Below are 98,681 nucleotides of genomic sequence, written 5' to 3'. Positions count from 1 at the left end.
GCGGTGGCCCCTGATCACTGCGGGCCACCCGGTCCGGGGTCAGTCCCGTCGCCGTCCTGCAACCGCTCTGGCTTCGAAACTCCACCACCGCACCGACCTGCACTTACGTGTACTGCTTCCCGGCAGTTCATCTCTGCCGGGCCTGCTCGATCTCTTGGCTACGGACAAGACACTAACCCCAGCACGACCCGGATGTCTACCCCCGTCATGACAGGTTTTCTGTGAGGACTGACAGTGATGTCATGCGGTGTGCAGCACCTGGAAACTGCGCTGGGGCATATCCGCCGGGAGGTGTGGAGGGCGACCCGAGCGGGCAGTAGGGGCGTACGCGTATGAACAGCACGATGATCTGCACCACCCCGACGCCCTCCGTACCGACCGTGGTCAGGGGCGACAGCGCGGCCGGCATCGGCCAGGCCCGCCAGGCCGCCCGCGCCTTCAGCGCCCGCCTCATCCCGGGTCCTGGTGGTCTCCGAGCTCGTCACTAACGCCCTGCGGCACGGCGGCGGCCTTCAGCCTCCGACTGAACCCCCACCCCGACGCGATCGAAGTCGCCGTCGACGACACCAGCCCACGGCTGCCGCGCATGCGCACCCCCGACCTGACCGGATTCGTCGGCGGCTTCGGCTGGTCCATGGCCAACCACCTCGCCCGCACCACCGCGATCACCCACCGGACAGCCGGCGGCAAAACCGGCACCTGCACCTGCAGAACTGACATCACGATGCCGAACTCCTGCCGACAAAAATGCGCAGCAGAGCACGGTTGTCACCCGCCCTGCTCCCGCCGTCCGTTGATGAGCGCGGCCAGGCGCAGGGGCTAGTCGTTGGTGGCGGTGTGCCAGATCGAGTTGAGGGGCCGTGGATCTGGAGGTTTGGGGGGGTGGTGATGCCGACGGCGAGTTCGCGGCGGTGGATGCTGCGCAGGGTGCGGATGCCTGCGAGGGTGTCGGCGGTCCGGTTGTCCAGGGTGGTCTTCTCCTTGTCGGCCAGGACGATCAGCAGGGGTGAAAAAATCCTCTCTGCTCCGGCCCTCGGGTAGCGGGTGAACCAGTCCGGCAGACCGGTCGGGCCCGCGCCGGCTGCGCGTACGGGGCGCGGCCCGGCGGGGCGTGGGTGTAGTGGCGGTAGCGGTCGTAGGCGGCGACCTTGTTGATGAGCTTGCCCGGCGACATGGTGGCGCGGTCCAGCTCAACGAAGACGTGCGGCAGGTTCTGGACGGGCAGGTGCAGCACGGCGTCCTCAATGAGCAGGCAGCCGCGCTCACGACAGCCAACCCGCCCAGCCCCAGCCGTTGAACGGCAGCCACGTGGTCACCTCATGACAGCAGACCAGCCCACGCCCACACCGCATGACCAGCCCATCGATAACCGAACACTGCTGACGCACAACCGCTGCTACCAACACGCCCACTCACATCTACGCCCGCGACATGGACGAGGACCGCGTCGCGCGGCTGGAGAAGCTCGGCATGATCTGGTCGCACTTCGACGTCGCGTGGGAGTAGAGCCTGTCCGCCGCGCGCGGGTGGGCCGCCGAACACGGACACCTCCTGGCCTCGCTGGACGCCACCTTCCAGGGCGCGAAGGTAGGCGTCTTCCTGAAGAGCGCGGGCCGCCGCCCGGAAGGCCGCGGAGATCGAGCAGCGGCGTGCGGAGGGGCTGCCGGTGGAGTCGTCGGCCGTGGCTTCCCCGAAGACGGCGTTCAAGGCCGGCGCGCTCGGACGCCGCGTGATGGTTACCGGTGTTGACTTCGTCTTCCGACCGCCGGCTTCGATCCGGTCCGCGTCCGGGTGGCGGCCCCGCTCGCCGATACAGGTTCCGCAGCTGGCTCTCGGTGACTTCCTCACCAAGCGCGAGTCCAAGCGCGGCAAGTCCCCGGCCCATCCAACGTCCGGCCGGGACCCCGGCCCGCTCCTGGGCGGCGCGCAGCGGCGTGCGGGCCGGGCGGCGGCCGTCGCCGACAACGGTCTGGCGCAGGTAGTAGCGGTACATCTGACCGGCCCGGACAACCCTGATATCCACTGTCATAAAGGCCACGCCACACGGCCCTGACCTGCAAGAAAATGTCGATCAGCAGCACGTCCCGCCAGGCGGGAGCAGCGGCCGAACCCTCTTCACCGGGGCTCGTGAGGCGGGAAGCGGCCCCGGGCCTGACACGAATGTCATCGCCGGACGGACGGCAGCTCTGCACGCGGACCTTCTCGATTTGGGCCGGCGCGTCGATGGTATGGCAGTGCGCCTCGATCACACGGCGGCAACCCTCGGGCGGCGTCCGGCGCTCCACCGGCACGACGACTGCGACCGGCACGGGGGCTGGGGACGGCAGCGTGCGGTGCGACTTCCTCCACCGGCCGCCCAACCAGATCCCCCTGCAACTCGGGCGGCTGATGCCGGAAGACAACGACCTCACCCGCCGGGCGCTGAGCGCTGTGGCGGCCCGCCAGCATGACCGCCGTCCAGGGCCTGATCCTCGGGCGCCCGCGTTTGAAGATCGCGGGTTGGGGAGGCCGACGGTGACGCGGCGGGTGCGGCGGATCATCTCGAGGTCGCGGCCGAATGCGGCAGGGCTGCCGAGCAGGTGATGGAGGCGGCCCTGCGGGCAGCCGGACCGCGGGAGTGCCCGAGGTACGCGGCCAGGGCGTGCGCGATCATGCCTCGACGTCTGCCTGGAGGGACCCGCCGGCTCGTCCCCGGTCTGCCGGTGCGTCGAGCTGTCGCAGCGCCTGGGCTCGTGGGCGCGAGCTCAGTGTCGACGATGTCACCGGTGGCCGCTTTACGGCGCGATGTCCATGTGGAGGCGGACGGTAGTACCCCGGTCGGGTGCGGAGCGGATCTGGACCAGGTCACAGAGCTGGTGGGCGAGCCACAGGCCGCGGCCGCCGATCTGATCCACGGGCGGGCGGATGCGGCCGGCCATCACGTCCGGGATGTAGCCCGCGTCGCGGAACTCGCAGACGAACTCCGTCTCCTGGGCCCAGGTGCGCATGGTGCCGCTGCCTCCGCCGTGGCGGATGCTGTTGGTCGCGATCTCGGTGACGGCCACCGCCAGTTTCGCCTGCTGCTGCTCGGGGACGCCCGCGTCGGCGGCGCACTGGGAGACCTTGGCGCGGATCGCGGCAAGGTCGCCGTCCGTGTAACTGATCTCCTGGTACGGGTCGCACGGAGCGAGCAGGGCCTCGAAGGGATACACCCTGTCGTTGAGGTGGTCCGTGTTGGGCATGTACTGCCCGTCCTGGCGGATCAGGGGGTGGCAGCGGGACACTGCCCGCAGGGCGTTCTGGTCCTGGTCCGCGTCGTCGTAGGGGCAAAGCATCGAGTACGCAGAGCTCTGGGCGAAGGCCTGGTTCATGAGCCACTCGTGGTAGCGCAGCTCCTCCAGGTGGCCGGCGCTTCGCGTCCGGCGCCAGGCGCTTTCACCGATGCCGCGTACGGGCCTGCCTCCGTCGCCTTGCTGCGCCAGCCAGGCCGTCCAGGCGCCGATGAGACGTCCCGGGTTGGGGCCGGCGGTCGCGGGGTCGACGAAGGTAACGGCGGGTTCGTCGGCCAGTTCGTTTTGGAGGAGTGACGTCTTGTCCGGCGGCACCGCGACGACGACGGCTTCGTCGGCCTCCAGTGCTTCGTGGATGAAGCCCAGTGTCCCGGTCAGGAACTGTTCCTCTCCGCGGTAGGGGTACAGCTCGTGGTGGAATCCGGCCGGGGCCTGGCCGGGCGGTTCCGGGGCGCCGGACGGCTTGGAGGGCAGGGCCGTGCTCATGCGGCCATCACCACCGGCAGATCTGCACCGGCGTAACCCGCCAGTTCCCAGACCAGGCGTACGGTCTCGTTGGCACCCTGGATGACGATCCGGCGGCCGGGCCGGTGGCGGGCCGCGTCGAGGAGGGCGTGCATGCCGGCGGCGTCGATCATCTCCAGACGGTCGAAGCGCAGTGTCACCGTGCTGGTACCGCGTACGGCTGCGCGTGCGGCGGCGTTGAACGCGGGCGCGCCCTCCGAGTCGATCACTCCGTCCACACTCCACATGTCGCTACCCGTGCAGTACATCCGGAACGCCGGACGCTGTGCACGTGTGCCCATCTCGTGCGGGTGCACACTCGTCACATGTTCCAGGGTAAACCCGTTCCATTCGGACGGCCGGAAGGCGCACACCACCATGGCACCGCTCTCGGCGGCGAACTCGTCCAGCTTCAGCTCCTGAGCCAGCAGTTCCTCCGTGGCCCCCGGCGCCGTGACGGGCTTCCGCTCGGTCAACACGCGTACCGCCCGAAAGCCCTCCCGTGCAGCGGTGCGCGCTTCGCGGCGCACCGCTGCCAGCACCCCGTCGCCATCCGTGGACGGCGGAAGGTCGAGGACCACCGTTCCCGGGGGCCGCAGGCCCTCGTCGAAAGAGGCGGAGGAAGACGGGTCTCCGGAGGCTACGATCACGATCTTGTCGCCGTACAAGGCGCCATCGGCCACGTAGGGCCAGGCGTCCTCGTGCAGAACCCCAGGTGCCTGCAGGCGCCAGCAGACATGGTCGCCGAGCTCGACCTCATCCAGCGTGGCCAGTGCCCGCGCCGCTCTCATCCCCGCCCCCCTTCCTGTTCCCGCCACACGCTCCTACCAGCCTACTGACCGGCCGGGACAGTAAGAAGCCGACCTGATGCACGCCTGACCAATCGCGCGCCCTGCGACGGAGCGGAGGACGGTGCCCGGTTACCTCGACCCGTCGTCGCAGGTGGCAAATCTGTCCTGCCAGTGCGAGCTGGCCAAGCTGACACTCACCGCCGAAAAGATTGTAAGACCCAAGATGTCCTCGGCAAGAGCGCTGGCCGCCGTACCGGTCCCTGGCAGCCTGCACGCAGCGACCGGAAGGCCCCTCCGTCGCGGAGGGGCTGTCCGGCGTCCGGTCCGGCGGGCGAAGGGCGACTTGGTGCGTCCACCCAGTGATCCCTTCCAAGGGACCGCGACCGCTGGCTCTTCCTCGCGCCGGCGGTGTGCTGATGGGCCCGGTGCGAAGGCCCCTCTCGTTGACGGCTAGGCCAGGGCCCTCCGGAAGATCACCAAGTCGTCCCCCGCGGTCCAGTAGTCCGTACCCGGGCTTCCTGGTCGCAACCGATGCGGTCCGCGTGCGGGTGCCGGCCCTGCTCGCCGACGAGGTGCCGAAGCTGGCTCTCGGCGACTTCCTCACCCGGCGCGAGTCCGAGCGTGGAAGGCCGCTGTCCGGCCGGGACACCGGCCTGCTCCTGGGCGGCGCGCAGCAGCGTGCGCGCTGGTGCCGGCCCCGCGAGCGCACCGATCGCAGCGGTGACGGCTCAGCCGAATTGTCCCGCCCTCGATGGCCGTCTCCGGGCGAGCGGTTATCGGCGTGCGGCCACGAGCACCGCGACGAGGGTGGTTATGGGGCGCCAGGCAGAAGATGCGACGTCGCGCAGCAAGATCCTTTTCCCCACGGCTCCCCGAGCAGAGGATGGGGCTGGCGACTGCCGGCGCCACTCGCTGGGCACACGAGCAGATGGCCGTTCACCGGCCGTCATGGTCACGGCTCGGCCGAGGCGCCGTTGCATTCCGGGGGGTGTTCAGTTCGCCCGGGTGAAGGCGCGGGGTGCGGTTCCGTCGGGTGCGGCCATTTCCACGTGCACGCTCCCGTTGTCAGGGCGGGTCATGGTGCGGCTCGGGGTCTGTGTACAGAAGCCTTCGGGTTCGGACGCGGTAACGGTCTCCGGGCCGAAGGCCAGCGTGTTCGCCGGCTGAGGCGAGGACGGAGAAGCCCTCGCAGTGGTGGGCGTCTCCGTCCCACGTGAACTCGGCGCGTGCCGTGCCGGGAACACCCTGGCGGATGGTCATGCGGACCGAGGATGTGGGGTCGTTCCCGGCCTGGGCCCACACCCACGTAGGAAGCGGGCACGGCGCTCCGAGCGGAGGCTGCACCGTGCAGGGGGACGGTGATCCCGTCCGACTTCCAGGTCAGGCTGCGTCACCGTCGCGCCGCAGGGCCATGTCGTCGGCCGGTGTGCAGAGATGAGTGGGGGTACCGGACGTCGGTCTGGGTGTGATGACGAGCAGGGTGCCCGTGGAACGGAGGGCTCCCTCGGCCTGGCACAGGGAGGTCCGCGACAGGGTGATGACGTCGGCGGTCTTCGTGCCTACGGTTCCCTTGCGGACCACGATCCTGCGAAGTGAGGGAGCGTGTTCGCCGGGTTCGGTGAATTCGCCTTCCCAGGTGCCGGCGTAATGGTCGGGAATGGAGGAGGTGCTGCGGGTTCGGGCAGGTGCAGGCGAGGGGGAAAGGCCTGCCGAGGGGGTCGGTGGAGGTGTCGCGGTAGCGGTGGGCTCAGACTCGGGGCCAAGGACGAGCGGGGTGTCGCATCCACAGGCTCGGGGCCCTTTTCCTGGGCGGCTTGGGGGACTCGTGGTTGCGCATGACGAGCGTGGTGACGACGACGGCTCCCGAGACCACCGCGGTGAGCGCGACGGGGGCCGCCGTCGCGCCGAGGGCGGTCCGCCACCGCGGCGACCGGCCCCCGGCTTGTGGCCCGCCGAAAGGCTCGGGCGAAACGGTAGGGGGCAGAGCGACCACGGGTGCGGAACTTGCCTCGACCCCGTACAGGACCGTGCCGACGCCCGCGGTCCGGGCGCTGAGGATGCGGGCAGCGGTGTGCTGCTCGGCCAGCGGTTCCAGTACGCGCTAACTGGCCCCCCTATCTAATGTCTTTCAAAATCGCTCCAGACCCCCACACACCGGGCGGGGGAAAACACGCCCCCCACCCCCCACACACAAACGACGCCCCCACCAGGTCCGTGAGACCCGCCCCATCGACGCCGCGCCGGCGTCCGCTGGTCGCACCGCACCGCGCGACTTCCGACCAGCGCCCGCAGCGGTATCGTCAAGAACCCGTTCTGACGGGGCATCGGACACAACCATGGGGGGGCAGAACCGTGGCAGTTTCAGGGGCGTCGCGCGTCGCCGTACGGGTCGTCGCTGTGGTGGCAGGCGTGGTATCGGCGGGGCTCATCGTGGCGCTCGTGGTGAACCCGGACATGGCCGACCGGACCGCCAGCGTCACCGGCGCCATCGTCGGCCTCGCCGCCTTCGTCCTCGCCGTCATCACCCTCGTCCGCAGCACCGGCACCAGCGGCGGTGGGCGCCGGGTTCGCAGCGGGCGGGGCGGGATCGCCGCCGGCGGCAACATCACCGGCAACGCCATCGGAGGCCGGTCGAAAGTCGTCGGCCCCCCGACACCGAATGCACCGGCCCCCGCAAGGGGCCAGGATGCGGACGTACGCGCCGGAAGGGACGGCCTCGCCGCCGGTGGCGACGTCCGCGACAACGCGCTCGGCGACGACAGCGAACGCCGATGACCCCCCGATGGCCACACCCCCGCAACGGCGACGAAGCGACCGAGACTGCACCATCGCCCGACACGGTTGCCGAGGCCCGGCGGAAGCCCGAGCAGCACGTGCGGGTGACGGCACGCAGTGGAGGCACCGCGGTGGGAGGCGACGCCTCTCACAACGCGTTCGGGCCGGGCAGTCAGATCGTCGACAACCGGCAGACCCACATCCACCACACTCCGCGCGAGGTGACGTGGCCGCTCGAAATCGGTGCCGTTCCCAGCCTCGCCAGTGCGTTCCAACCGCGTTCCGCGCTCCGGGAGCGGGTGGACGCGGCGCGGGCGCAGGGGGCCTCGGCGGTGCTGACGCAGGTGCTGTCCGGCGGCGGGGGTGTCGGCAAGTCGCAGCTCGCCGCAGCGTATGCGACAGACGCTCTCCAGGATGGGACCGATCTCGTCCTGTGGGCGCCCGCCGTGGAAGTCCAGCAGGTCGTCACCCTCTTCGCCCAAGCCGCCGTCATCGTCGCCGCACCCGGTGCCACGGGCGACGATCCGGAGCAGGACGCGCGGGCGTTGCTGTCGTGGCTGGCTACGACGGACCGGCGGTGGCTGGTCGTCCTGGACGACATCACCGACCCCACCGGGATGGGCCCGTGGTGGCCGGCCAGCCGGACCGGCACCGGGTGGGTGCTGGCCACCACCCGGCTCCATGACGCGACCCTCACCGGCAGCGGCCGCCGACGGGTTCGGGTCGACGTCTACACACCCGACGAAGCGGCCGCCTATCTCCGCACCCGGCTGGCCGAGGACGATGCCGGGCACCTCCTCGACGACACCGTCGACGACCTGGCCGCAGCGCTCGGACATCTGCCGCTGGCGCTCGGGCACGCCGCCGCCTACATGCTCAACCAAGACCTCACCAGCGAGCAGTACCTGGCCCTCTTCCACAACCGCCGCCTGGAACACGTCCTCCCGGAGACGGCCGACGCCGAAGGTTACGGGCGGCAGATCGCCACCACCCTGCTGCTCTCCCTCGACGCCGCACAGCTCACCGAACCCGTCGGCCTCGCCCACCCCGCGCTTCAGCTCGCCGCGCACCTCGATCCCGCCGGACACCCCCACGCCCTCTGGCGCACCCCCGCCGTCCTGGCCCACCTCACCGAACACCGGGCCCTCGGCCCGGACCTGGATGAGGGCGCACCGGACGTCACCGTCGAAGAGGTCGAGGCGGTGCTGCGGGTCCTGCACCGGTACGCGCTGATCAACAGCGACCGACGCCACGAACCCCGCGCTGTACGCGTGCACGCACTCACCGCCCGCGCCACCCGCGAAGCCACCCCCACCGGAACACTCCCCTCGCTCGCTCAGGCGGCCGCAGACGCCCTCCTGCATCTCTGGCCCGACCCCGACCTGGCCCACCCCACCTTGGCCGCCGCTCTGCGCTCCAACACCGACAGCCTCCACCTGCACACGGGCAACCACCTCTGGCACCCGAACGGCCACCGGGTCCTCTACCGGACCGGGAACAGCCTGCTCGATGCCGGCTTCGCGTCAGCAGCCGTCGCGCACTGGGAAACGCTCAGCGCCCTCAGCCAACAGATCCTCGGACCCGAAGACACCGAAACCCTGGCCATCCGCAACAGTCTCGGCACCGCCTACGTACAGGCCGCTCGCAGCGCCGAGGCCGTCACCCTCCTCGAAGCCGTCGTTGCCGGCCGAAAGCACATCCTCGGACCCGACTGCCCGGACACCCTCACCAGCCGCAACACCCTTGGTCTCGCCTACTGGCAGGCCGGGCGCACCAACGACGCCGTCACCCTTCAAGAAGCCGTCCTCGCCGACCAGGAACGCATCCTCGGTTCCCAGAACGCCGAGAGCCTCGCCACCCGCAACAACCTCGCCCACTCCTACTGGCAGGCCGGACGCACCAACGACGCCATCATCCTCCAGGAAGCCGTCCTCGCCGACCAGGAACGCATCCTCGGAACCGAACATCGCCACACCCTCACCGCCCGCAACAACCTCGCCAACTCCTATTGGCAGGCCGGACGCACCAACGAGGCCATCACCCTTCTCGAAGCCGTCATCGCCGACCGCGAGCGCGTCCTTGGAACTGGACACCCCGACACCCTCACCGCCCGCGACAACCTCGGCACCGCCTACTGGCAGGCCGGACGCACCAACGAGGCCATCACCCTTCAAGAAGCCGTCGTCTACGACCTCGAGCGCATCCTGGGACGCGAACACGCCCACACCCTCACCGCTCGCAACAACCTCGCCGCCACCTACTGGCAAGCGGGACGCACTAGCGACGCCGTCACCCTCCTCGAAGCCGTCGTCACCGACCGGGAACGCATCCTCGGACCCAACCACCCCGCCACCCTCGGCGCCCGCGACAACCTCGCCGTGGTGTACCGGGAGGTGGGGTCGTAGCGGCGCGGTCTACTTCCTCACGTGCCGTTTCGGCGGTCCGTGAAGGGGCGGGACGTCCGTGGTGGGGCGTTCAGGCGGAGCCGTTCGTGCGGATGGGGTGACGCCGCCCCCGTGGTCCTGTGAGGTGTCCGCACTGACCTTCGCGACCAGGAGCGGGGCGACGGGGACCGGTTCCACGGGTGTGCGGCTGTTCCATGACGCGGTGAAGCGGACGCCCGTCCACGGGTGGTCCGGACCGGCTGGTGTGAGGTGTTCGGCGACGTCGCGCGGCGCCCCTGTTTCAGCGGGACCGCCTTCCTCACCAGGCGGAGCCGGCCAGCCATGTCGTAGCGCCCCAGCAGCACCCGGGGGCGATGCTGTGAGCCGGTGACGGCCCCGATCAGTGCCTCGATGGACTCCCTGCGGCGGAACTTGGTCCAGCCCCGCACGCCCGGCCGGTATCGGTCCATGAGGCTCTTGGCAACGACGCCTTCGACACCTGGCACGTCGGTCCACTCATGCAGCCACTCCCCCGCCACCGCCCGGTCCCCGTGGTCGACGGGCACAGCGTCCACGGCGGCCCGACCCGGTGGTCGGCGAACAATGCTTCCAGGACCTCACGACGGCGCTCGAACGGGGCGTTCAGGAGTTCGTCGCCGTCGGTCTGCAGGACGTCGAACGCGGAAGCACACGGGTTCGTGGATTCTTGGAGGCGTACGAGTGCGAACCCGACCGCTAAGGGCTGATCTGCCCTTCCTCTCGTCTGGTTCCCGTCCCGACGGGAGGAGTCGCCCTCCGGCGACGACACTGCCGCTCGGGGATGACAATGTCGCGCGAGGTCGTACGGAGGCGCGGTTGCCGGGGCAGGACACGGTGCTGACAGCGCGAGACCCCTGGCGAAGAGGCGCCCGGGTGTAGGTTTCGGAGCTGCCCGCTGCTGCGTTGTCTGGTGTCAGGAGATGCGGCAGATTTCGCAGGCGTGTTTGGAAGTACGCTCGCCCGTTCAACGAACTTTCCGTCGCAATCACCCGCTTGAAAGCGGCCGGCGTCTCCAGTGCCAGTGCATTGCGCCATCACCCGGCTGCCCGCCCCGCCCGGGCTAACAGCTCACGAGAGACGTCGCACGCCTGACCCCAGTCGGACGGTGACATCCTTGGAAGTCAGGGGGGCGTGCTCCGCGGAGCACTGGACGGTGACACGGACCGGGGCTCCGCAGTCGGTGTGGGTCACGTCCAGGACGGGGCCGGGGCTCTCGGGGCCGACGGCGTGGGTCTCGCCCCACTGGCTGAGCGCCACCAGGACTGGCCACAGGTCCCATCCTTTGCGAGTCAGGTGGTACTCGTTACGGGAGCGGCGGCCTGGCTCCCGGTAGGCGACAGCCTTCAACACGCCGGCTGAGGTCAGCTTCCGCAGGCGGTCGCTGAGGACGGCCTCCGAGAGGCCGATGTGACGGTGGAAGCTGTCGAAGCGGCGCACCCCGTTGACGGCGTCGCGCAGGATCAGCAGCGTCCATTTCTCCCCGACCACCTCCAGCGCGCGCTGGACCGGGCAGTTCTCGGTGCTCACCTCAAGCCACTCCATCCGGTCATCGTAGAGCCCCTGGCTTCGTCATTGACAGTCAGACGAGGGCGCAGCTAGCTTCACTTGTGAAAGTCAGATGATCAGAAGGAAGGCGCTGGGCTGTGGGGCGAACACGTACGTACCGCTGGGACGATCCGGCGGTCCCGGCGCAGGCCGCTGCGGGCATGGCCGGTCTTGATTTTCTGCGCGAGGTGCAGGCGGGGCGGCTTGCCGGGGCGCCGGTCGGCCGGACCCTCGACTTCGCCTTGGACGAGGTGGAGCACGGCAGGGCGGTGTTCTCCCTGGTGCCGGGCGAGGAGCACTACAACCCGATCGGGAGCATGCACGGTGGCGTCTTCGCCACGCTGCTCGACTCAGCGGCGGGCTGCGCCGTCCAGTCCACGCTTCCGCAGGGGATGGCCTACACGTCGCTCGATCTGACGGTGAAGTTCCTGCGGCCTGTCACCGTGGACACCGGCCGGGTGCGCGCCGTCGGCACGGTGCTCAATGCTGGTCGCCGAACCGCGCTCGCCCAGGCCCAGTTGGTCGACGCGGCGGACCGCCTGCTCGCGCACGCCACCAGTAGCTGCCTGCTCTTCCCCGTGCCCGTATGACGTTCTGAGACACCGCGGTGCCAGGGCGGTCTTTCGAGCGCCGCTCTGGGGCTGGGTTCAGGCGCCGAGGTGCTGGCGCAGCCACTGGCCCATCTGCTGGATGGCCTGGTCGGTCTCGGGTACGCGTCCGGCGCTGAGGATGAAGGAGTGCTGGCCTTCGGGCAGCGGGTGGACCTCGGAGGGGATCTTGAATTCGGCGAGGCGGCGGCCGAGCGCGGCGCCGTCGTCGGCGAGGGTCTCGTACTCGCCGTAGTGGACGGTGGTGGGCGGCAGGCCGGTCAGGTCGGCGTTCACGAGGCTGATCTGCGGGTCGGCGAAGTCCACGGCGGGGTTCTGGAGCCAGGCTGACCGGAAGAGTTCGAGCGTGGCCCTGCTGAGCATCCGGTCGTTGCTCTCGTTCGCGTCCACCGCCGGGAACTGCATGGTGAGGTCGGTCCACGGTGAGACGCTGACGATCGCGCCCGGGGTCGCCTCACCCTTCGCGAGCAGGCGCAGCGGGAGCAGCACGGCGAGGGTGCCGCCGATGGAGTGGCCGGTGCTGCCGATGTTCTTCGGCTCGTAGCCCTGGGAGAGCAGCCAGCGGTAGGCGGTCTCGGCGTCGTCGAGCTGGGCAGGGTACGGGTGCTCGGGGGCCAGGCGGAAGTCCACGACCAGTGAGCGCACGCCGGCGGCCTTGGCGATGTGGCCGGCGGCCTTGCGGTCGGAGTACATGGAGGCGGTGACGGATCCGCCGAAGTGGAAGTGGAGCAGCGCCTTGTCGGGGTCGGCGCCCTCGGGGATGGCCCACAGGGCGGGGACGCCGCCCGCGTCGACCTCGGCGTAGCTGACGCCTTCGGGTTCGGTCGAGGCGCGCTGGTAGGAGTCGATGATGTCGCGGACCACGGCGAGGTCGAGGCCGGGTACGCCCGACTTCGCGCTCGTGCGGGCCTGGAACTCCGCGAACTCGTGCTGCTGTTGGCTGATTGCCATGGTGGTTTTCCTTGCTTTGATCGGGTGGAGGCTGGCTGTTCGGCCGGCCGGCCGGGGGGGTCAGAGGTTGATCATGTGGCCGGTGAGGCCGTGGAACGCTTCCTGGAGTGCTTCGCCGAGGGTGGGGTGGGTGTGGACGTTGCGGGCGAGTTCGGTGGCGGTCAGGTCCCACTTCTGCGCGAGGGTGAGCTCGGGGAGGAGTTCGGCGACGTCGGCGCCGATCATGTGTCCGCCGAGGAGTTCGCCGTGCGTGGCGTCGGCTACGAGCTTGACGAAGCCGAGCGGTTCGCCGAGGCCGTGGGCTTTGCCGTTGGCGGTGAAGGGGAACTTGGCGACGAGTACGTCGTGGCCTTCGTCGCTGGCCTGTTGCTCGGTGAGCCCGAACGAGGCGACCTGGGGCTGGCTGAAGGTCGCGCGGGGCATCATCCGGTAGTCGCCGAGCGGCATGGTCTCGGCCCCGGCGAGGATCTCGGCGGCGACGACGCCCTGGGCCTCGGCGACGTGGGCGAGCTGGAGCTTGGCGGTGACGTCGCCGATCGCGTACAGGTGCGGAACCGAGGTCCGCATGTGTTCGTCGATGGCGATGGCGCCGCGTTCGGTGAGGGTGACGCCGGTGTTCTCCAGGCCGTATCCGGTGGTGCGCGGTGCGAAGCCGACGGACATGAGGACCTTGTCGGTACGGATCTCCGTCTGTTTGCCGTCGGCCGTGGTGTAGGTGACGGTGACGGAGGTTCCCTCGTCCTTGACGGTCTCGACCTTGGTGGAGGTCAGGAGGGTGACGCCGAGCTTCTTGTACTGGCGGGTGATCTCGCTGGACACCTCGGCGTCCTCGTTGGGCAGGGCGCGGTCGAGGAATTCGAGGATCGTGACCTCGACGCCGTAGTTGCGCAGTATGTAGGCGAACTCCATGCCGATCGCTCCGGCGCCGACGATGACAATGGAGGCGGGCAGCTCGCGCGAGAAAATCTGCGTTTCGTAGGTGACGACGTTCTCGCTGAGTTCGACGCCGGGCAGCAGCTTGACGGTGGAGCCGGTGGCGATGATGGCGTCGTCGAAGGTGACCTTCTGCGTGCCGCCGGCGGTGAGGGCGACGTCGAGGGTGCGGGCGTCGGTGAAGGTGCCGTGGCCGTCGATCTCGGTGATGGCGTTCTTCTTCATGAGGAAGTGCACGCCTTTGACCCGGCCGTCGGCGACCTGGCGGCTGCGGTCGTAGGCGGCGCCGTAGTCGAAGCTCACGTCGCCCGAGATGCCGAACTGCTTGGCCTGGTGGTGGAAGATGTGGGCGAGTTCGGCGTTGCGCAACAGCGCCTTGGAGGGGATGCAGCCGACGTTCAGGCAGACGCCTCCCCAGTACTGCTTCTCGATGACGGCGACACTCTTGCCCAGCTGGGCCGCGCGGATCGCGGCGACGTACCCGCCGGGTCCCGCACCGAGGACGACGACGTCGAAGTGCGTGCTGCTCACGGAGAATCCTTCCTGCTCTCGCTGTCCGACTTGTCCATCGTCCTGCCGGGCGCGCCGGGGCGCCCGGCAGGACGGTTCACGGGTAGAGGTCAGGCATGCGTCCCGGCGAGGGTCGGGTAGTCGGTGTATCCGGCCTCGCCGCCGCCGTACAGGGTGGCCGGGTCGATCTCGTTGAGCGGGGCGTCGGTGCGCAGGCGCTCGACGATGTCGGGGTTGGCGAGCGCGAAGCGGCCCAGCGGGGCGATGTCGGCCAGGCCCGCGTCGATGTCGTCGGCGATCTGCTCGCGGGTGCGGCCGTAGCGGACCACGAGCAGGGCGGTCGGCCACACCTCGCGCAAGGAGCGCAGCAGTTCGTCGTCGCCGACGTGGTGGACGTGCAGGTAGGCGAGGTTCAGCGGGGCCAGCTCGCCGACCAGGTGGCGGTACTGGGCGCGGACGGCCTCGGTGTCGCCCTCGTCGATCCCGCCCAGCGGCATGGAGGGGGACAGACGGATACCGACCCGGTCCGCGCCGATCTCCTCGGCCACCGCCCGGGCGACCTCGACGACGAGGCGGGAGCGGTTCTCGACCGAGCCGCCGTAGGTGTCGGTGCGATGGTTGGCGTTCGGGGAGAGGAACTGGTGCAGCAGGTAGCCGTTCGCTCCGTGGATCTCCACCCCGTCCGCGCCGGCGGCTATCGCGGAGGCGGCGGCATGCCGGAAGTCCGCGATCGTGGTCTGGATGTCCTGACCGCTCAGCTCACGCGGCACCGGGGTCTTCTTCGGGCCGGTCGCGGTGAACATGTCCTGGTCTGCGGAGATCGCGGAGGGGGCGACCGGCTGCCGGTGGTGCGGGGTGTTGTCCGGGTGGGACATGCGCCCGACGTGCATCAACTGGATGAACAGTGCCCCGCCGCCCGCGTGCACGGCGTCGGCGACCTCGCGCCAGCCTGCGATCTGCTCGGGGGTGTGGATGCCTGGCGTGTTCGGGTAGCCCTGTCCGTCGGCCGAGGGCTGCGTGCCCTCGGTGATGACCAGCCCGAGGGAGGCGCGCTGACCGTAGTAGGTGGCTGCAAGCGGGCCGGGCGTGCCGTCGGCGTTCGCCCGGCTGCGGGTCAGCGGCGCCATGGCGAGGCGGTGCGGGAGCTCGACACGGCCGAGCTTGAAGGGCTGCCAAAGGGAGGAAGAGGTCTTCATGGGGTGCGTGGTCCTTAAGGTCGAGCGTTGGATCGGGCGCCGGTCGCCGGTGTCGCTGTGGATCAAGGGGGACCAGGCGTCGTCGTGGGACGATGGCGGAAAGCCGCATCTGATTCCCATCAGTAACGACTATACTCATAACTGAGTTCAGTCAGAATAAATTCCTGAAAGGTGCCCCTCATGCCACGCGCTTCCCAGCCGGCAGGTCGGCGCGAGCGGAACAAGCAGCTCAAGCTCGACCGCATCACCGCCGCGGCCCACGAGCTGTTCGCCGAACACGGCATCGACGAGGTCACCACCCAGCAGATCGCCGACAAGGCCGACATCGGCACCGGCACGCTCTTCCTCTACGCCAAGACCAAGGGCGAGCTCCTCCTGCTCGTCCAGAACTCCCTCTACGCCGAAGCCCTCGAACGAGGCAGGGCCGACGCCGAGAACACCCCGGACACACTGGACGCCGTGATGGCGATCGTCCGGCCGGTCGTCGAATGCAACCGGACCCAGGTCGACAACGGGCGCGTCTACCTGCGCGAGATGGTCTTCGGCGACCCCACCGAGCCCCACCACCACGAGGCCCTCACCATCACCGGGCAGACCGAGCAGGCCGTGGCCGCCGTGCTGTGCCGGGACGCACAGGTCGGCGAGGCGGACGCGGCGACAACGGCGCGCGTCGTGTCCGCCGTGATGTTCCTCGCGATGGCAGCCAGCGTGAACGTCGCCGCGAGCGTCGACGAGATCCTGCGCGACATCCGTGAGCAGATCGCAGTCCTGCTGACACGTTGACGTCGACTGAGCAGCCCACGCTTCACGGGCATGCGGCCCGGAACCGACTCGCGCACGGCGGGACCGGCGCGCCGGGCGCCGGCGGCCTTCCCCCGACACCTCCGCCCGGCCGCGGACGCCTCGCCGCCCATGAGCGAGGTCGATGTGCGCCGCGCCCGCACCGCGCCCTTGATCAGCCTGCTTCCGTCAATTCCGCGTGCGCGGCGGCGAGGATCTCCTCGGAGAGCGGGGAGCCGTTGGTGGCCCGGGACAGGACCAGCGCGCCGAACAGGGTGCAGAGGCGGACGATGCCGTCCTGGTCGTCGGTGGCGAGGAAGTCGGCGAAGTCCGCCACCCCCTCGGTGTAGACGCGACGCGCCTCCTGCCCCCCGCCCTCGCGCGCGATGTCGGTGGCGAGTGCTGCGACCGGGCAGCCGTCCGCCGGGCCGTCACGGTGCTCGACGGAGAGGTAGGTGTCGACCAGCGCCTGCTGGGCGGCCTCGCGCCGCCCATCGTGCCGCTCCAGCCCGGCGCTGTAGCGCCGGGCGAGCTCGGCGAAGGCGTGGGCGGTGGCCTCGTCGACGAGCGCCTCCTTGGAGTCGAACTGCTTGTAGAAGGCACCGTGGGTCAGGCCGGCCGCCTTCATCAGGTCGGCGACGCTGACCTGCGTGCCCTGCTCCCGGAACAGGCGGGACGCGGTGTCCACCACCCGCCTGCGATTCTCCTCCGCCTGTGCCCGCGATACGCGGCCCATGACCACCTCCCGTTTGGATGTCGACTGGCATCTATCATAGACCCGTGTTTAGATTGGATACATAATCTAATTAGTCGCGGGCGGCCGACGGCACCCGCCAGGACCAGGAGCAGGCATGGAACTCAAGAACGCGGTCGCAGTCGTCACCGGTGCGAACCGGGGGCTCGGGCGGCACCTGGCCACCCAGCTCGTCGAGCGCGGCGCGAAGGTGTACGGCGCGGCCCGACGCCCCGGGACGGTTGACGTGCCGGGCGTCATCCCGCTGCGGCTGGACGTCACGGACGAGGCGTCGATACGGGAGGCCGCCCGCGTGGCGTCCGACGCGACACTGCTCATCAACAACGCGGGCATCTCCACCGGCGCGACACTGATAGGAGGCGAGGTGGCTGAGGTGCGCCGGGAGATGGAGACCAACTTCTTCGGCCCGCTCGCCGCGACCCGGGCCTTCGCCCCCGTCATCGAGGGCAACGGCGGCGGCGCCGTACTCAACGTCCTGTCCGCCCTGTCCTGGTTCCACCCGGCCGGCCTCGGCTCCTACGCGGCCTCCAAGGCCGCCGCCTGGGCGCTGAGCGACGCGACCCGTGAGGAGCTGGCACCGCGCGGGATCACCGTCTCGGCGCTGCACGTCGGCTACATGGACACCGACATGGCCGCCGGCGTGCCCGCCGATCAGAAGGTCGACGCCGCCGACGTCGCGACCCAGGCCCTGGGCGGCATCGAGACCGGCCTGCCCGAGATCCTCGCCGACGAGACCAGCCGGAGCGTCAAGCAGAGCCTGTCCGGGGCACCCCAGTTGAACGCAGGCTGACGCTCACCCCGGGCGCGACCACCTCCACACCTCAGACAGGGACGTCTCATGCGTTACACGACCTTCGGCCACCGGACCGGACTGCGCGTCTCCGAGTACGCGCTCGGCACCGCGAACTTCGGCACCGGCTGGGGCGCCGGCGCCGAGCCGGAAGAGGTACGCCGGATCTTCGACCGGTTCGCCGAGGCCGGCGGCACCTTCCTCGACAGCGCGGACGGCTACCAGTTCGGTGAGTCGGAGGAGCTGACCGGAAAGCTGATCTCGGCCGACCGTGACCACTTCGTACTGGCCACGAAGTTCGCCCTCGGAGCCGCCCCGCAGCCGGACATCTCCAGGACCGGCAACAGCCGCAAGAACATGGTCGCCTCGGTCGAGGCCAGCTTGAAGCGCCTGGGCACCGACTACATCGACCTGCTGTGGGTGCACTTCCCCGACGAGCTCACTCCGATGGAGGAGCTCCTGCGCGGGCTCGACGACCTGGTGAGCGCCGGCAAGATCCACCACGCCGCGCTGTCGAACTTCCCCGCCTGGCGCGTCTCGCGCGCGGTAACCCTCGCCGATCTGAGGAACCAGGCGCCGATCGTGGGCATTCAGCACGAGTACAGCCTCGTCGAGCGCACCGCCGACCGTGAGCTGCTGCCCATGGCCGAGAGCCTGGGCCTTGGTGCCGCCCTGTGGTCCCCGCTCGGTGGTGGGCTGCTCACCGGCAAGTATCGCGGCTCCGCCGAGGGGCGCCTGAGCGACCTGGGCATGGTCATCCACACCGAGAGCACCGGCCAGAAGACCGCCGCCGTCGACACCGTCCTGGCCATCGCCGAGGAGACCGGCGTGGCGCCCGCCCAGGTGGCGGTGGCCTGGGTGCGCGAGCGCGCCACCCGCTCGGCGGCCACGCTCGTCCCGATCATCGGCCCGCGCAACCTCTCCCAGCTCGACAGCTACCTCGGCGCCCTCGATGTCCAGCTGACCGACGAGCAGTACACCCGCCTCACCGATGTCAGCGCGGTGCCGCTCGGCGCACCCCACGACGGGATCGCCGCTTCCCTGGACCGCCTCCAGGGAGGCGCCGCCGACCGGATCATCGCCCCGGTCGTCCCGGTGGCCTGATCGCCGGACGCGGCCGAGGAGACAGTGCGCCCGCGCCACACCCATAGAGACAACACAAACTAGTTCGTACTGGGGGAATCCCGAACCGAACGAGGACCCTCGTCCTCAGGGACGGGACACGGAACGGAGACGACGATGAGGGCTTTCATGGTCGAGAAGTACGGTGACCAGGCCGGGATGCGCGCCGCCGAGGTACCCGACCCGCAAGTAGGTGCCGACGACGTCCTGGTCAAGATCCACGCGGCGGGTGTCAACCCACTGGACATCAGGATCCGCAACGGCGACTTCAAGACGTTCCTGCCCTACCGTCTCCCGCTCGTCCTGGGCAACGACCTCGCCGGAACGGTCCTCCGGGTCGGCCCGTCCGTCACCCGCTTCGCGGTGGGCGACGAGGTCTACGCCCGGCCCGACAAGGATCGTATCGGCACCTTCGCCGAACTCATCGCCGTTCACCAGGACGACCTGGCACCGAAACCCGCCACGCTCACCATGACCGAGGCCGCCTCCCTTCCTCTGGTCGCTCTGACCGCATGGCAGGCACTGGTCGAGCGGGCACGTGTGCGGCCGGGCCAGAAGGTCCTCATCCACGCGGGCACCGGCGGCCTCGGCTCCGTCGCCGTCCAACTGGCCAAGGCGCTGGGCGCGCACGTGGCCACCACCGTGAGCACCACCAAGGCCGACCTGGCCAAGGACCTCGGCGCGGACGTCGTCGTCGACTACCGCACGCAGGACTTCGAAGAGGTCCTCGACGGCTACGACGTCGTCCTCGACAGCCTCGGCGGCGAGAACCTCGCCAAATCCCTGCGCGTGCTCAGGCCCGGCGGCACGGCCATCAGCGTCGCGGGCCCGCCCGACCCGGCCTTCGCCCGTGAACTCGGCCTGAACCCGGTCCTCCGCCTGGCCATGACCGCCCTCAGCTTCAAGACCCGGCGCAGCGCGAAGCGCCACGGTGTGACGTACTCGTTCCTGTTCATGAAGGCCAGTGGCGACCAACTGCGCGAACTCAGCCCTCTCATCGACACCGGGAAGATCCGCCCCGTCGTCGACCGCGTCTTCCCGTTCGACGAAACCCTCCAAGCCATGGAGTACGTCGAAAAGGGCCGGGCAAAGGCCGGAAAAGTCGTCGTCACCATGACGTGAGCGCGGAAACGAGCCCAGCCGGACGCCGAGGCAGCCCGTCACAACGAAGCCCAACCCCACACCCCCGTCCCTCACCGCACACCAGGACCCAGCTATGAGCGCATCGTCCAGCTCTCCCACACCCACCCCGTCGTCGTACAAAAACGCGCCGACCCGCTCCGTGTCCGTGCAGGGCGTCAACTTCGCCTACCGGCAGCTCGGCCCGGACGACGGCGTACCGCTGATCCTGCTCAACCACCTGTCCGCGGTCCTGGACAACTGGGATCCACGGGTCGTCGACGGACTGGCGGCCCGACGCCGCGTGATCACCTACGACAACCGCGGCGTCGGCGCGTCCGGTGGCTCCACACCCGACACCATCGAGGCGATGGCCCGTGACACCGTGCTGTTCATCCGGGCACTCGGGTTGGACCATGTCGACCTGCTCGGCCTGTCGATGGGCGGCTTCATCGCCCAGGTCATCGCGGCAGAGGAACCCGACCTCGTGCGCAAAGTCATCCTCGCGGGCACCGGCCCCGCAGGCGGACCCGGCATCGACAGGGTCACGTCCGTCACCGTCCAGGACATGCTGAAGGCGACGCTGCGGCGCAAGGACCCGAAGCGCTACCTCTTCTTCACCCAGACCGAGGGCGGACAACGGGCGGCGCGCGAATTCCTGGCGCGGCTGAAGGAGCGCACGGACGACCGCGACAAGGTGATCTCGGTGCCGTCGTTCCGCGCCCAGCTGAAGGCCATCAAACGCTGGGGCCGCACGGCACCGCAGGACCTGTCTCGCATCCAGCAGCCGGTCCTGGTGGCCAACGGCGAGAGCGACCGGATGGTCCCGAGCGTCAACACCATCGACCTGGCGGCCCGACTGCCCCGAGGCGAACTCGTCCCTCTCTACCCCGACGCCGGACACGGCGGGATCTTCCAGCACCACGACAAATTCGTCCCGCGGGCGCTCGCATTCCTGGAACCGTAGCCAGCAGTCAGACAGGGCCCAAGGCCCCTACCTCGCACCCAGCGAGACCGGCACCAGAAGACCCGTCCTCCCACATTGCCACCATGAACAGCGACCCCAGCTTCGGTCAGCTGTTCATTCGGTGCTTCGCCCGCGCCCCGCGCCTGCGCCCGCGTCCTCGGCCCGGCCGGCACCACTCGAGGCGGTTCCTCTGCTGGTGGCTGGTATTCATGAAGCTGGGTGGCGCCGCGTGATGCTTCGTCAGCGGATCAGGGGCAGTGCCTTATCGGGGTGGGCGGTGTGGACGTAGCGGACAGCGGTTCCGGGATGGATGCCGAACAGGTGCACCAGATGTACTGGGTCTGCGGTCTGCCGAGCCTCGTCCAGTACGCGGTCGCTCCGCATCTGGCGCGGGGTGATTCCGGTGCGGTCGAACGCGCGGCGCAGTGCGCAGTAGCTGACGGGCGGAAGGGCGGGGTGGTGTGCAGAGTGCCTGGTCACCAGCAGGTACGGGTTGGGGGATGCGGGCCACTGGTCGTGCCGTCGCAGGAGCCGGTTGTCCAGGAGGCGGTGGGTCAGCGAGTCGAGGTAGACCGTGTGCGGCTGGCCGCGCAGGTGGATTTTGAGGGTTCCGCGGGCAAGGTCGAGGGCTGTCAGAGGCAGTTGAGCGACGTCGGTGACCTTGATGGCGTGGACGGCGACCAGGCCCACGGCCAGACACCCCATCGCACTGTCGACCAGGTCCAGCAGGCCGCGCAGCCGGTCGCTGGGCAGTGGTTCGGGAAGTCGTACGGGGGTGGTGAGGGAGAGCCCTGCGAGCGGGTTGGTGAAGGCGGTGCGTTCCTGCTTGAGGGCGCGGAATACGCGGAGCAGAACGTGGTGGACGCCGCGGGCCTGGGGTCCCTGACGGTCACCGAGGGCGGAGGTCACGTGCGCGGTGGTGACCTGCCGCAGGTCCAGTCCCTCCTTGCTCCAGAGAGTCAGGACGGGGAGAACGACGTGCAGGTCGCCTGATGCGTGTAGTCGGCGGGCGGGTGGCGGCGGCCCTCTCCGCGGCGGACAGCGACCCAGGTCCGCACCTGAACAGCCATGGAGTCGGAAAGCTGTCGGAGCTTGGCCTCGACGGCCTGACGGTGCCAGGCGTCTGTGTGGGCAGTGTCCAGGCGGGCCAGTGACGGGCTGGTGGGCGTGATGCGGTCGGGGGCGAGCAGGCGGCGCTCATGGAGGAAGAACACGATCCGGTGCAGGGAAACGTTCGGCTCCAGCACCGCGAGCGCGCGCACGTCCCGCTCGGAGACGGGCTCCTCCACGCCGGTGTAGGCCAGGAGGCTGCGCGAGCAACCGGATGGAGTGGGCGTGGTTCGCCTGCCCGCCAGCTGTTGCGGGAAGGCAGAGGGCGAACTGTTCCAGCAGTGCCCTTGCTTCGGTGCTGAGCGGGGCAGCAGGTGGTCTGGCACAGAGTGAACGGCCAGCCAGTCACGCGAAACTGAAAGCAGAGCGGTCTGCCCCGGGACAGCCGGATCACAGGCAGCCAGTGGAACGGCGGTGTCGTGCTCCTGGGAAGGCACTGCGCACGGCTGTTTCCCTTCGCCCACCACCCGGTGGGCCAGCACCCCGGCAAAAGTGAGCTGAGTGAACTCAGCTAATGGCTGGCCCACGTTCCGCACGAACGTCAGACAACCCCGGCACAGGCCCGTCCTCGCGTGCGGAGGAAAACCGTCGCGTACGCAGCGGGTACAGCGGCCCAATCGAAGATTCTCACGGTAGTGCCAGTTCAGGCACCCGGTGCACAGACGGGTGGTGATGCCCCAGCTGCCGCAGTCCGCGCAGCCCGTCACGGTGCCGCCGGGTACTCCGATCCGGTGCGGACGCATCTGGTCTGTGAGCTGCACCGGCCCCCGCCACAGGCCCGCGTGCTCCAGGACCTCCAGTGCTGCAGCCGCACCGAACTGCATGCCGCGGCCCTGTTCGAGGATCTCGCGCGAGACCTTCCCCTCGCCCTCAGCATCTCGCACGGCCAGTTCGCCAGCTTCCGGGAGAGCTCAAGGGTGAACGGGCCGGTCTGCGTGGGCACCGTGTCGCCCCACTCCGCGAGGAGTTCCGACAGTAGCTGCTGCCTGTGAAGGACCTTGATCAGTCCGAGCTTCACCGTGACGTCGACATAGGTTCCGGCATCGGGAACCACACTGAGCTGCCCGGTGACCTTGATCAGCAGGTCCTTCTCGAGTCCCGGCGGGTCCGGAACCACCTCGACGCTGTCGATACGGAAAACATCGTCCGGTGTCCCTCGGTCCTCTTAGTCCCAGCCAGCCATGCGCACATCCTTGGAATGAGGCCACCGCTTACCGGTGGCGGACCTGCACACGATCGCCGAACACCGCCCAGAGACACCGGCGGAACCCCTCAGGGTTCACCCCATCAGGCGTTATCCACCCCCTGCCTGTTTGGACCACCAACGAGCCGAACGCGGGAAGTCCCAGTCCGGAGCAGGGAATGGGGGGCGGCAACGACGGCCGGTCGAAGAGAGCGGGTGGGGCGATGCCCGTGCAGTTCGAAGAATCCGTCGGAGCCGGGCTGGACGCCAAGGAGGGTTGCGCGATCGCGGGCGGCTGCGCGTCGCTGAGGGGACGGGGTATCCGCCCTTGGAGTCGTTGTAGCCGTTCTGCAGGTGGATCCTGTCGCCTTACTTCAGCTCGTTCGCCATCGCGGCCACTCCCCATTTTTGATCTTCGGACAGCACAGTGCTGACACGCCGTTGCAGCCACCCCGCCCAACCGCACAGGCCGACTGCCGTCACCACGATCAAGGACAAACGAACCGGCGCCGCCCCGCCCCAAGGCAGTCACCACACCACCCACACCGGTCACAGCCCCGCACCGTGTTGACACCACCCACAGTGCACACCCCCGCAAGCAACGCGCGCCTGCCCGCTTGACCTCTCCGCTCCCCATTCCCCGGCCACTAGGAGCACCGCCAGGCCCTCACCGCGGGACCGGGGACGGCGCGCCTCCCGTGTGCCGGCGCGGTCGCCAACGACACGGGCCCGGAGCTGCACCGGCTGCTCCTGGACGTCGCCGCGCGCGTCTTCAACCCGGTCACCGCCGCGGACGACTGCGACGGGGAGCTGTGCGCGCACTCCTTCCTGGCAGCGGCATTCGGGCGACTGCTGCTGGAGCTCCTCTACCACGGCGTGGCGGGGCGGCGCGGGTACCGTCTTGCCTGTGACCCGCACGAGCTGCCTTTGCCCAGGCGACAGCGTGGGGCACTGGTCGTGGCAGGTCACGGTGTTCCGTTGGCCCCGTTCGCGCAAGGGCTGCCCAGGCCGAAGGTTCCGCCGGTTCCGCCGGCACCGCCGTGGAAGAGGATGCCCCCGGTGGCGTTGCCGCCGGCGCCGCCGTTGCCGCAGGAACCATCGGCGCCGGCACCCGACTTGGCGCCGCCGTTGCCCCCGTTGCCGCCGTTGCCGCCGAAGTTCAGGATGCCTCCCGAGCTCAAGCCTCCCGCCCCGCCGATGCCTGCGGCACCACCCGGGTGGGCGCCGCCGGGGCTGCCGTTGCCGCCGTTGCCGGCCTTACCGCCCTTGCCGCCGTTGCCGGAACTGTTGACGCCGCCGCGGCCACCGTTACCTCCCGCGCCGCCGCCGTGGCCGATGCCTCCGTTGCCCGCGTTGCCGCCCGCGCCCCCGTCTGATCCTCCGGCGCCGCCGATGCCGCCGCGGCCACCCGCGCCAGCGTTGGCGCCGGAGTTTCCGCCGGCGCCGCCGATGCCGCCCGCACCCGCGTGGGTGCCCGCTCCTCCTGCACCGCCTGCTCCGCCGGCACCGGTCAGGCCGCCGACGGCGCCGGTTCCGCCGTTGCCGCCCGCAGCGCCGTTGGGGCCGGCGTTGCCGCCGAGAGCACCCGCCCCGCCGGAACCGCTGCCGAGGCCAGCACCGCCGTTTCCGCCCGCACCGCCGGCACCGCCCAGGACACCGTTGCCGCCGGGACCCCCCGCACCGCCGGCACAGTCCCCGGTTCCGGTCGCGGGGCCGCCCGCGGTGCCGGGAAAGCCGTTGGGATGGGCGGAGTTGCCGTTGGCGCCTGCGACACCTGCGGTGCCGGCGGTGCAGGCCAGAGCGGAGGCCGCGGCGGGAGAGCCGAGCAGGAGTGCTGCGCCGGCAAAGAGTGTGGGCAGAGCGAGGAGAGCTGTGGTCTGGTTCCTGTTCATGACGGGGTTTCCTCAAGACTCAGGTGAAGCGCGGGTTCGTGCGGGTAACCACACCAGGCCGATGCAAAACCAAGCGGGGAATATCCGTTCCCGGAACGGATTTCCGTGCAACATGTCGGCAGGCGGTCGGCGAAATCCTGAACTGTTCCCAGCGGGGCAGGCATCTGCTGCTTGCTCTGGGCGGCCAGACCACGGCATTCAGCAGGTCTGCGAGCGTGGCAGCCTTCTCCGAACGGTGGAGGCGGCTCCCTCCCGGTCGTTTTCGAACCGGGGGAACCTGAATCGGACGGTCCGCCTACGAGGTGCTCGGCTCGGCGGTGGACGTGCAGGGCGTCGGTTCTTGCTGAGATTGCCGCTGTCCGACCTTGGGAGACGAAACTTCGCGGCACCCAGGCGTCTCGTCGTCAGGCACACCGTGGGGCGGCAAGCCTCCAAGCCGTCAGCCGGGAACCGCCCCGCCCCGCCCCTACAGCGTCTGTGGGGGCGGAACGGCACAGAGGTATGCGTGTCGTCCTACGGGAGCCGGCTCGGCGATCCCCGTGAGAGTCGGTTCAGCAGGGAAGGGTGGAGTTTCCGGCGGCGCCAGTGGCGCCGGTGGTGCCGTCGGCGTTGAGCGTGGCGGCGGTGCCGTTGCCGCCGGGTTTGCCCGGACACACCGGGCTCGCGGCGCCGCCCGCACCGCCCATTCCGCCCTTGTGGCCGCCTCCGACGGTGGAGGCTCCGCCGTTGCCGCCCTTGCCGCCGGCGATACCGGCGCCCGCGTTGCCCACGCCTCCCACACCGCCCTTGCCGCCGGTGCCACCGAGGGTCGCACCACCGCCGGAGCCACCGTTGCCGCCGTTACCGTTCGCGCCCCCGGCCCCTCCGGCGCCGCCCGCGCCGCCGACACTGGCGCTGCCGCTCGCGTGACCACCCGCGCCGCCGGTCCCTCCGTTGCCGTTCGCACCGGCAGCGCCACCGGTCCCGCCCAGCCCACCGATCCCGCCGCTGGTTCCCGTCCCGTTGGTGCCGTTAGCTCCGGGCAGGCCGAGAAGTTGGACGTTGCCGAGGGAGGAGGCGCCGTTCGCCCCGGTGAGAACCGCCGCGGAGGCGAGGGCGGGGGTGGCGCTGAGACCGGCCACGGCGATCGCGGCGACCAGAAGGGTCCGGGGAAGAGCATTCGTGCGCATGAAGCGCATGAGGAAGCCTCTCGAAGTGCGCGGCCGCAGATGCTCCACGGCCGACACCCCCAACCTACGCACCCCCACACCACCCCATACTCCACACAATGATCCAATAGCTCAAAACAGACCTTATGATCCAAATTTGGCTTTAACACCTACCAAGTCGGTGCAATCAGGTACCCGGACCGCGCCGGCCTCGGCCCGCGCGGTGGGCCCTCGGGGAGGATCGGAACGGCCAGTAGCGACAACTGGCCGATCTTGGTTCCGGTTCGGTGACTCGCTGTTTTCGCTGTTCAGCGGCCCTACTTCCGGTTCATGCCAGTTGAATTCCTCTTTGATGATCAGGTTTCCCGTTACGGCCGGTTCGCTGCCGCTCCGACGCCCGGGGAGCTGGAACAGTTCTTTCGTCTGAACGCGACAGCCCTGACGGCCGCGCGGTCGAAGCGGGCGCCGGCGAACCGGCTGGGATGGGCGGTGCAGTGGGGCTGCCTACGGATGCTGGGTGTGTTCACCACGGAGGATCTGTCCGTCGTCCCGGACGCGGTGGTCCGCTTCACTGCCGGCAGGTGGATGTCGATGCGGGCGAGTTCGCCGTCTACGGGCCCGGCGGCAGAGCCGGTACGAGCACGTGTGGGAGATCCGGGACGTCTGCGGGTACCGGGAGTTCCCGGCTGCCGAGGCGGAGGTCCACGCGTTCCTGGCGGCGCGGGTGTGGGCGTCGTTGGAGGGGCCGCGGGCGCTCTTCGACCGGGCGGTGGTGCGGCTGGTCGACAACCCGGTGCCGCTGCCGGGCATCACCACGCCGAGCCGGCTGGTGGCGGAGGTGCGGGCTGCGGAGAACGCGACCCTGTTACCGGACGCTCGACGGGGCGGTCCCCGACGGGCTGCGGCAGTCGATGCGGGACCTGCTGAAGGTGCCCGAGGGGAAGCGGGACTCGGAGCTGGAGCGGCTGCGGACACCTCGCCTCCGAGCCTGTCGGGCCCCGGTGGCCCGGGCGGGCCATGCAACCCGCGTTCATCTATCGGACCGGCGTCCACCTGATGGCGAGCTATCTGGCCGTGCCCCCGGCACCTTCCGTGACTACTGGATCGCGACCATGCCGACGACCTGTCTCCGACGAGGCGGTGACCGCCAGCATCCGCGGAAGCGGCTTGGCTGGGCCCGTGGCAACGCGTGTACCGGGCCGCGGAGCTTCTTTGACCGGGGCGTCGCCTGTCACCGCAGTTGGTTGAATGCCTGGTCGGCGTCGGCTACGGCCTCGGGGTGGATGTCGTGGGCGGTTCGACCGTCGGCGATCTTCTGCCAGTTGGTCCGGGCGAGCACCCGTTGGATTGCGAGTACCTGGGCGGCTCGCAGGCGTGCTTGGATGCCTTCGCCGAGGGCGTCCGCCAGTGCCTCCTCGTCCTCGAGTTGGTACCGCGTGAGCCGTCCCGCCAGGCTCGGTGTGGTGAACACCAGCTGATGGAACGCCACCACCTCGGGATGATCGTTGAGGCCGGTGACGGGGTCGTACCGGTCGAGGCCGGCCCGGAAGTGCCGGTGCAGCGCCGTCACCGGCTTGAGGCCGGACCTGCGGGCACGTACGACACCGGCCGCCTCGCCCAGGTGGTCCGCGAACCGGTGCAGCACCAGGTCTTCCTTGGTGGGGAAGTACCGGAAGAGGGTCGGCTTGGAGATGTCGGCCGCTGCGGCGATGTCGTTGACTGAGACGCGGTCGAAGCCGTGCTCCAGGAACAGTGAGACGGCCGCGTCGCCGATGGCCTCGCGCGTCCGCGCCTTCTTGCGGGCCCGCAGTCCCGTCGGCTCGCTCATCTGACCACCATAACATTCGTGACTGAGTTGCTTTTTTAACCGAGTAACGTTTTCATGGCGGCATGAATCAGCCAGACATCCCTCCCGTGCTCGTCACCGGGGCGACGGGCCGAGTCGGCGGCGTCGTCATCGACCAGCTTCTCGACGCCGGCGTGCCGGTCCGCGCCCTCACGCATCGCTCCGAGGCGGCGGCGACGCTGCCGGCGAAGGTAGAGGTCTTCACAGGCGACCTCACCGTGCCCGAGTCGCTCGACCCGGCACTGAGTGGCGCCGGTGGGGTCTTCCTCGTCTGGACCGCCCCGCCTCAGACCGCCGCGGCTGTCGTCGAGCGGATGGCAGCCCACGTGCGGCGGGTCGTCTTCCTCTCCTCCCCGCACCAGACACCGCACCCCTTCTTCCAGCAGCCCAATCCCATGGCAGCGATGCACGCCGACATCGAGCGGCTCGTCGCGGCCACCGGACTCGAGTCGACGATCATCCGGCCGGGGATGCTCGCGTCGAACTCGCTGGCCTGGTGGGCGCCCGCGATCCGGGCCGGCGAAGCCGTCCGGTGGCCTTACGGCGCTGCCGGGACGGCACCGGTCGACGACCGCGACGTCGCAGCTGTCGCGGCGCGGACGCTCTATCAGGACGGATACGTCGGAGGCGACTACGTCCTTACCGGTCCCGAGTCGCTGACCCAAGCCGCGCAGGTGAGCGTCATCGGTGACGCCCTGGGGCGCCGCATCGCATTCGAGGAGATGACGCCGGACGAGTTCCGGAGCCTGTCGGAGGGCACGGCGCCCAGTTCGGTCGTTGACATGCTGCTCGCCGCGTGGAGCGCGGCGGTCGGACAGCCCGCGTACGTCACCACTGCGGTTGCCGACATCCTCGGGACGGCGCCGCGAACGTTTCGCCAGTGGGCCGCCGACCACGCCACCGCGTTCACGGAGGGTTCGGAGGGTTCGTAACCCCACGTCAGGCTGCGGTCCCTTGGATCCGCTCTCCCGATCGCCTATCGCGGAGAGGTGAGTTCTCGCACCTGATGCAATTCACTTCCCTGCGCATCGGATTTCGCGTCTTATCCGAGGTGACTCAGGTCACAGAGAGGGAACCAAGATTCTTTGTCGGTACGGGCCTCGCCCACGCCCAGAAGTAGGGGAACCTCCCCGTAACCGACAAGGAGCCATCATGACCACCGCAACCCAGCACTGCACCCCCACTCCCCTCCTCAAGGCGACCATCTCCTCCCGACTGGGCGAGTGGGCCATGCCTGACCGCGCCGCGCACTGCGGCGAAGAAACTGACCGGTTCGTGCATGGTGCAGGCTGGGCTTCGTTCGACGCATTGCTCCGGAGCTTCCTGCTCGGCCTCACCGAGACCTTCTTGAGCTGGTCAGCCGAGGGGCTCACAGTCCGGTGGGACCGGGGCTCTGCACACTTCGAGACGGAACTCTGGGATTCAGGAGGTGGCACCGCCCTCCAGATCAGCCTCACCCCGACGACGCTGGACATGCCGGCTCGCGCCGCTCTGCTAGCGGTCCTCGGCGCCCGTAATGCCGCGATCGAGGGCGACCACCTGGCCGTCGACACCTTCGCCCGCGACATCCTCGGCATCGCCCGGCCCGAGCTGTGCCGCGACGGAGTGATCACAGCTCTGCTCGGCGACTGGGTGCACCACCTAGGCAGCTACCTGACCGATCCCGAACTACTCCGGATCCTGAACGAATACACCGCGGCCGAACGCCGACGATGGCAACCGCTCTGGGAACGGAGAGCCAACGGCGGACGGGTATGGCTGACCGGCGCCACCATTGCCGACGGCATCACCCTCGATGACGTTCTCCCGGACCACCGCACGACCGAGGACCTGGCACTGCATCACCAGCTCGACGACGAGCGGCTCCGTGCTGTCCTGCGAGGTCTCACCGCCGACGAGGCCGCCGTGGCGGCCCGGTGGGCGCAGGGCGCCGGCACCTGGGTCGAATCCGCCCTCAGCGCCGACCTGCCTGCAGCCTACGGCGAGCGGGTACGCCGCAAGCTCCACCGTCTCGGCGCCCGCCAGACCCAGCGCGCGGCGGCGGTGGCCCGGTGAGCGAAATCCTGTACGCCGCCGTGCCCGAGTTCCTCGGCGGCCTCAGCGCAGCCCTCGTTCTCCTCATCGGCGGAGCCGCCCTGCGCGCACTCCGCTCCAGGTCGAAGCCCTAACAGCCTGAGCGGAGGACACGGCAACACTCCCTGCAGGAGCCCTCGCACACGACCGTGCGAGGGCTCTTCTGCACAACCTCGTTGGCACCAGAAGCGAACGAGGTTCAGGCCACCGCTAACGCGAGTCCGTGGACGCGCAGGCGTCGACGCAGTCAACCCCGCCCTCGATGGTCTGGGCCATGGCCATGTACCAGAAGGCGTCCTCGTTGCCCTGGGTGACTTTGTTACCGTCCAGGTTGGCGCTGAAGAAGCCGACGGCGGTGTCTCTTCCAGAACTGCTAGCGCTCCGTCAGGATGCCGTTCTTGATGTCGCCGCAGACGCTCTGCGGCACGCCCTCGGGGTTGTCCGGGGTCTGCAGCATCAGCGGCGGCACCGCCGAGAGCAGGACTACGGACTCGACGCGGTCGGTGCCGTGCCGGCCGATGTAGCGGGCCAGCTCGCCGCCACCCGTCGAGTGGGCGACCAGGGTCACATCGCGCAGGTCGAGGTGGGTAATCAGATCGTCCGCGACCGTGTTGAAGTCGTACCCGTCGTACACCGGCGTGGAGCGCCCGTGACCGCGCCGGTCGTGTGCGATCCCCCGGAAACCGGCGTCCGCCACGGCCTTGAGCTGGTCCTGCCAGGCGTCGCCGTTGAGCGGCCAGCCGTGGATGAAGACCACCGGCCGCCCGCGGCCCCAGTCCTTGTAGAAGATCTCGACACCGTAGGGTGTTCGCGAACGACCAGGGACCGGAGACACGCTGATCGCGGTCTCCGCCGCCTCCACCGGTTCAGGAGCGGCTAGGGGCCCGGCCGACTGAGCAACCCCACGGACGGGGCCTGCCACTGCACCCAGGCCGCGACGTGGGTCGCAACGACTTCCCGCTGGATCTGGCCGGCCTCCGCCGTGCCGAGCGTCAGACTCTCCTCGGCACGGCGGAGGACTGCTCCGGCACCACCGTATTTCCTACGCGCTCGCCCCTTACTTCAACGCCTCCACCCCGGCCGCCGGCGCCCTGCGCCTGCTACGGGACCCGGACGGCCCCGAGCTGGACGAGGGCGACGACGGAGCGGGCTGAAGCGGTGCCGGTTTCATGGTGTGCTCTGGCGGACGCCGGGGTGATGCGGGGCCAGGGGATGGCTGAGGCGCTGTTCTGTGCGTGTCAGCCGGTGCGTCGGACGGCGATGACGTTGTCGGTGACGGTCGCGGTTTGTCCTTCGGGTCCAGTGGCGGTGCGCCGGGGTGCATCGCCTCGCTCGACCGCCCAGGTGTCGTCGAGCTGGAGCGAGGCAATGACGTCGTCGGGGGTGGGGTAGTGGATGTCCTGGCCGGCCTGCCAGGACCAAGGGGCGGTGGAGGCGTGTTCGATCACGATCAGTCGACCGCCGGGTGCTACGGCCTGGGCGGCTCGCCGCAGTACGGTCTCGCGGGCAATGGTGACGGGAGTGTGGAAGTAGGTGGCGGTGACCAGGTCCCAGGTGCCGTCGGGGAACGTCTGGGAGAGGTCGTGCTGCTGGGGGTGGATTCGGTCGGTGAGGCCGGTGGCCGCGGCGCCCGCCGCGACGCGGTCAAGGGCGGTCTGGGAAACGTCGACGGGTGTGACGTCCCAGCCTTGGGTGGCAAGCCAAAGTGCGTCGCCGCCGTGGCCGCAGCCCAGGTCCAGGGCTGTGCCCGGGGTGGGGGTCAGGTCGGCGAGCAGGGCGGTGAGGGCGGCGTTGGGCTTGGTGCCCCACTGTGCGTCCATGCCCGCATAGTGCTTCTCCCAGAACGCGGCGGACTCGTTGGCGCTGTTCATGTGCGGGGCCTTTCGGTGCGGGTGGTCAGGAGGTGGCGGTGCGGGTGCGGCGGCTGGTGATGAGGAGGCCGGTGGCCGCGAGGGCGAGGGCGAACAGGGCGGCGCTGGCGAGGAAGGCGACCCGGTAACCGTGCATGTATCCGTCCAGCCGGACGGCCTGCGACACGGCGCCGGTGCGGTCGTCGAGGAAGGCGGTGAGGGCGGAGACGTACAGGGTGTTGAGGAGGGCGGGGCCGACTGCGCCGCCGACCTGCTGGGTGGTGCTGATCATCGCGCTGGCGACACCGGTGTCGGACGGGGAAATGCCGGCAAGGGCGGTGTTGGGCAGGGCGACGAAGAACGCGCCCAGACCGAGACCGGTCAGGATCATGGCGGGCAGCACGATGGTCAGGTAACCCTCGGTGGGCTGGAGCAGCGTCAGCACCAAGGTGCCGGCCAGGGTGACGGCCGTGCCCGCCGTCATCAGCGTCTTCGGGCCGAGCCGGGTGACCATCGGGGCGCCGAAGGTGGCCGCGGCGATGATGCCGGCGCTGAAGGGCAGGAACGCCAGCCCGGCGCGCAACGGCTGGTAGCCGAGGTTGACCTGGAGGTAGTAGGTCAGGAACAGCATCAGGCCGAACATGCCCGCCCCGATCAGCAGGGAGGCGAGGAACGCGCCGCCGCGGTCCCGGTCCCAGATGACGCGCAGGGGCAGCAGCGGGTGGGCGGTGCGCTGCTCGACCAGGACGAACGAGGCCAGCAGAACGACTCCGGCGGCGAGCAGGAGCCAGGTTGCCGCGGTGTTCCAGCCCGATTCCGCGGCGTGGGTGAAGCCCCAAACGACGGTGACCAGGCCGGTGGTGACCAGCAGTGCGCCGGGGACGTCGTAGCGGCGGGTCCCCTCGGCTCGGCTCTCCTTGAGAATCGGCAGGGCGGCCAGGGCGACGGCGAGGGCGATGGGGGTGTTGACGAACAGGCACCAGCGCCAGCTGGTGTATTCGGTCAGTAGGCCGCCGGCGATCAGTCCGACCGTGCCGCCCGCGCCCTGCAGGGCGCCGTAGACGCCGAACGCCTTGGCCCGCTCGCGTGCGTCGGTGAAGGTGACCGCGATCAGGGACAGGGCGGCCGGGGCCAGCAGGGCGGCGAACACCCCTTGCAGGGCGCGTCCGGCGAACAGCGCCGCCCCGTTCGGGGCGATGCCCGCGATCATGGAGGCGGCGGCAAAGCCGACCAGGCCGATCAGGAAGACGCGCTTGCGGCCGACGAAGTCGACCACGCGCCCGCCGAGCAGCAGCAGACCGCCGAAGGCGAGGGCGTAGGCGGTCACCGCCCACTGCCGGTTCGCGTCACTGATGTCCAGGTCGGCCTGGGCATGCGGGAGGGCGATGTTGACGATGGAGGCGTCCAGCACCACCATCAGCGTCGCCACCGAGAGCACCGTCAGCGCCCACCAGCGCCGTGGGTCCAAAGCGTCTTCGCTGGGGTTCACAGCATCGGTTTCCGTCGTCATCGCAAGGGCCAGTCCTCAGCAGATCAAGGGAAAAGTGCAGGTCATAGGCAGGCCGCCGGACAACCGGCCAGGGCCGCTGGTGCGACACTGCGACGTACACTGCTGGACTTGCAAAGCCTCATGCTGTTTCAGCATGCTGGTGGATATGAGCGCCGCACAGCACATCGAGAAGAAGGACCGGCTGGCCGCGGTCGGGCCACGGCTGCGGGACCTACGCCGCAGACACGGTCTGACGCTGGCCGGTCTGGCAAAGCAGACCGGGATCAACGAGAGCACGCTCTCCCGCCTCGAGGGCGGGACCCGCAAACCGACCCTGGAGATGCTGCTGCCGCTCGCCGAGGTCTACGCCGTACCCCTGGACGAACTCGTCGGTGCACCACGCACCGGAGACCCGCGCATCCACCTCAAACCGGTTGTCCGCAACGGCATGACCTTCGTACCGCTGAGCCGGCCCGGCGGCGTCCAGGCCCACAAACTCCTCATCCCACCCTGGCCCGGCACCGAACCGCAGCTGAACACCCACGAGGGCTTCGAATGGGTCTACGTCCTCGCCGGCAGGCTGCGCCTGCTGCTCGGTGACGAGAGGGTGATCCTCAAGCCCGGTGAGGCCGCCGAGTTCGACACCCACGTGCCGCACTGGCTCGGCCCTGACGACGACCGCACCGTGGAACTTCTGATCCTCTTCGGCGCCCAGGGAGAGCGAGCCCATCTCAAGGCCCGCACCACCTGAATCACGCCTACGGCGACGACGCCGGCACCGCTCAGCGACCTTCCACGAGACCCTCCGGACCATGCACGCGCGGGCCCAGCACCCGCCGTTACACCTCGGCCTCCATCGCCGCGCCGAACACGTCGGTGCCCGGGACCGCTGCACGGGAGGCGGCCGCCCGGCCGGCGTCGGTCATCAGCAGATTCATGTTGATCGCCGCTGCCGCGCCGACCCCGGCCGCCATGGCCTGGGGAACGCCCGCCATCACATCGCTGACGTTGCCCGCCGCCCACACCCCCATGACCCCGGTGAAACCCGAGCCGTCCACCACCACCTGCTCACCAATTCCCATCGGATGCTCCCCCACCTGAAGGCCGAGGCCGTCAAGGAAACCGGCCCGCGCCACGAACCGCGGCGCCACCACCAGCTCCTCAGCCGGCACCACCACCCCTGACACCAGACGCACCCCCACCAGCCGATCCCGCTCCGCATCGACGACCAGACCACCGACCCGGCCCTCGACCACACCCACACCCAGACCGGCCAACTGCTCCCACTGCTCCTCGGTCAGCTCCGCGCCCTCGTGCAGGAACAGGGTGACGTCCCTGGACAGCTGCCTGAACAGCAGCGCCTGGTGGAAGCTGCCCAGCACGCCGATCACCCGGTCGCGAACCTCCCAACCGTGGCAGTACACGCAGTGCAGGACATCGCGCCCCCACCGCTCGGCCAGCCCGGGCACATCCGGCAGCTCATCGACCAGCCCCGTCGTCACCAGCACCCGCCGCGCCCGCACCCGCTGCCAGTCCTCGGTGACCACCGAGAACTCTTCGCCGTCCCGGTGCACCTGCGCCACCCGGCCGGAGACCACCCGGCCGCCGTACGCCGCAACCTCCTCCCGGCCCAGCCGCAGCAGCTCCAGCGGCGACATGCCCTCCCGGCCCAGAATGCCGTGCACACCGACGGCCGGGGCGTTGCGCGGTTCCCCCGCGTCGATCACCAGCACCGACCGGCGCACCCGGCCCAGCGTCAGCGCGGCCGAAAGGCCAGCTGCTCCTCCGCCGACCACGACGACGTCCCAGGCCGTTCCGTCCATTCGCGTCATCTCTCGCTCGTTCATGACCCCACCCTGCGATCCGACAACGCAGTACGGCAAAGGCGCATGCCATTTCGGCAATGAGAGCTGGTTCCGCCGTCCCGGTCCCGGTCTCCCGAAGCCGCGGCGGAGCGCCAAGTGCGGCCAGACGACAGATGGCCGACGCGTCCAATGAACCCGTGCAACCGCCAGGCAGAACCTCGTTTGGACGAGGCCGGCAGAGGACCCGGTCGTCTTCGAGGAGGACCCGGGCACCTCCAGCCGCCTCCACCCCCTTCAGCGGCCGAAGTTCCGTGATCTCCTCACGTAGGCACGGCCGGGCGACACCGTCCACATCCCCGAGATGTTCCGCCTCGTATGCGGGACCAGACACATCCTCAACGTGCTCGACGTCGTGCACCGCGAGCAGGTGGCACTGCGCATCCACGACGGCGCACTCTCTGGGATGGACCTCACCGCCCGCCACCCGCGCACCGGCGAACCGCTCTCCCCCGTGGAGTTCGTGGTGCAGACCCTCGCCGCCGCCGTCGAACTCCAGCGCGCCTCCGACGCGAGCTGACCTTCGACGGACTGCGCGCCGCCGAGGCCAAGAGCAACAGGGGGGCCGGCGCCCCGCCGTGGCGGCCAAGAAGATCGACACCGTGCACACCACGTACCTGGAGCCGGACGGCATTGCCCGTGCCAGCAACCTGCACCGCGACACCGACTGACAAGCAGCCCGGCGGAGCTCAACTTCTGTGATGCCAACACGGCGGGCCCTGTACAGACGCTCGATGTGTTCGTCTGACTGGACCGTGACGTACGTGTGGTTGGAAGGAGCGGGTCAGCGGCGTGACTTCCGGTCAGATCGACGGTTCTGGACCGGGTGAGGAATCAGCGTGGCCAATGGGTGGTTCTGAAGCTATCTCGGCTGATGCGGCTGCGCCCGCACGGCGCTCAGTTGCTGGTGGTTGCTATGGCGGCGGGGCCTCTTTGGGACCGTGGGGTCTTGTCGCCGACGCGACGAGGCTCGATGGTGCGGGGATCGACGGCTTCGCCGGGGGCACCTTCGTGGTAAGGGCCGTCGGGGTTGGCGTCGCGGTCGTGCGGGAGAAGGAAGAAAACGCGGCGGAGCTGGAGGCCGCTGTCGGGGTCAGCTTCGGCGTGGGTGTCGAGTTCGGTGTAGCCGACCATGCGTCCGTCGCGTTCGTAGCGGGGCTTGCCGCGGCGGCGGGGGGTCTTGTCGAGGGCTTGGCGGACGTAGTCGAGTTCGTCGGGGTTCTCCAGCCAGACCACTGCGTTCTCGTGGCAGAGGTCGCTCTCGTTCAGCAGCGAGCTCATGGCTGCAGCCCCTTTTCGTCGTTTTTGCCCGTTTCCGGGTTGTTTGTTGTCTGGTAGGCACGTCCTCTGCTGGAGGTACCGTGCCCAGGATAGGCGGCGAGGGCGCGGGTGCGTAGGGCGCGAGAGTCATGCATGGTCGGCCTGGGCGTCTTCGTCAGCTAGCAGGCCGAGGCCCGGGTAGTACTTTTTGCCGCTGGATTTCATCATGTCGGCCGGTGAGGCGAGGGAGAGTTCTTGGCGGACTCGGGTCGCGAAGGCGCGTGCGGTGGCAGGGCGGATGCCTTCACCGGCCTGGCACCAGCTGCTGTAGGTGGCGTACAGGAGGCCTTGCTCGACGCGGAGGTCTCCGGTGGCCCGGTCCGGGCTCTTGTCAGGGCTGTCGGTGGTGCAGCACTCGGTGAGGAAGCGGCCGATGTGGTCTTCAGTGGTGGCGTAGGCCTCGGTGGCGGAGCGGACGGTGGCAGGGCCGGCGAGGGGGTCGCGGGTGGCGAGGTAGAGCTTGGCCCCTTCGATAAGCCACTGCAGGATGCCGGGGCCTTCGCTCTGGACGAGTTCCTTGGCCAGGTTGTCGATCTTGCGGGCGGCGGGGACGACTCGTTCGAAGGGGATGAGGCGGATGCGCCGCCAGAAGGCATGACCGCCGGTGCCCACCTCGGGACGGTGGTTGCCCAGAAGCCAGAGCTTGTGTGTGGGGTTGAAGCTGAAGTAGTCCTGGCGCATGCGGCGGGCCATGATGCGATCGCCGCCGGTCAGGAGCTTGACCCGGCTTTCGTCGAACTTGTCGTTGGGTTTGAGTTCGGAGCACACGACAATACGGCGTCCGTGGAGTTCTGTGAGTTCGGTGGAGTGCTCGGAGAACTTGCCCTTTTCCATGAGGAAGCCGGGCGGGGCGGCCTGTGCGTAGTCGCCGAGGATCTGTGTCATGACATCGAGGAGGACGGACTTGCCGTTGGCGCCGGTGCCGTAAAGGAAGGGCAGGACCTGGGCGCCGACGTCGCCGGTGATCGAGTAGCCGAGCAGTAGGTGCAGGAAGTGGATGGTTTCCCTGCCCTTGGCGTCCTCGCCGAAGGTGTCGTGGAGAAAGCGGTGCCAGCGGGGGGTCGGCATCGTCTCGGGTGCCACGCTGGTGGCTCGGGAGTGCATGTCGGCTTCGGGGTCGGGTTTGTGGAGAGCGCCGCTGTAGAGGTTGACCACGCCGGCCGGGGTGCACAAGGCGTAGGGGTCGCCGTCCAGGACGTCGGGGTCCAGGGCCAGTGCCGGGGAAGCTTTGGCTTGGGTGAGCAGCGCCTTGATTCCGGGGGTGGACATGGACCTGCGGCGGTGGGCATTGATTTCCCGGTCGTTGAAGTTTCCGGTCGGATCGGTGGCCGGCATCTGCTCGGCGAGGTCGCCGGCGGCCCAGACTGCGGCTTTCTCTCCGCCGGTGCGCTTCCAGCGGTACTGGTCCCAGTGGTACCAGCCCAAGCCTTCGACGTGCCGGAACTGGTCACCGAACATGATGGCGAACAGCTTGGCGTTGCCGCGGTCGGTGAGCATCGCCGGGAGCAGGCCCTTGGGCAGGGCGGGTTCATGGACGGTGATGCTTGCCGTTTTCTGCTGTGCGGGAAGGCTGGGCTGGGGTGTCTGGACTTCGAGCTCGAGCATTTGCTGAGCCGCTGCCGTGGCGTCGAAGCGTGGGCTGTCGGCGCTGCTCATGGGCGTCCTTTGAGATGGAGCGGCCGGCTGGCGCCGGCGGACAGGGCAGAGGAGATGACGGCGCTGCTGTGGCGGTGGCGGTGCGGGCGGGCGGCATTGGCGGCAGTGGTGAGCAGATCGTGTGCTTGGCCGTGGTCCAGGTGGCCTCCTGCTACTAGGCCTCCGGCAGTGTAGGCAGCACGGTTGAGCTTCTCTGTGAACGCTGTTCCTTCGGAAGCGGCAGCGCAGGCCTCGACCTGGGCCAGGAGGGGCTCGAGGAGACCGTGGGCCTGTTTTCTGGCCGGAGTCGCTCTGTTGGGGAGCGGGCGGGGTTGGAGCGCGGGGACATTGTTGACGGGGTGGCCTGTGCGGTGGAGTTCGGTGGCGAGCCAGTTGGGGAGCGGGGCTACCGTGCGCGTCGTGCCGAGCGCACGGTAGATGCCTGCGGCCGTTCGTGTGGCAGGGGTGACGATGTATCCGCCGCTAGCTCGGATGTCTACTTGCCAGGCGAGGGCGACCTTGGGGCTGGAGCCCACGGAGGATTTGTAGTGGGGGCCGTGGCTGGGGGCCTGGTACCAGACGTGGAGGCCCCCTGAAGGGGTTCGGACTCGAAGGGTGGAGTCATCGTCTGCTGGGCTCTTCTTGCCGCGGAGCGCGGCAAGAAGAGCGAGGGTGTCGAAACCTGAGGCCAGGCCGTTGAGGTTGACGCTGTCGTGAATAGGGATGCCGGGTAGCAGGCGGTTACGGTCGGGGACTTCCGCGCTATGGGCATCGATGTCGAGGACGACGAGGCGTGCCGGCCCACAGGAGACTCCGACTCCGAGGGTCGGGTTGCTTCCCCACCAGGCGTCCAAGAGCTGGGAGTTGGTTGTGGCTGCGTGGAAGCCATGGCACCACTTGCCTGCGGAGTGGCAGGGACACTGGTAGGGCCGATGTGGCGATTCTCGGCAGGACGCACAGTTGGCTGCAGGGGTTTTCCGTCCTGCGGCAAGGGGGTGGACGGGCCAGCCGTTCGCGGCGCACCAGCGGGCGACATCGTAGGGACTGGCGTGTCCCGCAGTGCGGGGAACGCTGGTCTCGCTCTGACGCGGCACGCTGATCGTCCTTGCAGGGGGGCCAACAGTCTTTCAGTCCCTGACCCTGAAAGACCTGGTCACACGGTTACCACTGCCAAATGAGGGACCGAAGGGACTGAATTTCCCAATGAGCCCAGAGCCTACAGCAGGGCTTTGGGCTTCCGTGTAGCCGTTTCCAATTTTGAGTCCCTTCGGTCCCTTGAGTCCCTAGGAAGTTGCGGGTGGAGGCCTCAGCGGCGGCATGTTGGCCGGGTGTTCCCGGCCGGGCGTGTCGGCGCCGGTGCCTCACGCCGGGGGCAGGGACTGGAACTTGTCGGCCCGTTTGGTCACTCTTCGGTCCCTCCCGTAAACCTGCAGGTCAAGTGCCCCATTGATCTGCTTCGAGGGACTGAAGGGACTGAAAGTTCTAGTTATGAGCTGTACATGAGTAGAGGCCTTGAGTCTCATGCGCGCGCATACACACGCACACATGATCAGTGGAACTGGAAAGTTCGGTCCCTTCGGTCCCTCCAGTCCCTGGATTTTTCACCACCATGCCCTATGACCTGGTCTTATGCCGAGGGACCCAGGCCAGGGACTGAACAACCACAATCACCAAGACCATGAGTACAGCCACGAACCAGCACCGGTTCCGCGCCGAGACGGTAGCTGTTCCGGATGAGAGGGAGCGTGATGCCCTCGGTGATGAGGGCGGCGCATCAGGGTCAGGGCATCGTGGGCGCCGCCGGCTGGTCGCAAGGTGAAGACCTGCGGCTGATGCGGGCCGCTCGAAGAAGTCGTCGGCCCTAGCGATGAGGCCGGCCGGGGTTGGACCCCCGAGCAGGACCTGGCCGGGGCAGGTCTGGGAGTTCGAGGCCGATCTTGTGCTTGTGGACGCAGATGAGGTCGGCGAGCTGCCAACGACTCGGTCCGCGTTAGAGCTCAGGGCGTGCTGGCAGGGCGCCGTAGGAGCCCACTGGTTGATCAGGCATGAAGAACCCGTGCGGTGTTGCCGTGTCGGGCTGGTCGTTCGACATCTTGGATCGAGTCGTCAGCCCCAGGTGAGCGGGTCGAGGTGGAGGTAGAATCGCAGGCGGTCGTGGTCCAGGGCGATGCCGTACCTCTCGGCGAATGCCACGTCCGCGGCCTGTGCATCCTCTTCGTCCGTCCATGTCTCTCGCGCATTGGCCAAGAGCAGTGCCAAGTCGGCGTATCTGTCGGCCTGCCCGAGGCGGCCCAGGTCGATGAAACCTGACACGTCCAGGGTCTGGGGATTGAGCATGATATTGGGCAGGCACAGGTCCCCGTGGCAGACGACTGTGTCGGCGGCCTCTTGATCCCGTCGCTGGAGGACCTGCCGGGTGAGGCGGGCCAGCAGCTCCATGGGGGGTGTGTGTTGCTGCCCGACGGGCAGGAACTCCGGGTTCACGGCGTCACGGGCTACGACGTCGTGTGCCCGGACGACCATGGTGTCCAGGCTTCGGCGGAACGGGCACTTGGACACGGGGACCTCATGCAGTCGACGGACGGCCTCCGCGATGCGGGCCCAGGAGGCCCGCAGATCCTGGGACGGCACTTGATTAGCGGGTACACCGTGGACGGCGCTGGTTACCAGGCAGGCTCCCGCATCACCGCCGTACCAGTCGAGTACCTGCGGGGCCGGTACGCCCTGACCGCCCAGCCAGGCGATCCGATCGCGCTCGGCCGTCAGGTCGGCTGCATCCGCAAAGGGTACGCACTTGGCATACCGGGCGGCGTCCGTACTGCGGAAGACGAAGGCCCCTGACTCGCCGGTGGTGACAGGCAGCCAGTCGCCGCCGATGCCGAACAGCGTCGGCGATACAGCCTGAGGTCCGAAGCGATCGTCCATGGCGGCGACTCTAGTCAGCTCGGCATTCCCAGCCCGGGGCCAGGCATCCCGTACGCGGCCACGACCGACGTGCGGTGAGGCCCTGACTCGCTAAACGGTCCGGCACTACCTTGCCCCTCCCATGCGCATCTCGGCGACCTGATCGAGGAGTTGGCAGACTCGTCGCCGGCTCGGCAGGAGTCTGCGCTCGGGAAGCGACGTGGCGGCGCGCGGCTTCGCGGTCTCCGACCGCCCCGGTGTCCGGCTTCGCACCGTGGCCGACGTGTTCGCTTATGCCGAAACCGAGGAGATCCGACTGCGGATCGAGGGCGCGGAAGCCCAGGTCCGCCAGCTCAAGGCCAACTGGGATTCCTGCTCGGTGGTGTGCTGCTGGCGCTGCACCCCGTGGATGAGCTGGGTGCCGAGGCGGTGACCGCCATCCCGTCTGCCGCTGTGCGGTCGGGGATCACGCTCGCCTGCAATGTGGACAGCCGTCAGCAAGTGGATGCTGCCTTCGCGGCCGCGGTGGCGGCGGGTGTGATCGTGGTTGCTGATCCGGTGGACCGTCCTCGGGGGCGGCCGGTCGGCGTATATCGCAGACCCGGAAGGCAATCGCTGGGAGATCGCCTGGGCGTCCAGCGCGAGGTTCGATGCTCGTGGCGCGTTGACCGGTTTCGGTAGCTGAGTGTCCGTTCTCGTCAGAAGCTGTGTCATATCCCATGATCTGTGACGTTCCGTGAGGCGTACTGCTTTCGGCTCCGGAGCGAATTTTGTCGTAACCGGGGGAGCCGCCACCCGAGGCTCGACGGTCAACTCAGGTGGTATGCTCTCGCAGGACTTTTGGGCTTGTGACTATTCGAGGGAGGTGAGGTTAATGATCGCGGTAGAGACCGCTGCTGTCGGCAGCGCCCGGACCATCCTCACGTCCCGGGTCCCGGTCTAAATTCGTTCCCCTCCATCCTGCTGTGAGCGTGCTCGCTCGCGCGGTGGTCGTGCGACGTCCTGACGGGGCCCTCATCCAAAGGTCTCTCACGTTGTCATCCTCTTTCTCTACCTCTTCCACCTCTAGCTCCTCGTCCGGGTCGGCCGGTTCCACGCTGGCCGCGTTCGGGTGGGACGAGGCGTTCGACCGCACCTTCGCCGCACATCGCGCCGCCGGTCTGGTGCCGGCCCGGATCGTGCGCGTGGACCGTGGTCAGTGCGACGTCGCCACCGAGTCCGGCCCGGTCCGGGCAGGCTCCTCAGCGGTCTCCTCGCCAGATCCCGTCCATTCCCCGTGCACCGGCGACTGGGCCGCCCTGCGCACCGGCTCCGATCCGCAGCTGATGGCTCTGCTGCCGCGCCGCAGCGCCATCGTGCGCTCCGGCGCCGACCGCTCCTCGCGCGGGCAGGCACTCGCTGCCAACATCGACACCGCGGTTATCGCCGTCTCGCTCGCGGCCCCGCTCAATCCGGGCCGGATCGAGCGGCTCCTCGCGCTGGCGTGGGACAGCGGCGCACGGCCAGTTCTCGCCCTCACCAAGCAGGACCTTGCGGACCCGTCCGGCGCCGACGCCGTGCAGGCCGAGGTCACCGCTCTGGCGCCGGGCGTCGACACCGTGGTCACCAGCGCCGCCACCGGTGTGGGCCTGGACGTCCTGACCGCGGTGGCGTACGGCACCACGGTGCTTCTCGGCCCCTCGGGCGCGGGCAAGTCCACGCTGGCCAACGCGCTGCTCGGCGACGAAGTCCTGGCGACCGGCGCGGTGCGGGCCCAGGACGGCAAGGGCCGGCACACCACCGTTCACCGCGAACTCCTCCTGCTGCCCGGCGGGGGCGTCCTCATCGACACCCCGGGACTGCGCGGGATCGGCCTGCAGGACGCCGCCGACGGTCTGGAGCAGGTCTTCGCCGAGATCGAGCAGCGCGCTCAGGAGTGCGCTTTCCGGGACTGCGGCCACGACACCGAGCCCGACTGCGCCGTCCAGGGGCGATCCACACCGGTCAGCTGAGCGAACGCCGCCTGGACAGCTACCGCAAACTACTGCGCGAGAGCGACCGGGCGGCCTCCCGCGGCGACGCCCGCCTGCGGGCCGGCCGCACCGACCAGCAGAAGTCCATCACCCGCCATCTGCGCGCCACCTATCGCTTCCGCGAGCGCCAGCAGTGACGGCGTACGACCACGCCACTCAGACCCCCCTCCTTGTGTCTCTGTGAAACGGACCAGCCTCTCCTCATGAACAACCCCCTCATCTGGACCACCCGCCCCGAGACCGCCGCCGACATCGCCGCGATCCGCGCGGTCAACCTCGCCGCGTTCCCGACCCCGCTGGAAGCCGACCTGGTCGAGGCCCTGCGCACCGACCCGGCCTGGATCGACGGCCTCTCCCTTATCGCGCAGGCCCCGGACGGCACCATCGCGGGCTTCGCGCTGCTGATCCGCTGCCACATCGACGACAGTCCCGCCCTCGTGCTGGGCCCGTGCGCGGTACTTCCCGCTTACCAGAAGACGGGAGCGGGATCCGCCGCGATCCGCGCCGCCCTCGACGCCGCCCACGCCCAGGGCGAGAATCTCGTCACCTGCCTGGGACACCCCGCCTACTACCCGCGCTTCGGGTTCACCCCGGCTTCACGCCACGGCATCCGCCCCGCCTTCGAAGTGCCCGACGAGGCCATGATGGTCCTCGCCCTGGATGCCACCGCTCCCGTCCCGAAGGGCACCATCCACTACCCGGCACCTTTCGGAGTCTGACGGACCCGAATTCCGGCCGGCCCATCGCACCACGGCGATGGGCCGGTGCCGGCCGCGGCTTCACGTCGTTGGGCATGGCGGTACATCCCTCTTCAGCAAACCTCCACACCGCACCACCCCATTCCCACTGCTCACAGGCATAGGGCTCGGGCTGTGCGTGCATGGACTGGGCTACACACCGGGCCGGCGACCTGAGCGCGGCTCCGAAGATGCGGATTAGGAGCTTCGGACCACGATCGAAGTGGCGCCCTCCCGCTCCCCTCCTCTTCCGCAGCACCCTGGCCGACGGCAGATTTCAGGAGCGCTGTCGCGTCTGTGCGCGGCACGACCCAACCAGCCTGCCGATCTCCTTGAGCGTTCGCTCAAACTGGGCTACCTTGCGGTTTGAGCGAACGCTCAAACTATGAGAAGAGTGAGGTGGCGTGGCGGCCATGGGGTTGTACGTGGAGACCGTGATCGACGCCCATATGGAGGTCCTCTGGGAGCGGACCCAGGACGCGGCGCGGCACCAGTCCTGGGACCTGAGGTTCACCTCGATCTCCTACATGCCCCGCGTCGAGGGAGAGCCGCAGAGCTTTCGCTATGCGACCCGGCTGCTGCCTTTCCTGTGGATTGCCGGCACTGGAGTCAGCGCGGGCGAACGGCAGCGGTCCGACGGCACGCGCGTCTCGGCGCTGCGCTTCGCCTCGGGTCACCCGCTCTCGCTGCTCGCCGAGGGCAGCCCCCGCTGCCCGGCACCCCCGCTGCACGCCGCTGCCGACGCACGCCTCCCGAGCGTGTCCGCGCCCCCCGGCTGCTCGCCACCCTGGAGTCCTCGTGACCTCGATCTTTCACACTCATATGGGCGCCGGCTTCGGCCGCCTGCACCCCGAGATCCGGCGGCGCTTCTCCGTCGGGCTCGACAGCGGCGAAGCCTGCGTCGGGCGCGGGACGATGGAGCGGATCCGCCACGGTGCCCCTTTCGTCAAGCCGTTCCTCCGGCTCGGAGGGACGCGCAACATCCTTGTCCCGCGCGAGGGGCGCCATGTTCCCTTCGTCATCGAGAACTTCCCCTACGTGGACTCCTTCGGCCGCGAGACGGTCACCTTCGTGCGGACCTTCCAACTGCCTGACGGCCCTCACCGCTTCGACGCCACGATGGTCTTCAGCCCCGAGCGCGACTGCGTCCTCGACTACCTCGGCACCCACCAGCACCTCGCCAGCGACCTCCACATGAGCGCCGAGCCCGACGGCTCGCTCCTCATCCGCTCCGGCGAGCACCGCTTCCGCGAAGGCCCCGTCGACGTTCGCGTTCCGTCCCTGATCGCAGGCGAAGCCGAGGTCCGCGAGTCGTTCGACGAGAGCACCGGCCGCTTCCGGATCCGGGTGCGGGTGACCAACCGGCATTTCGGCTTCCTCTTCGGCTACGAGGGGTTTTTCACCGCCGAGTACGCCGACGCGAGCGGGGGCGGACTCCGCGCCGGTCTTCGGCCCGTCCGCGAGGAGGCCCGCGCGTGAGCGCGTCCGGCGGGGCCACTCGCCTCAAACTCCTCGAAGGGGCCCTGCGCACCCTGGTCGAGCAGGGCATCGCCAAGACCTCGGCCCGCTCGATCGCGACCACGGCCGGGGTCAACCAGGCGCTGATCTTCTACCACTTCGGTTCCGTCGACGAACTCCTCGCCGCTGCCTGCGTGCACGGCGCCGAGCAGCGCGTCTCCCGCTACCGCGAGCGGCTCGCCGCCCTGGACTCCCTCACGGAACTCCTGACCTTCGCCCGCGCGATGCACGCCGAGGAACGGGAGGCCGGCCAGGTGGCCGTCCTCGGCCAGCTGTTGGCCGCCGGCCAGACCGCGCCCGCCCTCGCGTCCGCGACCTCCGCCGGGCTCGCGCTGTGGATCAAGGAGCTGGAGGCCGTCCTGACCCGGCTGCTGGCCGCGACCCCCCTGGCCGCCTTCGTCGACCCCGCCGGGCTGGCCCGTGCTGCGGCCGCCTCCTTCGTAGGCATCGAACTCTACGAGGGCGTCGACCCCGAGGGCGCCGCCCGCGCCTTGGACTCGCTCGAACAGCTCGCTGTCCTCGCTCAGGCCCTGGAAGGACTCGGCCCCCTGTCCCACCGGGCAGTCACCCACCGGCTGCGCCACCGCACCCGAGACTGACCTGGTGTGCCGCCTCGCTCGGCCAACGCAGCCCACCCACTTGTCGGTGAGACATCACCCGACTTGGCCCTGTTCTCGTACAGCTACGGCCAGGTGGTGTGTAGCGCTGAGTGACCACGCGGGGCTGCGGTCGCGCTGCTGAAGGGTGGCGAAGTCGGCGTGTGCCGTCTCGACTGCCTCCGGGTAAGCCTTGGTCTTCTCGTGCTGGGCGAGTGCCCGGTAGATGCTTGCGACCGAGGGGTTCAGTCCCTTGCGCTTGCCGGTGGGGATGATCAGGTCGGGCTTGATCTGCTCGACGGACTCGCCGAGCGCCTTGCGCCGCAGCACGGTGTGGAACATGTCGTCGGTGATGACCGGGGGCCGACCGCCGTACTTGCCCTTGCGGGCCGCGGTTTCAGCCCTTCCAACGTCGATTCGCGGATGTTTCCCGGGTTGGGCAGCATGTCGCGGGCGGCGCGCAGCAGGTTGTCGTTGACGACGGTGGGGCGGCCGCCGACGCGCCGCGGGCCCAAGCTGCGGCGAGGCCCTCGTTGGTGCCCTGCACGATCAGCTCCCGGACGAATTCCGCGAGCGCGGCGAAGACGTGGAAGATCAGGCGGCCGCCGGGGGGGCGAGCTTCTCGCGTAGGGAGGTGAAGCCGATCTGCCGCTCGCGCAAGTTCCCGACCATGTTCACCAGGTCTTGGAGGCTGCGGCCGTACCGGTCCAGGAAGGGGACGACGAGGGTGTCCCCTTCCTGGAGGAAGGCGTGGCACGCCTTCACTTCGGGGCGCGGGTCGTTCTTGCCGGACTTTTTCTCGAGGAGGATGCGCCGGCAGCCCGCGAGGGTGAGGGCGTCGATCGGCCGGTCGAGTTTCTGCCCGCCGGTTGAGACCCGGGCGTAGCCGATGCGGATCTCGGTGGGGTGGAGGGGGAAGGTGCCCAGGGGTCGTAGCCCCTGGGCTGAGGGGGCTGGCAAGGGTGTCTACGCGTCGATCGTGCCCTGTCTTGAGGCTGCGGTGGCCGTGTCTGGGCTGGGGGTGTGCGCGACGAGGGCGTGGGCGGCGGTGGGGAAGGCGGGCAGCAGGGCGCTGAGGCCGGTGAGGTCCAGCAGGCGTGCCAGGCGGTCGGGGACGGCGGCGAGGACCAGGGTGCCGTCGGCGGTCTGGGCGCAGCGGTAGATGCCGACGAGGGCGCTGAAGCCCGTGGAGTCGCAGAAGGTGACGGCTGAGAGGTCCAGGATCAGGTGCCGGTGGCCTTGTTCGATGAGGGCCAGTGCCTGGGCGCGCAAAACGGGGGCGGTGGCCATGTCGAGTTCCCCGGCGACGTGGGTCAGGGCGAGGTCGCCTTCGGTGTGCTGTGTGGTGAGGTTGAAGTCGGTCACGGTCGGCTCCCCGGTGTCTCGCCGGCGGGGGCGATGGTGTGGGCGGTGGCGGTCGCGGTGAGACCGTCCGTGGCGTTGGCGAGGGGGACGGACAGGGCCAGCAGGGCGACGTCGTCACCGGCCCCCTGGGGTGTGGCGTCGAGGAGGTCGACGGTGTCCCCTATGACCGCGCTCGCGCCGATGGGCCCGGTGCGAGCGGAGAGGAAACGGGTCAGGCCCTCGTCTCCGATCATCTCTCCGCCCAGGATGCGGGCCTCGGTCAGTCCGTCGGTGTAGAGGAGCAGTCCTTCGCCCGGGGCGAGGTGGAAGGTGTGGGAGGCGAAGCATGCCTCGGCGATGGCGCCGATGAGCATGCCGCCCTGAGGGCGCACCTCTTCCACCGTCCCCTGTCCGCGCAGGTGGTAGGCCGGGGGGTGTCCACCGGTGGCCACCGTGACGGTGAACCCGTCCTTCTCGTGGGGTTCAAGGGTGCCGAATACGGCGGTGCAGAACCGGGTACCGACGGCCGGGTCGAGGAGCAGCGCCGTGTTCAGTGCGGTGAGGACTTTGTCGGGGTCGGGGTCGATCAGGGCGGCGGCGCGCAGGGTGTAGCGGGTCAGGGAGGTGACGGAAGCGGCTTCGGGGCCCTTGCCGCACACGTCGCCGAGGAAGAATGCCCACCTCGTGTCGTCGAGGGGGAAGACGTCGTAGAAGTCCCCACCCACATCTTGCGGGGAGGCGGTGGCGTAGTGGCAGGCCAGTTCCAGCCCAGGGATCACCGGCAGTGCCGGCGGCAGCAGGGTGCGCTGGAGGGTGGAGGCGAATGCCTGGATGGCGGCCATGTCGCGCTCCGCGCGCTCGCGGGCTTCCTCCTGCTCGATGCGCCGCTCCTGCTCTGCGCGCAGGGCGTTCAAGGCCGCCAGACGCATCTCCAGCTCGTCGAGCACGATCGAAGCCAGGTCGGCGAGGGTGGCGGTGTCGTCCTTGCTGATCAGACGCGGCTTGGTGTCGAGGATGTTGACGGTGCCCAGCCGGTGCCCGTCACGGGTGGTGATCGGCGCGGCGGCGTAGAAGCGGACCGCCATCGGCCCGGTGACCAGACCGTTGTTGACGGCGACGGGGTCGGTGAGAGTGTCGGGAATCACCAGGGTCTCGTCGGCGAGGATCGCCGAGCCGCACAGGCCCGGTTCCCGGCCGATCTCGCTGACGCCCTCCAGGCCGTGGGCGGCCTTGAACCAGATCCGGTCCTCGTCCACGATCGTGACGCTCGCCACCGGCACCTTGAACAGCCGGGCGGCCATCGCCGCGACGCGGTCGAACGCGCCGTCGGGCGGGGTGTCGAGGATGTCGTAGCGGCGCACGGCGTCCATCCGGGCCGCCTCTTCTACCGCACTGAGCGTCTGCCGGCCCGACGTGTCCGCCGGGCTGGTCGCGTGTCGCGCTTGCGGCATATGTGCCTTCCCTTGACGCGCCGGCCTCGGTGGCCAGCGACTGTCGCAGCCTAGACCGGCCTTCTGCCGTCAATAGACCAAGGCACCCTCAAGTAATCAAAGCACGACGGATGATCATGTGATCGTGGAGGCACAGGTGCGTGACTACGGGTTCTCGGCGGCTCAGCAGGACGAGGTTTGGAAACGGTGGTGTGAGGGGCGGTCGCTCAGCTTGATAGGGCGGGCACTCGGGGCGCCAGAGCGGCGGCATCCGTCTCGCCCCCCAGCAGCGTTCCGAGCGGCACCTGACCGGCAGCGAGCGCGAGGAGATATCCCGCGGAACGGCGGCCGGGGAGTCTGCCCGGCAATTGGCCGAGCGGCTAGGCAGATCGCCTTCGACCGTCTCCCGCGAGATCGCCCGCAACGGCGGCCGAAACCTCTACCGAGCGGCGTCCGCTGATGCGGCGGCCTACACGCGCGGGCGCCGGCCCAAGCAGGCCAAGCTCGCCCAACGGCCGTCTCTGCGCGCCCTGGTGGAGGCCAAGCTGGCGCTGTGCTGGTCGCCCGAGCAGATCGCAGGATGGCTGCGACGGCAGTTTTCTCGTGACACATCCATGCAGATCTGGCACCAAGCGATCTACCTCTGTCGGCGTACTCCTCTGGCTGCACCACGGAGTACAGAGGTATGTGCACCAGTGATCTGGTCGAGTTCTGACCTCTGCCGCCTGCTGGCCCGTCTGCCGGTGCCGTAGGCCAGACTGTCCGGATGGCCGTGGACACAGTGCTCGCATCATCGGACGACATGCGGATCTACCTCGTCGATCAGTTCAACCTTGTGCTGCGCAGGCCGGGGGTGTACGGCGATGTGGAGCTCGCCGCTTGGATGGCGATAGACCATCTGCTCTTTCTTGAGCAACGGCCCGAAGTTTGGGGTGACCAGAAGCACGCCTGGGGCGAAGTAGGCCTTTGGCTCCCCACTGGCGTCAAAGGCGTCATCAGTCGTCTGCTTGTATCCGACCACGATGGCAGCGTGGCCTCCGTATACGCGGAGTTCGCATGGCGACAGGGGTGGCTCAAGCCCGACCGAGTGTTGGATGCCGAGACATACGCGTCAATGCGGAGCGTCATCGGTCCGTGGGCCCAGCACGACCGAGTGTGGGCGGATGTTCTTGCTGCCTTCGGTCCTCCGTCGGTTCTGTTCGGTGGAACCAACCCGCTCTACGGAAAAACCCTCGGTTATGTCACCAAGGACATCGCAGAGCCAATGATCTTTTTCCACCTGTGGAACGGCACCGAGCCTGGATCCGATTCGTCATGGCCCCCGGATCGGGAAGCGCCGTTGCTTCTCGCGGTCCGCTGTGGTGATGGCCCGTTCGCCGATCGATTCACGTTCACACCGGAAGGTCAACGCCTTCGCCCGGAGATCGCCTGACACCAGTGACGCGCGAACTCAAGTTCAGGCTGCGTCTGTGTCGCGTTCGATGGCGGCGAGACGGTTCTTGAGCCGGTAGCTGGGGCCGTTGATGGAGATCACGTCGCAGTGGTGGAGGCGGCGGTCGAGGATGGCGGTGGCCAGGACCTCGTCGCCGAACACCAAGCGGACGGTGTGGCGCTGGCTAGCGCCGCCCAAGCCGACCGCGTCTGCCGTGCGTCCACGTTACGAGCTGAGCCAGGCCGATCGGGCGGCGCTCGTTTTCTACCGGGGCGACGTCGCCGCGATGGTCCGTGCCCGGCGCGCTGTGACCGGCGGGGACGGCACGACGGCCGGGGTACCGGTGCCCGACTTTCTTGCCGAGGGCTGGGCGAGCGCGAAGCCGGTCGCGGAGCGCCCGCTGTACCAGGCGTTCACCGGCGGCCTGCCCCCGGCGGAGCGCGCGGCGTGGAAGACCGGTGAGGCCGGGCGCCGGGCGGGCTCGGTCTACCTGCGCCGCCCGGACGCGCTGCGCGGCCGGTGCTGGGAGATGGACCACAAGCAGCTCCCGCTCCTGGTCCTGCCGCCGAAGGGCGAGGCGCTCGCGCCGTGGCTGACCATCGTGGTAGGCGATGGCCCACCCGGGCCCTGCTCGGCTGGGCCATCGCCACCACCCCGGTCTCCGGCACGGTCCTCACCGCTATGCGCATGGCGCTCACGGGCAAGAGTGCAGAGCGCGTTCAGCGGTTCGCGATGGTGTTCAGGGACAGGCGGGTGCGCAGGCCCAGAGCTCGGTGGCTTCGGTCAGGAGACCGGTGTCGCTGCGGTGGGTCCCGAGAGAGCGGTCGCGGTGCAGGCGTGTACCGCACAGTGCGCAGTTCCATCCCCGGATCTGGTCGAAGGTCAGCCGGGAGAGGTCCAGAGGCGTCTCGGGTGCTGTGGCGGCGCGGGGGCCGAGGACGGTTTCCAGGGCTTCACGCAGGAGGCGGGTGGCGGCGAGCGGCTGCTGTGCGGGGATGAGCCAGTAGGGGCCGGGCGGTGTCTGCTTGTGCGTGGGTGGCAGGACCACGTGGTTGGTCTCCCCCAGCGCCGTGCACTGCGGCAGGTCGGACCAGGACTTGGTGGTGCCGGGCGGCACGAGGAAGTACATGCTGCGGGCAGCGGGGTCCATGATGACGGGGCCGGCTCCGGGGCCGAGGCGCTCGATGACCTGCAGGCCTACGAACCGGGTCACCCGGACCGCGTCCCAGTCCTGGCCGGCCGGAGCGAGGCGGGCCCCGGCCATGGCTGCCGCTTTGTCCGACGGTGCGGCACCGGTGTTCATCGCGTTCCCCTTGTCCACGGTCTGTGAAGGGGGACCGTACGACGGCACCGGGGCGGGTACCCGAGCTGAGAGTCCGGGTCGGCTCCTGGCCCGGGTGTCTCAGACGAGTTGGAGGCGCTCGGCCAGGGCGGCGGCCTGCCGGCGGTAGGTGGGTCGGGCCCGGCGCACGAGGGAGATCGCCAGAGTCCTGCCCAGAGGACTGCGCTGCAGGTCCTGCGGTGCGAGGGCTTCCAGCTCCAGAAGATGCACCAGGACCGCGGTGTCGTCCCGGCGCAGGTCGTAGCACCGGGCGACTTCCAGCCCGAACGTGAACTGCCGCTCGAGGGAGGGCAGCCGGCTGGTGTCCACGCGATCGGCCAGGCGAAGCCCTTCGGCAGCGTCGCCGTCGGTCATCTCCACGGACACGGCGTGCAGCATCGTGTTGGTGGGGCCGAACACGGTCCGGCCCACGTTGCCCTCCCCCGACCGGCGGGCCAGTGGAAGTACCCTGGTCATGAGGCGGTCCCGGGCGGCCCAGGCCCGGCCGGCCCGCGCCTCGGCGACGACCACGACGAGTTCGAGGGCACCTCGGACCGCGGCACCCTGCGACGTGGGAAGCACCCGGGCCAGGTCTTCACCGGCGGTCTCCGCGACGTCGGCAGCAGCGCCTTCCTGCCCGGGCTGGGACAGCAGGGCGTGCCCCAGGTTCCACTTCGCGACCGCCATCCGCAGCGGGTCATCGGCCTCCTCGGCCGCCCGCAGGGCCCGGTCGGTGACCATGAGGGACAGATCAGTGCGCCCGGTGCGCCGGCAGTACGAGCGCAGCAGCCCGTACAGGTCGGCGGCCAGGCGCTGAACGTCGCGGTGCTCGGCCGGGGCGGGGCGGGTGGTGCGCAGGGCGGTCTCGATGTCGCCGATCAGGTCGGGCAGGACGGTTTCGACGTCGGTGAAGCGGGTGGCGGAGGTCTGCCAGATCCGCCAGGCCTCTTCCACCCGGTCCAGCAGCCCGCCCGGGGCGAGATCCGTGGAGGCCCGGCGGGGGCGCTGTCCCAGCAGGGCGCGCACGACGTCGGCCCCCGGGGCGGGTCCCGGTGCTGGGCGGGCCGGCTGGTCGTCGCCGAGGAGGTAGCCCACCGGGACTTTCAACTCGGCCGCCAGCCGGGCGACCACCTCGCTGGACGGGGACTTCAGCCCGCGCTCGATCTGGGAGAGGTAGTCCGTGGTGATCCCGCACAGGCCTGCGACCGCGGCCTGGGTCCGGCCCATGCCGGTACGCCGCTCCCGGATCCGCTCACCGGTCGGCAGTGTGGGCAGCCTCATGTGTATGTCCCCTGTCCTGTTGCTCTGCGCCAACCGTAGAGTGGCGGTGTCCGCAGGCAGTTGGCTTTCCACCAACGTGTGACACCGTGGCCCGTGCACGGGGCGGGGCGGTGACTGGGAGGCTGACGTTGAAGCTGGTGCTGTGGGACATCGACCACACGCTGATCGCCACCCGGGGCGTCGGGCGCGACATTTTCGGCCACTGCTTCGAGCTGGTCACCGGGCAGCCGATGCGCGAACAGGCCACGGTCGACGGATTGACGGAACCGGTCATCTTCCGGGAGACAGCGAAACTCCACGGCATCACCAGCGACCGGTCCATGTTCGAAGCCTTCGCCCGCCTCTCTGCCGAGCAGCACCGCCTGCGGGCCGGTGAACTCCGCGAGCGCGGCCACGCACTGCCCGGCGCAGCCCGCGTACTCGCAGCCGTGGCCGCCCTGGGGGGCGTGGCGCAGACAGTCGTCACCGGCAACCTCGCCGCGGTGGCACAGACGAAGCTCGCCGTGTTCGGACTCGACACCCACATCCGCTTTCCGCTCGGGGGCTACGGGGAGGATCACGACGAACGTGCCGAGCTCGTCCGGACCGCGATCCGCCGGACCAGCAGGGGCCTGAACACTCTGATCGATCCGCAGGATGTCCTGCTGATCGGTGACACCCCGGCCGATGTCAAGGCAGCCCTGGACAACCACGTCACCGTCCTCGCCGTCGCCACGGGGCGCTTCACCGCCACCGAACTACGCGACGCCGGGGCCGGTCTCGTCACCGCGGACCTTGAGGACCCCTCCCCCGTGCTCCAGGCCCTCACCGGACGCTGACGTCTTGGCCCCGCCGTCACGTCCGGGTGATCGGCCAGGCCGGCCCGTATCCCGGAGTCCCGGCTGCGGTTGGCCATACATGCGAAAGATCATTTACTGGGCTGCCGGAACGGCTGTACTGCTCGGAGGTACACCCCTCCCGGCGCACGCTGGCACCAGCCATGCTCCTGCTCCTGCGCGGATCATGGACACGCACCGCTGCACAGACCGCGGCAATTACTGCATCACCGTTCAGTACAACACCGCGACGCGCGTGCCGCTGATCATCGCCCATAAGGTCTCCGGGGTGAAGAACCACACCTATTGGGCACGGTGGTCCCACAAGAAGCCCGGCCACAGCACCCAGACCAGCGGCTGGAAGAAGTCGACCTGGACCGGCGACAACGGACGGGCCCCCGGCGTCGCGGTCGAAACGCTGTGGGGAAAGAAGGGCCGACCCGGCGGCCCGAAGCTGCCCAACGGAACCCTGATGTGTACCCAGTTGAAGGGATCCGCTCCGAAAACCTGTTCCGTCCTGGGCTGACCGCCGGGTCGGCTCAGCAGCGGCGATCACGAAGTCGACGCCGACAACCTGTCTCCGCCGCCCCAGCGCCCCGGCCTGCCATGCCTCCTTCGCAGAACTGCAGGCTCGCGTTGCGGTCCGCCAGGTGGTGCGCGAGGCGTGAGCGGAGGGCATCGAACACACCTTGCGGCTGCGGGTCTTCGCCGGGCGGGCCTGGCCGGAACCGGTCGCCGCTCGGAGTTGGATCCGCTTCGGCAGCGAGCTGCAGTGATACTGCCGTCGTGGTCCCAGGGTGGTGTTGGGAGTGTGGCTGAGAGCCAACAACACTTGGCGCGTTCAACTCAAGTGTGAGAAGGCCAGCTGCCGGCCCCGGTCTCGACAACGGCCTTGGTGGGCCGATTCTGTGCAGTCCCGGACGTTCTCAGTGGCTCGAAATCCCGTGTACGGCCTTCTGGCGGGCTGCCAGGGTCGCCAAGGTCGTGCCGCACCAGCCACTGCGAGATAGGTCGTCCAGACCCCCATTCTGTGTTTCGCCTTTCAGTCGCTATTGGCGTTTCACCCGATTTCTGTGCAGCAGCTGTCCTGTCTCATCGGACCTTGACCAGTCTCACCGCTTGAGCACCAGCTTGTGAATGAGGCCGCGCACCCACGCCTGCGGGCCTCGCCACCTTGTCCCGCCCCAGGCCCCTGGCGGTTGACGCCGCCGCTGTCGGAGGCCCCGGTTACGGTTGCCAGGTGAACGGATCGAATGCACCAGCCGACGTGCCCGCCCACCACCGCGCGTTGTTGCCTCTCCTGGGTGCCGACCAGGAGGTCATCGACTTCTTCGCTGGGGTTGCGGATCTCGATGCGACGGACCCGGCCGACCTGGAACTGGAAGACGGGGTCCGGCTTGCCTCTGGAGCCCGGCTTGAACAGTTTGCGCGGGCGGGCTCAGGTGACGCGTTCTGCTTCGTCGGCGAGGGCGGAGAGGAACGCCCCGTGGTGTACATCAGCCTCGACGGCGAGGCCGGACCGCTCGCCCTCGGACTGCCAGAGTTGGTGCGGCTGTGTCTGGTGGCACCCTGGTGGCGGGATGCTCCCGGACGGACGGCTGGAGAACTCCAGGCACTCGCCGACGAGTACCGGGAGGACATGCCGGACCTCGACCGGCGACGCGACCGCGCGGCCCGGGCGCTCGGCCTCGATCCGGCCGGACTGCCGTCCGAGGCGGCAGCCCTGGCCCGGCTGGTGGAACTCTCCCGAGGAGCGGTCGCCGTGACCTGCCTCGTCGTCGGGTACGAGGACGATCCGCTCGATCCCCTGTTCGTCAGCACCCCCAGTTGACGCCGGCTGACCGGCCATCCGGGCCCGGAGCCGTGTGTGGTCGGCCAGTTGTCCGCAGCCCGGACCCCAGTCGGCTGGCCACAAGCAAGCAGCCAAACCTCAGTGAGATCGGTCAAGGTTCAGTGGGACCGAACAGCAGCGCCCTCTACGACAAGCCGAAGAGAGCGCTGCCGTAGGTCATAGGTTGGGGGTCGGCGGGCGAGCCCATGCGACAGAGCACAGAGGGGAAGAACGCGTTAGCGTCACCCCATGGCCTGCATCGAGCTATGCAGGGCAGCTCCAGCTGAATGACCGAAAGGCCCTCGGAGGGTCTGGCACGAAGGACTCGAGGCGACCTGTGCAGTGCAGGCACAGCGTATGACTCATCGCCTCCTCGGTCCTCCCCCTCCCCGCCGTTAAAGCTATTGCTCTGCGGCTGGAGCCTGTCCATGGGCAGCGAGGAGCCGCGCCAGAAGAACCTGCTGTTGCTCGGAATCCATCTTCCACAACACGAGCTCTGCCACCGCGTTGGCGTCGTGCCAGGGCATTTTGATGACGCCTGCGCCCCCAACCGGAACGGAGACCGACTCGTCCAGCGCAGGCTCCGCGACATCCTCTTGCTGGCCCTCGAATTCCGTTCGCTGGGTCGGCAGTTCCTCAGGGATAGCCGCGGCAGCATCCTCCCCGGTGTGACCGGCGGGGGTATCACGCCGTGATACCCCCGCCTGCTCCGGCGGGGTGGCCTGGGCCGAGACCGGTGGTTCAGGCAGCGTCAGGACAGAGTTCTGCCCTTCTCCCCCACTACGCACAGCTGACCTCTGCCCGGTGGCACCAGCTGCTCGCCTGTCCGCCTTTTCCCGCTGTTCCGCCGGGGTCAGCTTGGACAGGTTACGAACGTGCTCGATCGTGCGGCGGCCTGAAACGAGGTCTGCCTGAAGCTCAGGGTCGAGGTCGAGGATCGACAGCTTCGAGGAGATCGTCGACTGCCCGATACCTAGCCTCTTTGCCGCCTTACTCTGCGAGCCGTAGAACTCGACGAGCTTGTGCAGCGCATGCGCCTGCTCGAGCGGATTCATGTCGTCACGGTGGACGTTAGCGACAAACGCGGCTTCGAGAAGTGACTCGTCGGTGGAGACGAGAGTGTCGTCGACGCTCACCCGGATCCTGGGGGCGCCGGCGAGTCGGGCGGCCTCAAGACGCCGGTGGCCGTCAATGACGATGTAGCGGGCGCCTTCATCAAGATCTCCCGCGCGGTCCGGGCGTTCGGAGAGGTAGGCCTCCACGCTGGCGATCGTGATGGCGTTGATGAGCCCGATCTCACGGATACTTGCGGCTAGTCCGTCCAGATCGCGAAGTTCTTCCCGGGGGTTATCAGGGTTCTGGCTGATGGCACCGAGGGGGAGCTCGGTGGGATCCGGAACTCCGTCGGTGGGTGCGCCGGTGACCGCGCCGATGGCGGCCCGTCGGGCGCTGATGGGGCGGGCCTGTGCAAAAGATGCCCCAGCGCCGAGGTTTTTGGCCTTACTCACTTGCTGATCTCCCGGGCGAGGGCGCGCAGCGCGACGGACTGATCGCACCGGGGCGCGTAGTCGAGGAGCGGCCGCTTGGCGCGGACCGCCTCCTTCTGTTCTTTCAGGTCTCCGATGACACCGACGACACGGGGATCCTTTATGTCCATCCAGGACTGGAGGGATGACGTGGCGATGTAGCCGCGGCGGGCGTCGTAGTGATTGACGACAAGGCCGAGGTAGTCGACGTCGAGTGCGAGGTCGGTGCGCATGTCCTCGATTTGGGACGTCAGAAGCCCGTAGGCGTCGGCACTGCTGTCCTCGGCCTGGACGACGATGAGGGCACCGGAGTTACCGGGGGATTCCTGGGGACGGCGGCGGCCGTAGTAGGTGGCGGCGTCCATGCTCAGGCCGAGGCTGGGCGGGCAGTCGATGAGGATGACGTCGTAGTCGCTCTCGATGGCAGACAGGGCACGTTCCAGGGACGCTTCGCGTGCACGCACAGAGGCGAGACGCACGTCGAGAAGGAAGGCGTCCGTGCACGCGGGCAAGAGGTGGAGCCGGTCGCCGAAGCGGTCGGCGTCGATCGGAACGATGAGATCACGCAGATCGCCCTTGCCCTCGCCCGCCATGTGGTTGGTGAGCGAGTCCCCCTCCATCGCAAGAGGTTCCTGGCCCAGCTGTCGGGTGAGGTGCCCCTGTGGGTCGAAGTCGACGAGAAGGACGCGCTGGCCGAGCCCCGGCAGGTCTTCAAGAGCAAGCGGGTCGCGAGTGCTGGTCTCGTCCTCTTCAAGCAGTGCTGCGAAGTGCTTGGAAACGCGGACAGGCACAAGCATCGTGGGGGCTTCCGCGAGCGCCTCCCCGGTGCCGGCAGTGATCGCGGTCTTGCCGACCCCGCCCTTCTGGTTGCAGACGATGAAGCGTCGAACGATGTCCGGCCGCTTCACGGCTGGTGCGGGATGAGTCTCGAGCCACACCTGAACGGACTGTGCGAGCCCTTGGATGAGGGAGACCCCCCGGGACTTGCAGTCGGCGCGGAAGCCCGACCACAGATCGGCGGGCAGGAAAGTCGCGAAGGACTCCGCGCCGCTCGTATCGATGGAGCTGAGGTTGGATCCGAGTCCGCGCCACGCCGTGATGCCTGCTTCGACAGCGTCTTGCATGTCGATGCCGTGCTGTACGGCGCGGATCTTCAGTTCCTGGCGTAGCCAGGAGGGCAGCTTCGAGACGACCTTCTCGCGGTCGCCCCTGGATTCAGGTGACGTCATAGTCCGTCACTCTACTAACGCGAAAGATCAATTGGGTACGCCACGCGTTAGCAATGAAAGTTTTCTGGCGTGGTCGTCCATCACGCCGTGATAGCCCACCCCACCTCGCGGACGAGGCAGGGGCAGCGGGCAAAGTGCTGCGTACTCCCCCACATCCCGTAGAACACCGGCCATCCGGCCCACGCTGATGCCAGTTGCGCCCTGCACCCAAGGGGGCAGTGGGCAATGACTGGTCGTAGGGGCTCGGGCTGGACCTGCCCTGGTGGACTATCACGCCGTGATAGTCCACCAGGGCAGTCGACGAACGACCTCGGATCAACGACGTCGGCAACACCACCGAAGCCGACGACAGCACAACGAAGCCGGATCGGGAATCACTGAAGCGAGCCGCCGGAAATGCCGACCAGCATCGAGAACTCCGTGAGCGAGAGCCACGTCCGCCGCGAGACGAACCACGGCCAGGCCCCACGTGCCGATCGCAAACGCGACCGCCAGCCCTCCACGTGCACGCCCCTGCGCACCTTTGAATCATGGAAGTCATCGGGAGACTCTGCTTGCGCCCTGCGCGCGGGCGGCGTCATCGGCGGAGAGGCCCAGCGGGACGATCCAGCTCATCTAGTGCTGTGCCCGCGTAGGTTCACCGGGTTGGGTCAGCGTGCTTGGGCCGCGAGGCGTCACGCCGCCTCCTTGCCCGCCGCGGCGTCACCTTCCAGCGCGCCAAGGCGTGGAAGGTGTCACCCGACCCGGAGCGCGAGGCGAAACTGGACCGGATCGAGGAGGTCCTGGACCGCAGGCCAGCAGGTCAGTTTTCGACCATCGGGGAACGGTCCGCGCCCGACGAGACAGGACAGTGGCCTATCACGCCGTGATAGGTCCGGGACGGCTGGCGCCCTATCACGGCGTGATACGTCGAGCCCGGTGGCAGCCATCCACTCCCCTGACATCCGGATAGTTTCGCCGTCTGACAGGCAACTCTGGCATCGTGCGTCGGCCTGGACTGAGACTCCGGCTGGGACGTTCCCCCTGGATCACTCCCGCAGTGGCTGGACGTCAGTGCAGCGTGGGAGATTCCTGGACATGACGATGCCGGAGGGCCTTGAGCGAGTGCTTCCTGAGGTCGGACGCGACTTGCTCGACGTCCTCGTCATCAGGACCGACTTTAGCGACGACGAGTCGTGGAATGTGGTGGTGGGGGAGTTGCGCCGGCCGTGGGGGCCGGGTGGTGAGTTTCCCGCGAGAGTGCAGCTGGTCGATGCGCCGACTTGGTCGGGAGCAACGGCTGACGAGGTTCTTGCCGCCGCAGAGGATGAGGAACCGAGTGTCATCTTCCTCGCTGACCGCGAAACGATGCAGTCGCCAACGCGGGCGTTGCCGGCTCTGTCGACCGACTGGGAGGACGAGAGCGACCTTGACCCCTCTACTACCAGGAACTCATCGAGTCGCCGGAGCCCAGGGAATTTCGAGTCCTGCCCGCCGCAGCGCACGGCGTCCAGGCGGACCTGGCGCTCGGCAACGCGGACTTCGCGGAGTACGCCAGGGCTGCTTCCCGAGAGCCTGATCAGGTGCTGCGGCCCATCTAGTAGCGCGAGCGCGTGCTCGGCCGCCTCCGCGAGCACTTCTACGGGGGAGCCGAGGGGTCACCTCGTGGGTCAGGGGCACCTCCGGGTGGCGGTCCGCCAAGACGGCGGTGAGCTCCAGGGGGCGTGGGGCGGTCAGGTGGCGGAGCGGTAGTCGGCGAAGTCGTCGAGCATCCCGTGGATGCTCGCGAAGACGGTGGCGGTGTTGGCCAGGGCTTGGGGCCGCGCGTCGCCGAGGTCGATGTGGCGCAGTTCGCGGTCGATGTCGTCGGTGCCCATGGCGTGGCCGGTCTCGAGTTCGGCGTGCTCTAGGCCGAAGTAGCGCAGGGCGCGACCGGTGGCGGCAGTGTAGTCGGTGGCGGCTGTCAGGAAGGCGCCCCAGAGGATGAAGCCAGTGGCTTCGACGGCTTCGACTATGGCGATTCGCAGCGGCGGAGTGGATGTGCGGGCCAAGCCCATGATCGTGTAGGCGGCGTCTCGGGTACGGGCGGTCTGCTCGCCCCACAGCGCGGCGATGGTGGCGACGGGTCCGGCGGGCTCGTCGTGGCCGAAGGCTGCGAGGTCGTCGAGGTACATGGGCCAGTGGTGGTCGTCCTCGCGTGTGTGCTCGTTGACGAGATGCTGGAGGTGGTCATGCTCCGCGTTCTCGTCGCGCAGGCCCATCGTGTTGATGTCCGCGAAGCCCATGACGAATGGGGCGAAGCAGGGGGCGAACGCCATCCGCTCGACTGGGTCGCTGTCGCGGTCGGTCAGGTGGCACAGGAACGGGTGCTGGGCGAGGCGGCGCTTGTGCTGGTTGATGTCCGCGATAACGGCCTTCATCGGGTCCCCTTGGGCGCGGTTTCTGGGCGCCCGTTCGGGTGTGGGCTGCCCATATCATGTGTACTCGTCCCGAGTGGTCCCGGGAAGGCTTGCGACGGGGCGGGGTTGGCGCGGGGGCGCGGCCGGCTGGCTGTGCGCGACTGGGGTACTGCTGGTCACTCGGGTGGAGAGCAATGGCCAACACCGCTTTCACCACGCCCGATGACCTCGATCGCAAGCTCCGCAGCGAGTTGCGCAGGATCCAACTCCGGCTCCGTCTCATCGACGGCTGTCTCACCGCCACAGGACTGGCAATCAACCCGCCGACCCCACCTTGAAAACCTCAGTAGCCGGAACAGTGGGCGGCCGCTGCCTCGTGCGCAGTGGGCGTAGATGGAGCCGTTGCTGCCGGATCGGACACCGAGGCGGGGCGTGGGGGGCGGGAACACTGAAGGGTCGGTGACCGAGCGGAACTCGGACCCAATCATCCGGTCCTCGCCATTACCAGGACACGTGTGCCTCCTGAGTGGCAATCAGCACTTTTGGTGACCACCGGCACTCTGGGGAAGAGAACGAGGAGCTGTTCCGGACAGCCGCCGTATTGCGCCCACCGCACCACGGTGAGCAGCATGTCAGCCGACCCAGCAAGAGGATAGGTCGCCGGGCGGTGCGCCCACCGGACCTGGATGCCGGTGCTGGCCTTGCCCATGTGCCAGGGTTCGGCTGTACGCCAAACCCGGGCGACGCACCGGCTCAGGGGGACCCGCAGCCGGTCGACATCGCCGGCCACGCTGAGCCCGTGCTTAGGCATGACTTCGATGTCAGGGCTTTGGGCTGAAGTGGCCGCATGTCTCTGGATAGCCCTGATGATCCACGCGTCTGGACGACGGTGCTCTGCGGTCGCTGCTGGTGGTGATCACGGCTGGGGAGACGGTGGCGCGGTACTCGCTCTGCCACGCCCTACGGGAACGGAATCGGAGACCTGCAAAGTACCGGCCAGGCAGGGGAGTAGCTGGGGGCCGTGTAGAGCAGAGGCGTCTTGCCATGGAGGGCAGGGGGATCACCTTGCTGTCCAGCCCTGAGCTGGTGGGCCTTTCGAGGCCCGGGGGAGCCCTTGGGCTATCACGGCGTGATAACCCAAGGAGGATGAAGGCGTTCTTCGCGCTTCTGGGCATCCCGCGAGACAAGGGGATGGAATACCGACAGCTCGCCACGCGCGACGACAAACGCGGCTACGCCTTCCTCGGCATCACCACCCTGACACGGGTCGCAATCTGGCTCCGCACATGAACCCCTATGCGACCCAGCCGTGGACGCCCTTGCCCTGGCGTGGGGCGCTGCTGACGAGAACATCCAGATCGTTGAGGATCTCGGAGGCGATCCGTGTCGATGGCCTCGCCGTCCTCCGCGCGCTGCAAGGACCAGGTGACAGCGGCAGCCTTCAGGTCGGTCCTCGGCGAGTACTGCGGGCAGGTGAGGCGAGATCGCGGACACGGCGCATCCGTCGGCACCCTGGCCGGCGACGAAACGAGGCTTCGACGAGCACCTCGAAGCCGGCGGCGACATCGACGACAGGTGTCGGCTTCGGAACCCGACACGTTGAAACGAGTATGCGGTGAACCTTCCGGGATAGGGCCCACCCACTCCGGGCGGATCATTCGCGGACCGCCAACCATCTTCGTGGTTGCTGCCACCTAGACGTGGCGGCCCTGGTGATGCGCAGGGGCAGAGGGAAGTGTCGCCTCCGTGGCGGCCGTCGGCATCCTCCTTAGCAGGAGGAGCGGGAGCCCTCAGGGGCCACCAGCCTGCGTCAGTCCTGCCAGGTACGCAGCTGCTCGGCGATGCTCGCCGCAGTACAGCGGGGGTTGTAGAGCTCTCGGGCCAGGGCGGCGAGTTGGTCGCGGCCCGGGTTGACAGGGATCCCGCTGGCGTTGAGGTACATGACCGCCACGGCACAGGCGACGGTGAGGTTGGAGTGCTCCAGCCAGCGGCAGCGACCGAGAGTGTGGACGAGGGCGGCGGCGTGCCCGTAGGGGCCGCCGTAGACGGGCTGCTCGAGGAGCTCGGCACGATGCCGTGCAACGGCGGCGAGCGGGACACCGAGGTCGTCGGGTGCCGGATCATGCTTTCCGGCCCGCTCAGCGGCTTCGAGAATCCAGGACAGGTCGACGTGCAGGGACATGCTCACGCAGCGGCGCCCCGGTCCTGCGTGGCCGGTGCGTGCTCCGCGTCGAGGTCGGTCTCCAGGCCGTCGAGGAAGTCGCCGTGCATGTCGACCAAACGCTGGGCGGCGGCCATACCGGCGGCGCGAGCGCCTGTGGTGTCCTCGGAAATGAGCCGTTCCACGTACCGGTTGAAGTCCAGGCGACCTGGAAGACGTCTCGGAGGCGGACGAAGCCGCCCTGGTGGCCACCGTGCTGCGCGACCCGGTCTTGTCGATGGCGGAGGCCGCGGTCAACCGCCATCTTGAGTGCCGGGCTTCCGAACTGCTGACCGACCCGGCGTTCACCGCCTGGGCCCACAGCATGGCCACGGTCATCGGGGACCGTCCCTTCCTCACTCGCCGTCTGCGCGAGTGGACCCTGCTCAGGGCAATCGGGCTGGACGAGCCGTGGACCGCCGAGCAAGTCACCACCGCATCCGACTGGTTCCAGCGCACAGCATCGGCCACACAGATCGTCACCTCAGCCGAGGCCCTCAGCCTGCTCGCTGAGCAGGGGCGAAGTCGCCGCGTTCGCAATGCAGCAAGCTGCCGACTGCAACATCCGGATCAGCAACCGACCTGACGCAATCCACAGGTCTTGACTATTCCTCCCGGACACGCAGGGCAGCGTTCGGGCACAAAGTCTACGGCGTACTGCCGGGCGAGTCGATTACCTGCCAGGTCATCGACCCCTGCGCATCTGGATGCCACGATCATCTGTGTACGAAGCCCGACCGACCGGAAGGACGCCATGCCCGCCTACGCCATAGCTCACCTGCAAGAGGCCACTCCACACTCGGAGATCGTCGAGTACGTCGAGCGCATACCTGCCACCTTCGAGCCGTACGGCGGCCGCTTCCTCGTGCACGCCACGCAGCACGAGGTGAAGGAGGGCAACTGGCCCGGGCATGTCGTGGTGATCGGCTTCCCCGGGATTGCCGAGGCGCGGGCCTGGTGGGACTCACCCGCCTACCAGGAGATCGCACCGCTGCGCTCGCGGCACGTCGAGGGCGACATCATCCTGGTCGAAGGCGTTCCCGAAGGCTACGACCCGACTGTCACCGCAAAAGCTATGCAGGAGGCTCTGCCTGCCGATTGAGCCCGGGCTCGGGCAGGCCAGGCCCTCCGTCGTCTCACGGAAACGCCCGCCCGTGTCTGACCTTCACCATGCAGCACCGGACCGAACCGTGGAAACGCCGCGTCTTCAACCGGGTCTTCGTCGCCGAGGCGCGGGAGGCGATCACCCGCCCCGCGCTGGAGGTCGCAGAAGGCTAGTGCTCTGACTGTTTAGGTTCACCGGGTCGGCGGTGCCATGGTGGGGAGCCGACCACTTGCCCGTGCAGCCTGGCCCGTCAAGGACATGCAGGAGCCCTGATGGCAGTAAAGATCGTCTACGAGACCCACGCCACCACCACCGACAACGAGGCCGGCATCGCCACCGGCTGGCTCCCGGGCCGCCTCTCGGACCTGGGCTGCCGCCAGGCCCGGGAGCTGGGGGAGCGCCGGCCCGGGGACGGCTTCGCTGCAGTGTTCACCTCCGACCTGCACCGAGCCGTCCAGACAGCCCGGATCGCGTTCCCCGACGGCCGGCCCCCGATTCGCCGGGACCTCCGACTACGTGAATGCAACTACGGTGAGCTCAACGGACACCCTGTCTCCGTCATCGCTGCCCAACGAGCCCAGCACATCGACGAACCGTTTCCCGGAGGGCAGAGCTACCGCCAGGTCGCCACGGCCACCCGCGCCTTCCTCCACGACATTGCCACCGGATGGGACGGCAGCAGAATCCTCGTGATCGCCCACTCGGCCAACCGATGGGCGTTGGAGCACCTGCTCGCTGGAACACCGCTGGACGAACTGCTCCAAGCACCGCCCGCCTGGCGGCCGGGCTGGCGCTACACGCTATCTGCCGACTGGCCCCGCCTCAATCCGGCGAACTAACCGCCGGCCCGGCACTTCTACGACCCGTCGAAGATCAGGCGGTGCTCGCATCCTGGCCCAACCCAACCCGGCGGACCTATGCGGTCACAGCACCAGGCAGCAGACGTGCTGAATCTGCGCACCTGGATGCCGCACCGCACCTGGCTCGACCAACCGGAGAGCCCTCGTTTCCAGCCGTTCCTGACTGCACGACAGAGGGCGTGGCGGGACTGCCTGAGTGCCCTCCGCCATGCCCTTCCTCGCTTGCTCAACCGGCTCCCCGACCCCACGAAGCGTTCGGTGCCACCTGTCTCCGAGCGCCGGCAGGACCGGGAATCGGGTGCTTCGCACGCGGATCAGGTATCGGAGGTGTCGCCGCTCGTAGCTCGCTCCATGCGGCGCAAGAGCAGCTCCACGCGGCCGTCCTTGACCTGCGATGACACCCGAAGGCACACCAGCCGGCTTGCCGCCCCTGACGGCTCGGGGCTGTGAGGCGCTGGTACTTGCGGCCTGCACGTTCCGGGGCTGGGCCGCCCCGGATCACGTTGGACCGGTGAGGAGTGATCGCCGGTCCAACGCCGTGCATCGTCATGACGGGCAACGGCTGGCTCCTTGGCGCTATTCTGGTTGTCCGGGCGTGACCGCAGGAGGGGTACATGGCGCACGAGGACTGGACTGTGGACCGGCTGCATGTCGCGTTGCCGCACTCGGCGTCCCGGCAGCAGCTGCTCCAGGACGTGAACCTCACTCCGATCGAGGACTTGCCCGCCGTGCTCGACGGGTGGGCTTCGGCCGCCGAGCAACTCGAGTCGGCCCGGCCACTCATCGAGGCCGCCCGCATGCACATGAAGACGCGCGGTGTTCTCCCTGACAACCTGGAGATCAGGGACGTCACCGCCGACGTGCTGAGGGACGCCGAGCCGCACCAGGACAACCGCAACGACCGCAGCCGGGGAGCGGCGTGACCTACCGGCTCCACTTCCCGACCGACGTCTTCGACACGTACAAGCAGCTTCCCGAGTTCGCCCGGCGAGACCTCGCGCTCGCCTTGGTCGACGCCCAGCAGGACCCGATCGCGTACTCGGAGCCGTACGGGCAGGACGACGGCATCGTCCGCACCGTCGCCCAGGGCCACGTCACTGCGGTGATCCTCCTCGGCCATGACTCGTCGACGATGACCGTCCTCACCATCGCGTATGCCGGCACGGCCAACTCGTAGGCCGGGACCACCTGAACGCCCCTGGCTCCGCCCGTACCGGGTGCAGGTGATTGCCCGGCACGAGCCCGGGCAGGTTGACCCCCTGTCGGCCCGGCGTCGGCCGATGACGGACAGGCTCGGGCTGCAGCATCAGATCGTCGAGGTGCTGGGGCGGCAGCCACGGCAGTTCGGGGACCTGGTGCTGCAGCCACAGGTGTTGGCGGTTGTCCAGGCCCATGTCGTTCATCTGCTCGGGCGCCGGCGTCTGGCTGTGGATCTGTGCCAGCCGTTCGGAGATGCCATGTGGGTCTACCCGGTAGGCGGGTGCTGATGGGCGGCAAGCAGCAGACGGTCCGGTTCGAGGACCTGGACGAGGAGGACCAGCGGCGGGCCCGGATCCGGCCGGCTCACGTGCTGGAGACCGAGACCGATTACCGCAGCGTCAATGTGTTCTGGGCCGAGGGGGGCGAGCCTCGCCTGCAGTTCGATCCGGCTCGCACGACGCTGACTCAGCGCAGTGACGAGAGGTCGCTGAGCTGGCCGCGCTGCCGAGCGAGAACGCGAAGTTCCTCGGACTCGGGCAGGTCGCGAGCGCACGCTGCGGCGGACGGCGGCCGCATTCGCGGAGGAAGGCCTGGTGGGGCTGGCCGACGGCCGCTGGACACGCGAGTTGTCCCGCCACCCGTCGCTCATTCCGGAGTTCGCCGAGGCGACCCGGGCGGTTCATGCCGAGGCGCTGCACCGCTCGCGGCTGAGCATGACGACCAGGGAAAGGTTGATCCACAAGTACGTGCGGAAGAAGCACGAGCCCGAACTCGAGGAGAGCTGCGCACCGCACCACACTGGCGAAGGTATGGAAGAAGCGCACGCTCGACACTCACGCCAAGCACTTGTCCGCATCGATTGACGCCCGTGCCCCTAACTGACGCTCAGGCTGGCTCCTGGTTTGGCTGCGGATAGCCAATCTCGGAGACGTCCTGAGCCAGGTCCGTCAGGCTGACCTCAGAGTTCAGCAGCGACACAAGCTCCTGACCTAGCGGCCGCAGGGCAAACACATGGCTCACTGCCCCCAGGTCCACGGAGACCTCGTAATAATCCTCGGCAAAGCGCTGGAACGCTACCGGCGAACGGTCGACCAGGAGCTCGAACAGGCTCGTCGCCCCATCGGGATCGACAGCATTGAAGGGGAACCCGATCGCGCCGTGGTGCCACCGATCGTCCGTCCCTCCCCGCCACAAGCAGGCTGTCACAACCGGTACGTCGTCCTCGTCGGTGAACGCCGGCTCCTCGACGAAGGGCCTGAAGAGCTCGGGGACCTCGTCGATCACTCCAGGCCACGGCTCGCCATCATTTCCGTACGGGCTCATCGGAGACTCATGGCAGAAGCCGCGCACGTACACCCCGGCCGCCGAGAACACGATGGAATACTCGTCCCCCGACCCGTTGCTGTGCATCTCGACCGGCTGGACCAGGCGATCGCCGACCCACAGCGGTCGTAGCCAAGGTCCTCGATTCCGCGGCAGAACGCGCTCAGGCCAGCGGCGCTGCGGATAGCGGGCCCGATGATGGGAAGTGTGAAACCAAGCCTCATGACGAGCCCCTGCGGTGTTCCGTCAACCGTCCGGTCAGACGGGAAGCTCGGTGATGCCGAGGGCGAAGTCCAGGTTCCCCACCCCGTGGTTGGCGAGGCCCACGGTGACCACGCCCGCTCCTTCCAGCCAGTGCGCCATTGTCAGACCGCCGACGTCCAGCGGGCGCAGCCCGAGGCTCTCGACGAACGCCTCCACACTTGCCTTGGCCTGCGCATTGTCACCGGCGAGGAAGACGTCGGGCTGACCCTTTTCCAGGACATGGCGGAAGACGGTGTTGAACGCCTTCACCACGCTGGCGCTTGCGGGTGCCGTCTTGGCGACTTCCTGCGCGATCGAGGTCTGCTCGCGGTGGGCCAGCCCGTCGAACGTGGAGTTGAAGGGGTTGCTGATGTCGACGATGACCTTGCCCCCGAGAGCTTCTCCGTACCGGGCGACGGCCGGTACGACGCCGTCGTGCAGCAGGGCGACGATGACGATGTCCCCGGCCGGGGCGGTGCCCCATTCTCCCGTCGTGGCGGCACCGCCGAGAGTCTTGGCGAGGTCGGTGGCCTTGGACTGATCGCGGCCCATGATCTCGACGGTGTTGCCGCCCGCTACCGCTCGCGCGCCGATGGTGCGGGCCATGTTCCCGGTGCCGATGATGCTGATGTTGCTCATAAGGTGTCCTGTCCTGGTGCGTGTTGTTGGGTTCAGATGGCAGTGGTGCCGCCGTCGGCGACGAGTTCCATGCCGTTGACGAAGCTGGAGTCGTCGGAGGCGAGGAAGAGGGCGGCGGTGGCGATTTCGTCAGGGCGGCCCATCTGTCCGCGGGGGATGAGGGACTCGAACTGGCGCTTGGTGGCCTCGTCGAAAAGCTCTGCTTGCTTGGCGGTGGCGACCTGGCCGGGGGTCAGGACGTTGACGCGGATACGGCGGTCCTTGAGTTCGTTGAGCCAGATTCGGGCCCATGCCTGCTGGACGGCCTTGCTGCCGGCGTAGACGCTCCAGCCGGGGAAGGCGCCGAGGGAGGCGTTGGAGCCGGTCATGAGGATGGAGCCGCCGTCGTTGAAGAGCGGGAGGGCTTTCTGGACGGTGAACAGGGTGCCGCGGGCGTTGAGCCCGAACCAGGTGTCGAACTGGGCCTCGGTGATCTCGCCGAGCGGGGCGGGCGCGCCGCCGCCGGCGCTGGCCCAAAGCACGTCGAGGCTTCCCTTGTCCCGCTTGACGGTGTCGTACAGGCGGTCCAGGTCGTCGAGGTTGGCGGCGTCGCCCTGGACGCCGGTGACGTTGCGACCGATCTGCTTCACGGCCTCGTCCAGGGCGTCCTGGCGGCGGCCGGTGATGAAGACGTGCGCTCCCTCGTCGACGAACAGCTTCGCGCCGGCCAGCGCCATGCCGGTGGTGCCGCCTGTGATGACCGCGACTTTGCCGTCGAGCTTTCCCATAGTCATTCCCTTGGGTCGGTGGTGCCGTGTGTGCCTGGGGCGACGGAGTTAAGTACACCGCCTGGTGTGCTTAACGTACGCGGCGGGTGGCCGGGGCGCAAGCTATGTACACCGGTCGTTACCTAGCTGCGGTACAGTGGACCCATGACGGAGTTGGAAAAGGGCCCCACGGGTAGCCGCCGCGGCCGGGGCGCCCGCGAGCGCATCATCAGCGCGGCCCAGCAACTGTTCCGCGAGCAGGGCATCAACCGCACCGGCATGAACGAGCTCTGCGCGGCGGCCGAGGTGTCCAAGCGCACGGCCTACCAGCACTTCACCGGCAAGGACGAACTTGTCGCCGAGTACCTGCGCCGGTTCGACCCCTCCGTGCTGTCCGGCGTGTTCGACCGCACCGACCTCACACCCCGCGAACGGCTCCTCGCTGCCTTCGACATCTCCCCAGACACACCCCTGTGCCCGTACATCGCTGCCGCCGTGGAGCTCCACGACCCCCAGCACCCCGCGTCCCAGTACGCACGCGACTACAAGAAGGCCGTTGCCGCGCGGCTCGCCGACACCGCCCGCGAAGCCGGCGCCGCCGACCCTGAACAGCTCGGCGAGCAGCTCGCCCTGCTCATCGATGGCGCCGCTGCCCGCACCCGGGTCCTCGACGCCGATGCCTTCCCCACCGCCGCCGCGATCGCCGCCGTCCTCATCGACAACGCTCTCCCCGCCACTGCGGGCCCCAACCGCCGACGGGAGGGAGTGTCGAGTCGACCCGGCACTCCGGGCCGGGCCGGACTCGTTGCCGGTCACGCTGCTGCACCCGCTGGTAGGCGACACCCTTCGCCCGGCACCTGAACCGGACCTGCTGGCTTTTATGGAACTGGCCGTTCGCTGAAGGCCGCAGCAGAAGCCGCTGGGGGAGACCGGCGACCCGCGAGGATCCGCCGCCGTGGTCGGCCGGATAGATGCTGGCCCAGCACGCTGCCGTAGTGGCTGAACAGCCTCAGCGCTCTGCCAGACAGCTCAATGGCGCCGGGGCTTGTCCGTTGCGGGCCTTGCCCTCACCCGCACCACCGACACCCGATCGGTGGCCACGCTGAAAAGCTCACTGATCCGTACAGGGGCTCCGTCTTGCCCGGCCCTGTCGACGTAGCCCTCCGCCCCTTGGGAACTCCGCAAGTTCTAATAGCCGCACTTGCCAGTAGGGGGATGGTCGTGTCGAGCAGCTGGAAGGTCACGGTCGTGCTCCTTCAGGATGGCTGGGGAATTCGCATCAGGAGAGGTGGCGGAGGGGGCCGGCTCGGCGGGCGGCCGGGGGAGGGACAGGTCAGGCTCCGCCGCCTCGCCAGGCGGCGTAGGCGATTGCCTGGGTGAGCCGTTCGGCTGCATGGCGCTTGGCCTCGGCAGCTGCCCGGAGCGCTTCCTACGAGGCCTGGTTGTCCATACGGGCCCCTCTTCCTGCTGTGTGGGTGGGGGCCGGGCTGGCCGGTCCTGTGCACCGTCCCGGCCCGGGTGCGGGCTGGGACGGCACACAGGCACGTCGGTCCTCGTTCAGAAGGCGGGGCTGTCGACGGTGGGCTCCACGGCCACTGCGGTGACGCTGGGGGCCTTCGGCGCGGCGGCATCCGGGATGGGCCGGCTGGTGAGGTGGCGGTGGACGTCGCTGATGGTATGGATGTCGATCTGCTCGTCCGTTTTGCTGGTCAGCAGGGTGAACCTGGCGTGCGGGTAGCGGCCCTGGATGTAGGTGAAGAACAGGACTGCGCCGGGGGCGATGTGGAACATGGCGTCCCCGTCCTCGTAGCCGTGCCACCGCTCCGCCTTGTTCAGGAGCTGGCCGTGGTCGACGGAGTACGCGGTGTTCGCCGCCCGGTGCGCGGCGTCGGCGGCAGTCGCCGCGGCGATCTGGGCGAGGCCCTCGTCGGCGGTCAGTGCGACCGGCGGGAGTGCCTTGGCCGTGGCTGCGGGGCTGGAGCTGTACAGGGAGCGGCGCAGCGGGGCGAGGACGATACTGAGGAGGTTGTCGGTGGCTGCGGTGGTGATGAGGAAGAGCGCTCCGGCGACGACGATCCGCAGATCGCCGAACCAGTGGGCGGGGGTGAGGGTGTCCCAGGCCGCGTAGGCGGTGGCGACACCGACCGTGAGGCTGGTCGCGAGGCTTCCCGTGTCGAGGAGGGCGGGGGCGAACTGGTTGGTGACGTTCCGCTGCGGGAGCGAGGGCATGGGTGCCTGCTTTCTCAGGGTCAGGTGATGAGTTGGGCCGCGGGTGCGCTGCTGGGGGTGCGGGGGATGCCTCACTGAACCGGGGAGTACTCACCGGTTCACTCACCACGGGAATACCTGCGGGATCACAGTTCGGCGACGACCTTTGGTGAGTTTGCGCGGGCCTGTGGTGAGTAGCGCCGCGTCATGGTGAGCTCGGCTTCGATCCCAGCTGCGAAAGGCTGTGTCGAAGGCGTCGTCGGCGGGGCTGCCAGGGGTTTCTGCTGGGCCAGGGCGGCGATGCCGCGCTGGGGTACGTCCGCGCTCAGGCCGGGGTGTGCCGGGGCCTGGGGGGCATGGGCGCACGCTGGATCATGCGGGAGCTCCCTTGGTGGAAGTGCCTTGGGATGTAGGCGAGGACCAACCCACCTGACCCATTTTCGATGAGGCTTCACACCCAACTCGAAGACGCCAAAGCCGAAGTGCAGTCACCACACGGCGCGCCGTGTGGTGAGGTAGCTGGTGTCTGCGGAAGCGCCGATCGCGCGGTGAAGGGCCGCCGTAAGGGGCTTCGTCCGCGCCTGCGCCGTAGTTGCACCGGTGGTGTCCATCCCGGCTCGGGCACAGCACCGGGCAGCGGCAACACCGATCGCGCGGTGGGCCGCCTCGTCCAGTTCCATGAGCGCCGTCCCGGGCCCGGAGACGTCCTGGACGGCCTTGGGGTACTGGGTGCCCTCGCCGCCGGTCTTACGGACGACGGTGGCGTGCTTGATGTATCCGGACTTGCCAGCCTTGTCCGCGAGTGTCGGCAGGTTCGGATATTCAGGCGTGCGGAATAGGAAGCCGCTTCAGCTCGGCTCAGCCGCGGTGTCGCGGGACGCATAGGGGACCCGCACCCGCTGTCCTTCGGGCTACTGGGTAGCGTCGCCGTGGTGAATCTCAACCTCTTCAACGATGTGCCTGATGGCTTGACTCGACGAGCCCGATTGTTCGTCAGCACGCACGGCATCAAGGTCGACGTCCGGTCCGTGGAGGGGCACCGGCAGTGGTGGCTTGAGCGAGACGTCCCGGCAGCAGTGATCGACCGCATGGCGGCCTACCAGGAGAGATGGGGCGGTCTGCTCCTGCCACCCGCATCGCAGTACGACGGAGGCCCCAAGTACCTCGATCCGGAGTCGCCCGAATCAGACTCGGCAGGGTGGTGGTTCGAAGCTGGGATGCAACGAACCGCGGTCCCCTACTCATTCATGATCGGTCCGTCTGGTGAGTTTGGAATCCAGGCAGATGGGTGGGCGCCTCTCCACGCGTCCATCGAGGGCTGGGTGGAATCGCTTGCCCTGGCCCACCACGCTTCCATGTGGGCGAAGCAGGTCACCAAGCTCGTCGGCGATGACGTCGATGGCATCGAGCTGGACGGCTACGAACCGGTGCGCGAGGTGATGGGCCTTGCAGACACCTGGTGGAGAGGTTCTGACTCTCTGGTGGCGCTCTTCACCGGGGAGGCCGAGTCCCTCGGATTCCCCGGAGGCCGCATCGCGTTGATCTATTCGGGCCTTGATGAGTGGGGGCTGCGAGGCGGCGTCGAGACAGACGGTAGCTGAGACCGCTTGGGAATGACCAAGCCCTGGGTTGCTGTTTCGTGCGTCACGATCGGCGGGCCACCTCGGCTGCGTAGGCGGTCCTGACGGCCCCGGCTGCCCACCGTTCGGCAGCGAAGGCGCTGACGCCGAGGAGCCGCTGGAGGACGGCCGGGGGCATCTGGATGCAGAGGTCGAGCAGGGCGGCACATCGTGCCGCTTCCGAGGGGAGTCCGATGTTGTGGAGTCTCCTTGTGAGTCGTCGGTTGGTCAGCGGCTTTCCGGGGCGCTGGGTCGGGAAGAGCCAGGGTGCGTTCTGTTCGTTGGACATCACCATGTGCTCGTGGCTGCGGGCGATTTCGACGAGTTGGAGGACGAGTTCGTCCAGGGGCGGCGGGAGTCGCAGCGGGGTCTTGTGGAGCTGTAGGGCGACTCCGTTCTCGTCGTGGAGGACGTGTGCGGTGGTCAGTCGGCTGATCTTGGCGGGGGTCTGGCCGTAGAGAAGGACCATGAGTCCGGCGACGCGGTCCTTGGTTTCGTAGGAGTCGTCGTTGAGTAGCTGGCGGGCGATCGTCCAGCGTTCGTCGGCGTCGAGAGGTCGGTAGAAGGTTCTCTGGGGCCGGTGGGGGATGCTGAGGCTGGAGGCGTACTTGCTGCGAACGGCCCAGGCGACGAATGCGCGTGCGATGTAGGGGCCTTGGTGGTCCTCCGAGGTGAGCCAGAGGTCGATGAGCGTTTGATCGCAAGTCGCCAAGGTCGCGTCGTGCTTCTTGAGCCAGGTCAGGAAGGTGACGGCCTTGCCTATCTGGCTCTGGGCGACGTCTACTGCCGCCGGTGAGATCGGTTTGCCTCGGGCCCGGCGTCGGATGCGGACGACGCGGTCCCAGCGGGCGAAGGCGGTGATAAGTCGGCGGTCTTCCGGATCGTCCAGAGCCGCGATCTTGAACTCGATCCACCGCTCCAGTCTGGCCAGGTACTCATCACGGACGGGCAAAATGCCGGCCGAGACCAGGACGGAGCGGAAGTAGTCGACGGACAGGTCCTTCGGGCCGGGCATGCGGGCGTCGAGGTCCTCGTGGGTGAGGTCGCAGGCTCCGGCACCGAGGTCGGTGACCAGCTGCTTGGCCGTGGCCGATTCGCGCAGATAGAGCAGTGTCCGTCGGGAGTTGAAGTCCAAGAGAGCCGTAGCGACCTTGTCGAGCTCGGGACGGACCTCGCCGTTCGGCGAGGTCAGCGGCTGCCGCAGGTGGCGTTCGCCGGCGCATCGGCGGCAGAGGCCGAAGTGGAAGAGCTTCTCGACGGTGCCGCACTGCTGACACGGCTTGCGGGCCTCGGGGGCGACCTCCCAGCAGTTCTCGCAGAACGGTCCTCGAGGTGTCCGGGCGACCACGCGGGAGGGGCGCCCGCAGTCGGTGCAGGGCTCCAGTTTCGTCAGGCAGGCCCGGCAGCGTGGGGTGCCGTCGGCGCTGTGGAAGCAGGGGCGGATCTTGTCGCAGGTGCTGCACTGCATTCTGGGTGGCTTGCGGCAGGACGTGCAGAGCGGCCCGCTCTCGGTGCGGGCGGAGACGGCGCGGTGACGGCCGCAGCTGACGCATGTCTCCTGGCAGGTGGCGTCCTTGTCGCGGCAGTCGCTGCAGAAGGGGGCGCCGTCGGTGGTGCGTCCGGCGACGGGCCGGGAGCGACCGCAGTGCTTGCAGGGCTTGGCGGTTGAGCGGTTGTAGCAGGTGCCGCAGACCCGGAGCCGCTTGATGGAGTGGCTGAGCCGGACGGTTCGGTCGCAGTGTGGGCACTTCCGCGTCGGGACACCTGTCGACGCTCACCCAGCTGATCGTCGAGCTTCGTGACGAGGAAGGAACGCCCGCATGACCACCAGCAGCATCACCCATAGCGTCTTCGCCCGTCTGGTTCGTGAGCACGGAGGGCTCACCGACATCGACCGGCAGATCATGCGGGCCTTCGAACGACTCATGTACGGCCGCCCGGCGATCACCGACGGCTCCGTTACAGCTGTGAACATCGCCGCCGAGGGCGGGGTGTCACGAGCTTCCTACTACCGCTCGCCGGTCGCCCCCGCGATCAAAGAGATTCTCTCTGCCCCCGAGGTCAAGCGTCCCGAAGTCGACGAGCTCAAGGCCGAGGTCGCCCGACTGCGCAAGCAGGAACGCGCACTCCGCAAGGAGTACGCCGCCGAGGTCAGGGAGTTGAAGGACACCACAGCGACCTACGCCAACCAGATCCAGATCCTGGCCTTGCGCAATGCCGAACTAGAAAAAGACGCCGGAAAGCTCAGGTCACAGCTCTCCGACTCCAGCTACGGAGTAGTCCGCGCACTGCGCCCAACCTGACAACCCGCCCCGCCCCCGGACCACCCTGGGCCACCGAAGAAATGGGCTGCGGCGGGTGACGAAATGGCGGGGCGGGTTCTGCGGAGGCCAGCGACAGGTCGGGGGTGACCGACGGCCGATCACGCCTTGGCCAACGTCGAACTCCGGGAAGCCGGCTGCGAGCCGATGGAGCCCTACCCGGGACGTACTGGCAACCGTCCGATGAGCGTGGTCACTTCGAACACGGACAGGCGGCGGATCGAGCTCGTTGAGCGGTTGCCGCGCCTGCTGGTAGCCCTCTTTAATGTCCCTTGGTAGACGTCGCGCCACAAAAACGTGGAGGACACGTGCTGAAGAAGATTACCGCCATAGGTGCGGCGGCCGCTGCGCTGTGCTGGGGCCTCGGTACCGCACCCGCACAGGCGGCGGGGATGTCGTACATGCAGGTGAAGAGCGCGGCTTATAATTTGGGGGAGTGCCTCGACTACAGGGCCGACTACGGGCCCTACACGACAGGCTGCAACGGTGGCGCCTATCAGACCTGGCTGATGGTCGACGCCTATGAAACGTTGACCGAAATTCGGCAAAACGTTGGTGACAGACTTTGTTTGGTCGCCCGCAACGGTCAGCCGACGATGAGGCCGTGCTTGGCCAACGATCCGGCAGCCTTGTGGACAGTGCACAGCATCAATTCCCCGGCGGGGGAGCAGCTGATCAACAATGCAACCAAAACCTGTCTTGTCGCGGGATCAGGGGCGATCCATCGCGTAAGCCTGAACACGTGCGGCAGCGGTCTCTCCCGACTGTGGTCCGCCTACTAGATCTGACCAATGCCAGGGGCCCCGGCCGTCTGCAATGGCGGGGGCCCCCGGCATTCATGGATGGGTCAGAAGAGATCGGTTAGGCTTGCGTCCTCGATGTCCCGCCATGCCGCGGTCGCCTTTTCCTGCGCGTGCTGGGGGCCGACCACCCCACACCCTCACTGCCCGCAACAACCTCGCATCCTGGCAGGAACGGGGCGGCAAGGACCCGGATACACCGGGCTAGCAGGGCCGCCCGCACCGCGTGGGAAGGCGCACCACTCTTTGCCGGGAAACAGGCACCCCACGCCCGGCAACACCGCAGGTCGGAGAATTCCGTCGGTGGGCCCACCTCTCCGGGCCGGGGCGGCCTCCTGCAGTCAGCGCCTGACCCAAGACGTTGCCGACTCCCACACCACAGATGAGACACTTTCCCGTGGGACACAGCCGTTGCTCACATAACCTCCACGAGCTCGCGCGCAGCGGCGACAACGCTCGTCTCTCCGACGTTCACATGACCGCCAGGCAGAGCCCAGTAGCCCTCGTACGGATCCCAGCCCCGCTCGATCAGCAGCACGTGGCCGGCGGCGAACAGGACGACGTCGGCGGTGAAGCGAATCGCCTCGTCGGTGTCGGTGGTGTAGGTGGTCATGAGCTGGTGTCCTCTCGGATCATGCGGCAAGCAGGTGCTTGGCCGGGGGAGCGAGGTAGGAGGCAGGGCCCGCGGGCGTGCCGTCGTAGCACTCCACGCATGACCCCAGGGTTTTCAGCGGGAGGCAGTGGAAATAGCGCCGGCCGCAGGAGCCGGGACACTGCTGACGGGCCGCCATCGCCTTGTCGAGCGCGGCTTCCTTGGCGAGAGTCATCGGGAGCTTCGGCTTCGCCATGTCGATCCGGTACAGCCACGCGAAGCGCTTGCCGCCGCGGCACTCGATCCGCGCGACGGGCTCCCGGCCGCCGGGGCGCAGTCCCATGTCCCGCAGCTGGCGGCGGGTCGCGAGGTTCTCGCGCCCTGCCTGCGTCCACCGGAAGACCGGTAAGGAGCCGCTCCCGGGGTCGTACGGGTCGGCGTCGACCATGTCCTGGCCTGCCATCACCTGCTCCAGGTACCGGGAAATCGGCGCTGGGGCGCGGGGTGGCGGGGGCCAGGGGTAATGGGGCGGGGCCGGCCGATCCGGCGGCGCGGACGGGGATGAGCACGAGGAGTCTCCTCCAGTCGTCGGCGGCAAGCACCGCGCCCCGTCGGCGGGTGCTGGCGGGGCGCGGTAGGTCGGGATGGTCGGTCGGCGTATCGAGCTGTCAGGCGCCGCCGTCCCTGCGGGCTGCGGCGGCGATCTCTTCGGCCAGCCGCTGCGAGGCCCGCTGCTGCTCCTCGGCCGCCTTGCGCAGCTGCTCCTGGATGTCCTGGTCGCTGGGCATGGGTGAGTCCTCCTGTGTGGTGCGGGTCGGTGTCCGGCCTGTCTGCCGTCGAGTTGGAGGGCGGCCGGCTGCTTGGCAGTGAGTCGGTCGCCCCGGCTTGCTATTGGCTGTCCAGGGCCGCCCATACGGCGGCGGCGCAAGCCGAGGCCAGCTCCTCGGCCTCCTTGAGTCGCTTCGCCTTCGCGGCGGGGTCGTCACTGGAGCGGTGGACGCCCCCGGCGATGCCGTGGTTGGCGCCCCCATATACGCCGCCGTTGACGGTGACGGAACCGTCCGCGGCACGCTGGAAGTCGTCCGCGCTCGCGCTGGAGTCGACCTGGTTGCCGTTGCCGAGGAGGAAGATCGCCATGGTGATGAGTCCTGCTTTCGTGGTGGGTGCGTGTGGTGAAGGGAGTCGGTGGGCTGCTGCGGGTCTTCACCTCGTCGTGCCTGTCGGCGGCGTGGGCGTGCGTGGAACCAGGCAAGGCGACGGGTCAGCGCTTCTGGGGCGGGTGCGCGTTGTCCGGGTTCTCTTCGGTGGGCGGGGCCGCCGGAGCCGGGAGGTGGATCTGGGGTGCGATGTCGTGACCGGCGTTGTGGATGTGGGTGAAGACCGTGGGGCGCAGCGTCAGGCCGCGCAGTGCGAGGGTGGAGGCGGCGGTCCCGGCGAGGGCGGCAAGTCCGGTGGCGATGGTGCGGCCGTCGGCGGGTGCGGCGCTGTGGACCATGGCGATGCTGCATGCCCCCCAGGCCGCCCAGGTGATGCGAGCCCCGCTGCCTCGGAAGAAGCCGCCGGTCAGGCCGAAGAGGCCGACGATCTGCCAGACCGTGTTAACGACGGTGGCGCTGATCTGCAGCGTGGCGGAGTGGGCTGCGATGTTGTGGACGTAGTTGAGCGCTGGCCATTGACCAGTTAGCCCACCTCGGTGAGCGCTGTTGGCGGGGAGAATGCCGGGATGACCGTCTTTTGCTGTGCCAAATGCGAGCAGCCTCTAACCAGCGAGGTGGTGCCGGGCGAACCGCTGAGGAGCCCCGAGCGTCCGCCGAGCCACGAAGTCGTTCCGCCTCGGATGGCCCGGGGAACCTTTAAGATCAACTTCGACAACAGCCTCCTAATCTTTCACCCGGATGACGTTCCCAGGACGGCGCTTCACCCCGACCCACGACGTGTCAGTGGTTGCTGCGGGCTCGCTGGCCAAGATGGTCCCAACCTTGTCTGCGCCGGATGCGGGGTCGAAGTCGCGACGAAAGAGTCCGACTGCTGGACCGACAACTTCGTGGCAGTGATTGCAGCCGCAGTGGCTGGCAGGCCGGAGGCTTTGTTGGGCTGCCAGCCACGATGAGGTGGGTGTCAGCGGAGTCGAGGCCGACTACTCAGCTGGGTAACTCCTTCTTGGGCTTCGAGTGCCTCGAGGAGTCGTGTGTTCTCAAGGGTGACGTACTGAATCTGCACGGCGGCCAGGGCAAGTGCAGCGGTGAGTTCGCGGTTGCGGCGCCGGAGCTTGGCATTGCGGGCGATCAGGGTGTCCTGGGCTGATGGCTCACGTACCGCTTCGTCGTTGGAGGTCGTCCGGTGGGCGGCGATCTCCTCGACCAGGTCGGGGTAGCGACGGCGGAACGTCGTGTTACTCATGCCGAGGCTGCGGGCGAACGCGAGACGCTCGGTCGGCGGTCGGCGGTTGGCGTCGCGGCAGGCGGCCAGCATCTTCTCCATGCGCTTGCGGACGAGCGCGTGCGGGAGGTCTTGGTCCGAAGAGATCGCGGGGCGGTCGCCGGGATTCCGTTGCTGAGCAGGAACTGCGTGATCTTAGCCCGGTGCTGGTTGAGGCGGTGAGCGACCAGCGGTGGCAGGAGGGGGCGGGGCGTGAGCCGACACCCGATCATGTCGATTTCTCGCCTCCATGCTTGCGTGTTCTCGACGGTGAGGGCCACGTTGCGGCAGGCCAACGGCAGGCAGCCGCAGTGGTCAGGGAGCCCTTCGCTACGGCCGCGCCGCGCCTTCCAAGCCGCAACACTCACGGACCGTGCGGTATTGCCGTCAATGACTCGGCGCACAGGTGGTTGGAGACCGTCTGGACATGGTCGATGCCCGGCGGGCGGACCGTAGATCACGCCAAGGTGACGTGCATGCCGCCCTCGGCTAGGAGATCGAGGACCACCCCGAACAGGTCGTAGGGCTGGCCACCCGGTGACAGTGCCTGCGACAAGTGCTCGCGTGCGGTCGCAGCGTCCCGCCAGAGCAGCGTTGCGGGGGTGGTGTAGCCGAAGGTGCCACGCAGGCAGTCATCGACTGCCGCAAGACAGCCGCCGAAGTAGCCCCCCGGCCCGTTTACCGCCTCGCCAAGCGCCAGGTAGAAACCCGGTTCGTCGGTGACATGCCGACCGTCGAGTTCGTAGGCGTACCCGGCCGGCCGGTCACAGAGGGCACGGTAGGCAGCTCGCTCTCGGACGAGATCGTGCCAGGCCCAGCGGTTCCGGGTATCAAGGCCAGCCCAGGCAGCCGCTGTGACAGGCGGCCCGACAAGCCACCGCTCCCAGATGGGCCGGGCGTGTTCGGGAACGGGCGTGAAGAGCTCTCCATCTAGCTCCAGGTCGATCAGATCCGTCCCGTATGGAGATGGGCGCCAAGCATGGACTCTGGCCCAGAGCAGGCGTTCGGTGAGCGGCTCACCTTGATCGTCTCGTATCTCCAGGGCGGCCTGCTCCAGGTCCAGCTCCCGCCGGGTGCCCTTCGCCAGTGCCGCCCGCAGCTGATCGCCCTTGGTGAGCCCTCGCAGGACGAGCGGGGGCACCGACTTCTTGTGCGGCAGGACACGGGCGAATTCCCGGCAGGAGCCCAGCCATCGGTGCCCGTCATGCACGCGAACGCGGCCCCTGTGGCCCTCGGGCGGACCTTCGTAGTCATCCAGGCCGGTGAGCACGAGACTCTCGGTCCCAAGGGGCTGCCCCGGGCTCTCCGCGTCCTCCAGCAACCAGGGGTCGAGTGTCTCATCGTCCGGCACCAGCCAGATTCGGTTGCCGACCCAGCCGCCCACCTCTGCTTGTGGAACCCAGCCGAACAGCTCGTAGGTCCCGCGGTGGGGTTCTCCGAACAGCCCTTCCGCCTCGGCGCAGACCCCCCAGGCATGCCCATGCTCTGTCTCGGTCAGCGTGTACCGCGTTCGCCTGCGATGGTCCTCGTGCACGCTGAGAATCATGCCGGGACCAGGTTCCGACGGCGAAGTCATTTCCCCGTAGCCGGTCGCGATGCCTCGGGCAGCGCGGTCATAGACCACCCGCACACAAGCGATGCAGGAGCGGATCGGCTGGTCGACGACGGCGAACACGCCGTTGGAGGTATCGACACCGACCTGTACGCGCGGGGCGGCGGTGAGTAGGCGGTGCATCGCCTCGGCCAGGACGTCGGTCGCGGTGTCCAGCAGGATGATGACCGCGCAGATCCCGGCGAGGCCGATGGACGCCTTCACCCAGTTAGCCATGGAGTGCCAGCCGAGATCCGGGGCCTGGCGCAGTTCCCCCCACCGGTCGTGCAGGAATCCGTTCTGCTCCCAAGAGGCGTCCACCCCGCGCGCAGCCGGGCGAAGCGCGTGGTGCCAGGCTCGTTGTCCAGGTCGATGCCCGGCGGCGGGGGCGTCTGGCTGACCAGGTCGAGAAAGCTCGGGCTGTTGGGGGTGTGGTGGCCGTTGACGGGCTTGTCCTCGTTCTGCATCGCGGGGTGTCTCCTGTGCTGTTGGTGGCGGGTGGTGCGCAGGCCGGACGGCCTGGCCCGCACCCGACCTGGTGAGTTCGGGTGCGAGGCAGGTGGTCGGGGAAGGGGGTTACAGGCTGCGGGCATGCGCGAGGTCTGCGGCCTGGCCGAGGATCCGCATGGGGAGGCGTCTGTCGCGGCAGGAGTCGTTGAAGGCGGGTACGGACTCGAAGCCGTCACCGAAGCGGCGGCGGATCGCCTCCATCAGTACGGAGATTGCGGCCATCTCCAGTCCCAGGTCACGCTGGGCCTCGAAGCGGACCGCGCCGAACAGGCAGAGGGCGCCGTCTTCGTCGGCCATGGTGTTCCTGCACCAGCCGCCGGTGAGCAGGCGGTGGTGGGCACGCTGCAGAGCAGCTGCGACCGGCGTCGGGTGCGGGTCCGGGAGCGGGGCGGACCCGGTGTCGAGGGGTCCGGCGAAGACGTCATCCAGGTCGACGGTCTCGGTGTCGATGTGCGCGGTGTTGACCTCGTAGGCGACGGCCGCTTCGTCCAGGCGCACGGTCATCACGATGTTGACGAGAGTGAGGCGTTCATCGAGGGACAGTGCCGTCGCCGGCGCGGGGGCTGCAGGGGTCTGGGTGTTCGGGGCGGACCGGCCTATGGAGGGGGAGGGGGTGGTGCGGGGCATCGGGGCTCCTGGCGGGGTACGCCGCAGGGCGCCGCCGGGATGGTGTCCGGCGGCGCCCCTTCGGTGTCGTGCAGCGGGATGGCGAGGTTCTACGAACGGGTGTCATGGCACCTGCGACCCGGGCATCCTCGAAGCAACATGTGCCAGGGGAAGGGGATCGGGTGGAGTTCGTCTTCGAGTGTGGGTGGTGCGATGGGGACAACTACTTCGTGGGCAAGCAGGTCGGCTTCTGGGTCGACAAGTGGGAGGTCCCCTCGGAGTGGGACTGCCGCTTCTGTGACGGTCTCAACTACACCCACGACCCGCCGTGGACGGAGGCGTAGTCCAGAAGCTGAAGACCAATCCGGCCAGCGAGGCGAGGCGCTGTTGACGAGCGGGGCCAGGCCGGTCGCGGCGAGGGTGAAGCCGAACAGGCTGCACGCCAGCATGGAGCCGAAGCGGACGTGACCGCCCTTGAGCAGGACGGCGACGACGATGCCCAGCAGCACGGCGGCGGAGATGGACAGGGCCACGGCGGGGTCCTCCTTGATGAGGTCGGGTGGGGAGCCCTGCCCGGGGCAGGCCGGCCCCCACCGGTGAGGCAGGGAGAGGGTCAGGCGTTGTTGAGGCTCTTGATGGCTTCCAGCGCCTGGCGGGGCGAGGCGATCTGGGACTCGCGGCTGTCGGGCTTCGGTCCGCGCTTGCCGCCACCGCCCTTGCCGCCACCACCGCCGCGACGGCGCGAACCGCCGTCATCGCCGTCGTCGTCCTTGGGCTCGGGCCAGAACTCGCCCGGTCGCACGGGCTCGTTCCAGTCGAACCACAGGCCGCGCTTTTCCAGCTCGCTGACCTCGTGGTCGGTGAGGCGGTTGACCTCGTCGGGGAACAGGTCGGCGAGGTCGGTGTCGAAGTCCGCGTACAGCGACCGCATGAGCACTGCGCGGCCGTTGTCCAGGACCATGACGGCCACACCGCCGGTGCTCACCCCGTTCTCCGGGTCGGCCTCGCCCTTCATGGCCCGCTCGATCGCGGAGCCTTCGTTGCGGGAGTAGCGGGCCGGGATGGTCGGCACGTCGTAGGCGTTCTCCATCGTGCCCTCCGCCGCCTTACGCGTGGCGCCGGGCGAGCCCATGTTGAAGATGGTCGGCCGGCTGTTCGGTGGAGAACCCGTTGTGTGCGAACGGCGACTGCCCGGCGGGGTTGAAGCCGATGCCGTATTTCAGGCCGGTGACCGTGAGGTCGTTGCCGTCGTTCTGGATGAACTCGCCGAAGTCCCCGTCCTGCGCCGCGGTCATGAACTCGTCCGCGTACACGTTCAGCTGCCGGTAGGGGCAGCGGGGGTCGCCCGGCTTGTAGTCGTGCGCCTGGCCGTCGTGCGGCCAGGGCATGTCCGCGCGGATCTCACACAAGGCTTTCGCCGCGCGCAGGGAGCGGGCCATCCACAGGGCGTTGGAGCCCTGCCGGTCGATGTACTTCCCTAGGGTGGAGGTCTTCTCGTCCTTGCGGACGGTGGACAGCCAGACCACCTGGCCGCCCAGGGACTGAGCGGCCATGTTGATCGCGAAGAACTGCAGCGGCCGCAGATCGTTACGGAGGAACCCCTCATGGTGTCCAAGTCCCAGGCCGCCGCCCGCACCGCGGGGTCCGAGCAGGAGACCCAGGAGTTCACCAGCACGGTGGTCGTCGCCGTCGACGTGGAGGACGAGGAGTAGTCCCGGCTCGCACGTCCTGACCCAGGCATCCCTCCCCGGCGCCCGCCCACCCGGCCGGCCCGGGGAGGGGCGCCCCCTCTTCCCGCCGCACCGTGGAGGTTGCAGTGATTCATATCTTCGTCGGGCCGACGCTGGAACGGTCCGCGCCGCCGCTCGCCGCTCCGGGCGTACGGGTGTGCCCGCCGGCCCGGCACGGCGATTTGTTCACCGACACGATCGAGGGCGGCGACACGGTGGTGCTCGTTGACGGCGTCTTCCACCAGGCGCCCGCGCTGCGGCACAAGGAGATCCTCGCGGCGATGGGCCGGGGCGTCCAGGGACCACGGGCACTCCGTGGCCGTGCAGTTGTGCACGGGGACGCCTCCGTCCGGGAGGCCGCGGACCAGGAATGCCCGGACCTTGTAGTGGCGCCGTACCTCAAGACTGCGCATGTGGTCGGTTCACACCTGACTCATCGTTCATCCGGGGCCGGTCGGCGACAGAGGGCCACGAGGGCGTAAGCAACTGGGGCGTGACCGTCCTGCAGGCAAATGCGGAGATGGACGCCGGCGACGTATGGGCGACCGCTTCCGCAGCCCGCGTTCTGGCCGCGGTACCCGACCGCGTCAGCCGGATCGTCGGCTTGGAACAGGTCTTCCCAACCCATTCCACCGCCCAGGCTGCCGAAAATGCCTGGGCACTACCCGTCCACTGAGCCGACGCGCTGCTCTGTGCTCCGCTCGGCAGAAGGGACGCGTCGGCACGTGGGCCCAGCTGGAGCACGAATAGTGGGGGCCGGCCGGAGACAGTCCGGTCGGCCCCCACTCGTGGGGTGGTGTTGTGGGGTCAGGGGCGGCGGTGGCTGTAGTAGCTGCCGACCTGCTCGTGGTACCCGGCGTCGCCGACGTGCTTGTCTCTGTCGAACTCGGGGGAGTTCTTGATCTGATCCTTGGTGAGGTCGACGAAGACCTTCCGCTCGGCCTCGTCGACGGTGCGTACGGTGCCGGCGGGCAGCAGGACGTGCTTACCGAAGATCCAGACACCGGTGTCGACGACGAGGTACGCGGCGTTGACATCGTCCGAGTGCTTGTCGACCTTCCCGATGCTGCCGTCGGTGGCCTCGACCTTGTAACCGATCAGGTCGGCCCCCGCGGTGTGGCCGGCGGTCGGCTGGTAACCCCAGATGCTGTCACTCATATAACGTCTCCCTCATCAAAATTCGCTGCTTCACAGGTGAAGCGGTGGAGTCGGATTGGCGTACCTGGAAATGCTGTGACGCGCTCTCAGAAGACCACATGCCCGGGATGCCGGACCCCACACATTTACGCGGCTGAAAATTATGTGTGGCCGGAGTTGCCGTGGCCACCTATCCCGAATCCCTTGATTTCTTGCACCATTAGTTCTCACTACTCGCGTCGCACAGGATCTGCCATGGGATCGGCAGCCCACCTGCATGTCGTTGTGCTGTTCAGACCGGTTTACCAGCGGTACCAGCGACCTCGCTTGCCGCCACTGGTAGCCGGACGGATCGCGTAGCCGAGCAGCCACACCACCAGTACGATGCGGCGATCCACCAGAGGGCCTTCAATGCGAAACCGGCACCGAAGAGAACTAAGGCGAGCAGAAGAACAAGAATGATGGGAACCATTATTATCAACCTCTGAGGCCTCGTGTGCCCTGGAGCCTGGACTTCACTCCTGTAGATCTTATGTATTTTTTTACGGTCCTCAGAGTCACGATAATTTCCCTTGGGCAACTGTGCTAGGTGATTCACAAGGGCCGCGCTACGGCAGTCGCCGGGGATCACAGATACCGGCGGATGGGCAGGACGGCCGTCACCCGGGCGCGCTGCGCGAGCGAGCGCTTCTTCCAGCGGCCCTCCCGGATCGGTTCGCTCACGGCTATGCCCTGGTCGAAGTGCTCGTCCAACGTCGCGGTGGACTCCTCGTCCAGGACTGCGAGCATGACCTCTTCGTCGTGGTCGAGGGAGCGCCGGTTGAAGTTCGTCTCGCCACGGTGGCCAGCCGGAAGCGTTCCTCCGCCGATTCCCAGCATGACGCGGATCAGGGTCTGCATTTCCGGCCAGCCGAAGCTGGCTGAGCCTCGCACCACCTGCACGATCGAGTTCCCCTATTCCTCGATGATGCCGACGCCGCCGGTGAAGGGTGTCTCCTCGTCCACGACGAGGACCTGGCGGTGGCAGCGGTGGTTCTGCTTCAGCGGCGAGGGGTACAGCGGCTTACGGAACCACGCCACCTCGGCACCGGTCGAAGCCACGGGTCTGCTCGGCGCAGGCGGCCGGGCCGACCAGGCAGGCTCCCGCTTGCCGCGCGGGGCCGACGATGCGGCCGATACCCATGGCCCACCCGACACCGGTAGGGCGGGCCGGCGGACGACCCGGTCGCCCGCCGGCCCGGTTCCTCCACGCCGTCACGACGCTGACTGCCTACGCCCGCAACAGACGGAACCGCCCGTGCGCGCGCACTATGGCGGTGCGCACAAGCGGTTACCGTCTGCGATGCACTCCACGCCCCGGCAGCGAGCCGTGGTCACATGCCCCCAGAGCCATCACCCGCCGCCCTGGACTCGGCCAGCTTCTGAAACTCGCCCAGGTCGTAGTTGGCCAGCGCCGAGTCGAGGTTGGTCAGTGCACCCAGGTGCTCCACGAATCCGCTGGGGTCGTACTCGATCTGCAGGGCTACCCGGCTGGAGGTGTCGTCGAGCCGGTGGAAGGTGACCACGCCCGCGTGATGCACACCGGAGACCGTCTTCCAGGCGATCCGGTCCAGCGGGACGACTTCGGTGAGCTCCGCGACGAAGCTCTTGTCGGCGCCCGGCAGGGACAACTGCCAGGAGAATCGGCGCTCGTCTATCGAATCGACCCGGCGCACATGGCTCAGAAACTCCGGCCACCGCGTCACATCGCTCCACAGAGCCCAGGTGACGCTGACCGGGGCCTTGATGTCGACGGTTTCGACGAGGGAGGAGGACATGAGGAAACAACCCCTTTTTCGCTCGGTTACGCCTTGCGCTGCCGACTACCCGATGGTCGGCCACGCATGCCCCTCCGCCTCTGCTCGAGTCAGAGTCACCAGGTATACAATCGATTCTTTCCAGGCCGGAGCGGGTCTTACGATCAAGCCGTGCCAAGCACTCCGAAGTATGTACTGGACCGTTCGCCACTTCGCCCAGGGCAACCCTGCAGGCCCGGGCTGCGACAGCGTCCCAACGCTCTTGCGAAGCCTGGCCGATTCGATTGAAATGTTGGGCCCTGCCGAGATTCAGGACGTCGTCATCGAGTCGGAGATGACTGAGCACGGAGCTTGGCGGTCGGGGACCGTCTACTTCCCACCTGCCTGAAGACGACTGAGTACGGATTCTGGCGCTCACGAGCGAAGCCGGACCACCCATGCCGCAGCGTGACGGTCCCAAGGAAGATGCAGGCACGCTTGTCGTATCTGCTCGCGACCGCGCGCAAGTGCTTCATCCTGTTGACGGCTCGCTCAACGGTGTTGCGCTCCTTGTCGAAGCCGGGCGGTCGGCCGCCCACGCTCCCGCGCCGCAGCCGGTTGGCCGCCTGGTCATTCCTCTCCGGGATCACATGCGCGATCCCGCGTCCGCGCAGGTAGTGACGGATTCCGCGATTGCTGAAGCCCATGTCGGCGCTGAGGCTGTCACCCAGGCGTCACCGACGCGCCCTCCCCAGCACGCAACGCCGCACGCTCGGCGTGATGTGCGGGTGGTGCCGGACTTGCCCTTGCCCTTGGCGACCGGTCAGTCGGCGCCGACATCGTGCACGGACACGCGAATCGTGCCGATAGTGCTGTCGGCGGCGCCGGGAATGAGCATCCCCCACTGGCACCGGTCCGCAGGTAATCCACTGTGGCCTGGTCGAGCAGCTCGCCGGGGAGGGACGCAGGGATCACTGGAGGATCGGGCGTGAGCATCTCGGCACAAACCCTGCCGCGGTGTCCGGTATGGGAGTATCGGCTCGATTCGCGCTCACTGTGTGTCAGTCAACGACACACGCGAACAACGACCGGCGGGGCTGGTTGGAACGGCGCTGCTCGTCAGGCGGTCGGTCCGGTGCGGAGCAGCCGGATGTCCCGCACGAGCGTGTACGAAGCGCCGAGGAAGGTTACAGCTCCAACCATGATCGCCGATCCAGAGATCGACGTCTCACCGCTAACCGTGCACGAGCCCTTAGGGCTCGCAGAGAATCAAGGTGTTGCTTCCCGCGGTTCGGCTCGTTGGTGTGGTATGCGCATATCCGGTGAGGTCCGCAGTCAACTCAGCCTGAAGTTCGGGGTGTTGTTCCCGTACCTTGACGAGCGGCAGCGTCGTCTGTTGATGGGAGCCGAAGCCCGGGTTCTGGGCCACGGCGGTATCCGGGCAGTCGCCCAGGCCGCCGATGTCAGCGAGGCCACCGTGCGCAAAGGCGTGGACGAACTGGAGGCAGGGGCGGAACCGCTGGGCAGGGTCCGTCGTCCCGGTGGCGGGCGCAAGCGGGCGGCCGAGGTGGATCCAGGACTGCGGCCCGCGCTGTTGGCTCTGGTCGAGCCGGATATGCGCGGGGATCCGATGTCGCCGCTGCGATGGACGACGAAGTCCACCCGCAGACTCGCCGGCGAGCTCACGAGGCAGGGCCACCGCGTCTCGGCGGATACCGTCGCCGACCTGCTGCGGGAGGAGGGGTTCAGTCTCCAGGCCAACGCCAAGACCGTCGAGGGAGCCCAGCATCCTGACCGGGATGCCCAGTTCCGCTACATCAACGACTGGGCCAAGGAACATATGGGCGCCGGCGACCCGGTGATCAGCGTGGACACCAAGAAGAAGGAGTTGATCGGCCAGTACAAGAACGGGGGCCGAGAGTGGCAGCCGAAGGGACTGCCGACCCAGGTCAAGACCCATGACTTCCTTGACCGGCAGGGACCTGGCAAGGCGATCCCGTACGGGATCTACGACGTCGCCGCGAACACCGGCTGGGTCAACGTCGGCACCGATCACGACACTGCCGCGTTCGCCGTCGCCTCGATCCGTCGCTGGTGGCAGGACCGTGGCAATCGCGACTACCCGCAGGCCACCCGGTTGCTGATCACCGCGGACGCGGGTGGCTCCAACGGATACCGCACCCGTGCCTGGAAGACCGAACTCGCTGCCCTGGCCGCCGAGACAGGCTTGGAGATCACGGTCTGCCACATGCCGCCGGGCACCTCCAAGTGGAACAAGATCGAGCACCGGCTGTTCTCCCACATCTCCATGAACTGGCGAGGCAGACCTCTGACCAGCCATGACGTCATCGTGAACAGCATCAAGGCAACCACCACCCACACCGGACTGACAGTCCACGCCGAACTCGACCCGGGCACCTACGACACCGGCATCAAGGTCACCGACAGCGACATCGACGCCCTGCCCATGCAGCGGCACCGCTTCCATGGCGACTGGAACTACACCCTCCACCCCCAACACCGTGACAGCCACGAGTTAGAGATCTGCGAGCCCTAAGACGCACTGAGTCGTCAGCGTACCGTCAGCCACGTGATCAGCACGCTGATGCCCACAAGAGTCATGATTGCGCAGCCAAAAGTGCGTTTGGCCGATGCCCAAATGGCACTGGGCAGCTTGATGGGGTCACCATCGCGGGCCTTGCGGGTGTTTGATCGCAGGTGAAACGTGGCGGCGCGCAGTAGCCGCATCCTGATGCCGGGGCGAGGTTCAGAGGGAATTCTAGAGGCGAAGACGGTGCGCCCGACGTTGACTGCTCGGCGCCCAGCCTGCTTCGCCGGGGCCTCGTCCTTGCCCGGTGGCAGCGTCGTCGCGATGAGGCGAAGGACTGCTTCGATAAGGAGACGCATGGTTCTTTGACCGTCAACGGACTTGGCAACACCCTTTAGGATGTCGCTGTCCGACTTCTTCAGTTTGGTGAGGTGTCTTCTCATCCATTGGAGGGCCCTGGCGTCCCCTTCGGTTCCTTCGGCATCCTCGGGTGCCTCCGCTCTGAGGATTGCCCGATGAAGCCTCTCCTCGAATTCATCTCGTTGCTTAGAGGTGAGCTGGTCGAAGAGGGACAGCAGATGGTGGGCCGCGTCCAGGCGGCCCCAGGCGAAGTCGGATCTTCGCCAACTGGCATCGACGAAGGCCCCGAAGTGCATAAGCCGCAGACCGTAGAGCTTGCGTTCACCCAGCTTGGCAATGTTGTCCGTGTTGAAGAGCGGCCCCATGTTGTCCGGGCTAAGCCGGAGGAACTGGAACTCAGGCGGGAGCGGTTCGACGAGTTTTGCCGGGGTGTTGTAGACGCGGGTGACGACTTCGATGGCAAGACAGACCGACACGACCTTTTGAGCACTCCAGCCTGTGTCCATCCCGGCATGCTTGAGTGCTTCTACAAATGCCATGCTCGCTGATGTGACGAGCTCGTCCAACATCTTGGGTACGCTGAGATCCTCGTACAGCTCGTGGATGAGTGCAGCCAGCGTCTCATCGCAGACATCGCCTGCGGTGCCGTATCTGGTCTGCAGCTGTTCGTCGAGCGCCTCACCAATCGCCAGGGTCCTGCGGAGACACTCGGTGACATGGTGATCACCCTGGAGTAGCGTAGTTTGCTCTGAAGTGAGGGTCTTCTGTCGAAAGCTGCCGCTGGCCTCGATACTGTGCCGAAGATTAACGCTCAGAGTCTGAAGTAGTCGCTCTGCGGTGGAGATACCCCAGCGCCATGATTCCCGCGTGCCTGTGATTTCATTGGTAGCCCAGCGGGGAACCCAGTTGTATCCCGCCTCGGTACTGCGCAACAGCCGGTCGCTGGCATCCGGGTCGTCCTTGGGCATGGCGAACGAGGACACGGTGTCGGATCCAGCGATTCGGCGGCGTACCTCGGTGAGTAGGGCATGAGTGCGGTTGCGGCGGTACTCGGGGAGCAATTTTTCTGCGCAATCTTCCAGATGGCCTGTCAGCTTGCTGCTCCGCCTTGCACGGGACAGCAGATCCGATTGCACGTTCTGGCTACGGCTTCGAAGCCTGGTCAACATCTCCTCCGTCCCGGAGCGCAGATCGGCTTCTCCGGGATATCGGATGGCGTTCAGTGTGACGTCGAGGACGGGGGTTTCTTCGCACTCCCCGTCCTGCGGGTTGGGTTCGGTCATGCCCACGGACGGCACAACATAGACGAGCACGCGCCGGACTGGGCTATGCACAACGGCTCGGTTGGTAATGGCCTCGAGTACCGGCTCGAACGGGGCATTGTTGAGAACGCCTCCGTCCATAACGCAACTTGCCGGGAAATCGAGTGCGTGCCGGGGGCGCAGACGATGACCGAGCAGTGGCAGCTCGCTGACAGGGGGAAAAGCCGCCGGGTAGCCAGCAGATGCTCGGGCGGCCAGGGCTAGCAAATCTGTGGAGTCCGGTGTGAAGTCGTCCGGCTCATCTTCCGTGACGTGCCATCTGTTGTCGTCACCCCGCTTATATCCCACCCGCTGTCCATAGCGGAATAGGTAGATCCGACGGTGGTCCGGAACGTCGAACGGGTTGCCGAAACTGTCGCTATGCCGAAGCTCGCGGCCGTCCAAAGCGGTGGCGGTAACGAACAAGTCAACCGGTGCGCGGGAACATGTCTCGGATCTGTCGATCTCGTTGATGGCCTCTTGAACATCGGTGGTAAAAACTTCACCGTTGAAGACACTTGTCTTCGACGGCGACTCAAGTAGATGGTCCAAAGCGGCAGACTTCTCCCACGTGTCACGCAGGTTCGGTAGCGCCCTGCCCCGTGCGATCGCTGTCGCTAGCAACATCCCATTCAGCCCACCAGCCGATGTCCCGGAAACGACATCAACGTTCACCTGCGCACCGGCCGCTGAGAGTACCTCGCCCCAGATCTTCTGCACGCGGTCGCCCCTCCCTTCTTCCTCCGCCTGTACGCCAGGCAAGGGGAGCCGTTGCGACGCTCGGCGCAGCAGATCGAGTTCATGAGTGACCCCTCCTATCCAAACAGCGAGACTTACCCCACCGTTCATTACCAGGGCAAGGCGGATCTCGTGGCGCGCATGCTGTGCGGAGTTGTCTGGTCCCATGGCTTGAGTCTGGCCAGACTCCGGCTCCCCATTGCGCCCCGCGAGAGGAGAGGGTCCATTTGCTGCCGCATTTCCTACCGATGGCTCCCTTGGAGCTCGTAACACGATCTTGTTGAGATGCCCTGGTTGGGCGTTACCGGTGTGCCGATTCGGCCGTTCGTGATGGTGTGGGTACTCGACCGTGGATCGTGGACGATGAGTTGTGGGCGCTGATCGAGCCGTTGTTGCCGCCGTGGCCGGAGCGGTTACCGGGGCCTCGGCCGGTGTCGGACCGGCTCTGTCTCCAGGGCATCCTGTTCGTTCTCTACAACGACATAGCCTGGCAACTTCTGCCCTTGGAGCTGGGGTTCGGCTCGGGGCAGACGTGCTGGCGCCGCCTGGACCGGTGGCAAAGGCAGGGGTCTTCGACCGGCTGCACCGGGTCCTGCTCGCGGAGCTCCACGCGGCCGGCGAGCTCGACTGGTCGCGGGCTTGCGTGGATGGTTCTCACATCCGCGCGAAAAAGGGGGCGCAGACACCGGTCCGTCGCCGGTCGACCGGCGGAAGACGGGCAGCACACCACCTGATCTGCGACGGACGCGGCACCCCACTCAAAGTCATCACCACCGCGGCCAACGTCAACGACATCACCCAGACCCTCGCCCTCGTCGACGGCATCCCGCCTGTCGCCGGCCGCCCCGGCCGGCCCCGCCGCCGACCTGAAGCCCTGCTCAGGGATATGACTCCAACACCCACCGCGACGCGCTGCGTCGTCGTCGGATCCTGCCCGTCATCTCCCGCAAGGGATCACCGAACATCAAGGGGCATTGGCAAGCTCCGCTACGTGGTGGAGCAGACCTTCGCCCTGCTCCACCACTTCAAACGCCTCGCCGTCCGATGGGAACGCCGCACCGAACTCCACGACGCCTTCGTCTCCCTCGCCTGCAGCCTCATCTGCTACACGCCTCAAGAAAACCCACCCATGATCGTGTTACGAGCTCTTGGGATGGAAGGGAGGCGTACAGGTCGTCGCCCCGCTGTCGGGTTCGGGACACGCGGGCGTGTCCCTCGCCTGAACGGCATCGGCACGCCCCTGGTTCACCGCGTGCACCGCGCTTCGCCCCCAAGCGAGACGACCCCTCAGGCCGCTGCGACGATCTGGGGACCGGGGGGTGGCCGGGGGGTTCCCGCCGCAGCCTTTCCAGCCGCGCGCGAGCCCTTGTCTGACGCTCTTCCGGCATTTCCGGGTACCGACCCCGTCGCGCACTCCTCGCTCACGCCTTGTTCACGCCTTGCTCGCGTCGCGTGGACAAGACGCGCATTACTCCCTTGCCAGAAGCGAGAACGTGTCTGACCAGCAGAGATAAAGCGATCATGTTCGGTTGAAACACGGCTCCCGACGGATACAACCATTGCGTTGTCCTGTGGGTCTTATCTGGCAGGAGCGACCACTCCTGAGATCACAAGGGGTAAGTCATGAAGTTCAACCGTTCCGTTCTGACTGCGGCGGCCTTCACCGCCCTGGCTGTGGGGAGCATGACCGCGTTGGCGGCGCCCGCCTCCGCCGCGCCGAACACTACGCCGCAGAAGGTTTGCGGTGAGGCCTACAAGACAGTGAATTCGGCGCCCGTCGGCTCACTGGGCACCGTCTACCTGACGTACAACGCCGCGAACGGCGAGAACTGCGTCGCGACCATCCGGAACAACCCGGGTACCGGCGTGGACATGGGCACCTGGATCCAGGTTCCTGACACCGGGGACGCGGCGGAGGACTACGGGCGGTACACCTCGTACGCGGGGCCGGCCTACGTCTACGGCAAGGGTCACTGCGTCGACTGGGGCGGCAGCATCAAAAACGTGTACGTATCTGTGGGCGGCTCCAACTGCGCCGCTCTCAAGGAGCACCGGGTCACCACCATCCGCTGACCTGCGCTTCTGAGAGGACGGCACGATACTCCGTGCCGTCCTTTCGCGGCGTTCCCGAGGCGCGGCGGCGTGTTCGAAGCCCGACAAGCCGAAGTCACGTACACCGGCGCCGGGGTTGCATCGTGAGCGTACGGGGCCCGAGCACTCGCGTCAGCGCGGATATGTCACCGCCCTGCACCCGGCGTCAGCACGGGTAGGCGGGCTGCCAGGGCCGCCAAGAAATGTCGGGAGATCTGATGCCGAGTCCGGCTCGTGGGTATCCCCCGAGGAGAATCAGCCCTCGGTGGGCGATACATCGTTTCCGCCCAGGGGAAAGCCCAGGTCAGCGGCACGCGACGCGGCCGGACGGTAGCACTAGGTAAACCGTCTTGTTCTGGATCTCCAGAACAAAGCTCACCGTCTGCCGGGAGACGCGTACATTGTTCCCCTCTGAGGGAAAGCCGCAGGCAGGACAGCCCGTACGAGCGTTCCCAGGATGTGGCGCCGCGCGCCGCCCACCCCGGTGCCGGCGGTCACGGTACGAGTGGCCCGTGACCCACAACTTCGGCCTTTACATGCCCTGGTCACCCGTGACCGGTGTGACGATTCGGCCGTTCGTGGTGGTGTGAGTACTCGACCGTGGATCGTGGCTGACGACTTGTGGGCACTGATCGAGCCGCTGCTGCCCCCTTGGCCGACGAGATCACCAGGGCCGCGGCCTGTAGCTGACCGGCTGTGCCTGCAAGGCATCCTGTACGTGCTCTGCAACGACATCGCGTGGCAACTTCTGCCCCCTGAGCTGGGGTACGGCTCCGGTCAGACCTGCTGGCGGCGCCTGGAGCGGTGGCAGAAGGGCGGGGTCTTCGACCAGCTGCACCGCGTCCTGCTCGCCGAGCTGAACGCGGCCGGCCGCCTCGACTGGTCCAGAGCATGCGTGGACGGCTCCCACATCCGGGCGAAAAAGGGGGCGCCGACACCGGTCCGTCGCCGGTCGACCGGCGGAAGACAGGCAGCAAACACCACCTGATCTGCGACGGACGCGGCACCCCGCTCAAAGTCATCACGACCGCGGCGAACGTCAACGACGTCACCCAGACCCTCGCCCTGGTCGACGGCATCCCACCCGTGGCAGGTCGTCCCGGCCGGCCCCGCCGACGTCCCGAGGCTTTGCTCGGGGACAAGGGCTACGAGTCCAACCCCAACCGCGATGAACTGCGTAAACGCCGGATCCTGCCCGTCATCTCCCGCAAAGGAGCCCCGAACATCAAGGGCATGGGCAAGCTCCGCTACGTCGTGGAGCAGACCTTCGCCCTGCTCCTGATCCTGTACCGAATCGTCCGCCGCAGTCTGCGCCAACTCGCAGGCCACGAGGACAGCGCGCAGGCCAGACGCCTGACATGGTCCACAGCATTCTTCGCCCGCCGATCACTCCTGCGCACCGCCATCCGCAAATACCGGGCCAACCGCCCCCGCTACGCCCGGCAGGTCGCCGGGACGGCCGGGCTGGGCGTCGAAGTCGTCAGGCTCCGGGGCCCTCGTGAAGTCCGCCATTGGAAAAGGCAGACAGCGAAAGGGCCGACGGAGAGTAGCTTGCGAGAAGCCCCGGCACACCGCTGGCGCTTAACCAACATCCTGGCCGACTTCACCGCCGGCCAGGAAAGCCCCAACGATCGCGGTGGGTGGATCGGTTGCCGGGCGCGGGTGCCGTGTTGCTGCCGTATCCGAAGGCTGCTCTGAACGATGACTCGCCGAGTGATACGTGAGAGCTGGCGGCCCGATCTCTCCGAGTAGCTATGGAAAGCCGGGTGGAGTCGGCAGTCAGATGCTGTCAGTTTGAGGAGATGGTGAATATTTCCGCTATGCCCGAATCGGTGAAAGTGCTTGAGAATCGACGTAGGGGCGGGTAAACCTGCAGGTCACTGAGTCTGCTCCCCGCGCCCGCGGGGATGGTCCTCGTGTTCGCCCGCAACGGTACTTGACTGCTGCCTGCTCCCCGCGCCTGCGGGGATGGTCCCATCCCGGTTCCGGATCTCCTCGCCGGTCCGACCTGCTCCCCGTGCCTGCGAGGATGGTCCCAATGACCCTGACCCGCAACGCGGCCGTGGTCCGCGCCCGCTCGTGCCCGCACCCCGGGCCCCGGAATCGGTGGCTACCGAGCCGCCACACGCACAACCCAAGATCAGTCCGTCGCCCGCCGGGCACACCTGGGCAACCGAGACCCCTCAGAACACAACCTCCTTGGGGCACCCGACTGGCTCCTTCAACGCCTTCGAGCCGACGCTGCGCCGAGCCCTGGCGCTGGCCCCCGAACGCCGTACCGTCACCGCGGTACTCGACTCCGGCCGGCCCGCGCCGCATGGGAAGCAGGAAGTCGAGCATCGAAACAGCCCTGGTCCCGAAAGCGTCAACCTCACGAAGACGATCGAGGCCGACGGGCTCCGGGAACAAGCAGACGCCGAGCCCGCTCCCGCCACCCGCCCCACCCGCAGCTGCGGCGATGCCCGAGCTCAACTTCCAGTCGGCAGCGACGCCTGTACCTGAAGGTGACGCCCCGAGCCCGCACCAGAATCTGACCTGGCCCCTGAGCCGGCGCCCGGGCCGGACACCGATCCGGTCGAACCGCTCACCACGGTGGACCGGTACTACCTTGCCTGGACCCGGTACATCCAGCAGTACGCACACGAGCCGCGCGATACCGCCCTGTCCCAGCACCTCGCCGACAACGGCATGACCGGCCGCGACGAAGCACCCGTCAGCCCCTCCACGCTGCGCCGCTACCTCCCGCACTTCCGTATCTACGCCGGGTGTCGCCGATCTCCGGATGGTTCAGTATGTCCCAGCAGGCGTATGCGGCCGGATGTTGAGCGGCCAGGGTTCGGGCCCTGGCCGACGAGGACGCGGACCTGGACTGCACGGCTCCGAGCCCTGGCAGATGCCGTGATGCGAGAGCAGCTACGCCGAGCAGTGCGTGCGCCGTTGGCAAACGGGTGCACACCGGGTGGCCATCGAGGAAGTGGCGTCGGGGCGGGGAACCGATGGACGGTGGTGCCGGATCGGCCGGCACGCCGTGAGAGAGGAACCGCACGATGGAGCAGTCCGAGCTCGAGAGCAAGGTTCAGACACTGGAGACGGGTCTGGCCGTTCAGGAGGCGGCCATGGCCGGGGCGCAGGCCACGCAGGCGGCGACCCAGGCGGGGATGACCTCGACGTTCGGCGCGACGCAGGCGGGGACGTGGTCGGTCATGGCCGTCGGCAGCGTCGCGCTGGTGGTGGGGATCTTCCTCGGCGTGGCCATCGCCAAGGACTGACGGCCGGTCCCGCCCTACCGGGAGCTGCCGTCCGGCTCTGCGCCGCCCCCTGCCCGGCCCTTTGGTCGGGCAGGGGCGTGCTGCGAGGTGGCCGTAGTCCAGCAGGAAATCCAGGTCTACCTCGTACTGGGAGCGTTCCCCTCGGATGAGTGGGCACCACCGTGGTGGTCCTGAGATCACCCGTTTGCTCCCCGGACTGCAAGACAACTTCATGATCGTCGCTCAGCCCTGGCCATCGCGCACCGCCTGCACGGTGCGCGTGAACGCCTCCGAGGCCATGTCCTCGGCGGTGTGCGGGTCGCGGCAGCAAGCGCGGGCGTACGCGAGAACGACATCGGCGTGACGGCGGTAGAGCTCCTCGACCGCGCCCGCATCACCGCCGTCGCGCAGGGCCGCGGTCAGCAGCGCGTCGGTGCGTCCGTCGCTGTCGGCGGCGCCACCGGGCCCGCTCCGGCCGCGGTCGCTGCTTCGGGTCGGTGCGCCGGTGGTCGGTCATGCCCCTGCACTCGTTTCAGATCTGTACGACAACCGGTGCGCAGTCTGGCAGACCGCTGGCCCCCGGCCCTCCGCGACCCGGGCTTCCAACGGTGCAGCAACGGGGTGCCCCGAAGTCGGAAGGGGCGTCATGCCGAGTGCCACGTCGCCGTCACTCAGGTCGGAGCGTCGGTCGGGCAACGACCCCGGGAGGCCACACGGTCCCCGTCCGCCTGCCCACACCCGAGGGCCGGGACCCGCACGGCCGACGCCACCGACAGCCCTGGCTCCCTCTGACACCTGCACGGCTGCTGCGGGAACCGTTGAAACCACCGCCGGGGCGGCGACCCGGGCGACCGCTGGATGCAGCGCCCGGAGCTGAACAACCCAAACTGCGGTGCCACCTGAGCGACATGGACGCCGCAGACCCGCGTCATGATCCGCAACAACACCGTCTCCAACATCGGAGGCGAGGTGCAACGGTTCCGGCTCCACGAGCGCCGACAACATCGTGCGCTACAACATCAGCCAGAACGACGGCGGACAACTCTTCGACATGGTCTGCGCCAAAACGAACAACACGCAGATCTACAACAACACCTTCTATCTATCCAAGCCGGTCGACATCATCAACAACGGCAACGGCTCCACCGGAGATATCGCCGCCTTCCGCAACAACATCTTCTACGTGGCCACCTCCCAGGCCAGCTACATCAACACGAGCCCCCTCACCTTCGACGCGAACATCTTCTACGGCGACCACCCCACCGGAGAGCCAGCAGACACCCGCAAGGTGACCACCGACCCCAGGCTCACCGCACCCGGTACGGCCACCTCCCGCGCCGACGCCGGTGGCTACCGCCTCCGAACCGGCTCGTCCGCGCTGGCCAATGGCAATGCAGCGGCGCGCCCAACCAACGCTGGATCGCCACCGCCAAGGACGGCGGCTACACCCTTACCGCCCAGTCCAGCGGCCTGCTCCTGACCGCACCGTCCACCGCTGACAGCGCACTGCTCGCCCAGCGCCCGGGGGCGTCCGGGGCCATCCAGACCTGGGCCTTTTCGAAGGTGTCCTGAGCGACACCACTCCGGACGGCTGTGGGCCGGCCTCAGCAACGTCACCTCCACGACGCGGCGGGACGCCCCGCCAGCGCGCGCCAGTCGTTGGACGTGGAGTGGACGTTCAGGCACAGGTCGCTGGACTGGAAGTCCATCGCCCGGTCGAACGCGGCCCTGCCGATGCCGATGCCGATGCCGTTGCGGGTGTCGGGGACGACTTGCCGCCGTCCTCTGTGTAGAACTCGAACGCCTTCGACCAGGTCTGAGCAGATGTCAGCCGTGGCGCCGCCCCCAAGGCCGGGGGGCGGCACGCCGGAGTACAGTGCGGCGGGGTTATAAAGTGCCCGGGCCACGCCCCCCGGTGGGGGACAGGTGTAGACGGGGGCCGGCTCCGGCTTTTACAGTCGTCGCAGGGGTGG

At 68.3% G+C, this 98,681-nt stretch carries 97 protein-coding genes and 16 pseudogenes; 53 read left to right on the top strand and 60 right to left on the bottom strand.

Annotated elements, in window-relative coordinates:
• Window positions 1–332 precede the first annotated feature (332 nt).
• The gene (locus ACFWVP_RS19850) at window positions 333–488 is read left to right on the top strand and encodes a hypothetical protein (RefSeq protein WP_384498278.1); all 156 of its coding nucleotides are present in this window, start codon (window positions 333–335) and stop codon (window positions 486–488) included.
• Window positions 427–694 (top strand): annotated as a pseudogene (locus ACFWVP_RS19845) (ATP-binding protein); the annotation flags it as partial. The gene ACFWVP_RS19850 and the pseudogene ACFWVP_RS19845, both read left to right, overlap by 62 nt.
• Window positions 695–997: 303 nt before the next feature.
• On the opposite strand, the gene ACFWVP_RS19840 reads toward ACFWVP_RS19845, so the two are convergent.
• From ACFWVP_RS19840 to ACFWVP_RS19820, 5 genes are all read right to left on the bottom strand, one after another.
• Window positions 998–1,246: a replication-relaxation family protein gene (locus ACFWVP_RS19840; RefSeq protein ID WP_384498387.1), complete on the bottom strand. Its 249-nt coding sequence runs from the start codon at window positions 1,244–1,246 to the stop codon at window positions 998–1,000.
• Between the two features lie 150 nt (window positions 1,247–1,396).
• On the bottom strand, window positions 1,397–1,993 hold the full coding sequence (locus tag ACFWVP_RS19835; RefSeq protein ID WP_384498385.1) for a hypothetical protein: 597 nt from the start codon (window positions 1,991–1,993) through the stop codon (window positions 1,397–1,399).
• A 781-nt stretch (window positions 1,994–2,774) separates the two neighbouring features.
• The gene (locus ACFWVP_RS19830) at window positions 2,775–3,755 is read right to left on the bottom strand and encodes an anti-sigma factor RsbA family regulatory protein (protein WP_384498276.1); all 981 of its coding nucleotides are present in this window, start codon (window positions 3,753–3,755) and stop codon (window positions 2,775–2,777) included.
• Window positions 3,752–4,564, bottom strand: coding sequence for an MEDS domain-containing protein (locus ACFWVP_RS19825; protein ID WP_384498274.1), 813 nt, complete (start codon window positions 4,562–4,564; stop codon window positions 3,752–3,754). The genes ACFWVP_RS19830 and ACFWVP_RS19825 overlap by 4 nt, the downstream gene beginning before the upstream one ends.
• A gap of 1,380 nt (window positions 4,565–5,944) precedes the next feature.
• Window positions 5,945–6,145, bottom strand: coding sequence for a hypothetical protein (locus tag ACFWVP_RS19820; RefSeq protein WP_384498272.1), 201 nt, complete (start codon window positions 6,143–6,145; stop codon window positions 5,945–5,947).
• A 771-nt stretch (window positions 6,146–6,916) separates the two neighbouring features.
• On the opposite strand from ACFWVP_RS19820, the gene ACFWVP_RS19815 reads away from it, so the two are divergent.
• Window positions 6,917–7,339, top strand: coding sequence for a hypothetical protein (locus ACFWVP_RS19815; RefSeq protein WP_384498269.1), 423 nt, complete (start codon window positions 6,917–6,919; stop codon window positions 7,337–7,339).
• A 104-nt stretch (window positions 7,340–7,443) separates the two neighbouring features.
• Window positions 7,444–9,744 (top strand): tetratricopeptide repeat protein, encoded by a 2,301-nt coding sequence (locus tag ACFWVP_RS19810; RefSeq protein WP_384498268.1) that lies wholly within the window; start codon window positions 7,444–7,446, stop codon window positions 9,742–9,744.
• A 379-nt stretch (window positions 9,745–10,123) separates the two neighbouring features.
• Here the strand turns inward: ACFWVP_RS19810 and ACFWVP_RS19805 are convergent, their stop codons facing one another.
• Together ACFWVP_RS19805 and ACFWVP_RS19800 are read right to left on the bottom strand one after the other, a co-directional pair.
• On the bottom strand, window positions 10,124–10,531 hold the full coding sequence (locus ACFWVP_RS19805) for a hypothetical protein (RefSeq protein WP_384498266.1): 408 nt from the start codon (window positions 10,529–10,531) through the stop codon (window positions 10,124–10,126).
• A gap of 299 nt (window positions 10,532–10,830) precedes the next feature.
• Window positions 10,831–11,304: a winged helix-turn-helix transcriptional regulator gene (locus ACFWVP_RS19800; RefSeq protein ID WP_384498264.1), complete on the bottom strand. Its 474-nt coding sequence runs from the start codon at window positions 11,302–11,304 to the stop codon at window positions 10,831–10,833.
• Window positions 11,305–11,405: 101 nt separating this feature from the next.
• Here ACFWVP_RS19800 and ACFWVP_RS19795 point away from each other — a divergent pair, with 101 nt between their 5' ends.
• The gene (locus ACFWVP_RS19795; protein ID WP_384498262.1) at window positions 11,406–11,897 is read left to right on the top strand and encodes a PaaI family thioesterase; all 492 of its coding nucleotides are present in this window, start codon (window positions 11,406–11,408) and stop codon (window positions 11,895–11,897) included.
• Window positions 11,898–11,954: 57 nt separating this feature from the next.
• Here the strand turns inward: ACFWVP_RS19795 and ACFWVP_RS19790 are convergent, their stop codons facing one another.
• The 3 genes from ACFWVP_RS19790 to ACFWVP_RS19780 form a co-directional block, all read right to left on the bottom strand.
• A complete protein-coding gene (locus ACFWVP_RS19790) occupies window positions 11,955–12,866 on the bottom strand; it encodes an alpha/beta hydrolase fold domain-containing protein (protein ID WP_384498260.1) in 912 nt (303 codons plus the stop codon).
• A 60-nt stretch (window positions 12,867–12,926) separates the two neighbouring features.
• Window positions 12,927–14,330, bottom strand: a complete 1,404-nt coding sequence (gene lpdA / locus ACFWVP_RS19785) for a dihydrolipoyl dehydrogenase (RefSeq protein ID WP_384498259.1) — start codon at window positions 14,328–14,330, stop codon at window positions 12,927–12,929.
• Window positions 14,331–14,419: 89 nt separating this feature from the next.
• Window positions 14,420–15,505, bottom strand: coding sequence for an alkene reductase (locus tag ACFWVP_RS19780; protein WP_384498257.1), 1,086 nt, complete (start codon window positions 15,503–15,505; stop codon window positions 14,420–14,422).
• Window positions 15,506–15,685: 180 nt separating this feature from the next.
• Between ACFWVP_RS19780 and ACFWVP_RS19775 the strand changes: the two genes are divergently transcribed.
• A complete protein-coding gene (locus tag ACFWVP_RS19775; protein WP_384498255.1) occupies window positions 15,686–16,288 on the top strand; it encodes a TetR/AcrR family transcriptional regulator in 603 nt (200 codons plus the stop codon).
• Window positions 16,289–16,460: 172 nt separating this feature from the next.
• Here ACFWVP_RS19775 and ACFWVP_RS19770 read toward each other — a convergent pair whose 3' ends face one another.
• Window positions 16,461–17,021: a TetR/AcrR family transcriptional regulator gene (locus ACFWVP_RS19770; protein ID WP_384498253.1), complete on the bottom strand. Its 561-nt coding sequence runs from the start codon at window positions 17,019–17,021 to the stop codon at window positions 16,461–16,463.
• A gap of 115 nt (window positions 17,022–17,136) precedes the next feature.
• Between ACFWVP_RS19770 and ACFWVP_RS19765 the strand changes: the two genes are divergently transcribed.
• The 4 genes from ACFWVP_RS19765 to ACFWVP_RS19750 all read left to right on the top strand — a co-directional run bounded on the left by ACFWVP_RS19765 (window position 17,137) and on the right by ACFWVP_RS19750 (window position 21,037).
• Window positions 17,137–17,829 (top strand): SDR family oxidoreductase, encoded by a 693-nt coding sequence (locus tag ACFWVP_RS19765; RefSeq protein ID WP_384498251.1) that lies wholly within the window; start codon window positions 17,137–17,139, stop codon window positions 17,827–17,829.
• Window positions 17,830–17,877: 48 nt separating this feature from the next.
• Window positions 17,878–18,933: an aldo/keto reductase gene (locus ACFWVP_RS19760; RefSeq protein WP_384498249.1), complete on the top strand. Its 1,056-nt coding sequence runs from the start codon at window positions 17,878–17,880 to the stop codon at window positions 18,931–18,933.
• Window positions 18,934–19,068: 135 nt separating this feature from the next.
• Window positions 19,069–20,073: an NADP-dependent oxidoreductase gene (locus ACFWVP_RS19755; protein ID WP_384498247.1), complete on the top strand. Its 1,005-nt coding sequence runs from the start codon at window positions 19,069–19,071 to the stop codon at window positions 20,071–20,073.
• Between the two features lie 94 nt (window positions 20,074–20,167).
• Entirely contained in the window at window positions 20,168–21,037 is an 870-nt protein-coding gene (locus tag ACFWVP_RS19750; RefSeq protein ID WP_384498245.1) for an alpha/beta fold hydrolase, read from the top strand.
• 240 nt (window positions 21,038–21,277) lie between these two features.
• Here the strand turns inward: ACFWVP_RS19750 and ACFWVP_RS19745 are convergent, their stop codons facing one another.
• The 5 genes and pseudogenes from ACFWVP_RS19745 to ACFWVP_RS19725 form a co-directional block, all read right to left on the bottom strand.
• Window positions 21,278–21,946, bottom strand: a complete 669-nt coding sequence (locus tag ACFWVP_RS19745; RefSeq protein ID WP_384498243.1) for a hypothetical protein — start codon at window positions 21,944–21,946, stop codon at window positions 21,278–21,280.
• 50 nt (window positions 21,947–21,996) lie between these two features.
• Window positions 21,997–23,031: a hypothetical protein gene (locus ACFWVP_RS19740; protein ID WP_384498241.1), complete on the bottom strand. Its 1,035-nt coding sequence runs from the start codon at window positions 23,029–23,031 to the stop codon at window positions 21,997–21,999.
• A gap of 38 nt (window positions 23,032–23,069) precedes the next feature.
• A pseudogene (locus ACFWVP_RS19735) lies at window positions 23,070–23,285 on the bottom strand (ML domain-containing protein); the annotation flags it as partial.
• Between the two features lie 1,010 nt (window positions 23,286–24,295).
• Window positions 24,296–25,222, bottom strand: a complete 927-nt coding sequence (locus ACFWVP_RS19730; RefSeq protein WP_384498239.1) for a hypothetical protein — start codon at window positions 25,220–25,222, stop codon at window positions 24,296–24,298.
• 551 nt (window positions 25,223–25,773) lie between these two features.
• Window positions 25,774–26,391 carry a hypothetical protein gene (locus ACFWVP_RS19725; RefSeq protein WP_384498237.1) on the bottom strand — a complete coding sequence of 206 codons (618 nt, stop codon included), beginning with the start codon at window positions 26,389–26,391 and terminating at the stop codon, window positions 25,774–25,776.
• A 309-nt stretch (window positions 26,392–26,700) separates the two neighbouring features.
• Between ACFWVP_RS19725 and ACFWVP_RS19720 the strand changes: the two are divergent.
• Window positions 26,701–26,934 (top strand): annotated as a pseudogene (locus ACFWVP_RS19720) (DUF4158 domain-containing protein); the annotation flags it as partial.
• The gene (locus ACFWVP_RS19715; protein WP_384498235.1) at window positions 26,888–27,427 is read left to right on the top strand and encodes a DUF4158 domain-containing protein; all 540 of its coding nucleotides are present in this window, start codon (window positions 26,888–26,890) and stop codon (window positions 27,425–27,427) included. The pseudogene ACFWVP_RS19720 and the gene ACFWVP_RS19715, both read left to right, overlap by 47 nt.
• A 174-nt stretch (window positions 27,428–27,601) precedes the next feature.
• On the opposite strand, the gene ACFWVP_RS19710 is transcribed toward ACFWVP_RS19715, so the two are convergent.
• On the bottom strand, window positions 27,602–28,198 hold the full coding sequence (locus ACFWVP_RS19710; protein WP_384498233.1) for a TetR/AcrR family transcriptional regulator: 597 nt from the start codon (window positions 28,196–28,198) through the stop codon (window positions 27,602–27,604).
• A 62-nt stretch (window positions 28,199–28,260) separates the two neighbouring features.
• Between ACFWVP_RS19710 and ACFWVP_RS19705 the strand changes: the two genes are divergently transcribed.
• Complete coding sequence (locus tag ACFWVP_RS19705) at window positions 28,261–29,148, top strand: NAD(P)H-binding protein (protein ID WP_384498231.1); 888 nt, start codon at window positions 28,261–28,263, stop codon at window positions 29,146–29,148.
• A gap of 220 nt (window positions 29,149–29,368) precedes the next feature.
• Window positions 29,369–30,271, top strand: coding sequence for a hypothetical protein (locus ACFWVP_RS19700; RefSeq protein WP_384498229.1), 903 nt, complete (start codon window positions 29,369–29,371; stop codon window positions 30,269–30,271).
• Window positions 30,272–30,508: 237 nt separating this feature from the next.
• Here ACFWVP_RS19700 and ACFWVP_RS19695 read toward each other — a convergent pair.
• The 3 genes and pseudogenes from ACFWVP_RS19695 to ACFWVP_RS19685 form a co-directional block, all read right to left on the bottom strand.
• A pseudogene (locus ACFWVP_RS19695) lies at window positions 30,509–31,124 on the bottom strand (alpha/beta fold hydrolase); the annotation flags it as partial.
• 403 nt (window positions 31,125–31,527) lie between these two features.
• Complete coding sequence (locus ACFWVP_RS19690) at window positions 31,528–32,160, bottom strand: class I SAM-dependent methyltransferase (RefSeq protein WP_384498227.1); 633 nt, start codon at window positions 32,158–32,160, stop codon at window positions 31,528–31,530.
• A 25-nt stretch (window positions 32,161–32,185) separates the two neighbouring features.
• Complete coding sequence (locus ACFWVP_RS19685; protein ID WP_384498225.1) at window positions 32,186–33,628, bottom strand: MFS transporter; 1,443 nt, start codon at window positions 33,626–33,628, stop codon at window positions 32,186–32,188.
• Window positions 33,629–33,794: 166 nt separating this feature from the next.
• Here ACFWVP_RS19685 and ACFWVP_RS19680 point away from each other — a divergent pair, with 166 nt between their 5' ends.
• On the top strand, window positions 33,795–34,379 hold the full coding sequence (locus tag ACFWVP_RS19680; protein WP_384498223.1) for a helix-turn-helix domain-containing protein: 585 nt from the start codon (window positions 33,795–33,797) through the stop codon (window positions 34,377–34,379).
• Between the two features lie 88 nt (window positions 34,380–34,467).
• On the opposite strand, the gene ACFWVP_RS19675 is transcribed toward ACFWVP_RS19680, so the two are convergent.
• Window positions 34,468–35,475 (bottom strand): NAD(P)/FAD-dependent oxidoreductase, encoded by a 1,008-nt coding sequence (locus ACFWVP_RS19675; protein WP_384498221.1) that lies wholly within the window; start codon window positions 35,473–35,475, stop codon window positions 34,468–34,470.
• Between the two features lie 319 nt (window positions 35,476–35,794).
• On the opposite strand from ACFWVP_RS19675, the gene ACFWVP_RS19670 reads away from it, so the two are divergent.
• Window positions 35,795–36,010 carry a hypothetical protein gene (locus ACFWVP_RS19670; RefSeq protein WP_384498220.1) on the top strand — a complete coding sequence of 72 codons (216 nt, stop codon included), beginning with the start codon at window positions 35,795–35,797 and terminating at the stop codon, window positions 36,008–36,010.
• A gap of 377 nt (window positions 36,011–36,387) precedes the next feature.
• Here the strand turns inward: ACFWVP_RS19670 and ACFWVP_RS19665 are convergent, their stop codons facing one another.
• From ACFWVP_RS19665 to ACFWVP_RS19650, 4 genes are all read right to left on the bottom strand, one after another.
• Window positions 36,388–36,771 (bottom strand): DUF6009 family protein, encoded by a 384-nt coding sequence (locus ACFWVP_RS19665; protein ID WP_384498218.1) that lies wholly within the window; start codon window positions 36,769–36,771, stop codon window positions 36,388–36,390.
• 126 nt (window positions 36,772–36,897) lie between these two features.
• Window positions 36,898–38,466 (bottom strand): phage/plasmid primase, P4 family, encoded by a 1,569-nt coding sequence (locus ACFWVP_RS19660; protein ID WP_384498216.1) that lies wholly within the window; start codon window positions 38,464–38,466, stop codon window positions 36,898–36,900.
• Window positions 38,463–39,539, bottom strand: coding sequence for a bifunctional DNA primase/polymerase (locus ACFWVP_RS19655; RefSeq protein WP_384498214.1), 1,077 nt, complete (start codon window positions 39,537–39,539; stop codon window positions 38,463–38,465). The genes ACFWVP_RS19660 and ACFWVP_RS19655 overlap by 4 nt, the downstream gene beginning before the upstream one ends.
• 1,012 nt (window positions 39,540–40,551) lie before the next feature.
• Entirely contained in the window at window positions 40,552–41,370 is an 819-nt protein-coding gene (locus ACFWVP_RS19650; protein WP_384498212.1) for an APH(3'') family aminoglycoside O-phosphotransferase, read from the bottom strand.
• Between the two features lie 262 nt (window positions 41,371–41,632).
• On the opposite strand from ACFWVP_RS19650, the gene ACFWVP_RS19645 reads away from it, so the two are divergent.
• The 6 genes and pseudogenes from ACFWVP_RS19645 to ACFWVP_RS19620 all read left to right on the top strand — a co-directional run bounded on the left by ACFWVP_RS19645 (window position 41,633) and on the right by ACFWVP_RS19620 (window position 46,215).
• Entirely contained in the window at window positions 41,633–41,782 is a 150-nt protein-coding gene (locus ACFWVP_RS19645; protein ID WP_384498210.1) for a hypothetical protein, read from the top strand.
• A gap of 601 nt (window positions 41,783–42,383) precedes the next feature.
• Window positions 42,384–43,340, top strand: a complete 957-nt coding sequence (rsgA, locus tag ACFWVP_RS19640; RefSeq protein ID WP_384498208.1) for a ribosome small subunit-dependent GTPase A — start codon at window positions 42,384–42,386, stop codon at window positions 43,338–43,340.
• A 224-nt stretch (window positions 43,341–43,564) separates the two neighbouring features.
• Window positions 43,565–44,080 (top strand): GNAT family N-acetyltransferase, encoded by a 516-nt coding sequence (locus tag ACFWVP_RS19635; RefSeq protein WP_384498206.1) that lies wholly within the window; start codon window positions 43,565–43,567, stop codon window positions 44,078–44,080.
• Between the two features lie 431 nt (window positions 44,081–44,511).
• Window positions 44,512–44,802, top strand: a pseudogene (locus ACFWVP_RS19630) (hypothetical protein); the annotation flags it as partial.
• A 94-nt stretch (window positions 44,803–44,896) separates the two neighbouring features.
• Window positions 44,897–45,577 carry a DUF4166 domain-containing protein gene (locus ACFWVP_RS19625; RefSeq protein WP_384498204.1) on the top strand — a complete coding sequence of 227 codons (681 nt, stop codon included), beginning with the start codon at window positions 44,897–44,899 and terminating at the stop codon, window positions 45,575–45,577.
• Window positions 45,574–46,215: a TetR/AcrR family transcriptional regulator gene (locus ACFWVP_RS19620; protein WP_384498202.1), complete on the top strand. Its 642-nt coding sequence runs from the start codon at window positions 45,574–45,576 to the stop codon at window positions 46,213–46,215. The genes ACFWVP_RS19625 and ACFWVP_RS19620 overlap by 4 nt, the downstream gene beginning before the upstream one ends.
• Window positions 46,216–46,269: 54 nt before the next feature.
• On the opposite strand, the gene ACFWVP_RS19615 is transcribed toward ACFWVP_RS19620, so the two are convergent.
• From ACFWVP_RS19615 to ACFWVP_RS19600, 4 genes and pseudogenes are all read right to left on the bottom strand, one after another.
• Window positions 46,270–46,554, bottom strand: a complete 285-nt coding sequence (locus ACFWVP_RS19615; RefSeq protein ID WP_384498200.1) for a hypothetical protein — start codon at window positions 46,552–46,554, stop codon at window positions 46,270–46,272.
• Window positions 46,555–46,609: 55 nt separating this feature from the next.
• Window positions 46,610–47,172, bottom strand: a pseudogene (locus tag ACFWVP_RS19610) (recombinase family protein).
• Between the two features lie 6 nt (window positions 47,173–47,178).
• Entirely contained in the window at window positions 47,179–47,577 is a 399-nt protein-coding gene (locus ACFWVP_RS19605) for an STAS domain-containing protein (RefSeq protein ID WP_384498198.1), read from the bottom strand.
• Complete coding sequence (locus ACFWVP_RS19600) at window positions 47,574–49,007, bottom strand: PP2C family protein-serine/threonine phosphatase (RefSeq protein ID WP_384498196.1); 1,434 nt, start codon at window positions 49,005–49,007, stop codon at window positions 47,574–47,576. Before ACFWVP_RS19600 ends, ACFWVP_RS19605 begins: the two co-directional genes overlap by 4 nt.
• A 248-nt stretch (window positions 49,008–49,255) precedes the next feature.
• Here ACFWVP_RS19600 and ACFWVP_RS19595 point away from each other — a divergent pair, with 248 nt between their 5' ends.
• Together ACFWVP_RS19595 and ACFWVP_RS19590 are read left to right on the top strand one after the other, a co-directional pair.
• Complete coding sequence (locus tag ACFWVP_RS19595; RefSeq protein ID WP_384498383.1) at window positions 49,256–49,738, top strand: transposase; 483 nt, start codon at window positions 49,256–49,258, stop codon at window positions 49,736–49,738.
• A 14-nt stretch (window positions 49,739–49,752) separates the two neighbouring features.
• Window positions 49,753–50,418, top strand: coding sequence for a hypothetical protein (locus ACFWVP_RS19590; RefSeq protein WP_384498194.1), 666 nt, complete (start codon window positions 49,753–49,755; stop codon window positions 50,416–50,418).
• 24 nt (window positions 50,419–50,442) lie between these two features.
• Here the strand turns inward: ACFWVP_RS19590 and ACFWVP_RS19585 are convergent.
• The 3 genes and pseudogenes from ACFWVP_RS19585 to ACFWVP_RS19575 form a co-directional block, all read right to left on the bottom strand.
• Window positions 50,443–50,580 (bottom strand): annotated as a pseudogene (locus ACFWVP_RS19585) (ATP-binding protein); the annotation flags it as partial.
• Window positions 50,581–51,157: 577 nt separating this feature from the next.
• Window positions 51,158–51,721, bottom strand: coding sequence for a hypothetical protein (locus ACFWVP_RS19580; RefSeq protein ID WP_384498192.1), 564 nt, complete (start codon window positions 51,719–51,721; stop codon window positions 51,158–51,160).
• A gap of 99 nt (window positions 51,722–51,820) precedes the next feature.
• The gene (locus tag ACFWVP_RS19575) at window positions 51,821–53,020 is read right to left on the bottom strand and encodes a helix-turn-helix domain-containing protein (RefSeq protein WP_384498190.1); all 1,200 of its coding nucleotides are present in this window, start codon (window positions 53,018–53,020) and stop codon (window positions 51,821–51,823) included.
• 128 nt (window positions 53,021–53,148) lie between these two features.
• On the opposite strand from ACFWVP_RS19575, the gene ACFWVP_RS19570 reads away from it, so the two are divergent.
• The 3 genes from ACFWVP_RS19570 (at window position 53,149) to ACFWVP_RS19560 (ending at window position 55,666) form a co-directional block, all read left to right on the top strand.
• Complete coding sequence (locus ACFWVP_RS19570) at window positions 53,149–53,838, top strand: haloacid dehalogenase-like hydrolase (protein ID WP_384498188.1); 690 nt, start codon at window positions 53,149–53,151, stop codon at window positions 53,836–53,838.
• 184 nt (window positions 53,839–54,022) lie between these two features.
• Window positions 54,023–54,361 carry a hypothetical protein gene (locus ACFWVP_RS19565; protein WP_384498186.1) on the top strand — a complete coding sequence of 113 codons (339 nt, stop codon included), beginning with the start codon at window positions 54,023–54,025 and terminating at the stop codon, window positions 54,359–54,361.
• A 714-nt stretch (window positions 54,362–55,075) separates the two neighbouring features.
• Window positions 55,076–55,666: a hypothetical protein gene (locus ACFWVP_RS19560; protein WP_384498184.1), complete on the top strand. Its 591-nt coding sequence runs from the start codon at window positions 55,076–55,078 to the stop codon at window positions 55,664–55,666.
• A gap of 401 nt (window positions 55,667–56,067) precedes the next feature.
• Here the strand turns inward: ACFWVP_RS19560 and ACFWVP_RS19555 are convergent, their stop codons facing one another.
• Together ACFWVP_RS19555 and ACFWVP_RS19550 are read right to left on the bottom strand one after the other, a co-directional pair.
• Window positions 56,068–57,174 (bottom strand): ParB/RepB/Spo0J family partition protein, encoded by a 1,107-nt coding sequence (locus ACFWVP_RS19555; protein WP_384498182.1) that lies wholly within the window; start codon window positions 57,172–57,174, stop codon window positions 56,068–56,070.
• Entirely contained in the window at window positions 57,171–58,421 is a 1,251-nt protein-coding gene (locus tag ACFWVP_RS19550) for a ParA family protein (protein ID WP_384498180.1), read from the bottom strand. Before ACFWVP_RS19550 ends, ACFWVP_RS19555 begins: the two co-directional genes overlap by 4 nt.
• Window positions 58,422–59,080: 659 nt before the next feature.
• On the opposite strand from ACFWVP_RS19550, the pseudogene ACFWVP_RS19545 reads away from it, so the two are divergent.
• The 3 genes and pseudogenes from ACFWVP_RS19545 to ACFWVP_RS19535 all read left to right on the top strand — a co-directional run.
• Window positions 59,081–59,287, top strand: a pseudogene (locus ACFWVP_RS19545) (hypothetical protein); the annotation flags it as partial.
• 211 nt (window positions 59,288–59,498) lie between these two features.
• Window positions 59,499–59,753, top strand: a pseudogene (locus tag ACFWVP_RS19540) (DUF6924 domain-containing protein); the annotation flags it as partial.
• A 101-nt stretch (window positions 59,754–59,854) separates the two neighbouring features.
• A complete protein-coding gene (locus ACFWVP_RS19535; RefSeq protein WP_384498381.1) occupies window positions 59,855–60,001 on the top strand; it encodes a DUF6924 domain-containing protein in 147 nt (48 codons plus the stop codon).
• Window positions 60,002–60,133: 132 nt separating this feature from the next.
• Here ACFWVP_RS19535 and ACFWVP_RS19530 read toward each other — a convergent pair whose 3' ends face one another.
• Window positions 60,134–60,820: a hypothetical protein gene (locus tag ACFWVP_RS19530; RefSeq protein WP_384498178.1), complete on the bottom strand. Its 687-nt coding sequence runs from the start codon at window positions 60,818–60,820 to the stop codon at window positions 60,134–60,136.
• A gap of 1,125 nt (window positions 60,821–61,945) precedes the next feature.
• Here ACFWVP_RS19530 and ACFWVP_RS19525 point away from each other — a divergent pair.
• The gene (locus ACFWVP_RS19525; RefSeq protein WP_384498176.1) at window positions 61,946–62,089 is read left to right on the top strand and encodes a hypothetical protein; all 144 of its coding nucleotides are present in this window, start codon (window positions 61,946–61,948) and stop codon (window positions 62,087–62,089) included.
• 520 nt (window positions 62,090–62,609) lie between these two features.
• Here the strand turns inward: ACFWVP_RS19525 and ACFWVP_RS19520 are convergent.
• Complete coding sequence (locus tag ACFWVP_RS19520; protein WP_384498380.1) at window positions 62,610–62,981, bottom strand: fic family toxin-antitoxin system, toxin component; 372 nt, start codon at window positions 62,979–62,981, stop codon at window positions 62,610–62,612.
• A gap of 2 nt (window positions 62,982–62,983) precedes the next feature.
• Window positions 62,984–63,145 (bottom strand): hypothetical protein, encoded by a 162-nt coding sequence (locus tag ACFWVP_RS19515; protein ID WP_384498174.1) that lies wholly within the window; start codon window positions 63,143–63,145, stop codon window positions 62,984–62,986.
• A gap of 59 nt (window positions 63,146–63,204) precedes the next feature.
• Here ACFWVP_RS19515 and ACFWVP_RS19510 point away from each other — a divergent pair, with 59 nt between their 5' ends.
• The 7 genes from ACFWVP_RS19510 (at window position 63,205) to ACFWVP_RS19480 (ending at window position 67,027) form a co-directional block, all read left to right on the top strand.
• Window positions 63,205–63,585, top strand: coding sequence for a hypothetical protein (locus tag ACFWVP_RS19510; protein WP_384498172.1), 381 nt, complete (start codon window positions 63,205–63,207; stop codon window positions 63,583–63,585).
• A gap of 168 nt (window positions 63,586–63,753) precedes the next feature.
• On the top strand, window positions 63,754–64,101 hold the full coding sequence (locus ACFWVP_RS19505; protein WP_384498170.1) for a DUF1330 domain-containing protein: 348 nt from the start codon (window positions 63,754–63,756) through the stop codon (window positions 64,099–64,101).
• Window positions 64,102–64,376: 275 nt separating this feature from the next.
• Complete coding sequence (locus ACFWVP_RS19500; protein WP_384498168.1) at window positions 64,377–64,943, top strand: histidine phosphatase family protein; 567 nt, start codon at window positions 64,377–64,379, stop codon at window positions 64,941–64,943.
• A 635-nt stretch (window positions 64,944–65,578) separates the two neighbouring features.
• The gene (locus tag ACFWVP_RS19495) at window positions 65,579–65,887 is read left to right on the top strand and encodes a hypothetical protein (RefSeq protein WP_384498166.1); all 309 of its coding nucleotides are present in this window, start codon (window positions 65,579–65,581) and stop codon (window positions 65,885–65,887) included.
• Entirely contained in the window at window positions 65,884–66,141 is a 258-nt protein-coding gene (locus ACFWVP_RS19490) for a hypothetical protein (RefSeq protein ID WP_384498164.1), read from the top strand. Before ACFWVP_RS19495 ends, ACFWVP_RS19490 begins: the two co-directional genes overlap by 4 nt.
• Window positions 66,142–66,244: 103 nt before the next feature.
• The gene (locus ACFWVP_RS19485; protein WP_384498162.1) at window positions 66,245–66,451 is read left to right on the top strand and encodes a hypothetical protein; all 207 of its coding nucleotides are present in this window, start codon (window positions 66,245–66,247) and stop codon (window positions 66,449–66,451) included.
• Between the two features lie 306 nt (window positions 66,452–66,757).
• Entirely contained in the window at window positions 66,758–67,027 is a 270-nt protein-coding gene (locus tag ACFWVP_RS19480) for a hypothetical protein (protein ID WP_384498160.1), read from the top strand.
• Between the two features lie 22 nt (window positions 67,028–67,049).
• Here ACFWVP_RS19480 and ACFWVP_RS19475 read toward each other — a convergent pair whose 3' ends face one another.
• The 3 genes from ACFWVP_RS19475 to ACFWVP_RS19465 form a co-directional block, all read right to left on the bottom strand.
• On the bottom strand, window positions 67,050–67,574 hold the full coding sequence (locus tag ACFWVP_RS19475; RefSeq protein WP_384498158.1) for a hypothetical protein: 525 nt from the start codon (window positions 67,572–67,574) through the stop codon (window positions 67,050–67,052).
• A 171-nt stretch (window positions 67,575–67,745) separates the two neighbouring features.
• The gene (locus tag ACFWVP_RS19470; protein WP_384498156.1) at window positions 67,746–68,369 is read right to left on the bottom strand and encodes an NADPH-dependent F420 reductase; all 624 of its coding nucleotides are present in this window, start codon (window positions 68,367–68,369) and stop codon (window positions 67,746–67,748) included.
• A 32-nt stretch (window positions 68,370–68,401) separates the two neighbouring features.
• Window positions 68,402–69,136, bottom strand: a complete 735-nt coding sequence (locus ACFWVP_RS19465; protein WP_384498154.1) for an SDR family NAD(P)-dependent oxidoreductase — start codon at window positions 69,134–69,136, stop codon at window positions 68,402–68,404.
• 144 nt (window positions 69,137–69,280) lie between these two features.
• Here ACFWVP_RS19465 and ACFWVP_RS19460 point away from each other — a divergent pair, with 144 nt between their 5' ends.
• Window positions 69,281–69,976, top strand: coding sequence for a TetR/AcrR family transcriptional regulator (locus tag ACFWVP_RS19460; protein WP_384498152.1), 696 nt, complete (start codon window positions 69,281–69,283; stop codon window positions 69,974–69,976).
• A 696-nt stretch (window positions 69,977–70,672) separates the two neighbouring features.
• On the opposite strand, the gene ACFWVP_RS19455 is transcribed toward ACFWVP_RS19460, so the two are convergent.
• Window positions 70,673–71,344, bottom strand: a complete 672-nt coding sequence (locus tag ACFWVP_RS19455) for a hypothetical protein (protein ID WP_384498150.1) — start codon at window positions 71,342–71,344, stop codon at window positions 70,673–70,675.
• Between the two features lie 911 nt (window positions 71,345–72,255).
• On the opposite strand from ACFWVP_RS19455, the gene ACFWVP_RS19450 reads away from it, so the two are divergent.
• Window positions 72,256–72,924: a hypothetical protein gene (locus ACFWVP_RS19450; protein ID WP_384498148.1), complete on the top strand. Its 669-nt coding sequence runs from the start codon at window positions 72,256–72,258 to the stop codon at window positions 72,922–72,924.
• A 43-nt stretch (window positions 72,925–72,967) separates the two neighbouring features.
• Here the strand turns inward: ACFWVP_RS19450 and ACFWVP_RS19445 are convergent, their stop codons facing one another.
• The gene (locus tag ACFWVP_RS19445; RefSeq protein ID WP_384498146.1) at window positions 72,968–74,410 is read right to left on the bottom strand and encodes a hypothetical protein; all 1,443 of its coding nucleotides are present in this window, start codon (window positions 74,408–74,410) and stop codon (window positions 72,968–72,970) included.
• A gap of 352 nt (window positions 74,411–74,762) precedes the next feature.
• On the opposite strand from ACFWVP_RS19445, the gene ACFWVP_RS19440 reads away from it, so the two are divergent.
• Both ACFWVP_RS19440 and ACFWVP_RS19435 read left to right on the top strand, forming a co-directional pair.
• Entirely contained in the window at window positions 74,763–75,245 is a 483-nt protein-coding gene (locus tag ACFWVP_RS19440) for a hypothetical protein (RefSeq protein WP_384498144.1), read from the top strand.
• Window positions 75,246–75,571: 326 nt separating this feature from the next.
• Window positions 75,572–76,045: a ricin-type beta-trefoil lectin domain protein gene (locus ACFWVP_RS19435; RefSeq protein WP_384498142.1), complete on the top strand. Its 474-nt coding sequence runs from the start codon at window positions 75,572–75,574 to the stop codon at window positions 76,043–76,045.
• Between the two features lie 442 nt (window positions 76,046–76,487).
• On the opposite strand, the pseudogene ACFWVP_RS19430 reads toward ACFWVP_RS19435, so the two are convergent.
• The 7 genes and pseudogenes from ACFWVP_RS19430 to ACFWVP_RS19400 form a co-directional block, all read right to left on the bottom strand.
• Window positions 76,488–76,676: pseudogene (locus tag ACFWVP_RS19430) on the bottom strand (NUDIX domain-containing protein); the annotation flags it as partial.
• 19 nt (window positions 76,677–76,695) lie between these two features.
• Entirely contained in the window at window positions 76,696–77,118 is a 423-nt protein-coding gene (locus ACFWVP_RS19425) for an RRQRL motif-containing zinc-binding protein (protein ID WP_384498140.1), read from the bottom strand.
• Between the two features lie 425 nt (window positions 77,119–77,543).
• Window positions 77,544–77,792: a hypothetical protein gene (locus tag ACFWVP_RS19420; RefSeq protein WP_384498138.1), complete on the bottom strand. Its 249-nt coding sequence runs from the start codon at window positions 77,790–77,792 to the stop codon at window positions 77,544–77,546.
• 124 nt (window positions 77,793–77,916) lie between these two features.
• On the bottom strand, window positions 77,917–78,150 hold the full coding sequence (locus ACFWVP_RS19415) for a hypothetical protein (protein ID WP_384498136.1): 234 nt from the start codon (window positions 78,148–78,150) through the stop codon (window positions 77,917–77,919).
• A 623-nt stretch (window positions 78,151–78,773) separates the two neighbouring features.
• Complete coding sequence (locus ACFWVP_RS19410; protein WP_384498134.1) at window positions 78,774–79,136, bottom strand: hypothetical protein; 363 nt, start codon at window positions 79,134–79,136, stop codon at window positions 78,774–78,776.
• Between the two features lie 394 nt (window positions 79,137–79,530).
• The gene (locus tag ACFWVP_RS19405) at window positions 79,531–80,619 is read right to left on the bottom strand and encodes a barstar family protein (RefSeq protein WP_384498378.1); all 1,089 of its coding nucleotides are present in this window, start codon (window positions 80,617–80,619) and stop codon (window positions 79,531–79,533) included.
• A gap of 621 nt (window positions 80,620–81,240) precedes the next feature.
• Complete coding sequence (locus ACFWVP_RS19400; RefSeq protein WP_384498132.1) at window positions 81,241–81,801, bottom strand: hypothetical protein; 561 nt, start codon at window positions 81,799–81,801, stop codon at window positions 81,241–81,243.
• Between the two features lie 161 nt (window positions 81,802–81,962).
• Between ACFWVP_RS19400 and ACFWVP_RS19395 the strand changes: the two genes are divergently transcribed.
• On the top strand, window positions 81,963–82,124 hold the full coding sequence (locus tag ACFWVP_RS19395) for a hypothetical protein (protein ID WP_384498130.1): 162 nt from the start codon (window positions 81,963–81,965) through the stop codon (window positions 82,122–82,124).
• A gap of 269 nt (window positions 82,125–82,393) precedes the next feature.
• Here the strand turns inward: ACFWVP_RS19395 and ACFWVP_RS19390 are convergent, their stop codons facing one another.
• Together ACFWVP_RS19390 and ACFWVP_RS19385 are read right to left on the bottom strand one after the other, a co-directional pair.
• On the bottom strand, window positions 82,394–82,912 hold the full coding sequence (locus ACFWVP_RS19390; RefSeq protein WP_384498128.1) for a hypothetical protein: 519 nt from the start codon (window positions 82,910–82,912) through the stop codon (window positions 82,394–82,396).
• On the bottom strand, window positions 82,887–83,333 hold the full coding sequence (locus ACFWVP_RS19385) for a hypothetical protein (protein WP_384498126.1): 447 nt from the start codon (window positions 83,331–83,333) through the stop codon (window positions 82,887–82,889). The genes ACFWVP_RS19390 and ACFWVP_RS19385 overlap by 26 nt, the downstream gene beginning before the upstream one ends.
• 263 nt (window positions 83,334–83,596) lie before the next feature.
• Between ACFWVP_RS19385 and ACFWVP_RS19380 the strand changes: the two genes are divergently transcribed.
• Both ACFWVP_RS19380 and ACFWVP_RS19375 read left to right on the top strand, forming a co-directional pair.
• Window positions 83,597–83,992, top strand: coding sequence for a hypothetical protein (locus tag ACFWVP_RS19380; protein WP_384498124.1), 396 nt, complete (start codon window positions 83,597–83,599; stop codon window positions 83,990–83,992).
• Between the two features lie 11 nt (window positions 83,993–84,003).
• Window positions 84,004–84,186 (top strand): hypothetical protein, encoded by a 183-nt coding sequence (locus ACFWVP_RS19375; RefSeq protein WP_384498122.1) that lies wholly within the window; start codon window positions 84,004–84,006, stop codon window positions 84,184–84,186.
• A 131-nt stretch (window positions 84,187–84,317) separates the two neighbouring features.
• Here ACFWVP_RS19375 and ACFWVP_RS19370 read toward each other — a convergent pair whose 3' ends face one another.
• The 6 genes and pseudogenes from ACFWVP_RS19370 to ACFWVP_RS19345 all read right to left on the bottom strand — a co-directional run bounded on the left by ACFWVP_RS19370 (window position 84,318) and on the right by ACFWVP_RS19345 (window position 87,418).
• Entirely contained in the window at window positions 84,318–84,668 is a 351-nt protein-coding gene (locus tag ACFWVP_RS19370; RefSeq protein WP_384498120.1) for a PRC-barrel domain-containing protein, read from the bottom strand.
• A gap of 281 nt (window positions 84,669–84,949) precedes the next feature.
• A pseudogene (locus tag ACFWVP_RS19365) lies at window positions 84,950–85,119 on the bottom strand (hydrophobic protein).
• A gap of 155 nt (window positions 85,120–85,274) precedes the next feature.
• Window positions 85,275–85,742: pseudogene (locus tag ACFWVP_RS19360) on the bottom strand (hypothetical protein); the annotation flags it as partial.
• A gap of 278 nt (window positions 85,743–86,020) precedes the next feature.
• Window positions 86,021–86,464 carry an SRPBCC family protein gene (locus ACFWVP_RS19355; RefSeq protein ID WP_384498118.1) on the bottom strand — a complete coding sequence of 148 codons (444 nt, stop codon included), beginning with the start codon at window positions 86,462–86,464 and terminating at the stop codon, window positions 86,021–86,023.
• A gap of 422 nt (window positions 86,465–86,886) precedes the next feature.
• Window positions 86,887–87,105 (bottom strand): annotated as a pseudogene (locus ACFWVP_RS19350) (IS5/IS1182 family transposase); the annotation flags it as partial.
• Between the two features lie 40 nt (window positions 87,106–87,145).
• Window positions 87,146–87,418 (bottom strand): hypothetical protein, encoded by a 273-nt coding sequence (locus ACFWVP_RS19345; RefSeq protein ID WP_384498116.1) that lies wholly within the window; start codon window positions 87,416–87,418, stop codon window positions 87,146–87,148.
• 313 nt (window positions 87,419–87,731) lie between these two features.
• Here ACFWVP_RS19345 and ACFWVP_RS19340 point away from each other — a divergent pair.
• Window positions 87,732–88,940: pseudogene (locus ACFWVP_RS19340) on the top strand (ISAzo13 family transposase); the annotation flags it as partial.
• A 53-nt stretch (window positions 88,941–88,993) separates the two neighbouring features.
• Here the strand turns inward: ACFWVP_RS19340 and ACFWVP_RS19335 are convergent.
• Entirely contained in the window at window positions 88,994–91,537 is a 2,544-nt protein-coding gene (locus ACFWVP_RS19335; RefSeq protein ID WP_384498114.1) for a DUF3376 domain-containing protein, read from the bottom strand.
• A gap of 185 nt (window positions 91,538–91,722) precedes the next feature.
• Between ACFWVP_RS19335 and ACFWVP_RS19330 the strand changes: the two are divergent.
• From ACFWVP_RS19330 to ACFWVP_RS19310, 5 genes and pseudogenes are all read left to right on the top strand, one after another.
• Window positions 91,723–92,477: pseudogene (locus ACFWVP_RS19330) on the top strand (IS5 family transposase); the annotation flags it as partial.
• A 515-nt stretch (window positions 92,478–92,992) separates the two neighbouring features.
• Window positions 92,993–93,442 (top strand): spore-associated protein, encoded by a 450-nt coding sequence (locus ACFWVP_RS19325; protein ID WP_384498112.1) that lies wholly within the window; start codon window positions 92,993–92,995, stop codon window positions 93,440–93,442.
• Between the two features lie 622 nt (window positions 93,443–94,064).
• A pseudogene (locus tag ACFWVP_RS19320) lies at window positions 94,065–94,789 on the top strand (IS5 family transposase); the annotation flags it as partial.
• Window positions 94,790–95,659: 870 nt separating this feature from the next.
• Entirely contained in the window at window positions 95,660–95,962 is a 303-nt protein-coding gene (locus ACFWVP_RS19315) for a hypothetical protein (RefSeq protein WP_384498110.1), read from the top strand.
• A 545-nt stretch (window positions 95,963–96,507) separates the two neighbouring features.
• Window positions 96,508–96,729 (top strand): hypothetical protein, encoded by a 222-nt coding sequence (locus tag ACFWVP_RS19310; protein ID WP_384498108.1) that lies wholly within the window; start codon window positions 96,508–96,510, stop codon window positions 96,727–96,729.
• Window positions 96,730–96,951: 222 nt separating this feature from the next.
• On the opposite strand, the gene ACFWVP_RS19305 is transcribed toward ACFWVP_RS19310, so the two are convergent.
• On the bottom strand, window positions 96,952–97,119 hold the full coding sequence (locus tag ACFWVP_RS19305) for an RNA polymerase sigma factor (RefSeq protein WP_384498376.1): 168 nt from the start codon (window positions 97,117–97,119) through the stop codon (window positions 96,952–96,954).
• 595 nt (window positions 97,120–97,714) lie between these two features.
• Between ACFWVP_RS19305 and ACFWVP_RS19300 the strand changes: the two genes are divergently transcribed.
• On the top strand, window positions 97,715–98,188 hold the full coding sequence (locus tag ACFWVP_RS19300; RefSeq protein WP_384498392.1) for a hypothetical protein: 474 nt from the start codon (window positions 97,715–97,717) through the stop codon (window positions 98,186–98,188).
• Window positions 98,128–98,280 (top strand): hypothetical protein, encoded by a 153-nt coding sequence (locus ACFWVP_RS19295; protein WP_384498374.1) that lies wholly within the window; start codon window positions 98,128–98,130, stop codon window positions 98,278–98,280. Before ACFWVP_RS19300 ends, ACFWVP_RS19295 begins: the two co-directional genes overlap by 61 nt.
• 41 nt (window positions 98,281–98,321) lie before the next feature.
• Here the strand turns inward: ACFWVP_RS19295 and ACFWVP_RS19290 are convergent, their stop codons facing one another.
• Window positions 98,322–98,573 carry a hypothetical protein gene (locus ACFWVP_RS19290; RefSeq protein WP_384498106.1) on the bottom strand — a complete coding sequence of 84 codons (252 nt, stop codon included), beginning with the start codon at window positions 98,571–98,573 and terminating at the stop codon, window positions 98,322–98,324.
• Window positions 98,574–98,681 lie beyond the last annotated feature (108 nt).

The organism is Streptomyces sp. NPDC058637 (genome assembly GCF_042717325.1).
Taxonomy (GTDB): Bacteria; Actinomycetota; Actinomycetes; order Streptomycetales; family Streptomycetaceae; genus Streptomyces.
This window is presented reverse-complemented; position numbering and strand designations above follow the sequence as displayed.

Excerpts from the sequence above, each read along its gene's own strand:
- ACFWVP_RS19850 (WP_384498278.1), top strand. The coding sequence starts at position 333 with ATGAACAGCACGATGATCTGCACCACCCCGACGCCCTCCGTACCGACC.
- ACFWVP_RS19835 (WP_384498385.1), bottom strand. The coding sequence starts at position 1,993 with ATGTACCGCTACTACCTGCGCCAGACCGTTGTCGGCGACGGCCGCCGC.
- ACFWVP_RS19830 (WP_384498276.1), bottom strand. The coding sequence starts at position 3,755 with ATGAGCACGGCCCTGCCCTCCAAGCCGTCCGGCGCCCCGGAACCGCCC.
- ACFWVP_RS19825 (WP_384498274.1), bottom strand. The coding sequence starts at position 4,564 with ATGAGAGCGGCGCGGGCACTGGCCACGCTGGATGAGGTCGAGCTCGGC.
- ACFWVP_RS19800 (WP_384498264.1), bottom strand. The coding sequence starts at position 11,304 with ATGGAGTGGCTTGAGGTGAGCACCGAGAACTGCCCGGTCCAGCGCGCG.
- ACFWVP_RS19790 (WP_384498260.1), bottom strand. The coding sequence starts at position 12,866 with ATGGCAATCAGCCAACAGCAGCACGAGTTCGCGGAGTTCCAGGCCCGC.
- ACFWVP_RS19780 (WP_384498257.1), bottom strand. The coding sequence starts at position 15,505 with ATGAAGACCTCTTCCTCCCTTTGGCAGCCCTTCAAGCTCGGCCGTGTC.
- ACFWVP_RS19775 (WP_384498255.1), top strand. The coding sequence starts at position 15,686 with ATGCCACGCGCTTCCCAGCCGGCAGGTCGGCGCGAGCGGAACAAGCAG.
- ACFWVP_RS19770 (WP_384498253.1), bottom strand. The coding sequence starts at position 17,021 with ATGGGCCGCGTATCGCGGGCACAGGCGGAGGAGAATCGCAGGCGGGTG.
- ACFWVP_RS19765 (WP_384498251.1), top strand. The coding sequence starts at position 17,137 with ATGGAACTCAAGAACGCGGTCGCAGTCGTCACCGGTGCGAACCGGGGG.
- ACFWVP_RS19760 (WP_384498249.1), top strand. The coding sequence starts at position 17,878 with ATGCGTTACACGACCTTCGGCCACCGGACCGGACTGCGCGTCTCCGAG.
- ACFWVP_RS19755 (WP_384498247.1), top strand. The coding sequence starts at position 19,069 with ATGAGGGCTTTCATGGTCGAGAAGTACGGTGACCAGGCCGGGATGCGC.
- ACFWVP_RS19750 (WP_384498245.1), top strand. The coding sequence starts at position 20,168 with ATGAGCGCATCGTCCAGCTCTCCCACACCCACCCCGTCGTCGTACAAA.
- ACFWVP_RS19730 (WP_384498239.1), bottom strand. The coding sequence starts at position 25,222 with ATGAACAGGAACCAGACCACAGCTCTCCTCGCTCTGCCCACACTCTTT.
- ACFWVP_RS19725 (WP_384498237.1), bottom strand. The coding sequence starts at position 26,391 with ATGCGCACGAATGCTCTTCCCCGGACCCTTCTGGTCGCCGCGATCGCC.
- ACFWVP_RS19710 (WP_384498233.1), bottom strand. The coding sequence starts at position 28,198 with ATGAGCGAGCCGACGGGACTGCGGGCCCGCAAGAAGGCGCGGACGCGC.
- ACFWVP_RS19705 (WP_384498231.1), top strand. The coding sequence starts at position 28,261 with ATGAATCAGCCAGACATCCCTCCCGTGCTCGTCACCGGGGCGACGGGC.
- ACFWVP_RS19700 (WP_384498229.1), top strand. The coding sequence starts at position 29,369 with ATGACCACCGCAACCCAGCACTGCACCCCCACTCCCCTCCTCAAGGCG.
- ACFWVP_RS19690 (WP_384498227.1), bottom strand. The coding sequence starts at position 32,160 with ATGAACAGCGCCAACGAGTCCGCCGCGTTCTGGGAGAAGCACTATGCG.
- ACFWVP_RS19680 (WP_384498223.1), top strand. The coding sequence starts at position 33,795 with ATGAGCGCCGCACAGCACATCGAGAAGAAGGACCGGCTGGCCGCGGTC.
- ACFWVP_RS19675 (WP_384498221.1), bottom strand. The coding sequence starts at position 35,475 with ATGAACGAGCGAGAGATGACGCGAATGGACGGAACGGCCTGGGACGTC.
- ACFWVP_RS19670 (WP_384498220.1), top strand. The coding sequence starts at position 35,795 with ATGTTCCGCCTCGTATGCGGGACCAGACACATCCTCAACGTGCTCGAC.
- ACFWVP_RS19665 (WP_384498218.1), bottom strand. The coding sequence starts at position 36,771 with ATGAGCTCGCTGCTGAACGAGAGCGACCTCTGCCACGAGAACGCAGTG.
- ACFWVP_RS19660 (WP_384498216.1), bottom strand. The coding sequence starts at position 38,466 with ATGAGCAGCGCCGACAGCCCACGCTTCGACGCCACGGCAGCGGCTCAG.
- ACFWVP_RS19650 (WP_384498212.1), bottom strand. The coding sequence starts at position 41,370 with ATGGACGATCGCTTCGGACCTCAGGCTGTATCGCCGACGCTGTTCGGC.
- ACFWVP_RS19635 (WP_384498206.1), top strand. The coding sequence starts at position 43,565 with ATGAACAACCCCCTCATCTGGACCACCCGCCCCGAGACCGCCGCCGAC.
- ACFWVP_RS19615 (WP_384498200.1), bottom strand. The coding sequence starts at position 46,554 with ATGTTCCACACCGTGCTGCGGCGCAAGGCGCTCGGCGAGTCCGTCGAG.
- ACFWVP_RS19600 (WP_384498196.1), bottom strand. The coding sequence starts at position 49,007 with ATGCCGCAAGCGCGACACGCGACCAGCCCGGCGGACACGTCGGGCCGG.
- ACFWVP_RS19590 (WP_384498194.1), top strand. The coding sequence starts at position 49,753 with ATGGCCGTGGACACAGTGCTCGCATCATCGGACGACATGCGGATCTAC.
- ACFWVP_RS19580 (WP_384498192.1), bottom strand. The coding sequence starts at position 51,721 with ATGAACACCGGTGCCGCACCGTCGGACAAAGCGGCAGCCATGGCCGGG.
- ACFWVP_RS19575 (WP_384498190.1), bottom strand. The coding sequence starts at position 53,020 with ATGAGGCTGCCCACACTGCCGACCGGTGAGCGGATCCGGGAGCGGCGT.
- ACFWVP_RS19565 (WP_384498186.1), top strand. The coding sequence starts at position 54,023 with ATGGACACGCACCGCTGCACAGACCGCGGCAATTACTGCATCACCGTT.
- ACFWVP_RS19550 (WP_384498180.1), bottom strand. The coding sequence starts at position 58,421 with ATGACGTCACCTGAATCCAGGGGCGACCGCGAGAAGGTCGTCTCGAAG.
- ACFWVP_RS19530 (WP_384498178.1), bottom strand. The coding sequence starts at position 60,820 with ATGAAGGCCGTTATCGCGGACATCAACCAGCACAAGCGCCGCCTCGCC.
- ACFWVP_RS19525 (WP_384498176.1), top strand. The coding sequence starts at position 61,946 with ATGAAGGCGTTCTTCGCGCTTCTGGGCATCCCGCGAGACAAGGGGATG.
- ACFWVP_RS19520 (WP_384498380.1), bottom strand. The coding sequence starts at position 62,981 with ATGTCCCTGCACGTCGACCTGTCCTGGATTCTCGAAGCCGCTGAGCGG.
- ACFWVP_RS19505 (WP_384498170.1), top strand. The coding sequence starts at position 63,754 with ATGCCCGCCTACGCCATAGCTCACCTGCAAGAGGCCACTCCACACTCG.
- ACFWVP_RS19500 (WP_384498168.1), top strand. The coding sequence starts at position 64,377 with ATGGCAGTAAAGATCGTCTACGAGACCCACGCCACCACCACCGACAAC.
- ACFWVP_RS19495 (WP_384498166.1), top strand. The coding sequence starts at position 65,579 with ATGGCGCACGAGGACTGGACTGTGGACCGGCTGCATGTCGCGTTGCCG.
- ACFWVP_RS19485 (WP_384498162.1), top strand. The coding sequence starts at position 66,245 with ATGACGGACAGGCTCGGGCTGCAGCATCAGATCGTCGAGGTGCTGGGG.
- ACFWVP_RS19475 (WP_384498158.1), bottom strand. The coding sequence starts at position 67,574 with ATGCACAGCAACGGGTCGGGGGACGAGTATTCCATCGTGTTCTCGGCG.
- ACFWVP_RS19470 (WP_384498156.1), bottom strand. The coding sequence starts at position 68,369 with ATGAGCAACATCAGCATCATCGGCACCGGGAACATGGCCCGCACCATC.
- ACFWVP_RS19465 (WP_384498154.1), bottom strand. The coding sequence starts at position 69,136 with ATGGGAAAGCTCGACGGCAAAGTCGCGGTCATCACAGGCGGCACCACC.
- ACFWVP_RS19460 (WP_384498152.1), top strand. The coding sequence starts at position 69,281 with ATGACGGAGTTGGAAAAGGGCCCCACGGGTAGCCGCCGCGGCCGGGGC.
- ACFWVP_RS19455 (WP_384498150.1), bottom strand. The coding sequence starts at position 71,344 with ATGCCCTCGCTCCCGCAGCGGAACGTCACCAACCAGTTCGCCCCCGCC.
- ACFWVP_RS19445 (WP_384498146.1), bottom strand. The coding sequence starts at position 74,410 with ATGCAGTGCAGCACCTGCGACAAGATCCGCCCCTGCTTCCACAGCGCC.
- ACFWVP_RS19440 (WP_384498144.1), top strand. The coding sequence starts at position 74,763 with ATGACCACCAGCAGCATCACCCATAGCGTCTTCGCCCGTCTGGTTCGT.
- ACFWVP_RS19425 (WP_384498140.1), bottom strand. The coding sequence starts at position 77,118 with ATGGCAGGCCAGGACATGGTCGACGCCGACCCGTACGACCCCGGGAGC.
- ACFWVP_RS19420 (WP_384498138.1), bottom strand. The coding sequence starts at position 77,792 with ATGGCGATCTTCCTCCTCGGCAACGGCAACCAGGTCGACTCCAGCGCG.
- ACFWVP_RS19415 (WP_384498136.1), bottom strand. The coding sequence starts at position 78,150 with ATGGTCCACAGCGCCGCACCCGCCGACGGCCGCACCATCGCCACCGGA.
- ACFWVP_RS19410 (WP_384498134.1), bottom strand. The coding sequence starts at position 79,136 with ATGGAGAAGATGCTGGCCGCCTGCCGCGACGCCAACCGCCGACCGCCG.
- ACFWVP_RS19405 (WP_384498378.1), bottom strand. The coding sequence starts at position 80,619 with ATGATTCTCAGCGTGCACGAGGACCATCGCAGGCGAACGCGGTACACG.
- ACFWVP_RS19400 (WP_384498132.1), bottom strand. The coding sequence starts at position 81,801 with ATGCCCCGCACCACCCCCTCCCCCTCCATAGGCCGGTCCGCCCCGAAC.
- ACFWVP_RS19390 (WP_384498128.1), bottom strand. The coding sequence starts at position 82,912 with ATGGGCTCGCCCGGCGCCACGCGTAAGGCGGCGGAGGGCACGATGGAG.
- ACFWVP_RS19385 (WP_384498126.1), bottom strand. The coding sequence starts at position 83,333 with ATGGCCGCTCAGTCCCTGGGCGGCCAGGTGGTCTGGCTGTCCACCGTC.
- ACFWVP_RS19370 (WP_384498120.1), bottom strand. The coding sequence starts at position 84,668 with ATGAGTGACAGCATCTGGGGTTACCAGCCGACCGCCGGCCACACCGCG.
- ACFWVP_RS19355 (WP_384498118.1), bottom strand. The coding sequence starts at position 86,464 with ATGTCCTCCTCCCTCGTCGAAACCGTCGACATCAAGGCCCCGGTCAGC.
- ACFWVP_RS19345 (WP_384498116.1), bottom strand. The coding sequence starts at position 87,418 with ATGCTCACGCCCGATCCTCCAGTGATCCCTGCGTCCCTCCCCGGCGAG.
- ACFWVP_RS19335 (WP_384498114.1), bottom strand. The coding sequence starts at position 91,537 with ATGGGACCAGACAACTCCGCACAGCATGCGCGCCACGAGATCCGCCTT.
- ACFWVP_RS19325 (WP_384498112.1), top strand. The coding sequence starts at position 92,993 with ATGAAGTTCAACCGTTCCGTTCTGACTGCGGCGGCCTTCACCGCCCTG.
- ACFWVP_RS19310 (WP_384498108.1), top strand. The coding sequence starts at position 96,508 with ATGGAGCAGTCCGAGCTCGAGAGCAAGGTTCAGACACTGGAGACGGGT.